The sequence below is a fragment of the Onishia taeanensis genome (assembly GCF_900100755.1).
GTDB lineage: Bacteria > Pseudomonadota > Gammaproteobacteria > Pseudomonadales > Halomonadaceae > Onishia > Onishia taeanensis.
In genome coordinates, this window is sequence record NZ_FNCI01000012.1 from 1 (window position 1) to 108,948 (window position 108,948).

Consider the following 108,948-nt stretch of genomic DNA (forward strand, 5'->3'; position numbering starts at 1 on the left):
GGGACACTGCACACGAGGGACTTGAGCAACGACTTGCGTTCGAAACTGACAGGTATCGAGGTGTCGCCAACGACGTTCCCGGGAGTCGTAGCCCGGGCAGGCATGACCACAGCGGGGGCAGTCAAGCTTGGCGCTGCGATCCAGACAGACCTGAACGACAACTTCTCCCTGATCCTTATCCAGTTCGACCCCTGAGACAAACCAGGGAGAGGGGAGTCCCAGGATCTGTTCGTAGAGAGTGCATTGATCCAACGTTGGTCACCATCCATCGGATTAATCGGATGGGATAACAGTGACCAAAATTGGCAAGTAAATAAAGAGTTACCCACCAGAAGAAGTGAAGAGCCTCATTTATACAGTATTCGGCATAAAAGCCGGTTTAGGCAAACACTAATATGTGTGATCCGCACCAGGATGAAGTGGCCCAAGCCCGTCAGACCGGTACCCTCCACCCGGTTGAAGCCGCCCGTGGGGCGGGCGATCACTTGCGGAATCAGGGCGTGTAATGTGCTCACGTCTGATGGGGCTGATGTTGCGCTTGGCTATTGAGACTGCCTTGACCGGTAAAATCATTCTCCGCAAAAGAGTGGCGCCTTCTACACTGGGTAGTAGCCGTTAGGCTCTCTGGCAGACGTTGGCAAACAAGAATCGGCGGCAACAGCAGTGGGCATTGTCTGCAAGATAGTGCGGATGAAGAGAAGCTTGGATGCTCGGGCCCGCCAGAGTACGAAAGACTTAATTGAATGCTAATATTAACAAGAGGCATTATCATGGATATGCTAATAAAGTCTTCTCTGCCCGTACTGGTGTGTGCTTCTTTTCTCCTGGCCTCCTCGGCCATGGCTCAAGGGGTAGGCCCCAGTGTGGGCGACCGTGAGTTCTCTCTCTCCGGTACCGGTAGCAGCAATAAGGACTTCGACAATAGCAGTTTCGGTATTTCCGGCGATTACGGCTGGTATCTGACCGGCAACACGCTGGCGGGTATTCGTCAGAGCGTCAATTTTGCCGATATCGAAGGTGAGGGGGTTTCTGACGACTTCTGGAATGGTAGCACTCGTGGCTTTGCCGATTACCACTTCGGCCGGGGGGCGGCCCGTCCTTTCGTGGGTGCCTCTCTCGGCGCTATTTATGGCGACGGCGTGAAGGACACCGGCATCGCCGGTCTGGAAACTGGCCTGAAGTACTACCTGCTGTCTACCACCTTCATCCAGGGCAGAGCCGAGTACCAGTTCTTGTTCGATAGCGGCGACAGCGCCGAACAAAACTACGACGATGGCGCCTGGGCCTATACCCTCGGCATGGGCGTCAACTTCTGAGGATCAGCGATGACGCCATGATCAAGCGGCTCTGTGCGGGGTGCCGCAAGCACTCAGGGCCTGCTTGATGAATGGTTTTGTGCCATGACTGGTTTTTTCGCGCTGGTTTGGTGTAGGAGCGAGGTGTGAGTTCGTGTTTCTTGGGGGCGTCAGTGACATATATTTGCTCCAATGTACACTAGCGCTGAAACGGATATCTTCAAGGCCGATGCCGATTCGCTATAGAGCAACGAAGAGCGGGATGAGTGGCAGTTCAAGACTGGTCTCAAACTGCCGTGTTTATGATCACTAACAGAAGAGGCCGGTCACGTTTTCGTGACCGGCCTCTTCCAGATGCTGCCCCCCTCTGAAGCTAGGGTTCATTGCTTCGAGGTTTGGGATGCCTGCTGGGTGATACTGACAGTAAGGGAGATAGTATGGGCCTTGACTATACCCAAGCCGAACTCACCGCAGAAGAACGCCTAGGCTCACTCGCTCTACACTGACTGTTGTGACGATGCAGGGCTATTATCTCCTTTCAGATGCAGTGCAATCGCACCATCTGGATTGGCGGCCGAGACGCTATTGACATGATCAAAGCCGCGGGCAACAAGATTCTTTTCGCGCCAGTTGTTGCCGTTTACCCCACAGGCGATGTAAATCACCAACATCAGTATCGCGGCTATAAGACCGAGATCGGTTTCGGGAGGGACGATGGAAAGCACAAACGCCAGAACCAATAGTCCGCTGCCGATACCCCAAAGCTTCTTCACTAGCGCCCAGATTGGGCCGAAGAAGAAACCCGGCCAGGACCAGCCTTGCTTGACTGCTTGGCGTGTTCCGTCCGGGTGCTGATAGATCTTGAACTGTTTCATTCTTCGCTCCTTGAAGAACAGCGCCACCTGATGTGGCGCCGTAGTGATTCAATCACTGCATACTCTCTAACTGCAGGTTCCTTTCTCTGCCATGTCGAGCTCTTGGATTTCATTCATGCCTTGGTTTTCCTCCAGCTGGCGGAGGTTCGCTCCACCCACGAAGACCCCAGGCTTCAGGTACTGTTCTACGAAATAGTTCTTGCCTGATTCGGTATATAGATCAAGCGTGTTGGGGGAGAACTCGGATTCTGTCGCGATCTCGTGTTCTTCGTCTCCTTCTACCGGGTGGTAGAAGAACACTCCTTGAGCACTTTCGCCGATGCACTCACCGTCGATCCATATGTCCTTTTTCAAGCTAGCTCCAAGGATGGAGTTCGAGCGGAAGACATAGATCCCGGCTTCCCCTGTTTCAGGGGTTTCAAATGCCTTGGCCTCGGCGGTTCGTGACTCTGGGGCCATCTTCACTGATGCACAGCCTGTCATTAGGGCCAGAACAGAGATGGTCGCGGCTGTTTTGAAAAGCTTCATTAGGGGGTTCCCTGGATTTTTTCCTGCTGTTTAGATGGGCAGCTTCTTGCCACCTTTATTGCTTGTTAGACCTTAGGGATGAATGTCTGATGGGCATACTTCATAGAGGTCAGAGCAAATCCTACCAAATCATATCGATAATTAGCGATCCTTCATGGATCTTTGGTGATGCTTGGGGGCAGAACTCCGGGGCTGGATTCCAAGGGCCGTCGATTTGATTATCGCTAAGTTGATCAGAGTGCCGCTTGAGTCGCGCGTGCCTTCGACACATCGCCTCGCCTGTAGGCTAAGCGTGTCAGTATTTATGCCCCCATGCGCTTGGGCGCCAGTCCCCGCCATTGCTGGGCTGTGGGCAGGTGGTGAGGCAGGTAGGAGTTATGCGGATCTGTGTGGACTTGACGGCTGACGAGCAAGCTGCTGATTGTTTGCCCGATTCTGAGAGTCACCACAGATTCTGAAGGAACCCGCGCACAGGGGCATACGCACGCACGTTGCATGAGAATATTAGGATAATAGTGGGGACTAGCTGGGGACTGAGATTGGTGAAAATCAAAATTTTCGGACCAATAAAATCAGTAACTTAGGAGAGATTTTGGTGCGGATGGGGAGACTCGAACTCCCACGCGCTAAGGCACTAGAACCTAAATCTAGCGTGTCTACCAATTCCACCACATCCGCAACGCAGCAACATTGTAGAGATGACAGTCGCTAAGTCAAGGTAAATTCGGAAGTTTTAGGCGGCTAGCGGCCTGTTCGGGCAATGTGCCGTTTGGGCCTCCGGTGAGATAGGGGATGCGGCCCAGGCAGGGGGCCGGCAAATGGTGTGCGAGACTCGCCAAGTTATCATCGGCCTCGTCGAAATCGGTGGTGATGCCATTGGCAACCCAGCCCGCAAGCCGCAGGCCCTGAGCGCTAATCGCTTCGGCGGTGAGGCGTGCATGGTTGATGCACCCCAGTCGTAGTCCGACGACGAGAATCACCGGCACCTGCAAGGCGCCGGCCAGATCGCTCAGGTCCTCGTTATCGTTGAGCGGAACCCGCCAACCGCCTGCACCTTCGATCAGCGTCAGGTCGCGCTTCAGGGCCAGGGCGCCCCCCATGGCATCGGTCAGCGTCGCCAGGTGCAGCCTGTCGCCGGCCTGGCGGGCCGCCAGGTGTGGCGCGATGGCGGGGGCGTAAGCGAAGGGGTTGATGGTGGCGTAGTCGACGTCAGGATAGCTGCGGGCCTGCAGGGCCAGGGCATCTTCATTACGTAACCCTTCGGCATGAAGGTCACATCCCGAGGCCACGGGTTTGAGGCCCAGGGTCGTCAGGCCTTGACGTCGCGCCAAGGCCAGCAGCCCTGCGGTGACCAGCGTCTTGCCGGCATCGGTGTCTGTTCCGGTGATGAAATAGGTTGCCATGCAGTAGGTGTCCGTAATGCTTGGGGGCGTCAGGTCTTGACGAGCTCAAGTGTCAGGCGTTGATAGCTAACCGGTAGGCCCTGGCTATTGCGTATTTGCTCGAAGCGCTCCTTGGCCCGTGCCACGTCACGCCGCGTCAGGGGGCTGGCAGAGCGTGATAGCTGAGCCCCTACACCCTTGATCGAGGCCATCACCGCTGAAAAATCCGGGTAATGAAAGCGCTCCTCGACCTGTTCAAGAACCCTGTCATGGAAGCCGGCTCTGTTAGCCGACTGCTCCAGTGCCGATGCAGGCAGGAAATTGAGCAGGGCGCTGGGGCGAGACCAGGCCCAGCCGACTTCTCCGAGAGTGCCGGGGCCGAGGGTGTTGATCAGCGCTCGTCCGCCAGGCCGCAGCACCCGCTGGAGCTCTGCCAGCACGGCGTCCAGATCTGGACACCACTGGATGGCTAGGTTGGAGAACACCAGATCCAGACTCTGGTCGGCCAGTGGAAGGTTGGCGGCGTCACCGCATAGCCAGCCAATCCCGTCGCCATGCTCGGCCTGGGCTCTTGCCAGCATGCCCGGAGCCAAGTCGAGCCCGAACACCTGAGCCGATAGGCCAGGGGCTGAATAGCGCTGGGCCAGACGGGCCGCCCAGTGGCCGGGGCCGCAGCCCAGGTCGAGAATCTGGGTTGCGGTGTCGGGAAGCCGCTGCCAGAGGGCTTGTCCCATGGTCTGCTGTGCCTGGGCCAGTTCGCCATAGCGGGGGGCGGCACGGCTGAAGGCATGGGCAACGCGCCGGTGCCAGTCGCTGTAGGGCGAAGCCGGCGTCGCGTCAGGTAATGGGCTTGAGAGGGACGTTGCCAGATTCACGCAGGCTCCCTGCGGGGCAGTGGGTCGGTGTCCGCATGTGTCCTTGCTGCATGCTCGTGAGCCAGCTCGGCCAGCCGGCCGGCCAGAATCTGCGGCTGCGAGAGCTGCGGACAGTGTCCGGCCTGTTCGATGGGTCGCGCTTGAGTCGAGCCGTGGTGGGCGGCTGCCGTCAGTGGATCCCGTTCGCCTATCACGGTGAGTATCGGGCAGGGGGAGGACGCGCAGAGCTCGGTATTATCGAGTCCTTTTAGCCAGTTAAGGCCAGCGGCAAGGCTTGCATGCGTGGCGGGGGGCTCCTTGCCAATCAGTGCTTGCAGTTGGCGATGAGTATGGCGGGGGCTTGGCTCACCGCTTAGCTGCCAGCGCAGGAAGTGGCGCCAGGTCGCTAGCGGGTCCTGCTGGAAGGCATCGTAAAAGGCGTCGAGGGCGGCTGGCGTGACGCCGCCGCGCGCTTCGTCAAGGGACGTGAAGCGCTCGCGCATGCCCAGTAATACCAGCGCTCTGGGTACCGGCAAATGCGTCAGCAGTGCCGTTGCCAGCAGGCCGCCAAGCGACCAGCCGACCCAAAGGGCGTCTTGGGGAAGGTCATCGGCCATGGCCCTGGCCAATGTCGCCAGATCCCTGGGCATGTCGGCATCCTGGCGATTGCCATAGCCCGGCCAGTCGGGCGTGGTTATCTCGATATCGGCGGGCAGTGAGACGATCAGTGGCTCCCAAATACGGGCGTCTATGCCCCAGCCGGATAGCAGGACGATTCGTGTCACGATGCCTTGGCCTCTCGGAACTTGAGTTCGGCGAGCACGTCGAGCAACGCCTGGATGTCGTGCGATTCATGCAGGGCGTTGAGTACGACTCTAAGACGTGCCGTGCCGCGGGGCACGGTTGGGTGGCGAATCGCACCGACCATGAAACCGGCCTCGCGCAGGGCCATGCTCCAGCGCATGACACGCTTATTATCGCCCAGCAGGATGGGCTGAATGGGCGTTTCAGAGTCCATCAGAGGCAGCCCAAGGGAGTCGGCTGCCTGGCGGAAATGCTGGATATGGGCATGCAGCCTTTCTCGGCGCTCGGGTTCCTGCTCGCTGATATCCATCGCGCGCAGGGTTGCATGGGCCATTCCTGGAGGTTGAGCCGTCGTGTAGATATAGGGCTTGGCGAATTGTGTTAGGGAGTCGATCAGCACCGCGTCGCCTGCAACAAAGGCGCCACAGCTGCCAAATGCCTTGCCGAGTGTGCCGACCAGCACGGGCACCTGCCGATTGGAAAAACGCTGCCCAACCAGGCCTTCTCCTTGTTGGCCTAGTACGCCGATACCATGGGCATCGTCGATCATCAACCAGGCCCCCTGGCGCTGGCAGGTGGCGGCGAGACCTTCCACGTCGGCCGTGTCGCCATCCATGCTGAACACGCCGTCGCTGACCACCAGTTTGGCAGACTCTCGCGGCGCCCGGCTAAGGAGGCGCTCGAGATCGTCAAGGTCACGGTGATGAAAGCGCCGCGAAGGTGACTGGGCCAGGCGAGCGCCATCCAGCAGCGAGGCATGGTTCAGCCGGTCCTGAAAGACCCGTGTCTCGCCATCGCACAGGGTCTGAAGGACGCCAAGGTTGGCCATGTAGCCGGTGGAGAACAGCAGCGCCCTGGGGCGTCCGGTGAGCTCGGCGAGACGTTCCTCCAGTGCCTGGTGGACAGCAAAGTGGCCATTGACCAGATGGGAAGCGCCGGCGCCGGCGCCATCGCGACGGGCGCCGGCCGCCAGGGCTTCGGCGACCCGAGGGTCGCGCGCCAGGCCCAGATAGTCGTTGCTCGCGAAGTCGCGCAGCGGGGCCCCCGGGTTGGGGGACATGCTCAGGCGCTCGCGCCACAGGTCCTGCTTGCGCTGGCGGGCCAGTCGCGCTTCGAGACGGCTCCGGAGCACGTCAGGCGATGTCGTCGGTTTCGGCGGTGGCATCATAGAAGAGCTCCTGGGGGACCTTGCGTTCGATGGCCTGGCGGCGCAGAGAGGCATCCAGGGCTTCTTCCTGCGCGGCCTCGTCCTGGCACATCCGGTTTTCTTCGGGGTGTAAGCCAAGCTTGTCGAACAGAGTCCGGTCACGCAGAACGTCTGGGTTTTCGGTGGTCAGTAGCTTGTCACCATAGAATATCGAATTGGCGCCGGCGATAAAGGCCAAGGCCTGAGTTGAGTCGCTCATCAACTCGCGTCCGGCGGACAGGCGCACGTGACTCTTGGGCATCATGATGCGCGCTACGGCAATGGCGCGCACGAAATCAATGGGGTCCAGGTCATCGACATCCTCAAGCGGGGTGCCTTTGACCTTGACCAGCATATTGATGGGCACCGATTCCGGGTGCGGAGACAGGCTGGCCAGTTGCTTGAGCATCGAGGCACGGTCGCGGGGCGCCTCGCCCATGCCGAGAATGCCGCCGGAGCAGATTTTCATGCCGGCCCCGCGCACGTTGGCCAGGGTCTCGAGGCGCTCGTCATAGCTGCGCGTGGTGATGATCTCGCCGTAGTACTCCGGTGAGGTATCCAGGTTGTGGTTGTAATAATCCAGCCCGGCGGTGGAAAGCTGCTGCGCCTGTTCGTCGTCAAGCATGCCAAGCGTCATGCATGTTTCCAGCCCCAAAGATTTGACCTGGCGGACCATCTCTAGCACCACGTCGAGATCCTTCTGACGCGGGCTGCGCCAGGCGGCCCCCATGCAGAAGCGGGAGGCGCCGGCGGCCTTGGCGTCACGAGCCTGCGCGACCACTTTCTCGATTTCGAGCAGCTTTTCCTTGCCAAGGCCGGTGTTGTAGTGGCCCGACTGCGGGCAGTACTTGCAGTCTTCAGGGCAGGCGCCGGTCTTGATCGATAGCAGGGTCGATACCTGTACGGCGTTGGCATCGAAGTGCTGGCGGTGTACCTGCTGAGCCTGGAAGAGCAGATCATTGAAGGGTAGGGCGAACAGGGCCTCTATCTCGTCGAGATGCCAGTCATGGCGAATGGCGGCGGGGCTGGCTAAGGTCATATCAGAGGCACTCGTGATGTCTGGTTAACTTTTATTTCGCTTGGAGTTAACGGTGATGATAGGGGCTGCAACGTTGCTGTCAACTGGGTGGCTTTCGGTGGTTGACCGCTGGCTGCGGTTCGCCCTGCCAGGTCATTGTGTTTTTTGTCTTGGTGAGCCACCTGGCGGTGCGCACTGGTGTGCCGCCTGTGCGGCGACATTGCCATGGAATACGCTCGCCTGCGTTGGCTGCGCCGAGCCCATGGCCGAAACCTTGGCGTCGGGCAGGCGTTGGCTCGACGGCGATATTCGCTGCGGTGCTTGCCTGACCAGGCCTCCCGCCTTCGATAGTGCTTGGGTGCCGCTGCGCTATGAGCAAGAGGTCATGCGCCTGGTGCAGGCGTTCAAGTTTTCGGCTTCGCCGCGGGCAGGCACGCTCTTGCTGGCGCTGATCGAGGCGGGCCTGGCAGCAAGGCACGACGAGAGTTCGGCAAGCGCGACGACACAGGGCGGGATGGCACCGGCCGTTGGCTCGCTGCCCGGCGCGGTGATTCCGGTGCCGCTGCATCCGCTGCGGGCAAGGGAGCGTGGTTTCGATCAGGCCGACTGGCTGGGGCGGCGGCTCGCCCGGCGATTGGGGGTGCCTTGCATGACGGCGCAGCGGATACGCATGACGCCGACCCAGCGCGGCCTGTCGCGCAAGGCGCGCCGTGCCAACCTGCGCAATGCCTTCACGATCGAGCGGCCGTTGCCTGCGCATGTGGTGCTGCTCGACGATGTGATGACGACCGGTGCCACTTTCGAGGCGTTGGCGAAGGCCTGCCGAGCGGCGGGGGCTCAGCGTATCGAGGCCTGGGCGGTGGCGCGCACTCCCATGACGTGAGCTCGAGGACTACGTCTGATGTTTGCATTCAGGGTGTTTAGTCAGGGTGCTTATTCAGGTGATGAGGGCGATATCTGCTAGCATGCCGGTTTATTTGCCAATCAGGATCACGCCGTGGCCGACGCCCCCCATCCCTTCGAACAGCTAAGTCCCTCACGCATCGTCGATGCCGTCGAGTCGCTGGGCTTCTGGTTGCCAGGAGAACCCTTTGCGCTCAACAGCTACGAGAACCGGGTCTTCCTGTTTCACGATGACGAGCGGCGTCGCTGGGTGGCCAAGTTTTACCGTCCCCAGCGCTGGAGCGATGCGCAGATTCAGGAAGAGCATGATTTTCTGGTCGAGCTGGGAGCCGCGGGGGTGCCGGTGGCCGTTCCCTGGCGCGATGCCGAGGGCGTCAGCCTGCATCCATCACTTTGAGGGCTTTCGCTTTGCGCTGTTCCCGCAGCTCAGCGGTCAGGCGCCGGAGCTCGATAACCCGTCCCATCTCTTTGCCCTCGGCGACTTGGTCGGACAGCTGCATGCGATTGGCGACCAACGCCCCTTCAAGCATCGCCAGTGGCTGGATATGACGCGCATGGTCGAGGAAAGCCGCGAGCAGGTGCTGACATCGCCATGGTTGAGTCGCCAACAGCGCCAAGCCTATGAGCGTATCAGCGCCACCCTGGGCGAGCAGCTCAAGGCGCGGGCGTTTCCAGCCGAGTCGCTGATTCGTACCCACGGAGATTGCCATCTGGGCAATATTCTGGGCCGGGACGAGCACTTTGCGCTGGTCGATTTCGATGACTGCTTGATGGCGCCGGCGGTTCAGGATCTGTGGATGATGCTGACCGCCCAGCACGATCAGGAAGCACAGATGCAGCTATCCGAGTTGCTCGAGGGCTATGAGCAGCATCGCGACTTTCCCCGCGGCGAACTGGCCTGGGTCGAGCCGCTGAGAAGCCTGCGTCTGATTCGCTATGCTGCCTGGCTGGTCACGCGCTGGTCAGATCCGGCGTTTCCCAGGGCCTTTCCCTGGGTCGCCGACGAGGGCTATTGGGATCAGCACCTGCGTACGCTCGAGCATCAGCGCCAGATTCTCGATGACAAGCCTCGCTGGCTGGCTTGAGGAAGTCGATAGGGCAGAATGTCGGCCAGCCAAGCATAGGGACTGACGGAGGGGCTGACGAAAGGTCGCGCGAGGCTCTCAGTGCCGGTCGTGGGTCGCGTCTCGATTACTGGGCTGGCGCTTCATCGGCATGAAGGCGCTGTTCGTTGAGGCGACGCGAGGGGTTGTCCTGGGCCTCGATGGCCAGTGCCTGCCCCAGTTCCAGCTGGAACGCATGAGCCGGGCGCAACTCGACACTCTGACAGCCTTGTTCGTTGCTTGCGGTGCAGGTGGCCTCGACCCCGAAGTCGCCGTTGGCTTCGCGAGCCGCCGCCGACAGCTTGCCGCTGTAAATCTCGCGGGCATCGCCCATCAAGCCGATGCAGGTCAGGCTGTTGGCGGATAGCCGTATGCGTCCCTCGACCAGGCGGGCATCGGAGGTAATCAGGCAGTGCGAGGGCAGTGCGTGTGCCGCTTCTTGCCCGTCGGCATTGCTAGGACTGTCTCCAGAGCGGCGTCCTGTCGCCGGTTTGAGCAGGACATTGGCTTGGCTGGGGGTGGCCTGACTTAGGCTCAGGGTATCGACAACCTGCACATCGAGGCGGGCCTCAGAAGGAAGACGCAGGGTGTCGCCCATGGCCAGGCTCGGCAGCATCAGGCCGGGTGCCAGCAGGAGGGCAAGGCGTTTCAGCGTAGGGGGCATTTCGGTGTCCAGCGAGCCTTCCAGGGTATGGTGTTCATTCTACCATAGGGCCGTTGGGCGGCATCAGCCCCCGGAGCAGGGCTGAACGCGGCAAGATGTCACGCCGTTCGCGGGTATTGTCCACGAGCAGCGCTGCATGGCGGCGCTGGGTAGGATAAAATCTAGGGCTTTATGACATTTATGTGTTGTACGAAAAAACAATTCTGTATACCTTTTGTATATTATTTAGCGTAAAGGCCCGACCATGACCGAACAACTCGCCGACCATTTTCGTCAGATCATCACCGGCCTGGGCGAAGACCCGGAGCGAGAGGGCCTGCGCGACACCCCCAAGCGGGCCGCCAAGGCCATGCAATTCTTGACTCACGGTTACGAGCAGTCGCTGGAGTCTCTGATCAATGGGGCCGTCTTCGAATCCGAAACCGATGAGATGGTGCTGGTCAAAGATATCGAGCTGTACTCCATGTGTGAGCATCACATGCTGCCTTTTATCGGCAAGTGCCATATCGCTTACCTACCGAGCGGCAAGGTGCTGGGGCTTTCCAAGTTCGCCCGCATCGTCGACATGTATGCGCGGCGCCTGCAGATTCAGGAGAATCTGACGCGCCAGATCGCCGAAGCCGTGCAGCAGGTCACCGATGCCCGCGGCGTGGCGGTGGTCATCGAGGCCAAGCATCTATGCATGATGATGCGCGGTGTGGAGAAGCAGAACTCCAGCATGAGCAGCTCCGTCATGCTGGGCGCCTTCCGGGCCAATCAGTCGACTCGCCAGGAGTTCCTGACCCTGATCAACGGACGCTGAGCCGCTCAAACGAAGGGAGTTCGCCATGCCGCTGCACGCCTTGAACGACCAGCATCTCGATCATGACCTTGCCACCATTCGCATCAAGAATCTTCGGCTGCGGACCTATATTGGTATCAAGGAAGAAGAGATACGCAACCGTCAGGATGTGGTGATCAATGCGGTGATTCGCTATCGCGCGGATCGTGCGGTGCAGTTCAACCATATCGATCAGGCGTTGAACTATCGCACCATCACCAAGCACGTCATCACGCATGTGGAAGAAAACCGCTTCCTGCTCCTGGAGCGCATGACGCGGGAGGTGCTGGATATCATCATGTCCTATGAGCAGGTGCTGACCGCACAAGTTGAGATCGACAAGCTCCACGCGCTGCGTTTCTCTGATTCGGTATCGATCACGCTGTCTGATTCTAGGGAAGTGGCTGCTGGCGCCTGAATGACTTGGTGACAGTGGCCGATTCGGCTTAGCATGGAAGTCAGAGTCGATTGACAGGAGATTCCCTTGGACGGCGACATCCTCGCCTTCGATGACGACGCCCAGCAAGGCGTCGTCGAGGCCACTGACGGTCAGCGATTTACCTTCCAGCTTTCTGACTGGCGTGGTCGAGGCCTGCCTGGGCCTCATATGCCGGTTCGCTTCACGCCCCGGGGTGAGCGAGCCGAGCAGCTGATCAATCGGCCGGAAGCCCAGCTCAAGGCCCGGGCCAGCCGGCCCCATTCCCCTCAAGATGACGCCAGAGACGCTGTTTCCCGCCGGCATTCTGGCTTTGCCATCGCGGCCATCAGCGTGGCGTTTCTCAGCTTGTTTCTGGATGGGCTAGCCCCCTTGTTGGGGCTGGTCGTTGCCGTACTGGCCGGGTTGGGACTGAGACAGATCCACCGTGCGCCTCAGCGTTATTCGGGGCGACTGTTCTGCTGGGGGGCCATTGGCCTATCACTGCTGCTGGCCGTGCTGTCAGTCTTGGTGGAGCCATCGCTTCAGCCTCCCAATTGATTTGGCGTCATCCGCATGCGGTTTGGGTCACCCCGCCGCTTCACAGGAAGGAGAATTCCCATGGAAAGTCTGCAAGACAATACGCTGTTTCGCCCCTTTGCCTATATCGATGGCAGCTGGGTCGCTGCTGACAGCGGCGAGCAGATCGAGGTGCTCAATCCGGCCACAGGTGAGGTGATTGGCCAAGTGCCGCGCCTGGGCCGCGACGAAACAGAGCGAGCCATCGCCGCCGCCGAGACGGCCTTTCCCGCTTGGCGTGCGCTGACCGCGCTCGAGCGTGCCGACATCCTCATGAAGTGGCACGACCTGATGCACGAGCACCAGCAGGAGCTGGCTCAGATCATGACCCTCGAGCAGGGCAAGCCGCTCAAGGAAGCCGCCGGTGAAATCGCCTATGCGGCGAGTTTCCTGCGCTGGTTCGCCGAGCAGGCGCGGCGCGTCTATGGCGAGACCATTCCCGCGGCCAACGCCAACCAGCGGATCGTAGTCACCAAGTCGCCCATCGGGGTGGTCGGGGCCATCACGCCCTGGAACTTCCCGGCGGCGATGATCACCCGCAAGGCTGGGGCCGCGCTTGCGGCCGGCTGCCCGATCGTGGTCAAGCCTGCCAGCCAGACACCATTTTCGGCGACCGCTATGGCGCTGCTGGCTGAGCGCGCCGGCGTACCGCGCGGTATCTTCAACGTGGTGCCGGGTCAGGCCAGCGCGATTGCGGCGGCCATGACGGAGTCCCCGGTGGTGCGCAAGATTACCTTTACCGGCTCTACCGAGGTGGGTCGTCAACTGATGGCGCAGGCCTCAGAGAACATCCAGAAGCTGTCGCTGGAGCTGGGTGGCAATGCGCCCTTCATCGTCTTCGAGGGCGCGGACCTGGACGCCGCCGTTGATGGCGCCATGGCGGCCAAGTTCCGCAATGCCGGTCAGACCTGCGTATGCACCAACCGCTTCCTGGTGCAGTCCAGCGTCATCAATGCCTTCTGCGAGAAGCTGGCCGCGGCCATGAACTCCGAACTGCATGTCGGCGACGGCACGCATGAAGGCATCAACATCGGCCCGCTGATCGACGAGAAGGCGGTAGCCAAGGTCAGCGAGCACGTTCAGGACGCCGTCGACAACGGCGCCCATGTGCTGTTCGGCGGCCATCCTCACCCGCTGGGTGGCAGCTTCTTCACGCCGACGCTGGTCAACGGCGTGACCCCCGACATGAAAGTGGCCAAGGAAGAGACCTTCGGCCCGCTGGCGGCGGTGTTCTCCTTCGATGATGAAGAGGACGCCGTGGACATGGCCAATGACACCGAGTTCGGGCTGGCGGCGTACTTCTATAGCCGTGACCTGGGGCAGGTGTGGCGCGTCTCCGAGGCGTTGGAGTATGGCATGGTGGGTATCAATACCGGGGCGATCTCCAACGCCGCGGCCCCCTTCGGCGGGGTCAAGGCCTCGGGTCTTGGTCGCGAGGGCGGCCATCAGGGCATCGAGGAATTCCTCGAGACCAAGTACCTGTGCATCGATCTGGGGTAATACGCCCGAGTCATGCGCCCGAAGAGATAAGAAGGAAGCAATAAGCGCGTAAGAGAAAGCCCCCACAGGCACGAGTCCTGTGGGGGCTTTTACGTAGCGGAAGTCACCCTGACCTTCCGTCTTTAGTGACGGAAGTGACGCATGCCGGTAAACACCATGGCGATGCCGGCTTCGTTGGCCGCTTCGATCACTTCGGCGTCACGCATCGAGCCGCCGGGCTGGATCACGGCGGTGATCCCGGCGGCGGCGGCGGCATCGATCCCGTCACGAAACGGGAAGAAGGCATCGCTTGCCATCACCGAGCCGGGCACCGACAGGCCTTCGTCGGCGGCCTTGATGCCGGCGATCTTGGCCGAGTAGACGCGGCTCATTTGGCCGGCGCCCACGCCGATGGTCTGGCCCTGCTGGGCATAGACGATGGCGTTGGATTTGACGTGCTTGGCGACCTTCCAGGCGAAGGCCAGGTCACGCAGCTCCTGCTCGCTGGGGGCGCGTTCGGTCACCACCTTGAGCTCATCGCGACCGACCATGCCCAGGTCACGATCCTGTACCAGCAGGCCACCGGTGACGCGCTTGAGGTCGTGAGCCGGGTGGCGCTCGCCGGGCCAGTGGGCGGCCACGTCGAGCAGGCGCACGTTCTTCTTCTCGGCAACGATGGCCACTGCCTCGTCGCTAACTCCCGGGGCGATGATCACTTCGACGAACTGGCGGTCGATGATCGCGCGGGCGGTCTCGGCATCCAGCGGCACGTTGAAGGCGATGATGCCGCCGAAGGCGCTGGTCGGGTCGGTAGTGAAGGCTTTCTCGTAGGCTTCGAGAGCCGTCTCGCCAACGGCTACGCCGCAGGGATTGGCGTGCTTGACGATTACGCAGGCGGTATCGGTGTAGGCCTTGACACACTCGAAGGCCGCATCGGTATCGGCGACGTTATTGAACGACAGCGCCTTGCCCTGCAGCGAGGTGGCGGTGGCGACGCTGGCTTCGCTGGCATCGTCCTCGACGTAGAAGGCAGCCTGCTGGTGCGGGTTCTCGCCGTAACGCATGTCCTGCTTCTTGACGAACTGGGTGTTGTAGGTCCGCGGCAGGCCGTCGGTGCCGCCCTCGACCTTGGTGCCCAGGTAGTTGGCGATGGCGCCGTCGTAGCGGGCAGTATGCTCGAAGGCCTTGACCGCCAGGTCGAAGCGAGTGGCGTCGCTTACCGCGCCGTTCTGCTCGGCGATTTCGGCAAGCACGCGCGGGTAGTCGCCGGCGTCGACCACGATACTGGTATGGGCATGGTTCTTGGCGCAGGCGCGCACCATGGTTGGGCCGCCGATATCGATGTTCTCGATGGCGTCTTCGAGGGTGCAGTCCGGACGGGCCACGGTCTGAGCGAACGGGTAGAGGTTGACCACCACCATGTCGATCGGCGCGATATCGTGCTCGGCCATGACAGCGTCATCCTGGCCGCGACGACCGAGAATGCCACCGTGGATCTTGGGATGCAGGGTCTTGACCCGGCCGTCCATGATCTCCGGGAAGCCGGTATGCTCGGACACCTCGGTGACGGCGACGCCCTCTTCCTTGAGCAGGCGGAAGGTGCCGCCGGTGGAGAGTAGTTCGACGCCGTGGGCGACGAGGCCCTTGGCAAACTCGACGATGCCTGTCTTGTCGGAGACGCTGATCAGGGCGCGGCGTACCGGCAGCGGTGAAGAGGCTTGATTGGCCATTAGCGGACTACCATTCGTTGCGTTTAGGGGAGGGGAAACGGCCAAGGGCGCCGCGCGGGCGCCCTTGAGGGAAATCAGATCAGTGCATACTGCTTGAGCTTCTTGCGCAGAGTGCCGCGGTTGAGGCCGAGCATCTCGGCGGCGCGGGTCTGGTTGCCATTGGCGTGTTCCATCACCGTGGTCAACAGCGGCGCCTCGACCTCGGCCATGACCATGGCATAGAGATCGGTCACCACGCCGCCGTCAAGATGGTCGAAGTAGCGGCGCATGGCGGCATCGACCGCCTCGCGAAGCGGCTGTTCCTGATGATGGGGGGCGCTTGCCAAGGCGGCACCGCGCTCGATGGCGGTGAGGCTCAAGGCATTCTCGCCGGTGGCCATGAGGTCGTCGGGCGTTGTCGCTTGCCTACTGGTCATGCTGCACTGGTTCCATCTGTTGTCAGGGTCCGTGGCGAGCCTTCGGCGCCGTGACAAAACAGTTCGTCCACGAAATGAAGTTGATCCCGGGCGCTGTCCAGGATGTTGAAGCGGGCTCGATGGGCCTTGAGTTCGTCGGCTGGACAGTGCCAAGCCAGATACCATCCCAGGTGCTTGCGCGCGATGCGAACGCCCATGTGTTCCCCATAAAAGTCGTGCAGGGCGCTGAGGTGCCCTTGCATCACACGGCGACGCTCGTCCCGAGAGGGAGCGGGCAGTGTCGTGCCGTGGCGCAGGTAATGGTCAATCTCCTGGAAGATCCAGGGATTGCCCTGGGCGCCACGCCCGATCATCACCGCATCCGCACCAGTATAGTCGAGGACGGCGGCGGCCTTGGCCGGAGAATCGATATCGCCGTTGGCGAATACCGGTATCGACACGGCGGCCTTGATGGCGGCGATGGTGTCGTACTCGGCATCGCCGCTGTAGCGCTGCTGGCGATGCCGACCATGCACGGCGAGGGCCTGAATGCCCGTCTCTTGCGCTAGCTTGGCGACTCGCACGCCGTTGTTGCTGTCGGCACACCAGCCGGTACGAATCTTCAGCGTCACCGGGATGTCGACGGCAGCAACCACGGCACCGAGAATCTCGGCGACCAGCGCTTCGTCGCGCAGGAGTGCCGAGCCGGCGGCCTTGTTGCAAACCTTCTTCGCCGGGCAGCCCATGTTGATGTCGATGATCTCGGCGCCTTGGTCGGCGTTGAGGCGCGCCGCCTCGGCCAGCATCTTGGCATCGCCGCCGGCGATCTGCACGCTGCGGGGCCCCGGCTCGCCGTTATGATCGAGTCTCAGGCGCGACTTGCGCGTATGCCAGAGAGCCGGATCAGAGGTCACCATCTCGGACACCACCAGACCCGCGCCCAGCTGCCGGCAGAGCTGGCGAAAGGGGCGATCGGTGACGCCGGCCATGGGGGCCAGGATCACGCGATTGGTCAAGCGGTGCCGACCGATGGCGGGCAGGCTAGCGGGCATGGGCGTCACGGGGTTGCTCGAACAGAGGGGGCATATCATACCCATCGACCGGCGTTGGGTGAAGGCGAAAATGCGCCTTTGCCTAGCCGGTCGTTCCGTCAGGCGCCGGTTCGATGCCCTTCGAGGCGCACCCAGCCCTCGCGTTCCTCGGGTTCGGCCATGCTAAGGCCTTGGGCCAGATAGGCTTCCAGTACCTCGTCGGCCTGATGGGCGAGGATGCCCGACAGGGCCAGACGACCGCCGGGGGCGACGTGCCCGGCGATGGTGGGCGCCAGTTCGATCAGCGGGCCGGCCAGGATGTTGGCCACGACGATCGGGTAGCGGTCGGCGCTGAGTTGCTCGGGATAGTAGAGAGCCAGGCGATCCTCCTCTACCTCGTTGCGCTCGGCGTTGTCACGGCTGGCGGTCAGGGCCTGGGGGTCGATATCGCTGCCGGTGGCGCGCTTGGCACCCAGTTTGAGGGCGGCGATCGCCAGTATCCCAGAGCCACACCCCACGTCGAGCACCTCGCGGCCGTCCAGCTCGCCAGCAACCGCCAGGCCATCGAGCCATTCGAGGCACAGGGCGGTGGTGGGATGGGTGCCAGTGCCAAAGGCCAAGCCCGGGTCGAGCCGCAGATTGACGGCCTCCGCATCCGGCGCTTCCTGCCAGCTCGGCACGATCCACAGGCGGCTGCCCATCTTCAGCGGGGCGAAGCCGTCCATCCATTCGCGCTCCCAGTCGCGATCGGCCAGCAGCTCATACTCGATCTCGGGGCAGGGCTCGTCGGGGACCTCGGCGGCCCAGGCCGCGCGGACCTGATCGAGCATGGCATCGATGCCTTCCAGGTCGTCATAGAGCCCGGTCAGTACCGTCTCGTCCCACAGGGGGGTAGTGCCTCGATCGGGTTCGAAAACCGGATCGTCGTGGGCGTCCTGCAGCGTAATGGCGCTGGCGCCCTCGGCGAGCAGCAGCTCTTCGAGAATTTCGGCCTGGGCCGGGGCGATGCGAGCCTTGAGTTGTAACCAGGGCATAGCGTCGGTCTCTCGTTAAAAAATCGCGGTGGAAAACGCCAGCGGGGCGGCATAGGCCGCCCCGCTGAGGAGAAATCCCTCGATACCTTTGTCGTGGATGCCTGTCGTTAACACCTGTCGTTAACACCCGGGATGAGCGTCAAGCCGTCCCGTGATTCACGTTCAGGTTCTCTCTCAGGCTCAGGACTCGAGCTTTTTCTCAAGGTAGTGGATGTTGACCCCGCCCTGTTGGAAATAGCCGTCGCGGACCAGATCCTTCTGCAGATCGATATTGGTCTTGATGCCTTCCACCAGTAGCTCGTCCAGCGCATTGCGCATGCGTGTCAGGGCGTTCTCGCGATTCTTGCCCCAGGTGATCAGCTTGCCGATCAGGGAGTCGTAGTGAGGCGGCACCGTGTAGCCGGTGTAGAGATGCGAGTCCATGCGCACGCCGAGACCGCCGGGCGCATGATAGAGGCTGACCTTGCCCGGCGACGGCATGAAGGTGCGTGCATCCTCAGCGTTGATGCGGCACTCGAAGGCATGCCCGTTGAGGGCGATATCCTCCTGGCGCACCGACAGCGGCTGGCCTGAGGCGATAAGCAGCTGCTCCTTGACGATGTCGATGCCGGTGACCATCTCGGTGACCGGGTGCTCGACCTGTACGCGCGTGTTCATCTCGATGAAGAAGAACTGGCCATTCTCGTACAGGAATTCGAAGGTGCCGGCACCGCGGTAGCCGATTTCGATGCAAGCATCGGTACAGGCCTTGAGGACCTGTGCGCGGGCATCAGGGTCGAGCCCGGGGGCCGGCGCTTCCTCGAGTACCTTCTGATGGCGGCGCTGCAGCGAGCAATCGCGATCATAGAGGTGCACGGCATTGCCCTGGCCGTCGGCGAGTACCTGTACCTCGACGTGGCGAGGCTGTTCCAGATACTTCTCCATGTAGACGGTGCCGTCGCCGAATGCGGCATTGGCCTCATTCTGCGTCACGCTGATCGAGGAGAGCAGGTGAGCCTCGCTATGTACCACGCGCATGCCGCGACCGCCGCCGCCGGAAGCCGCCTTGATGATCACCGGATAGCCGATGCGCCGAGCCACCGCCAGCGCTTCTTCCGGGTCTTCGGGGACTGCGCCGTCGGAGCCAGGAACCGTCGGCACGCCGGCCTTCATCATCGCCTCGATGGCGCTGACCTTGTCGCCCATCAGGCGAATGGTGTCGGCGCGCGGGCCAATGAAGGTGAAACCGGAGCGCTCGACCTGTTCGGCAAAGTTGGCATTCTCGGAGAGGAAGCCATAGCCCGGATGAATGGCATCTGCATCGGTGACTTCCGCGGCACTGATCAGTGCCGGAATGTTCAGGTAGGACTTCGCCGAGGAGGCCGGGCCGATGCATACCGCTTCGTCCGCTAGGCGCACATGCATCAGTTCACGGTCGGCCTGGGAATGCACCGCCACGGTCTTGATGCCCAGCTCTTTGCAGGCACGCAGGATGCGCAGGGCTATCTCGCCACGATTGGCGATGAGTACCTTGTCCAACATCTTGTATCCGCCCAGGTTGGAGTGGAAAGGGGAGGTGAGAATGGCCTTAGCCGATGACCAGCATGGGCTGATCGTATTCCACCGGTTCGCCGTCTTCGACCAGGATGGCTTCGATGACGCCGTCCTTGTCCGCTTCGATCTGGTTCATCATCTTCATGGCTTCGACGATGCAGATCGTTTCCCCTTTCTTGACGCTTTGGCCGACTTCGACAAACGACTTGGCGCCGGGAGCCGGTGCACGATAGAAGGTGCCGACCATCGGTGAGTTAACGGTATGGCCGGTGGGCTCGGCCGGGGCGGCGGGCTCTGCCGGTGCGGAAGGCGCGGCCGGTGCGGCGGCAGCGGGTGCCGCCGGCGCAGCAGCGGCAGGGGCCGGCTGATAGGCCACACCGTTGGGATGACGGCTGATACGAACCGACTCTTCGCCTTCCTGAATCTCGATTTCGCTGATGTTGGATTCTTCCAGCAGCTCGATCAGCTTCTTGACCTTGCGGATATCCATGAGTCTGTCTCGATCGGGTGATAAGGGGTGGGTCAGGTGTGCAGGTTGATCCGGCTTTGGGCGCTGTCAACCTGCTCAAACTTTGTCTAGATCACGGCATGATGTTGCACGATGCCGCTGATAGTCGCCTCTAAACGGCGTGTCGGCGGAGTGTGCCGAAAAAAACGGGTCATGTCCAGTTACGCTCGGAACCACTCAGACAGTGTTCCTACAGGGGTTAGGCCGAGTGTCCGTCGGACTCATCACCCTTGGCAAACCATTCCAGCAAGGCATTCAGATGATCGGCGAAGAGGGCGGCTTGCACTTCCCCTTGGATGCGGGCATCTCTGATTTCCTTGCCGGCGTTGAAGAACATCAGGCTGGGAGGGCCGAATAGCTCGAAGCGCTCGAGCAGGGCGCGGCTTTCCGCGTTGCTCTCGGTGACATCGACGCGAATGCGGTAAAAGTCGTCGAGCCGTGCTGCTACCTGCGGGTCGGGGAAAACGTCACGTTCCATGATCTTGCAGGATATGCACCAGTCGGCGCTGACGTCGACGAAGGCCGGTTGGCCACTGCGCGTGGCGCGCTCGAGCTCGGCGTTCAGTCCCGCGAGCCCCGTGACCGTGGTAAAGCTTGGCGAGGCATCGGGCTGGCTGGTGTTAGCGGTGGCAGTACTGGTTTGCCAGGCTAGTGGGCGCAGTGGGTCCTGGGCGCCGCCGGCTGCCCCGACGACCAGGGTGAGGCCCCAGGTCAGTAGCATCAGCCCACCGGCCTGGCTCAGCCGGGCAGCTCCCTTGGGGTGATCGAAACGCAGGGCGCCCAGCGCTAGAGCACTGCCAATCGCCAGCGCAGCCCACAGCAGAAGCGTTAGCGGCCCCGGCAGTAGCCGCTCGATCAGCCAGACCGCAACGCCTAGCAAGAGCACGCCGAAGGCGGACTTGACGTGCTGCATCCAGGCGCCGCTGCGGGGAAGCAGAGTGGCGCCGAAGGTGCCGACGATCAGCAGTGGCACGCCCATGCCCAACGCCAGGGCGAGCAGCCCCAGCCCGCCCATGAGGGCATCACCGGTGGAGGAGATAAACACCAGTGCGCCGGCCAAGGGAGCCGAAACGCAGGGCGATACCACCAGCACCGACAGGGCGCCGGCGAGCGCCAATCCCAGCGGACCGCTGCGCTGGGCGCGATCCTGCCAGGCGTCTAGGCGCTGGCTGAGCCTCACCGGCAGTCGTAGCTGGAAGATGCTGAACATGGCCAGGGCGAAGACGACGAACAGGGCGGCGAACGGAATCAAGACTGCTGGAGACTGCAGGCGTGCCTGGAGATTGAGGCCGGCGCCGAACAGGCCCATCAGCACCCCGACGCCTGCATAGGTCAGGGCCATGCCGGTCACGTAGCTGCCCGACAGGGCGAAGGCGCGCAGCCGCGAGGGGCGCTGGCCGACGATGATCGAGGCAAGGATCGGCATCATCGGCAGCACGCAGGGGGTGAAGGTCAGCCCCAGCCCGGCGAGGAAAAAGAGGCCCAGTACCAATGCCGGAGAGGCATCCTGCAAGAGGTTGCTGAAGTGGCCGTCTTCACTGGTCAGCGAGGACGCCTTCGGCGTTGTCTCGGTGGACTCGGCGCTGCCCCCTTTTGTAGAAGCGGGGGGCGTGGCGAAGGCCGCCGGGGCGGAGCCAGGCAGGGCCGTCAGCTCGACCTGCTGCGGGGGGTAGCAGAGCCCGGCCTCAGCGCAGCCCTGATAGTGCAGGGTAACGTCGATCGCGTCAGCCCCGCCCTGGGCCTTGATAGGCACCGGAAAGGTGACGCTATCGTGAAAGACATAGACCTCGCCGAGGAACTCATCATTCTTGAAGGTGCCGGCTGGCAAGAGGGGCTCGCCAAGCGTGGCCTCGGCGGTGTCGTTGCTGATGCCTAGCCGGTGGCGGTAAAGATAGTAGCCATCGGCAGCGTCGATGCCGATCATCAGCCGGTCGCCGTCGATCCAGGCGTGGGGGCTGAAGGCCTCCTCTACCGGCAGGAAGTCGCCATTGTCGCCACCAGAGGGAAACAACTGGGCCTGTACCGGAAGCGAAAAGGCCAATAGCAGGCTAACGGCGAGAAAGAAGCGTGAGATCAACGTCAACATCCTTGCAGGTATTCGGGGCGTTAAGAGTAGAGACCAAGACGGCAATGATTCGAAACAGGCATGGCTCGGGTGCGGCTCAGCGATAACGCCTTTATCACCACAGCCGTCAGCCAGCGCTTGTCTGCGACCGGAGCGCTCGACAGGAGTTCCTCAGCCGTGGAAACCTCCCAGGCATTCACCTGCTAGGATAACGCATACGACTTGTCGGCTTCATGCCAAGCATGCGGCGACAGCGCAGGTGACTTCCTTACCAATCGCCAAGGACCTAGACGATGTCATTGTTTGGATCACGCAAGCCCCGTCCCAACCGGCCCACGGATATCCTGGAGCGCCCCGAGTACGGCTGGGTGTGGAAGCCGCTGCTGGGGCTGGTCGTTGTCTACCTGGTCGTGACCCTGGCGCTGGGAGCTTGGTGGAGCCTGACGCCGGACGACTTCAACGTGCAGCAGGCCAGCGCCGAGCAGCGTGGCCGTCTTGGGGCTGACGCTTCCAAGGCCGCGCCGCCCGATACTAGCCCGGCAGAGCGCGGGGCGGTGATCGTCGCGACCCAGATGACGTTGCTCGATACGTTGCTCGACAAGCCGGGTGGCTATCTGCGTAATGACATGCTGCCGCCGGGGCTATGGCTCGACAACATGCCTGCCTGGGAGCTTGGCGTGCTCAAGCAGGCCCGCGGCGAAGCGGATACCCTGGCGGAGAAGGGCATCAGGGAAGACGGAGCGTTGAAAGAGGCCCAGGAGCGGCTCGATGGCGACAGCCAGGACTGGCTTTATCCTTCCACCGAACACCGCATCGCCAAGGCCCGCGATGCTTACGCCGTGGTATTGAATGATCTTAACCAGCAGCGCGATGCGCTGCCGGCAGAGGGCGATGTGCCGGCGTACTGGCTGACTCGCGTGGCCCGGCGTCTGGATGACTTGACCTATCGCCTGTTGGCTAGCGTCGCCGATCCAGAAGCCATGCGCGAACTCGAGGTGGATGTCGAGCAGTTGCCGGGCCGGACGCCCTGGTACCGGGTCGACGATATTTTCTTCGAGGCCCGTGGCCAGGCCTGGGCGCTGGAGCATCTACTGGCGGCCATGGATGCCGACTATGGTGACGTGGTCACCGCCGCCGATGCCGAGCCCTTGGTGGAGCGCCTACAAGCCGAGCTCAAGCAGGCGCAGCGCACACTCTGGAGCCCGGTGGTGCTGAACGGTACGGGGTTTGGCATCTTCGCCAATCACTCGCTGATGATGGCCGCTTATACCCAGCGTGCGGCCAAGCTGGCCGAGGCGCTTTCCGGGCGTCTGGCGGGGGTTAGTGCGCCGGAGCCCACGCTGAACCAGCCGGAGGGTGCGCCGGCGCAAGAGCCGGTAACCGACCAGCCGGGCGCTCAGGCCGGAGCCCAGGCGGGGGCAGAGGCGCAAGACGGATCGTCCGCACCACAAGACGCGTCGCCAGCCCAAGCTGATACCAGCACCTCGACGGCGGGCGATGCCTCGACGTCCGATGACCCAGCGTCGTCGGATGCAGAGGCCAAGGCACCCGACGCCACTTCCGGCGCGGCCGATTCTTCTTCTGGCGCGGACGCCACCGATGAGCCAGCGGCTACGCCATCGCCCAGCAGTGACGATGCCAGTGCTGCTGAGCCGTCGGCCGACTCGGCGGCTGATAAGGGGGATACAAGCGGGGAAGGCTAGCGTGCAGCAAGCCGCCAGGTCATGAGGAATGGCATATCAGAAAGTCGGCGAGGCAGGTGGCAAAGACAGGCGACTTAGCCAGGCAAATGCAAGATATCCAGACGGTTGAGAAGCGGGTGCTGAAAGCAGTTATTGCAGTCAGTTATTGAAAAGGGGCGCTCAATGAGCGCCCCTTTTGCGTTGTGCCAAATCCTGCGGCACCCGTTGCTTACGTTGCGGCGTAACGGCTCATTGGCACGTTACCCGGGGCGGTCTTCCACCCACTGAGCGACTCGCGGATCGCTTCAGGCTTTCTCAAAGGCAGCAGCAGCCTTTTCGATGGCCTTGCGAGCGGCGTCGGCGCCGTCCCAGGATTCCACTTTGACCCACTTGCCTTTCTCGAGATCCTTGTAGTTCTCGAAGAAGTGAGCGATCTGCTGGCGCAGAAGCTCGGGCAGGTCGGTGACTTCCTGAATGTCGTCGTAAAGAGCAGTGAGCTTCTGGTGCGGCACACAGACCAGCTTGGCATCTTCGCCGGCTTCGTCGGTCATGTTCAGGATGCCGACCGGGCGCGCACGGATCACGCTGCCGGGCTGCACCGGATAGGGCGTCACCACTAGGGCATCCAGCGCATCGCCGTCGTCGGCCAGGGTGTCCGGGATATAGCCGTAGTTGGCCGGGTAGAACATCGGCGTGGCCATGAAGCGGTCGACCAACAGCGCATCGAGATCCTTGTCGATTTCATACTTGATCGGTGCATGGTTGGCAGGAATCTCGATGGCGACGTAGATGTCGTTGGGGAGATCTTTGCCGGCGGGAATCTTGTCGAAGCTCATCGTCGCGTCCTTGGGTTGGCAGTAATCGTTGCCTGTTAAGTCTCGCGGATTATACGAACTGCGCGGCGCGATTACCAATGCGACCAAGGCCGTCATGGGCTCCGACAGGGCCTTTGAGTGTGTATGATAGGCCCATCCTCTATCAGGAGGGGGTATGACTGCCGGATCAAGGAGATAGGTAGGTGGAGTCCGAGTTAGCGTTGAGCGTAGGGCAGGCCTTCGTGGCGCCGGAGCGTCGTCGTCATCGCAGTTCGATGTCGGTGCGCATTCCCGAACCACGATTGTTGGCGCTGAAGGGCGCCTGTGCACTGATCAGCGACTCGAGCTCGCGTAATGCGATTGCCCATCAGGCCGGCGAGCTCAGTGTGCGCGGTTTTCTTGCCGACTATATATCCACCCCCGAGCATTGGGATATCAAGACGTCGGCGACTCGGGTGCTGAGGGCGCTCAACGGCTGGTGTCACAGCCAGAGCGGCCATGTTAGCGGCGGCAGCTATGTCTGCTCGCTATCGGCGATGATCTATCGCGGCCGCGAGGCCCATCTATTCCATATGGGCGATACGCTGGTCTTTCGTCTGCGTGGGGCCGAGTTCGAGCAGCTCTCCCGTGATCATGTCACGGATCTGGGGGGATACCGCTATCCCTCCCGGGCCTTGGGCATGGATGGCAATCTGGATATCGACTACATCACCATGCCGCTGAAACAGGGCGATATCTTCCTGTTCACCACCCCGGCCGTGCGCGGCACCCTGATGCCCTCCGACTACGTACAATTGATCCGCCAGGATGCAAGCGATCTGGATGCCGCCTGCGAGCGCCTTGCCGCAACGGCACAGGAGCGTGCGCAGGAGCGTGGCTACGGAGGCGAACAGTTCTGTTTTCAGCTGGTGCGCATCGACCGTCTCCCGGAAGACGTGACCGAGGCCCCGGACAAGCTTTATGGCGACCTGCCGGTACCGGCGGAGCTGAGCGTTGGCCAGCGCCTGGATGGTCTCGAGGTGCGAGGCGTGCTGTCGCGCACCGCCCAGTCACGGGTCTATCGGGTCTTTGATCCGGTCAGTCGCCGAGAAATGGTCATGAAGGCGCCCAGCCCCGAGCTTTCCAGCCGCAATGCCTATCTCGAACACTTCCTGCTGCAGCAGTGGGTGGTCGAGCGCGTCAGGTCACCTTTCGTGGCGCGGATCATGGAGCCGTCGCGACCGCGCACTCATCTGTATTATTTGATGAACCTGATCGAGGGCGAGCGCCTCTCCGACTGGGCGCGGCGTCACCCTCAAGCGAGCCTCTCTCAGCGGTTGGACATCGCGCGCCAGCTGGCCAAGGCGGTGCAGGCACTGCACCGCCGTGACCTGCTTCATCAGCAGATTCACCCTGACAACGTGCTGGTAGATACCCACGGGCAGGTGGTGCTGGCCGACTTCAGCGCATGTCGGCTACGGGAAGGGGACGGGCATAAACATTCGCGGGAGCTGGCGCGCCAGCTCGGCCTCACCGAACACAGTGCGCCGGAATATGCGCTGGATGACGACGTGGGGCGGCGTAGCGATCAGTATGCGCTGGCCTCGACGATCTACTGGCTAGTCACCGGCGGGCTGCCCTACGATATGCCGCCGCATCAGTTGCGAAGCCATACCGATCTTGAGCAGCTGAGCTACAAGAGTGCCCGCTCGCTGAATCCCGAGGTGCCACAGGCACTGGATGACGCCCTGCGCCGAGCCCTGGATCCGCAGCGAGCGCTGCGCTTCCGCCGTCTTTCGGAGTTGGTGGTCGCTCTGCGAGAGCCCCGCAACAAGGGCGAGGCCGTCAAGGCGACGTCATCGGTCTCCAATCGCTTTTGGCAGGGACTGGCGGTGCTGTTGCTGGCGTTGCTGGTGATCTCCTGGCTAATGCGCTAGGCCCTCTCGCTCTGGTTGCCGTACAAAACGGCCAAGCAGGCACGCGAAAACGCCCCGGCAAGCCGGGGCGTTTTGGTGTTGATCATAGGCCGTCGCTGGGTAGCTGCCCGGCGACGGCGAGACGCAGCAGTTGATGCCTAGAGGGTAAAGACAGGCAGTTTGCGCTCGACGCGTTCGAGCTTGAGGCGTGCCACCCGCGGCAGGCCGTTGTCGAACGGCGGGAAATCTTCACCCTGGATCAGCGGCGACAGATAGCGGCGGCAGGATTCGGTGATGCCGAAGCCGTCCTCGCGGATGAAATCCTTGGGCATGAATTTCTCGCGATTGGCGATCTCGCTCAGCGGCGCGGCACCGATCTCCCAGGCATAGGGGGTATCGCTGACCCGGTCGATGGTCGGCATCATGGCGTTTTCACCGGCCACGGCAAGCTCCACTGCCTTCTCACCGACGGCGTAGGCCTGATCGACGTCGGTCTTGGACGCCAGATGGCGTGCGGCGCGCTGGAGGTAGTCGGCGACTGCCCAGTGATACTTGTAGCCTAGGTCCTGCTTGACCATGCCGGCCAGCGTCGGCGCTACACCGCCCAGCTGGCGATGGCCGAAAGCATCGGTATTGCCAGAGTCGGCCAGGAAGGTGCCGTCCTCGTAGCGGGCGCCTTCGGAGACCACGATCACGCAGTAGCCATAGTGCTTGACCGCTTCCTCGACTCGCGCCATCACCGCCTTACGGTCGAAGGCCACCTCGGGGAAGATCACCAGGTGGGGCGGCTCACCTTCACCTTCGCCAGCCAGTGCGCCGGCCGCGGCGATCCAGCCCGCATGGCGGCCCATGACCTCGAGCACGAAGACCTTGGTGGAGGTGGCGCACATGGAGGCGATGTCCAGCGAAGTCTCGAGGGTCGAGGTGGCGATGTATTTGGCCACGCTGCCGAAGCCCGGTGAGTTGTCGGTGATCGGCAGGTCGTTATCGACGGTCTTGGGCACGTGGATAGCGGTCAGCGGGTAGCCGAGCTTTTCCGACAGCTGAGAGACCTTGAGGCAGGTATCGGCGCTGTCGCCACCGCCGTTATAGAAGAAATAGCGGATGTCGTGAGCCTTGAAGACCTCGATCAGCCGCTCGTACTGGGCGCGGTGAGTCTCGATGTCCTTGAGCTTGTAACGGCAGGAGCCGAAGGCGCCGCCTGGGGTGTGGCGCAGTGCAGCGATGGTCTCGTCGGATTCTTGAGAAACATCGATCAGGTCTTCGGTCAGGGCGCCGATGATGCCGTTGTGACCGGCATAGACTTTGCCGATCTTGTCGTCGTGGCGACGGCACGCTTCAATCACGCCGCAGGCGCTGGCATTGATGACGGCGGTGACGCCACCGGACTGGGCATAGAAGGCGTTGTGCTGGGCCATGGGGCTGCTGAGCTCCTGGAAAGCGGGTCATCGTAGGGGCGAATTGTCAGGTCGCCATAGTAGCCCAAAGTGAGGCGACCTGCACCCGCCGGGCACGCGCGCTGGCACCAGGATGGAGGCGGCGCGGGCGCCATGCTAGTCTGCCTGCCACCCTGGCAGGAGGCACGCGATGCACGTACATATCCTTGGAATCTGCGGTACCTTCATGGGCAGCCTGGCGCTGCTGGCCCGTGAGCTTGGCCATCGGGTCAGCGGCTCGGATGCCAATGTCTATCCGCCGATGAGCACACAGCTGGCGGCGGCGGGTATTACCCTGCAAGACGGCTATGGTGCGGACAACCTCGTGCCGCGCCCGGACCTGGTCATCATCGGCAACGCCCTGTCCCGGGGTAATCCTGAGGTGGAAGCGGTGCTCGAGGCTCGGCTTCCCTACATCTCAGGCCCTCAGTGGCTTGCCGAGCATGTCTTGCCCGGACGGCGGGTGATCGCCGTTGCCGGCACCCACGGCAAGACCACCACGGCAAGCCTGACCGCCTGGCTACTCGAGGCGGCGGGTCTCGAACCCGGCTTTCTGATCGGTGGGGTGCCGCGCAATTTCGGCGTTTCGGCGCGTCTCGGCGGGGCGGATGCCCCCTTCGTGGTGGAAGCCGACGAGTACGACACCGCCTTCTTCGACAAGCGCTCCAAGTTCGTGCACTACCGCCCCGAGATCGCGATACTCAACAACCTTGAGTTCGACCACGCCGATATCTTTGCCGACCTCGCGGCCATCGAGCGGCAATTTCATCATCTGGTGCGCACCGTGCCGGGCGATGGTGCGCTGCTGGTGGCGGACGGTGAGCCGGCGCTGGACCGTGTGCTGGAGCAGGGCGCCTGGACGCCGGTCAGCCGCTTCGGTACCGCGGCCGAGAGTGACTGGCGGTTTAGCCTGGAGGCGGCCGATGCCAGTCGTTTCCGCGTACAGCATGCCGATGAAGGGGGGCGCGAGGAAGCGACGGTGCACTACGGCCTGAGCGGTGAATATAACGCGCGCAATGCGTTGGCCGCGCTGGCTGCCGCTCATTGCCTCGGCGTAGGCCTAGAGGCGGGCGCAGCGGCGCTATCGCGCTTCGAGAGTCCGCGGCGCCGCCAGGAACTGCGCGGCGACATCGCGGGTATTCGCGTCATCGACGATTTCGCCCATCATCCGACTGCCATTGCCGCGACGCTTGGTGGCCTCAAGGCCGGCGGTGACGGTCGCCTGCTGGCGGTGATCGAGCCGCGCTCCAATACCATGCGGCTTGGCACCCTGCGCGCTCGCCTGGCCGATAGCGTGGCGGCGGCCGACGCGGTCTGGTGGTATCAGCCGGCAGGCCTCGACTGGTCGCTGGACGAGGTGGTCGCGGCAAGCCCCGTCGCCTCGCGGGTGATCGATGATCTCGATGCCCTGGTCGCTGCGGTAGTGGCCGAGGCCAAGCCGGGGGATCGCATCGTGGCGATGTCCAACGGTGGCTTCGGTGGTATTCACGAGCGGTTGCTCGCTGCCCTGGAGGTGGCTCATGGCTGAATCTCACCTATCGCCCCAGCGATCGGCGCAAGGATCGGTGGCCGAGGGCTTCGCCTTTCCGGTCACCGTGGCGTTGACTGGCGCCTCTGGGGCCCAGTACGGCCTGCGTTTGATCGAGGCGCTGGTGGCGGCGAACCATGAAGTCTGGGTGATGATCTCCAAGGCGGCTCATCTGGTGATCGCCACCGAGACCGACGTCAAGCTGCCGGCACAGCCGGAGCGGCTTACCGACGCCCTGTCGTCGCGCAGCGGGGCGCGGCCGGGGCAGATCCGCTGTTTTGCACGAGAGGACTGGATGGCGCCGGTGGCGTCAGGCTCAGGGGCGCCCTCGGCGATGGTGGTTTGCCCCTGCTCCACCGGGTCGCTGTCCGCGATTGCCTGCGGGGCCAGTAATAACCTGATCGAGCGGGCCGCAGACGTGGCCCTGAAGGAGCGTCGCACCCTGGTGCTGGTGCCTCGGGAAACGCCGTTCTCGGCGATTCACCTCGAGCACATGCTGAGTCTGACCCGGATGGGCGCCGTGATTCTGCCGGCCGCGCCTGGCTTCTATCACCAGCCGGCCAGCATTGATGATCTGATCGACTTTATCGTCGCCAGAATTCTCAACCAATTAGGCATAGAGCATCGGCTGATGCCCCGCTGGGGCGAGTCGCCGGCGAGCGATGGCAGGGAAGGAATATGATTGCAGTGGCCACTTTGTCGGTATTCGTGCCGACCTTTTTTCTGGTGTCACTGACGCCGGGCATGTGCATGACGCTGGCCATGGTGCTGGGGATGACTCAGGGTGTGCGCCGTGCGCTGTGGATGATGGTGGGCGAGCTTGCCGGCGTTGCTTTGGTGGCGGTGTCCGCTGGGGCGGGGGTGGCGGCGCTGATGCTGGCCCAGCCAGCGCTGTTCACCGCCTTCAAGTGGCTCGGTGGTGCCTATCTGGCGTATCTGGGCATCATGATGTGGCGTGAACGGGGGCGTATGGCGATCCCCGAGCTGTCCGGCGAGCAGCAGGCGGTTGGGCGCCGCACGCTGATGATGCAGGGATTCGTGACCGCGATTGCCAATCCCAAGGGCTGGGCCTTCTTCGTGGCACTGCTGCCGCCGTTTCTCGATGCCAGCCGCTCGTTGGCGCCGCAGCTCGCGGTGTTGGTGACGATGATCCTGGCCATCGAGTTTCTCTGCCTGATGCTATATGCCGCAGGCGGGCGCAGCGCCGGGCGGCTGCTTGGCAATGCCGGGCACGTGCGGCTGCTCAATCGCCTGGCCGGTACCCTGATGATCGGCGTTGGTGCCTGGCTGGCGCTGGGCTAGGCCGCGGGCCGATGATTTCCGGGCCAGACGTTTCGTTCGGGAGACTGCGCAGCGGCCTAGACCGGCGGTAGCCAGATAAGTCGAATCACCAGCAACGTCAGCGACGCCAGGGCGAGGCGCAGCCATGGCGCGTCGTTCATTGGTCGATGCGGCGTACGATGATAGCTGATATTGACCATGGCACAGCCCATCAGGCCCAGCAGTACGCCCCCGAGCAGGTCACTGGCCCAGTGTACGTCCAGCACCAGCCGCGACAGCGCCATTGGTATGCAGACGAGGATTGCCAGCCAGTAGGCCATATGGCGACGCTGGGAGATGACCTCCCGGGCGAAGAAGGCCGCCGCCAGGCCGAATACCAGCACCGATATCGAAGTATGGGCGCTGGGGTAGGAGGCGGAATCGGCCAGATAAGCTGGGGCCTCGGGCCGTAAGCGGCCGATCAGGTGCTTGAGCAGGGTGTTGGCCATGGCCATGCCGGCAAGCCCTGTAGCCAGATGCAACAGGGCCGTTATATGCCGCCTTGCCAGCAACCATGCCGCCCAGGGCAGGCAGAGCGCAATGATACCGGCGGCATCGCCGATTTTGGCCATTCCCACTGCCGCCCGCGTCAGCCAGGGCGATTGGATGGCCGTCATCAGGGCGCGAATCTGTTCGTCCATGACCAGAGGGCCGTGGGCATCCAGTACGGCCAGGGTCCACAGGCAGAAACCGGTGGACGACAGCACCAGCAGGCTTAGCGAGGCCAGTGGGATCTCGCCGTGAGGCTGTGAGCCGAGTCGCTGCCACAGCCGGCTGCTCCAGGGGCGTGCCAGGGCCAGTCTGGCTAGGCGCCGATAGAGCCAGCCCTCTTTGGCCAGCTGATGGCGCAGCCAGGAAAATGCCAGTGCCGCAAGGGCGGTGGCGACGGCGAGCAAGATCAGCCACTTGTCACTGCCTGCTGGCAGAGTCAGCAGTTCTTTCCAAGTGCGTCCCAAGAGGTAGCCCGGTAGCACATAGGCCGGCGCCCAGACCAGCGCCGAGGCGATATTGGCCCACGCAAAGGTATGGGGGCGCATATGCATCATGCCGGCGATCATGGGGACGACCGGTCGCACCGGGCCGGCGAAGCGGCCGAATGCCACCGACAGGGTGCCATGACGTTGGAAAAAGCGCGTGCCGTGGGTGAGCCATTCTGGGTGGCGAGAGAACGGCCAGAGTCGCGGCACGCGCTCGCGCTGGGTGTAGCCCAAGGCAAAGCTCAGTGTGTCTCCCACTACCGCGCCCAGGAAGGCCGCCAGCAAGACCAGCGGGATCGCCAGCTGCTGATGCCCCGCTAGCGAGGCGGCGGCCGTGATCAGTACCACGCCGGGTACGACCAGCCCGATGACCGCCAGGCTCTCCACCAGGGAAATAACGGCGATAGCCAATATCAGCAAAGATGGCGAGGGGGTGAGCTGATACATCCAGTCGACAAGGCTCATGGTGTGCTGTCCACTAGGGCGCGTTCCTTGATGCGTAGGCGCTGTTCGAAGGCTGACAGGCTTTCGCCCGGGTGCAGGGTGCAGGCGACCACCATGGCGCTGAGGTGGCCGGTTTCGCTGATCGCGGTGTCATTGAGCATGGTAAGCAGGCGGTTGCGTGTCATCAGGGCATCGTTTTCGTCGGTGCCGGGCAGCAGCATCCACAGCAGGGATTCGCCGGTGCGACCAAGCGTGTCATCCAGCCTGCAGCTGCGACGAGCCGCTTGGCAGAAGCGCTGCAGCAGCTCCAGGCGCAGTCGGGCGCCGAACTGTTCGTGGGCCATTTCAAGCTGTGGCAGATGGATCACTAGCACACTGAGTCGGCGACCGAGCGCATTGGCACGCTTGTGCTCCTGAGGCAGGCGCTCGGCGATCATGTCGCTTGAGAGGGCGTCGCACTCCGGGTCATGTGGCGAGGTCAGCTTGTCCAGGGTTAACTGGCGCATCATTTCCCATTGCGCCAGGGCGCCGGCCAGGCTGACCGCCAGGTAGGATAGTGTTGCGATCAGCGATGGCCCGTTGCCGTTAAGTAGCAGCCATACCGGGGCCATCAGCAGGTTGACGTAAAGGGCATACCGCATCGAGAGCAGCAGCGTCGTTAGCACCGGCGGAAACCCCAGCCAGAGTATGTCTGGCGTCTGGCCGTTGCGTATCAGCTCAGCACAGAGCAGGTAGCTTGCCAGCAGGGTGATGATAGCGGCAGCACGACGTGCGGAGGGTGTGCCAAGGCTCATCAGCGTGGCGGTCAGCAACGCCATGCTCAGCGCTGCCGGCAACAGGATGCGATCGAATTGGCCCATCTGGTAATGCCAAAGGGCTGCACCCGCGGTCAGTAGGGTGATCCAGGCATGGAAAACGCAATAGAGCCATGAGTGAGGCAAGCTGTCCTGATTTGGCATGAGCCTACTCCTCCTCAATGATGACCAGTGGCTGGCGCTGGTCCCTGAGCGCCTGATATTCGCTGGCCAGGGTCAGCGGTCGAGCTAGGGTGATAAACCGGCAGCGCAGCGGGGTGGGCATGCCATCCAGCAGGAGATTGCGTCGCTCACGGGCCTGTTCGAGATCGCTGCTGATCAGCAGGGTGGCCAGGGTGCGGTTATCGAGTTTGTAACAGGCCTCATAGTCGTTGATGTGCAGACTAAGTCGGTCCATCAGTGGCCAGAATTGGCGGCTTTGGGTGCGCAGAAGTACTAGTTCGGCATATGAGCCTTCACGCTCGCTGCGAACGACTTCGCGGGTCAGGTCGTCCCCCAGTTGGTGGGCCGACCACAAGGGGGCGCCGGGTATCAGTCGCCGTCGCCGGCCGACCCTGAGCCAAGCGGACTGCACCTCGCGGGCGCGGGCGAGGCCCAGCAGCATCAGGCCAACCAGCAACATGGTAACCAGCAGTGTCTGGCCGACATCGAGGTCGGTTTGTAGTTGCCAAGTAGCGTAGCCCGCCAGAAGGCCATGCAAAATCATCAGCCAGATAGGCTGCGGCAGCATCAGCAGCAGGGCAAAACACCACAGCCAGGCGGTCTGATGCTGTGGGTCGACAGTGAACAGGCCTGCCAGGAAAAAACTGGGCAGCAGTTGCCAGGGGACGCGGGACGGCCAGCGGACGCTGCGTTTTAGCGTCAGCGATGAGCCAGTCAGCCAGAGTCCTGCAAGCACCAGTAACATGCCGCCGGGTAGCGTGGGGGCCGACAGGGCCAGCAGAATTAAAAGGAGAGCGCACCCCAGCATGGCCGCTTGCAGCGGGGCGACTTTGTACTTGCTTCCCATGGGCCTTATATTGTTTCCCTTGCGCAAACTTGTATGACGATACCGGCCCTGGAGCCGCCTACGAGGAGTCTTTGTTCAGCATGTCAGCACACTACTCAGAGGCCGTCGCCGGTAATGGCGGCATGACGCCCATTACCGATGTTGATGCCTACGTGACTCAGCTGGGTCAGCAGGCCAGCTCCGCTGCTGCCATGATGCGGCGTTGCACCTCGGCTAGCAAGAATTCGGCACTGCTGGCGATGGCCCGACACCTCGAGGAGTCGCGCGCCAGTGTTCTCGAGGCGAACCGTCAGGACCTGCTGCGTGGTCGTGAAGCGGGCCTCGATGATGCCCTCTTGGATCGGCTGGCGCTGGATGATGCTCGCGTCGATGCGATGATCAGTGGCCTTGAGCAGGTCGCCGGGCTGCCTGACCCTGTCGGCGAGATCGATGGCTTGCGGGCGCGACCCAGCGGCATTCAGGTCGGTCAGATGCGTGTGCCTCTGGGGGTGATCGGCATCATCTACGAGTCTCGGCCCAACGTCACCCTGGAGGCTGCCAGTCTGTGCCTCAAGTCCGGTAATGCCTGCATTCTGCGCGGCGGTTCCGAGGCCCGAGACAGCAATGCTGCCCTGGCGCTCTGCATTGCTGCCGGCCTTGCCGAAGCTGGGCTGCCCGCGGCGGCCGTGCAAGTGGTGGCGACCACTGATCGCGCTGCGGTAGGGCGTTTGATCGCCATGCCCGAGCACGTCGATGTGATCATCCCTCGTGGCGGCAAGTCGCTGATCGAGCGCATTACGCGCGAGGCTCGGGTGCCGGTCATCAAGCACCTCGACGGCGTCTGTCACGTCTACGTCGACGCCACGGCCGATCTCGACAAGGCGCTGGCGATCGCGGTGAATGCCAAGACCCAACGCTATGGCACCTGCAATACCATGGAGACCCTGCTGCTGGACGCGCCGGTTGCCGAGGTGCTGCTGCCGAGGCTCGCCGCGGCCTATGCCGAGCACGGGGTCGAGCTGCGCGGCTGTCCGCGTACCCAAGCCCTGTTGCCCAGCGTGGTGCCTGCCGAGGAGGCCGACTGGCATGCCGAGTATCTGGCGCCGGTGCTGGCGATTCGAGTGGTCGATGGCATCGATGCGGCAATGGATCACATCGGCCATTACGGCTCTCATCATACCGATGCCATCGTTACCGAGCACTATGGCTTGGCACGCCGTTTCCTGGCCGAGGTGGACTCCAGCTCGGTGGTCGTCAACGCCTCGACTCGCTTCGCCGATGGTGTCGAGTACGGTCTGGGCGCCGAGATCGGCATTTCCACCGACAAGCTGCATGCTCGTGGCCCGGTGGGCCTCGAGGGCCTGACGACCCGCAAGTACGTCGTGATGGGCGATGGGCATGTGCGCACTTGATGCGAGTTCCGCGGGCGCTGCGATGAGTCGCCCGCCTCGTGTGGCGATGCTAGGCGGGACCTTCGATCCTGTGCACCTGGGCCACCTGCGCAGCGCCGTCGAGCTGCGCATGCAGCTGGGGCTGGATCGCGTACACATGATTCCGGCCCATGTGCCGCCTCATCGCGCGGCGCCGGGGGTGTCCAGCACCGAGCGTCTGGCGATGCTGCGCGCCGGTATCGGCGATACGCCGGGGCTCTATGCCGATGATCGTGAGCTCAGGCGTGAGGGGCCGTCATATTCGGCCGATACCCTGACAAGTCTGCGTGAGGAATACGGCAGCGAGGCGCGGTTATTGATGGTCGTGGGCCACGATGCCTTTTTGAAGCTTGCCAGTTGGCATGACCCCGAGGAGCTCTTTGCTCTGGCGCATGTGGTGGTCATCGATCGGCCCGGTCATGCGGCTCCCTTGCCGCCAGTTCTTCAGGAACTCATTGCCGGTCGCGAGGTCAAGGACTCCGACGCGTTATTCGATGCGCCGCATGGCAGCCTCATGCGGCTGGCGCTGCCCAGTCGCTTGGCGGTATCCGCCACCGCCATCCGCGGTTGGCTGGCCAGCGGCGAGAGCGTGCGTTACCTGCTGCCCGAGGCGGTGCTATCGCATATCGCCAGGGGTGGGCTATATCGCGGTGAATGAGGCGCTGTCGCCTGGGTCTCAAACGGGTAGAATAGGCGTCGAACCATGCATTTATGAATGAGGCGATATGCACATCGATGTTTTGAAACCCCTGGTCGTCGATGCCCTGGAGTCACTGAAGGGCCAGGACATCACCACCCTAGACGTATCCGATCTGACCGACGTCACCGATCAAATGCTGATCGTTAGCGGGACATCCAGCCGCCACGTGGCGGCGCTGGCCAATAGTGTGGTCGAGACCGTCAAGGAACATGACGTCATGCCGCTTGGCGTTGAAGGCCAAAGCGGCGCCGACTGGGTACTGGTCGATCTCGGTGATCTGGTGGTTCATGTGATGCTTCCCGAAGCCCGTGAGCTCTATGATCTCGAGCGGCTGTGGACCGAGCTGCCCCGTGATGGCGCCCACGAGCGTCAAGGCGGAGGCCTGGCGTGAAGCTGCGCGTGCTGGCAGTTGGCACGCGCATGCCTGACTGGGTAGAGAAGGGCGTTGAGGAGTATCGCAAGCGCCTGCCCAGGGACTTCGCCTTGGAAATACACGAGATAGCCCCCGGTGCCCGAGGCAAGAACGCCGATACGGCGCGAGCCATTGCCCTTGAAGGCGAGCGGATGCGTGACAAGCTGCGCGGCAACGAGCAGCTTGTTGCGCTGGAGGTGGGCGGCAAGCCCTGGAGCACCGAGCAATTGGCGAAGGAGGCTGACCAGTGGCGCTTGGAAGGGCGCGATGTGGCCCTGCTGATCGGTGGTCCTGAGGGCCTGGAACCCCAACTGTCGGCGAGCGCCCATCAGCGCTGGTCGCTGTCACCGCTGACCTTGCCGCACCCGCTGGTGCGCATCCTGCTGGCCGAGCAGCTCTATCGAGCCTGGACCCTGCTGGTCGGCCACCCTTATCACCGTTGAGTCGTCTAAGCCTTAGGGCTGTCGCTCCCGTGGAGAGTGATCGTTTTGATGTTGTCGGAATCCGCGAGTGTCCTTCATGCGTAAGCATCGTCAGGCGCTGAAGAATGCCCGTCAGGAAATGCATACCTTCCGCGTCCGCTCGCTGGTCGCGGCTTGCCTGGTGGTTCTGCTCACCGGTGCCTTGATGGCGCGGCTCGTCTACCTGCAGGTGGTTCAGCATGATGTCTATATCACGCGTTCGGAGAACAACCGCGTGCGGGTCGAGCCCCTGCCGCCCACTCGCGGGCTGATCTATGACCGTAACGGCGAGCTTTTGGCCGAGAATCGGCCGACCTACAACCTGACGCTGGTCCGCGAGCGAGTCGATGACATCGATGCCACCCTGGCGCTGCTGATCGACCTTCTCGATCTGCCCGATGCCGAAATCGACGCCTTTCGTGAGCGTTCCCGCCAGCGCCAGCGACCCTTCCAGCCGGCCTTGTTGATGAGTGATCTCAGCGAAGAGCAGATCGCCAAGCTCGCCGTGAATCGTTATCGGCTGCCGGGGGTCGAGGTCGAGGCGCAGCTGCTGCGCTACTACCCGGATGCCAAGATCATGTCCCATGCGCTGGGATTTGTCGGGCGGATCAACGCAGAAGAGCTCAATCAACTGGACCCCGGCAACTACGCCGGTACCCACTTCGTCGGCAAGACCGGGGTGGAGCGGTACTACGAGGATGAGCTTCACGGCCAGGCAGGGCTGCGCAAGGTGGAAACCAATGCGCGGGGGCGGGTGCTGCGCGAGCTAGGGCGTACGGACCCGGTGCCAGGCAAGAACCTGACCCTGACCATCGACAAGGACCTGCAGTCTCTGGCCGTCGATCTGATGGACGGCCGGCGCGGTTCGATCGTGGCCATTGCCCCGAAGACCGGCGAAATTCTTGCCATGGTCTCGACGCCCGGGTTCGACAGCAACCAGTTCGTGACCGGCATTGATGTGGCGTCTTACCGGGCGCTACAGAACGATATTGACTTGCCGCTGTTCAACCGCGCGGCTCGCGGCCATTACCCGGCGGGCTCGACGGTCAAGCCTTTCATGGCGCTGTCGGGGTTGGTCGAAGGTGAGATCACGCCCAGCGATACCATCTATGATCCCGGCTATTACCAGTTGCCCAACGACTCACGGCGCTATCGCAACTGGCTGCGCTGGGGGCATGGCAAGGTCGATATGGAGCGCGCCATCACGGTGTCCAACAACACCTATTTCTACAGCCTGGCCCATGAGCTGGGTATCGATGCGATCAGCAAGCATATGCATCAATTCGGCTTCGGTGAGCGGGTGACCCAGGATGTCTATGGCGAGAGTACTGGCCTGATGCCCTCGCGGGAATGGAAGCGCGAACGTTTCAACCAGCCCTGGTATCCCGGCGAGACCCTGTCGGTGGGTATCGGGCAAGGCTACCTGCAGGTCACCCCCCTTCAACTGGCGACGGCCACGGCCGTGTTGGCGAACCGCGGCCACTGGGTAAAACCGCGGCTGGCCAAGAACATCGGTGACGAGGAGGTGCCGGTCGATCTTCCGGATACCAAGCAAGACATCACCATCGAGAATAACGAATGGTGGGATGACATCTATGCCGGGATGGAGAACGTGCTCTCTGGGCGCGAGGGTACGGCGCGTCGCGCCGGCAAGGGTCTCGAGTACCGCATGGGCGGCAAGTCGGGTACGGCGCAGGTGTTTTCGCTGGGGCAGGACGAGAAGTACAACGCCGATGAGCTTGCCGAGCGGCTGCGTGACCATGCGCTGTTTATTGCCTTTGCCCCGGTGGATGATCCCCAGATCGCGATCTCGGTGATCGTCGAGAATGCCGGTGGCGGCAGCAGCCATGCGTCTTACCTGGCACGCGACATGGCGGATGCCTGGATATTGGGTCGCGACGATAAAGAGACTGACGATGACTCCGAGGGAGATGGCGCATGACGGTGTTGAGTGATCTGACCCGCTCCTTGCGCGCCCGCCCCGTCAGGCCGCCTCAGAGTGGCATGTCGCGTCGCAAGAGTCTGTGGATGCGTGTGCACCTGGACCCCTGGCTGCTGCTGCTGCTTGTGGTGTTGATGGGGGCAGGACTGATCGTGCTTTACAGTGCCAGCGGACAGAGCATGGCCGTGGTAGAAGCCCAGGCCATTCGACTGGGCGTGGCCCTGGTGGTGATGGCTGGGTTGGCTCAGCTATCACCGGTGACCCTGATGCGCTGGGCACCGCTGGCCTATGGCGGAACCTTACTGATGCTGGTGGCGGTTGAGGTCATGGGGGATGTCGGCATGGGGGCCAAGCGCTGGCTGATCATCCCCGGGGTGATGCGCTTTCAGCCCTCTGAGCTGATGAAGCTGGCGATGCCGATGATGCTTGCCGCTTACCTGGGGCGGCGCCAGCTGCCGCCTCGAGTGCCGGACTTGATGGTCTGCGCGCTGATCTTAGCGCTGCCCGTGGTGCTGATCGCTCGTCAGCCGGACCTGGGCACCTCGCTACTGGTCGCGACGGCGGCGGTGTTCGTGGTGTTGCTGGCTGGGCTGTCCTGGCGTTTCATCGCCTTTTTCAGCGTGTTGATCGCATCAGCCCTGCCGCTGCTGTGGATGAACATGCATGACTATCAGCGCCAGCGCGTGCTGACCTTTCTCAACCCCGAGAGCGACCCGCTGGGTGCCGGTTGGAACATCATCCAGTCGACCACCGCCATTGGTAGTGGCGGAGTGTTCGGCAAGGGCTGGCTCGAGGGCACCCAGTCTCAGCTCGAATTCCTGCCCGAACGCCATACGGACTTCATCGTCGCGGTACTTGGCGAGGAATTTGGTCTGATAGGCATGTTGGCGGTGCTGTGTCTGTATCTGCTGATCGTCGCGCGGGGCCTGTGGCTCTCCAATGGCGCTCAGGACAGTTTCGGCCGCCTACTGGCGGGCAGTATCATTTTGACCTTCTTCATCTATGTATTCGTCAATGTGGGCATGGTCAGCGGTATCCTGCCGGTGGTGGGTGTGCCCCTGCCGTTGGTCAGTTACGGCGGGACCTCTAGCGTGACCTTGATGGCCGGTTTCGGTATTCTCATGTCCATTCATTCCCATCGGCGGTTGCTGCCCCGTTAGGGGGCGTTGACCACGGAGAGCCCTGATCGATGATTGCAGGACGTACGACAAGGAAGCTGTTGCCCCTCATCGCCGGGCTTGGGCTGGGCCTTTGCGCCCAGGCGGTGAGTGCCGCCGACAGGCAATACGATGCGCATTTCGACCCGTCCACGCACCCCAAGGTGGCGGCACTGGTCGACGAGCTGGTGGAGCAGGGCATCGAACGAGACTGGCTGACCGATACGCTGAGCGACGCCGGCTATCGGCAGTCAGTGCTGGATGCCATGGCGGGCGCCGCTGAACGCCACCTGCGCTGGGATCAGTATCGTGCGATTTTCCTCAAGCCCGCCCGCATCGAGCGCGGTGCCGCCTTTATCGCCGAGCATCGCGAGGCCTTCGACCGCGCCGAGGCTGTGTATGGCGTGCCGGCCCCCGTGATTGCCGCCATCATCGGCGTTGAGACCGATTATGGGCGCGTGACCGGCAGTCACCGGGTGCTAGATTCGCTGGCCACGCTGGCCTTTCATCACCCCAAGCGTGGTGACTTCTTCCGCGGCGAGCTGGCGGCCTTCCTGGAAATCACCCACCAGGCCGGCGTTGCCCCGGGCAGCCTCAAGGGCTCCTATGCCGGCGCCATGGGCTATCCCCAGTTCATTCCCACCAGCTATCGCGCCTATGCCGTCGACTTCGACGACGATGGGGTGCGCGACCTGTGGCGTAACCCGGTCGACGCCATTGGCAGCGTGGCCAACTACTTCGCCGAACATGGCTGGCGCCCAGAGGGCGAGCTTTATGTAGACGCCAGCGGCCCCCAGACGCCACCGGCGTCGATTGACTTCAATCAGACCCGGCCGCCCTATGCCAAGCTCTCAACCCTGGCCGAGGCAGGGGTCGAGGCCGAGTCGCCAGATCGCCTGGCCGCCAACGCCGAGGTGATTCCGTTGGCGCTGGATCTTGCCGATGGCGCCTATCGCTACCGGCTTGGACTGCATAACTTCTATGTGATCACTCGCTACAACCATAGCCACCTCTACGCCATGGCGGTGACGGAGCTGGCTGAGGCGATTGCGCGGGAGGAGTCGGCATGAAGCCATTGTGGATACTGCTGCCGGCCATCGCCCTGCTGGCAGGCTGCGCCGCTGGGGGCGGTAGCGTGCAGCCGGTCAGCTCGGCAGAGCCAGCGGCGGCGGCCCCCGGTACCGCCGGCGGCCGCTATGCCATGTCCAGTGATGCCTATCCCGAGACGCCGCCCGACGTGGCCAATGTGCCCGATGCGGTGCCACGCCCTGAACCGCGCGCCAGTGGCGGCAATCGTTCGACCTACGAAGTCTGGGGCAAGACGTACCATGTGCTGGACGACCCGCGGGGGTATCGGCAGGAGGGCACGGCCTCCTGGTATGGCAAGAAATTTCATGGCTATGCCACCGCCAGCGGCGATATCTACGACATGTATGAGATGTCGGCGGCCCACCGCTCCCTGCCGCTACCGAGCTATGTCCGGGTCACCAACCTGGATAACGGTCGTCAGGTGATCGTGCGGGTCAACGACCGGGGCCCCTTCCACGGGAGCCGCGAGATCGACTTGTCCTATGCGGCGGCGGCGCGGCTCAATATTCTAGACCGAGGCACCGGCCGTGTCAGGGTCGAGGCGATTGACCCGGTGGCCTGGCAAGCTCGCCACTCCGGCGGGACGCCGGCGCCAGTCGACGCCGCCGCCGGCACCACGGCCACAGCTAGCCGCACTGCGCCGGTGCAACAAGCGGCGCCTGATCGCGACGCCGTTGAAAACGCCGACACCGACGGTTCGCTTTTTCTCCAGGTCGCGGCCTTGGGGTCCCAGGGTAACGCCCAGGCTCTCAAGACCCGCCTGGAGGACGAGCTCGACCAGCCGGTTCGCGTGACCAGCGACGCTCGCCTGCATCGTGTGCAGGTGGGCCCGCTGGCCGCTACTGGGGACCTTGAACCGGTGCGCGAAGCCTTGCGTCGTGCAGGCTTCGATCAGGCCCTGGTGATTCATGACGGCACCTGAGACGCGTGCCGCTGTCCCATTTAACTTCCTTCGCTCAACGCCACGAGAAATGTTGTCATGAAAGTCTCACTGTTCCGCGCCGGCCTTGGCCAACGCCTGATGTCCGCGCTCCTGCTGTGCCTGTTGTGTTTTGCCCTGCCGCTCCAGGCGCAGGAGGTCGACAGTCCCCGACCACAGACCATGATTCCGTCGCCGCCGAGTCTCGCGGCCTCGTCCTGGATCCTGATGGATGCCGATACCGGCGAAGTGCTGGTCAGTCATAATGCCGACGAGCGGCTGCCGCCGGCCAGCCTGACCAAGCTGATGACCGCTTACCTGGTCGAGCACGAGCTGTCGCGCGGCAACATCGACCGCGATGACCAAGTGCTGGTCAGCGAGAAGGCCTGGCGCACCGGTGGCTCGAGGATGTTCATTCAGGAAGGCTCCCAGGTAAGCGTCGATCAACTGCTCCAGGGTGTCATCATCCAGTCCGGTAATGATGCCAGCGTGGCACTTGCCGAACACATTGCCGGCGGTGAGTCCGCTTTCGCCGACCTGATGAATCAGCAGGCGGATCGCATGGGAATGGTCAACACCCATTTCGCCAACGCCACCGGCCTGCCGCATGAGAATCACTATTCCTCGGCGCACGACCTGGCGCTGCTGGCTCGCCACATCATTAATGACTACCCGGAGCAGTACAAGGTCTACGCCGAGAAGGAGTACACCTATAACGATATTCGTCAGCCCAACCGCAACCGCCTGCTGTGGCGTGATTCCAGCGTCGATGGCCTGAAGACCGGTCATACCGAAGCCGCGGGCTACTGCCTGGTGGCCTCGGCCAAGCGCGACGACATGCGGCTGATCTCGGTGGTGATGGGCACCGACTCTGACGAAGCGCGTGCCCAGGAATCCCAGAAGCTGTTGAGCTACGGCTTCCGTTTCTTTGAAACCATGGAGCTCTACCCGCAGGGTGCCGTGCTGGCTACCCCGCGCATCTGGGGCGGCGAGAAGAACGACCTGCGTCTGGGCGTCGACCGCGAAGTCCGTATGACGGTGCCTCGCGGCCGTGGCGAAGAGCTGGCGGCGCGCCTGAACCTGCCAGAGTCGATCGATGCCCCGGTGGAAGCAGGGGAGCGCCTTGGCACCCTGGAAATCAAACTGGGCGACGAGGTGATCGGTGAGCGCCCGCTGGTGGCGCTGGAAAGCATCGATCAGGGCGGTATCTTCAAGCGTCTGCTGGACACCGTAAGGCGCTTCATCAGCGGTCTGTTCGACTGAGCGCGATGGGTCGCGATGAAGACAGCGGGCGGCCCTATGGCCGCCCGCTCTTGGTTGAGGGGAATAGGTTGAGTAGAATACTGGGACAAATCATTCCTCGAGTACGCTCATGACCGACAAGTCCCTGCGGGACATGCGCCTTGCCGGCGCTCCCGCGTCAGCTCACGCAACCGAACTCGAATACCCCTGTGACTATTCACTGAAGATCGTCGGCGATGCCGTCGACGGGTTGAGCGAGTTGGTGATCAAGATTGTCGAAGACCATGACCCGGCCTTCGACCGAAAGACCGTGCGCCTGGTGGACAGCCGTAACGGCAAGTTCCAGTCGGTGCGTCTGACCATCACTGCCACCGGTCCCGAGCAAATCGCCGCCCTGCATGCCGACCTCAAGGCCTCTGGTCGCGTACACATGGTGATCTGATGGCCGAACTCGAGGTCTATCGGCTTGGTCGGCAGCCTTATCTGCCGGTCTGGCAGGCCATGCGTGAGCTCACCGACCATCGCGGGCCCGACCAGCCTGACCAGATTTGGCTTGTCCAGCATGATCCCGTTTTCACTCAGGGGCAGGCCGGCCGCCCGGAGCATCTGCTGATGCCCGGCGATATTCCGGTGGTCGAGACCGACCGTGGTGGGCAGGTGACCTACCATGGCCCCGGGCAGTTGGTGATCTATCCGCTGCTCGACGTCAAGCGTGCCAAGCTTGGCGTGCGCGACCTGGTCACTGCGCTGGAAGACGCCGTGATCGATGCCCTCGCGGAGCACGGTGTTGCCGCAAGAGCGCGCCCGGATGCCCCGGGGGTCTATGTGGGCGATGCCAAGATCGCTTCTCTGGGGCTGCGTATTCGTCGTGGATGCAGCTTCCATGGCGTGGCCGTGAACCTGGCCATGGATCTGTCGCCTTTTGGGCGTATCAATCCCTGTGGCTATGCTGGAATGGCCATGACCCAACTCGCCGACCTGGTCGATGACGCCCCTGACCTAGAGGCCGAGACGAATCGACTGGTCCGTTGTCTGGCCGCACGGCTTGGCAACATGCAACTCACCGACAAGCCCGGCATGCCGCCTTCTCTGGTTTCCGACCAGAGCGCGAGTGCCTAACGTTTACGAGCGCAGGATATCCTGATCATGACCGAAAGCACCGCTACCCCCGTGACCCCGTCCACCGCCGATGCTGCTGCCGCCAAGAAGAAGGCCCGGGTCGAGCGCGGCGTCAAGCTGCGCGGCGCCGAGAAGGTGGCCCGCATTCCGGTCAAGGTGATTCCTACTGACAACGTGCCGCGCAAGCCGGACTGGCTGAAGGTGCGTATGCCGATCTCCCAGGAGGTCACGCGCATCAAGCAGACCCTGCGCAAGCATGGCCTGCATACCGTCTGTGAAGAGGCGTCCTGCCCCAACCTGGGCGAGTGCTTCAACGGCGGCACCGCGACCTTCATGATCCTCGGTGACATCTGCACCCGCCGCTGTCCGTTCTGTGACGTCGCCCACGGCCGTCCCAACGCGGTCAACGAGAAAGAGCCGCGGGAGCTCGCCGAGGCGATCGCGGAAATGCGCCTCAACTACGTGGTGGTTACCTCGGTAGACCGCGATGACCTGCGCGACGGAGGGTCGCAGCACTTTGCCGACTGCATCCGCGAGATTCGCAACGATAGCCCGGATATCGAGATCGAGGTGCTGGTGCCGGACTTCCGTGGCCGCATGGAAGTGGCGCTGGATACTCTTGAGCAGACGCCGCCGGATGTCTTCAACCACAACCTGGAGACGGTGCCGTCGCTGTATCGCAAGGTGCGTCCGGGCGCTGACTACCAGTGGTCGCTGGACCTGCTCAAAGGCTATAAGGAGCGTCGCCCGGATGTGATGACCAAGTCTGGCCTGATGCTCGGCGTCGGCGAGACCGACGAGCAGGTCATCGAGGTGATGCGTGACCTGCGGGCTCATGGCGTCGATATGCTGACCCTGGGTCAGTACATGCAGCCGTCCAAGAACCACCTGCCGATCGATCGCTGGGTGCACCCGGATACCTTCGACTGGTTCGCCGAGCAGGGCAAGGCCATGGGCTTCAAGCACGTGGCATCTGGCCCGCTGGTTCGCTCGTCCTACCATGCCGACCAGCAGGCTCACGGCATCGAGGTCAAGTAAGCCGCGATCGTGATATGGACTTGCCGATAGCCACGCTTTGGCAGATGCAAAAAGGCCGCGCCCCTCGGGGCGCGGCCTTTTTCGTCCTGGGGCGACACTCGTGTCAGGCGTCGTCGTCTTCCAGGTCCTCGTCGAGCTCTTCGGCAGCATCGGCGTGGGAGAGGCGCAGGCCTTGGGGCGGCAGGGGCGTGCCGTCCAGGGTCGGTCCCTGGGCACCCAGGGTGAGGCGACCCTCGAGGAACCAGCGCACGGCGATCGGATAGATCAGGTGTTCGCGGCTCTGGACCTTCTGCTGAAGGCTGTCCTCGGTGTCCTCCGGGGTGACGTCGACGGCCGCCTGTACCACGACCGGGCCGCCATCCAGCTCCTCGCTAACGAAGTGTACGCTAACGCCATGCTCGCTGACGCCGTCGGCCAACGCTCGAGCATGAGTGTGCAGACCCTGATAGGCCGGCAGCAGCGAGGGATGGATATTGAGCATGCGGCCATAGAAGCGCTGCACGAAGCGCGGCGTGAGGATGCGCATGAAGCCAGCCAGCACCACCAGGTCCGGCTCATGGCGCTCGATCACCTTGATCAGAGCGCCATCGAAGGCCTCGCGGCTGTCGTATTCACGGTGGGGCAGGGCGACCGCCTCGATGCCGGCATCCCGGGCGCGCTTGAGGCCGTAGGCATCGGCCTTGTTGGAGATCACGGCAACGATCTCGCCGCCCAGCTCGTCATAGGACTGGGCATCGATCAGCGCCTGCAGGTTGCTGCCGCTGCCTGAGATCAGCACCACCACCCGGGGCGTGCTGGCCTGCTCGGCTTCGAAACCGTTGAGGGTGTCGGTTGCCTCGCTCATGCCTTGAGGTTCTCCAGCTTGACCTGTTCTTCCTCGCCGCTGCGCGCGACGATCTCACCCAGGCGATAGACGGTCTCGCCCTGAGCGCCCAGGTGCGCCATGGCGCTTTCGGTGTCGTCGGCGGAAACGGCGATCACCATGCCGATGCCGCAGTTCAGGACACGATGCATCTCGTGCTCATCGACGTTGCCCTGGGCCTGCAGCCAGTCGAACACTGCTGGACGCGTCCAGGCATTGACGTCGATGCGGGCGCCGAGGGTCTCGGGCAGTACCCGCGGGATGTTCTCGGATAGGCCGCCGCCGGTGATGTGAGACAGCGCATGCACCGAGACGCCGCTTTGCTTGATCAGCGACAGCAGCGACTTGACGTAGATGCGGGTCGGGGCGATCAGCGCCTCGCGCAGCGGCACGCCGTCGATGTCGGTGTCGAGGTCCGCACCGCTGATTTCGAGGATCTTGCGGATCAGTGAATAGCCGTTGGAGTGCGGGCCGGATGAGGCCAGGCCGAGCAGGACGTCGCCTTCACCGACGCGGCTGCCGTCAAGAATCTCGTCCTTCTCGACCACGCCGACGCAGAAGCCGGCCAGGTCGTAGTCGCTGCCTTCGTACATGCCGGGCATTTCGGCGGTTTCGCCCCCCACCAGGGCACAGCCGGACTGGGCACAGCCCTCGCCGATGCCGGTCACCACGTCGGCGGCGATGTCCACATCGAGCTTGCCCGTGGCATAGTAGTCGAGGAAGAACAGCGGCTCGGCGCCGGCGACGACCAGATCGTTGACGCACATGGCCACCAGGTCGATGCCGATGGTGTCATGTTTGCCGAGATCCATGGCGAGGCGCAGCTTGGTGCCGACGCCGTCGGTGCCAGAGACCAGCACCGGCTGGCGATAGCCGCTAGGCAGCTCGCAGAGTGCGCCAAAGCCGCCAAGGCCACCCATTACCTCGGGGCGAGTGGTACGCTTGGCGACGCCCTTGATGCGATCGACCAGGGCGTTACCGGCGTCGATGTCCACACCGGCGTCCTTGTAGCTCAGCGAGGCGGAATCGGCGGAAGAAGTAGAAGAGGAGTCCGACGGGCTGCGGGTCATGGGCTTTCCTGTCGCAATACGATCATCAAGTGGGGCAAAAGTGGAACGGAATTGTAGCATCGTGAGGGCCGCGCCGCACCGTGGAGAGACACGCGAACAGGGAGAGATGCAATGCGCAGACAGTGGTGGCTAGTCCTGGGCCTGGTCGGCTTGATATGGCTGTTCGTCAGTCTGCAGCCGATACTGACGCCTTTCTTCATCAGCATGATACTGGCCTACCTGGGCGACCCGCTGGCCGACCGACTGGAAGCGCGCGGCCTGTCGCGGCGGTTATCGGTATCGCTGGTGTTCCTGTTGCTGAGCGTCATCCTGCTGCTGGCCTTGTTGCTGCTGGTGCCCGTGCTCGGCCGTCAGCTAGGCCAACTGATCGAGTCGCTACCCGCTATGCTCAACTGGGTGCAGGCCACCGTGGTGCCCTGGATTCAATCACTGACCGGCCAGGACTTCAGCACGGATATCGACGCTCTGCGACAGGCCCTGATGTCCAATTGGAAGGAAACCGGGACTTTTGCCGCTACCCTACTGGCGCAGGTCTCCCGGTCGGGACTCGCGGTTGTGGCCTGGATCGGTAATCTGGCGCTGATTCCGGTGGTGACTTTCTATCTGCTGCTCGACTGGGATCGGCTCACCGCCAAGCTGCATGGTTCGCTGCCGCGCCAGTGGGAGCCGGCAGCGGTTCACCTGGCGCGGGAGTGCGACGAGGTGCTGTCGGCTTTCCTGCGTGGCCAACTGATCGTGATGCTGTGTTTGGGCATCATCTATGCGCTGGGGCTTACCGTGCTTGGCCTGCGCTTTGCCCTGCTGATCGGTCTGCTGTCAGGGCTGGTCAGCATCGTGCCCTATCTCGGCGTCATCGTCGGTATTTCGGTGGCGGGTATAGTCGCCATCTTCCAGTTCGATAGCTGGCTGCCGCTGCTTGGGGTCGGAGCGGTGTTTGCCGTCGGCCAACTGGTCGAGAGCCTGGTGCTGCAGCCCAAGCTGTTGGGCGACAAGATCGGCCTGCACCCAGTGGCGGTAATCTTCGCCGTGCTGGCCGGTGGGCAGTTGTTCGGCTTTACGGGGGTGCTGTTGGCCCTGCCGGTGGCAGCGGTAATCATGGTAGTGTTGCGCTATCTCCATGAACACTATAAAAACAGTACCTTATATGATGCTCATGGCACTGAACGCCAGGATGAGGAGGCTTCATGAAGCCCGGTGCAGCGCAGCTCCCACTCGGTGTGGGCATGCGCGACGATGCGACCTTTGCCAACTTCCAGCCTAGCGGCAACGAGGCGCTGGTCGGCGCCCTGCGTGCCCAGCTCGATGAGTCGGGCGAGCCTTTCCTGTTTCTGTGGGGTGGCGAGGGCGTTGGCTGCAGTCATCTTTTGCAGGCGGCCTGTCACGAAGCCAGCGATCGCGACAAGCGAGCGCTCTACCTGCCGCTGGACGAGCTCGGCCATTTTCCGCCGCATATGCTCGAGGACAGCGAACGCCTGGACCTGGTGGCCATCGATGACCTGCACCGGGTGCTGGGGCGCAAGCGCTGGGAGGAAGCGCTGTTTCATTGCTTCAATCGTCTGCGCGATGCCGGCAAGCGGTTGGTGATCGCTGCACCGGCAGCGCCTCGCCAGCTCGATATCAAACTGCCTGATCTCGCCTCGAGGCTGACCTGGGGCATGACCTTTCACGTCAAGCCGCTAGACGATGTTGGCCGTTTCGAGGCCCTCAAGCTGCGCGCACGGGTGCGTGGCATGCAGCTACCCGACGAGGTCGCCCGTTACATCCTGCATCGCGGGCCGAGGCGCCTGGGCGATCTTTTCGCCACCTTGGAAACCCTCGATCAGGCCTCGCTTTCAGCCCAGCGCAAGCTGACCATTCCCTTCGTCAAGCAGGCGCTTGACTGGTAAGTCGACGTCACCTGCTTGCCTGGCCTGCTACCAGTTTTTTGACCACGACGATGAGCCCGTGAGCCCCATGACTACCATGCCTGCTGCCCCCTCGACGCCCCTGGCGACTGATGCTCGTTGCCCTTGCGGCAGTGCTAATTCCTATGGCGAATGCTGCGCGCCTTTGCACCGGGGAGCGGTCACCCAGAGCGTCGAGGCGCTGATGCGCTCACGCTACTGTGCTTTCGTGCTAGGCCTTGAGGATTACCTGCGCAGGACCTGGCATCCCGATACCTGCCCAACCGAAATGGGGCTGTCGGCAGATACGCGCTGGAAGCGCCTCGAGGTGCTGGACCACGGGCAGGTTGACGGCCAAGACAGAGAGGATGAGACAGGCTGGGTGCACTTTCGTGCCACCTTTCATGAGCATGGTCGCTGGCAGCGCCTTGAAGAAGTCTCACGCTTTACCCGTCTGGGTGACAGATGGGTCTATGTGGACGGGACTCCGCAGTTATCAGTGCTCAAGCCTGGACGTAATGAGGCATGTCCCTGCGGTAGCGGTCGCAAGCTGAAGAAATGCTGTGGCGTTTGAACGACTGCGCCGGCTATGAGGTCGGCGACAACGGCATTGAGGTGGAGAGCCGCAGCGTCTCAAAGTGCTCGAGCAGCAGCCGGTGTTCGGCGCGCTTCTGATGTAAGCCGCCATGCAGGAATGGCTGCAGCAACAGCGTGGCGTTGAACTCGCACATGGCTTCGTAGAACTGCTGAGCGCGCTTGGCTGCCGCAATGGTCTTGCTGAACTGACGACGCGCCGCGCTGATCGGCTCATCGCCATCGGCGAGCGATATCGCCTCGCCACTGTGCTCTTGTTCGCACTGGGGCGTGAGCATGTCCATGCTGCCGGCCAAGGATTCGAGCCATGCCAAGCGGGCGTCGCATTCCGTGCCCAGGACGGTCAACAGCCGGCAAGTGGCGGCATCAAGTGGCAGGAAATCAGAGGCCACGCGATGATAGCGTTGACCTTCCGCTTGCTCATGAGTCCAGAGTGTCTGGAGTTGCCGCTTGGGGTCTAGGTTGATGGCGAGCAGTGACCTGGCGGTAACGGTCATATTGGCCTCCTTGTTGCCTTGGCAGCACTTGGGCTCGGTTGTCCATCCGCACAGCATAAGGGGTTACGCCCGCCCTCATTTTGATGGCCATCAATAAAGCGAGCCCCTGAGGTATCGACGTGGCATTGATGTCGCTGTGTAACCTCTAGAGATGTCGGCCAGGCGCCTTCTGGAGCCAGTAGACGTCAAAAGGCCGCCGATCAGGGACCGGCGGCCTTTTGAGTCGTGAGATGGCCGGCTAGCGGAACCGGACCGGCCACTCTCTCGTGCTGCAAGCTAATGCGACTCACCTAGGCCGCCAATGACGGCTGGCGTCGTGGGTTTTTCAACCCTATAGCTTGTACAGCAAGCTTACTTGGCGGACTGAGAAGCGGTTTTGACGCTGCTCTCGACCAGCTTCTGGCTCTGCTGAGCGAAGTCCTGATGCAAGGCGACGACCTTCTCAGTGTCGCCCTTGACGCGCTCACCAAGATCTTTCGCGACCTTCTGCTGGTCTTCGATATAGCTGCGCAGGCCTTCGGCATCCTTGATGTCCAGGGCGGCGCGCGCCTGGCTCAGGGTGGTGTCGCTGTAGGCCTTGAAGGCATCGAACTGAGCGTTGGCCAGCTTCTCGCTGTAGTCGATGGTCAGCGCTGCATAGGCGCGGGCCGGACCGAAGAAGAAGGTTTCGAGCTGTTCGGTGGTCTTGCCAAAGTTGATGTTGTTCATGAAGTCGTTCATTGCACACCTCCGTAGGATATCTGGATACGAAGGATTTCGACCTTCGCTGCAATGCACAATAGCAGTCTCTTTGTTGCGGTGCAATATAGATCGTGGTCAAGAGCCCTGGAAGCTTGTCATGAGTGATCGCTATCCCCGGGCGAGCTTGGCATGATGGCTACAGGAATGGTCAGGGATGGACGATGAGGATCAAGATGTCGGAAAAGGACTCGCTACCCCCAGTAGATTGGGATCCACACAAGGGGCATATCAGCGCTTTCACGACCCGGGTCTATCAGGTCGAATGGCTGTTGGTGAGCCTGGCCATCTTCTACCTAGTGGTCGTCGGTTCGCCGCAGATGGGTGGCATGTCCATCGTGCTAGGTACCGCTGGCTATTTCCTGTTCAGCCTGCTGGCGAGTCGGCTCAAATATTTCGATGAGCGCCGGCGCCTGCTTTTGACCCTACATACCCTGGCCATGGTGGGCTTCATCACCTGGTTTCTGCATGGCATCGACGGTGTGCAGGGACCCATGGGCAGCCTCTACCTGCTTGCAGTGGTCACCAGCGCCTTGACCCTGGGATCAACGGCAACCTTGCTATTGGTGGGCTTGATTGCGGCTTGCTACCTGTTTCTTTTCCAGTCCGCTGGTGGGGATTTGTTAAGCGCAGAGGGGCTCGTCCTGGCGGGCTCCAACCTGATGGTCTTTCTGATTACCGGCTATCTCACGGCGGTATTAGTGGATGCCATTCATGTCTCGAACCGCATGCTGTTGAAGTTGGCGACCCGCGATGCCCTGACCAATATGTTCAATCGTCGTGCTTTCTTCGATTTGGTCACGCCTATTCATGCTGATGCCTTGCGCTATCGCCGCCCCTTCAGCGTGGTGATCATCGATATGGATGACCTAAAGGTCATCAATGACCGGGAGGGGCATTCGAGTGGGGATAGCGCGTTACGAGCGGTGGCGAGCTGCCTGGAAGACTGCAAGCGGGCGAACGATCTGGTGGCCAGGTTAGGGGGGGATGAATTCGGCATGTTCCTCCCCAATACTGATGAACAGGGAGCCGTCGCGATGCTCGAGTGCCTGCTCGAGCGAGCCGAGGACGAGTTGCCCCGCATCAGTGTCGGGGTGGCCACCTATCCGCAGCACGGCGAGTCGCTCGAGACGCTGATGGAGCATGCCGATCATGCCATGTACTCGAGCAAGGCTGCCGGCGGGCACCGTGTTTTCCTGAGTGGCGCGCCTCGGCAAGTAGCCAACTGATGCTTTCACAACCTTGGATAGTCTTTTTTCAGGTACAGGTAGTCTTTTCTCCGGTAATAAGGACAGCCCGATGAACGATACCCGCATTGAGCATGACAGCATGGGTGAGCTAGAGGTGCCGGCTGACGCCCTCTATGGTGCTCAGACCCAGCGCGCGATCAATAACTTCCCGGTCAGCGGCCAGCCCATGCCAGTGGCTTTCATTCACGCCATTGCGCGTATCAAGGCCGCAGCAGCCAAGGTGAATGCCGAGCTTGGGTTGCTGGATGGGGCGCGTGCCGATGCGATACAGCAGGCGGCCGAGGCCATCATTGCCGGCAAGCACGATGATCAATTCCCCATCGACGTGTACCAGACGGGGTCGGGGACCTCGAGCAACATGAACATCAATGAGGTCATTGCTCACCTGGCGTCCCGGGAAGGGCTCGAGGTGGGGCCTAACGATCACGTCAACATGGGGCAGTCGAGCAACGACGTCATTCCCACGGCAATACACGTGTCGGCGTCCATGGCGGTGAAAGATGCGCTGTTGCCGGCGCTTGCGCACCTGCAGGCCACTATCGATGCCAGGGCCGCCGAGCTCGATGGCGTGGTCAAGACCGGCCGCACCCACCTGATGGATGCCATGCCGGTGCGCATGAGCCAAGAGCTTGGTGGCTGGTCGAGCCAGGTGTCTCAGGCCATCGAGCGTTTCGAGGACGGGCAGGTGCGGCTTGGGCGCCTGGCCCAGGGCGGCACGGCCGTGGGGACCGGGGTCAATGCCCACCCCGAATTCGCCGAGCGCATGGCCATCGCCTTGAGCGATCAGACCGGCCTGGCGCTGATGCCCAACGACAGTCCCTTCGCCAGCCTGGCCGGCCAGGATGCCGCCGTCGAGCTCTCGGGGCATCTCAAGACCTATGCCTGTACGGTGATGAAGATCGCCAACGACCTGCGCTGGATGAATTCCGGGCCGCTGGCGGGCCTCGGCGAGATCGAACTGCAGGCCCTGCAGCCCGGCAGCTCTATCATGCCGGGTAAGGTCAACCCGGTGATTCCCGAATCGGCGGCCCAGGCCGCGGCTCAGGTCATCGGCCTGGATGCGGCAGTCACGGTGGCCGGGCAGAGCGGCAACTTCCAGCTTAACGTGATGCTGCCCCTGATCGCCCACAACCTGCATACCGCCATTGCGCTGATGACCAACGTCAGTCGACTGCTTGCCGATCGGGCCATCGCGACCTTCAGCGTGCGTGAGGACAACATCACGGCGCCGCTGTCGCGCAACCCGATCCTGGTCACTGCCTTGAACTCGGTGATCGGCTACGATGCGGCGGCGGCGATTGCCAAGAAGGCCTATCAGGCGGGGCGGCCAATTCTCGATGTGGCCGAAGAAGACACCGACCTGGGGCGTGATGAACTGGAAAGGCTGCTGGACCCGGCGGCGCTGACGCGTGGCGGCATTCCCGGCGATTAATCGCCTTCACGCCTTGCTACTCGCAGGTAGATCGGCAGCGGGTGGCCTCGAGTCGGCCTATCACCAATCGCATCATCTGGCCCCACAGCACGAGAACCCATCGAAAACGCCGCGCTCGGAAGAGTGCGGCGTTTTTTACGCGCAGACGGCCTGCTAGGGGCCGCTTTTCAGGGCTGGGCGTGTGCTGGCCAAGCGGTCAGGCGGCCTGGGCCTCTCTGCGATGGGTGATATAGCGGCTCAGGCGTTCCACCTCATCCGCCGAGAGGCGCAGCCCCAGTTTGGTGCGCCGCCAGAGGATGTCATCGGCGTCGCGGGCCCATTCCCGCTCCAGCAGGTAGTCGACCTCGGCGGCGGTGAGGCCGGCGCCGAAGGCTTCGCCAAGGTCTTCCTCGCGACGGGCATTATCCAGAAAGCTCAAGCAAAGGCTGCCATAGCTCGAGGCCAAGCGCCGGGCCCGGGATTCGCCGAGGAAGGGATAGTCCCTGATCAGACGCGCCATGAAGGCGTCCTGGCTGCCGATGTCGCCGCCCGGTAGCGGTCGGTCGTCGGTCCAGCTCGGCCCCATATTCGTAAGCACGGGTGCCAGCTTGTCCATGGCGGCTTCGGCCAGTCGACGATAGGTGGTGATCTTGCCGCCGAAAATCGACAGCAGCGGCGCGCCCTTGTCGTCCATGTCCAGGGTGTAGTCACGGGTCATGGCCGAGGGGTCGGCGGACTCGTCATCGCACAAGGGCCGCACCCCGGAGAAGGTGGTCACGATGTCATCCCGGCTCAGGGTCTGACGGAAGTGCGCATTGACGACGTCGAGAATGTAGTCGGTTTCTTCGTCGCTGGCGTTGACCGTGGCCGGGTCGCCTTTGTAGCGACGGTCGGTGGTGCCAATCAGGCTGAAGTCCTGCTGATAGGGCAGCACGAAGACGATGCGGCCATCGTGGTTCTGCAGGATATAGGCGCGCTCGTCGACGTTGATGCGCGGGACCACTAGGTGGCTGCCCTGAATCATGCGAATGCCATAGCGTGACCGGCGTGTCGTCTTGCCGCTGATGAACGACTCTACCCAGGGGCCCGCGGCATTGACCAAGGCCTTGGCGCGGCGAGTGACCTGCCGCCCGGTATCGCGATCCTCGAGCGTGATGCACCAGGCGCCGTTTTCTTCGCGCGCCTCGACGCAGCGGGTGCGGGTCATGATCTCGGCGCCCTGTTCCTGGGCCTGAAGGGCATTGAGTATCACCAGCCGAGCATCGTCCACCCAGCAGTCGGAATACTCGAAGCCGCGGGTAATGGCCGGCTTAAGCGGGCTTGTGGCATCGAAGCGTAGCCCCTTGGAGCTTGGCAGGCTGGCGCGCTGGCTCAGGTGGTCATACAGGAAGAGGCCGGCACGAATCATCCAGGCCGGACGCAGATGAGGCTGGTGCGGCAGGATGAAGCGCAGCGGCCAGACGATATGTGGCGCTTTCTTCAGCAGCACCTCGCGCTCGTGCAGGGCCTCGCGCACAAGGCGGAACTCGCGGTGCTCAAGGTAGCGCAACCCGCCGTGAATCAGCTTGCTGCTGGCAGATGAGGTGGCACTTGCCAGGTCCGCCTGCTCGCACAGCCCGACCCTGAGGCCTCGTCCTGCCGCGTCATTGGCAATGCCAACGCCGTTGATGCCGCCGCCGACGACGAAAAGATCGAGAAGCTGCTGCTGGGGTTCACGCATGGTTCGCTCCGCGAGAAGAGGGCTCAGCGCGTCTCTCGGTGAGACTATTTGCTGGTGAGGCCCGACATGTGTTCGTTTTAGAAAATTTAGTATAGGAAAGCGAACACTGAAGATGCAAATCGAAAATGCGCGTCATATAGACAGGCATGCCGGCGCAGCCGGATATCGTCATCACGCGGGTAACGGCAGACTGCATCACTGAGGCTCGAGCTAGCAGAAGAGAGTGCGGGGGAGCATGAAGAAGAGAGTGTGGAGAAAGCAGGGCAACGCTGCCCGGCGATACGGACGGCGGGGTAGACGTGCGTATCAGGCCTCGGAAGCCATCGGTGCGATATGCAGGGCCACATCGTGGCTGTCGAGCAGTCGGCGGATCGCTTCGGGCGGCTCACGATCCGTAAACAGGGCGTCGATTTGCGTAATGCGGCCCTGGCGGACGACCGCATTGCGGTGAAACTTCGAGTGATCGGCGATCAGGAACACCTGGCGAGAATTCTGGATGATGGCCTGAGCGACCCGCACTTCCTGGTAGTCGAACTCGAGCAGCGAGCCGTCCTCGTCGATGCCGCTGATGCCGATGATGCCGACGTCGACCTTGAACTGGTTGATGAAGTCGATGGCCGCCTCGCCGATGATGCCGCCGTCTCGCGAGCGTACCTGGCCGCCGGCGACGATGACGTTGAAGTCTTCCTTGTGCTGAAGGATGGCCGCCACGTTGAGGTTGTTGGTGATTACCTCGAGACCCTGGTGGTGCTGCAGCGCCTCGGCGACCAGCTCGTTACTGGTACCGATGTTGATGAACAGCGAGGCATGGTTGGGAATCTGGGCCGCCAGATACTCGGCGATACGTCGCTTGGCCTCGACGTTCAGGGTCTTGCGCGTGTGGTAGGCGGTGTTGACGGTGCTCGATTCCAGGCCTGCGCCGCCGTGCACGCGACGAATCAGCCCCTCATTGGCAAGGGCATTGAGGTCGCGTCGAATGGTCTGCGGCGTGACGCCGAAGTCGCGGGTCAACTGTTCGATGGAGGCGTAACCCTGGTGCTTGACCAGAGCGATGATGGCATCGTGACGTTTCTGCTGAATCATGGCAGGCCCGGCCTGGCTGAAGGTAAGTATGAAACTAAGTAGGGGCGCGGTTGGGCGCGCTGGGGCTTATTTTAGCAAGAAACGGCAGGGCGTTGGTGGCGTGGCATAGCGCATTGGTTGGGCGTTAGACGATGGTGGTATGCACGCAAGCCGTTCTGCCAATTGTTGTAAAACGAAAACCACTTTACCCTTTTCTTATTCGAAAACGAAAGGTGTCGCCGCCCCAACAGGGCCACCTGCACCGGCTCGCTAAAGGAATCTGTTTCATGGCCTCCTGCATCCTGTCCATCGACCAGGGAACCACCAGCTCCCGCGCCATCCTGTTCAACCGGGACGGAGAGATCCTGGCCTCGGCCCAGGAGGAATTCGCCCAGCATTTTCCCGCCGATGGCTGGGTCGAGCATGATCCTGAGGATCTGTGGCGCACGGTCGAAAACAGCTGTCGAGCGGTGCTCGAAAAGGCCAGCCTGGGCGCCGATCAGGTGGCGGCGATCGGTATCACCAACCAGCGGGAAACGACCCTGGTATGGGATCGGGCGACGGGGAAGCCGGTGTATCCCGCCATTGTCTGGCAGGATCGGCGTACCCATGAGGTGTGTCGGCGCCTCAATGATCAGGGCCATGGCGAGCTGATTCAGCAGCGTACTGGCCTGCTCATCGACCCCTACTTCTCGGCGACCAAGCTCAAGTGGTTGCTGGACGAAGTGCCCGGTGTTCGTGAGCGCGCCGAGGCCGGCGAGCTGGCCTTCGGCACTGTCGATACCTTCTTGTTGTGGCGCCTGACCGGTGGGCGCGTACATGCGACCGATGCCACCAACGCCTCGCGCACGGCGCTGTTCAATATTCACACCCAGCGCTGGGATGATGACCTGCTCGAGCTGTTCGGCATTCCGCAAAGCCTGCTGCCCGAGGTGAAGGATTCCAGCGCTGACTTCGGCACCGTCGATGACTCCCTGCTTGGCGCTCCGGTCCCGGTGGCCGGCATCGCCGGTGATCAGCAGGCGGCGCTGGTCGGTCAGGCCTGTTTTGCGCCAGGAATGGGCAAGAGCACCTACGGCACCGGCTGCTTCATGATCCTCAATACCGGCGACAAGGCCGAGACGTCGCGTAATCGCCTGCTTACCACCGTCGGCTATCGGCTCAACGGCAAGGTCACCTATGCCATGGAAGGCAGCATCTTCGTTGCCGGTGCCGCCATCCAGTGGCTGCGCGATGGCCTCAAGCTGTTCGCCGATGCCGCCGAGACCGAGCAGTTGGCCAGCACCACTCGCAGCGGGCACGGCGTCTATTTGGTGCCGGCCTTCACCGGGCTCGGTGCCCCGCACTGGGACCCTCAGGCTCGTGGCGCCATCTTCGGGCTGACACGGGATACCGGCATCGCCGAACTGGTCGCGGCCGGCCTGCAGTCGGTGTGTTTCCAGACGCGAGACCTGCAAGCCTGCATGGATGACGATATCGCCGCCACCACCGGCACCCTGCGCGTCGATGGTGGCATGGTCGCCAATAACTGGGTGATGCAGTTCCTGGCCGACATGCTGGGGGTGCCGGTTGATAGGCCTCAGGTGCTCGAGACCACGGCGTTGGGGGCCGCATATCTCGCCGGGCTGCATATTGGCTGGTATCGCGATCTCGATGAGATCGCGGCCCTGTGGAACGGCGAGCGCACCTTCACGCCCGAAATGCCCGAAGCGGAACGAGAGAGGCTCTATCAGGGCTGGCGGGAGGCGGTGCGCCGGGTAAGAAGTGACGTTCAGGCCGGCGATGACCAGGTGGTCGCTCTCTGAGCATGGCTTGTCGCCAAGCGGTTGAGTTGCCGTCAGTTTTTTTTGGCAATGGGCTTGCATTCTACAGGGTGATGGGTAGAATACGTCTCCGTTGCCGAGGCAAGAAGTGCTCGCCACGCAGCAATAGATGCAGGACCGTAGCTCAGTTGGTTAGAGCGCCACGTTGACATCGTGGAGGTCAGCGGTTCAAATCCGCTCGGTCCTACCAAGCATCTTTGCCACGGCCAACAGCAGGACCGTAGCTCAGTTGGTTAGAGCGCCACGTTGACATCGTGGAGGTCAGCGGTTCAAATCCGCTCGGTCCTACCAGATTCTAAAACCCCGCAGCCAATGGCTGCGGGGTTTTTTCGTTGCTGGCGCTTTTCTCTCAGCTTTGCAGCCATCTCCCCGTCTTGCCGCTCAGAGCGTCGACAGGTCGGTGCGTGCGGCGAATACCGCCATCAGCGCTTCGATGCCGGCCTGATCGTGCTCGTCGAAGCGACCGGGCAGGGGGCTATCCAGATCCAGCAGTCCCCACAGGCCATCATCCCCCAGAATGGGTACCACCAGCTCCGAGCGAGAGTCCGCATCGCAGGCGATGTGGTCGGCCACGGCGTGGACATCCTCGACCCGCTGGGTTTCCTGGCTGCGAGCGGCGGCGCCACAGACACCTTTGCTGAAGGGAATCGGGTTGCAGGCGGGCTTGCCCTGGAAGGGGCCCAGAATCAGCGTTTCAGGCAGGCGGTGCAGATAGAAACCGGCCCAGTTGAGGTCGGGCAGGCTCTGCATGATGAAGGCGCAGGTCTGGGCGCTATTGGTCAGGGCATCGCGGGTATCGAGCAGGGCGTCGAGTTGGCGAGCCAGCAGGTCATAGTCGGTGGTGCGGCGTTCGGTCATGAGCGCTCCTCGTCTCATTCAGTAGAAGGTGTCATTGGTGATCGCCGATAAGGGCGAGTCCCAGATGGCAAAACGCCAGCGCAGGTGGCGCTGGCGTTTTGCGTTTAGCGGTCGGTATGCGGTCTGGCGCTTACTGCCAGCCGGGAACCGCAGCACCCTTGAACAGCTCGTCGGCCTTGGCGATCACGGCGTCGCTCTGGTAGGCGTCGACCAGCTGCTTGATGGCTTCGCGGTCTTCATCGCCGCTACGCACCACGATCAGGTTGACGTAGGGGGACTCGGGGCCTTCCTTGATCAGGGCGTCGTCCAGGCTCAGGCCGGCCGGCTGGGCGAAGGTATTGTTGATGAAGGCCATATCGACGTCGGGCAGCACGCGCGGCAGTTGAGCCGCTTCGATCTCGCGGAACTCGAAGTCGTTCGGGTTATCGATGATGTCGATCGGCGTGGCTTCCAGGTTCTGCGGGTCCTCGAGCTCGATCAGGCCCTGGTTGTGCATCAGGATCAGTGAGCGGCCTTCGTTGGACGGGTCGTTGGGCAGGGCGATGACGGCACCTTCCGGCAGGTCGTCGATGCTCTCGAACTTCTCGGAGTAGGCACCGATCGGGTAAACGAAGGTGCGTCCGGCAATCGCGAAGTCATAGCCGCGGTCGTTGACCATGCTCTGCATGTACGGCTCGTGCTGGAAGGCATTGGCATCCAGGCTGCCATCGGCCAGAGCGGCGTTGGGCGAGACATAGTCGGTGAACTCGATGATCTCGGCATCCAGGTCGTACTTCTCCTTGGCAATGCCCAGGGCCACCTGCATGACCTCGGTCTCGGGGCCAGCAACGGTGCCGATCTTGAGCGTCTGGTCTTCCTCACTGCTGCAGCCGGCCAGCAAGCCGGTACCGACGAGTGCTGCGGCCGCCAGCAGGCGGGTGGGGCGAAGCAGGTTTGCCAGGGTATTGGTCATCGTGATGCTCTCCCTTGGGGCTAATAAGCCGCGAATGATCTCCCGCCGGGTGGGCGAGGTGTTAATGGCAAACCGGACGGTTGGCGTCCGGCGCCGTTTGGCGTCCTGCCATCCGGGCAGGGCGCGATCGTTACTTGTGGTCGGCCTTGCGCACCAGGTGGTCGCCAAGGCTCTGAAAGCCCTGCACCATGACCACTAGAATGGCAACCGTGATCAGCATGACGACCGGGTCGAAACGGTTGTAGCCGTAGCGTATGCCCAGGTCACCCAGCCCGCCACCGCCGACGGCGCCGGCCATGGCCGAGTAGCTGATCAGCGTCACCACGGTGATGGTCATGCCATTGATGATGCCGCCCCTGGCTTCGGGGAGCAGCACCTTGGTAATGATTTGATAGGGCGTGGCGCCCATCGATTGGGCGGCCTCGACCAGCCCTGGCGGCACTTCATTCAGCGCCCCTTCGACCAGGCGAGCGACGAACGGAATCGCGGCGATGGTCAGCGGCACGATGGCGGCGTTGGTACCGATCGAGCTGCCAGCGATCAGCCGCGTAAAAGGAATGATCGCCACCATCAGGATGATGAAGGGAATCGAGCGGCCGACGTTGGTCACGATAGCCAGCACACTCTGTGTCACCGGGTTGGCGAGAATTTGCCCCGGCCGTGTGACGTAGAGCAGCACGCCCAGCGGGATCCCGGCAATGGCTGCGATCAGCCCGGCGATGCCGACCATGTACAGCGTTTCGAGAGTGGACTCGAGAATCAGTTCAAGCATCGCGTTGGACATGGCCAAGCACCTCCACTTTAAGGTCGTGGGCTTCCAAGTAGTTGAGCGCCGCGCGGGTGTCGTGTGAGTTGCCGATCAGCTCGGCGATCATCAGTCCCAGTGTGCGGTCCTGAATCGACTCGACCTTGGCCTGCAGGATGCTGACATCGACCCCGCACTCGCGGGCCAGACGTGATACCAGTGGTGTGGCCACGGCGTCGCCGCCGAAGGCCAGGCGTACCACCGGGTGAGTGTTGACGCTGGGCTCTGCCTCGAGTCGCTCGACCAATGCGCCCGGCGGCTCAAGCTCCAGGAAGTCATTGAGGAACTCGCGACCCAGCTGGGTCTGTGGTGCGGTGAAGAAGTCGCCAACGTCGGCCTCTTCTACCAGCTCGCCGTCGGAAATCAGGCCGACCCGGTCGCAGATGGTCTTGACCACTTCCATCTCGTGGGTAATCAGCAGAATGGTCAGGCCCAGCTGTTGGTTGATTTCCTTGAGAAGCTCGAGGATGGAACCGGTAGTTTGCGGGTCCAGTGCCGAGGTGGCCTCGTCGCACAGCAATACCTTGGGCCGGCTGGAAAGTGCCCGGGCGATGGCCACGCGCTGCTTCTGGCCGCCGGAGAGCTCGGCTGGGAACTTGTCGGCTTTATCGGCAAGCCCGGTTAGGTCGAGCAGTGGCAGCACGCGTTCCTGGATGGCGCTCTTGCTCATGCCAGCCAGCTCCAGCGGCAAGGCGACGTTGTCATAGACGCTGCGTGAAGAAAGCAGGTTGAAGTGCTGGAAGATCATGCCGATCTGGTGGCGGGCCTGATTGAGGCTTGGGCCACTCAGCCGCGTGAGCTCCTCGCCGTCGACCTGGACGCTGCCGGTGGTGGGGCGTTCAAGCAGGTTGACGCAGCGAATCAGCGTCGACTTGCCGGCACCGGACAGGCCGATGACGCCGTGGATGCTGCCTTTGGGGACATGCAGGTCGACGTGCTTCAAGGCCTGAATGGCATGAGCGCCGCTGCCGTATGTCTTGGAGACGTTTTCGAGTCTGATCATGGGTCCGTCGAGTCGCTGGCCGATCGAAGTGGCTGCGGCACCGTAAGGCAGAGAAGGGCAGTCTAGCGGGCAAAAAAAAGGCCACCCTGACGGGTGGCCATCAACGCTGGACACACCCTTTTAGCTGCACTTCCCGCTCGGCTCGACGAATCGAGCCAGACGAGGGCGCCCGCAAGCCGGGTACAAATCGGCGCCTAAAAAAAGTGGTGTGAATCTTAGGGTGCCCACCGTGGGGTGTCAACGATCCTGGTACAAGTTTCGGCCAATGGCGCCAATAACCAGTGCATATCGCTGTCCGCGAGGCGATATGTGCAAGATGTATATCGAAGCACGCGCGCTGCGCCTTGGGTCAGGCGTTCGCAGCACTTCACTAATGACGCTTCCAGGGGCGTTGCCATGAACTGTGCCAGAACCTTGCCCGCACAGTGATATTGGACGTTGCCGAGACGTTACCTGGCTATCTCGTCTCTCTCTCGCCTCTCTACGCGCTACAAGGCCCTGCTGGATGGGCGTTTAGGCTGGTAGACTCGACGTTTTGGGGGCGCCGAGTCGCCCGGATGATGTCGTACGCAGAGGATCGTCATGTTTACCGGTATTGTTCAAGGCACTGCCACTCTGGTGTCAGTGGCCGATAAAGAAAACTTCCGGACCTTCGAAATGGCCCTGCCGCCTGAGCTATGCGAAGGGCTCGAGACCGGCGCCTCGGTGGCGCATAACGGGGCCTGTCTGACGGTGACGGCCATCGAGGGGAGCCATGTTTGGGTGGACCTGATGCGCGAGACGCTGCGGCTGACCAATCTTGGTGCAGTAGCCGTGGGGGATCGCATCAATATAGAGCGTGCGGCACGCTTCGGTGACGAGATCGGCGGCCATGCCATGTCCGGTCATGTGGTCTGCATGGCGGAGCTGGTCGAACTCGAGGAGGCGCCCAACAATCGTCGCCTGTGGTTCGAGGTGCCCGCTGCCTATGGCCGTTTCCTGTTCGACAAGGGCTACATTGGCGTGGATGGCATCAGCCTGACCATCGGCGAAGTGCGCCAAGATGATGGGCGCGCGCCTCGCTTCTGCGTGAACTTGATTCCCGAGACCCTGGCGCGGACCACCCTTGGCGACCGCAAGCCCGGCGATAACGTCAACATCGAGATCGATCCGCAGACCCAGGCGATCGTCGAGACCGTCGAGCGGGTAATGGCCAGTCGCGGCTGAGTAGACGCCTCAAGGAGTTGACCACCCCGTCAGCTTTTCGTTGGCGGGCATGCGTGCCCCTGGCCCGGCGATTGCTTATAAATGGTCTAGCGAATGCCATGAGAGGCCAGGCTGTGCCCGTCATGGCCCATCGCAGCGGCCGGTGATCCCCCGAGGCTCGCCGGCCGTGTCGTATCAGGATGCCGCCTATCGCATCGGGCTTGGCCGATGGGGTAAGATGTGCGGCTTTTCTCGCACCCGGACCATCAGGGTCCACGCGCCAGGGTAGGGTAACGCCGATGTTGAAACGACTGCTCGACAACCACTTCAAACTCAGCGAACACGGCACCAACGTTCGTACCGAGATCATCGCCGGGGTCACGACCTTCCTGACCATGGCCTACATCATCTTCGTTAACCCGAGCATCTTGTCGGAAGCCGGGGTCGATTATGGCGCGGTCTTCGTCGCCACCTGTGTGGCCGCCGCCATCGGCTGTCTGATCATGGGGTTATGGGCCAACTATCCCATCGCCATGGCGCCAGGCATGGGGCTCAACGCCTTCTTTACCTACGGTGTGGTGCTGGGCATGGGCTATTCCTGGGAGACCGCGCTGGGCGCCGTCTTCCTGTCGGGCCTGACTTTTTTCCTGCTCAGCGTGTTTCGCATCCGCGAGTGGATCATCAACTCGATTCCCATGACCCTGCGCCTGGGGATCGCGGCGGGTATCGGCCTGTTCCTGGCGATGATCGCCTTGAAGAACGCGGGTATCGTGGTCGACAACCCGGCGACCCTGGTATCGCTCGGCGATCTGACCCAGCCGTCGGCGCTGTATGCCCTGGGTGGCTTCTTCGTGATTACGGCGCTGTCCTATCTGCGGGTCACCGGCGCGGTGATGATCGGCATCCTGGGCGTTACCGTGCTGTCGATGCTGCTGGGCCACAACGATTACAACGGCGTGATGTCGATGCCGCCCTCCGTGGCGCCGACCTTCATGGCCATGGATGTCGCCGGTGCCTTCAACGTGGCGATGTTCAGCGTCATCTTCGCCTTTCTGTTCGTTGATCTCTTCGATACCTCCGGCACCCTGATCGGCGTCGCCCATCGCGGCGGGCTGCTCGACAAGGACGGCAAACTGCCGCGGCTGGGCCGTGCCATGATGGCCGACTCTACCGCCTCGATGGCGGGTGCCGCCCTGGGCACCTCGACCACTACCAGCTACATCGAGAGCGCGTCGGGTATTGCTGCGGGCGGCCGCACTGGCCTTACCGCAGTGGTGGTGGGCGGGCTGTTCCTGATCAGCCTGTTCTTCTCACCGCTGGCCGGCTCGATTCCCGCCTACGCAACGGCCGGGGCGCTGCTCTACGTGGCCTCCTTGATGGCGGGTAGCCTGGCGCATGCCGACTGGGACGACGCCACCGAAGCCGCCCCGGTGCTGATTGCTGCGCTTGCCATGCCGCTGACCTTCTCGATTGCCGAAGGTATCGCCCTGGGTTTCATCAGCTACGCTGCCATTAAGACCCTGTCAGGCCGCTTCAGCGACCTGAATCCGGCGGTAATCGTGCTGGCGATTGTCTTCGCCCTCAAATTCTTCTTCCTCGACTGACCACTGGACTCGATCTTCGATGAGCATCTACGGCGACTACATCAAATCCGTGATTCGCACCGTCCCCGACTGGCCGCAGCCGGGGGTCAACTTCCGTGATATCACGCCGCTTTTGCAGAACAGTGCCGCTTTTCGCAAGCTGATCGACAGCTTCGTGCATCGCTACCAGGAAATGGATCTGGATGCGATCGCGGCCATCGACGCTCGCGGCTTCATCATCGGCGCCCCCTTGGCCTATGAGCTCGGCTGCAGCTTCGTGCCGGTGCGCAAGAAGGGCAAGTTACCGTTCCGCACCATCAGCGAGACCTACACCCTCGAGTACGGGCAGTCTGAAGTCGAGCTGCACGCCGATGCCTTCCAGCATGGCGACCGCATCCTGCTCGTCGATGACCTGATCGCGACCGGCGGCACCATGTGTGCAGCGGCCAAGCTGATTACTCGCTCCGGCGGTCACGTGGTCGAAACCGCGACCATCATCGACCTGCCAGAGCTCGCTGGTTCCGACAAGATTCGCGAGGCCGGTTTTGGCGTCTTCGCTGTCTGCTCCTTCACCGAGGACGAGTAAGCCTCGTCCCCCGCTACGTTTTTGGTAATTCGTCATGAGCGCCAACCGCTATCAGCAACATTTCATCGTTTCCTGGGACCAGCTGCATCGCGATGTCCGCGAGCTCTGCCATCAACTGGTCGAGCGTGACTTCAAGGGCATCGTCGCCATCACGCGGGGTGGCCTCATCCCGGCAGCCTTGATCGCCCGTGAGCTCAACCTGCGCCTGATCGATACCGTGTGCATCAAGAGCTACGACCACATGGATCAGGGCGGCCTCGATGTCATGAAAGGCGTCGATCACGACGGCGATGGCTGGCTGCTGGTGGATGACCTGGTCGATACCGGCAAGACGGCACGCAAGGTGCGTGAAATGTTGCCCAAGGCGCACTTTGCGACGGTCTATGCCAAGCCGGAAGGGCGTCCGCTGGTCGACCAGTTCCTGACCGAAGTGGGGCAGGACTGCTGGATTCAGTTCCCCTGGGACATGGGCGTTGCCTACGTCGAACCGCTGGCCGATCGCGTGCGTGGCGAGGCCTCAGGCGAAGACGCTAGCTGAGGTCGAGATGTCGGAGAGCCTGTCAGCGCAACACCCCTTGCCGGAAAGCTGGGATCGTCACCTGGGGGCAGAGTTTGACGCCCCCTACATGCAGGCGCTGCGTGACGCCCTGGCCAAGGATAAGCGCGAGCGGCGCATCATTTATCCGCACTCGTCGAACTGGTTTCGGGCCTTCCAACTGACGCCGCTCGACCAGGTCAAGGTCGTGATTCTCGGTCAGGACCCCTATCACGGTCCGGATCAGGCGCACGGGCTGTGCTTTTCGGTGCAGCCAGGGGTCAAGCTGCCGCCGTCGCTCAGGAACATCTACAAGGAGCTGGCAAGCGACCTTGGTTGCACGCCGGTCGATCACGGCCATCTCGAGTACTGGGCGCGCCAGGGCGTGCTGTTGCTCAATACCGTACTGACCGTCGAGGCGGGGCAGGCGGCGTCACATCGCGGTCGCGGCTGGGAAACCTTCACCGATAGGGCGATCGCCGCCGTCAATGAGCACTGCGCACCCTGTGTCTTTTTGCTGTGGGGCAGTCATGCCCGCCGGAAGAAGGCGCTGATCGATACCGACCGCCATCTGGTGCTGGAGTCGCCGCACCCGTCACCGCTTTCAGCGCACCGCGGCTTCTTCGGCAACCACCATTTTTCACAGGGCAATGCCTTTCTCGCCGCCCATGGCCGTGAGCCCATCGACTGGCAACTGCCCACTCAGCCTTAACCTCATCGACCGATAGGGGTAGAATGTCGCGCAATTTGTGCATGATCTTCATGCGACAAAGCCGTTATTCGTCCCATCCCGTCGCCCGAAGAGGTCCGCCGCCATGAGCGTTCACGCCATCAATCATCCCCTGGTCAAGCACAAGCTCGGCCTGATGCGCGCCAATGACATCAGTACCAAGAGCTTCCGTGAACTGGCCGGAGAAGTGGCCAAGTTGCTGACCTACGAAGCTACCCAGGATCTCGAGGTCGAGCCGACTACCATCGAGAGCTGGAGCGGCGAACCGATCCAGATCGACCAGATCAAGGGCAAGAAGGTCACCATCGTGCCGATCCTGCGCGCGGGCCTTGGCATGCTCGATGGCGTCACCGACTTGATTCCCAGCGCCCGTATCAGCGTAGTGGGGCTCTATCGCAATGAAGAGACCTTAGAGCCGGTGCCGTACTTCGCCAAGTTCGCCAACGATATCGAAGAGCGTCAGGCCATCGTCATCGACCCGATGCTGGCCACCGGCGGCTCGATGGTGGCGACGCTGGACATGCTGCGCGAGCGGGGCTGCCAGCAGATGAAGGTCATCGTGCTGGTCGCGGCACCGGAAGGCATCAAGCGTGTCCAGGAATCTTACCCGGACATCGAGATCTACACCGCGGCGGTCGACGAGCGCCTCGACGAGAACGGCTATATCGTGCCGGGTCTCGGCGATGCTGGCGACAAGATCTTCGGGACTCGCTGAGCCGTGATCTAATAGAGCAAACGCCCCTGACGTGACCACGCAGGGGCGTTTTGCTGTGCGCTCCCTTATTTTTGCGCCTTGATGGCGGGCTCGGGTTATTTATCCCAGTTTCTTGTTGCTCGCTTTTAATTGCTCACCTTGGAGAACCTGATATGACCGATACGGTGGCCGGCCGCCAGCCGACTCAATCTCTGCCGCGCACCCTGCTGACCGGGGTGCAGATGCTGTTCGTCGCCTTCGGTGCCCTGGTACTGGTACCGCTGCTGACCGGGCTAGATCCTAACGTGGCGCTGTTCACGGCGGGGGTGGGCACGCTGGTGTTCCACAGCGTTACCCGTCAGAGCGTGCCGGTGTTCTTGGCCTCGTCCTTTGCCTTTATCGCGCCCATCCAGGGCTCGGTTCAGAGCTTCGGCATTCCCGCGACCATGGGTGGCTTGATGGCGGCAGGCCTGGTCTATGTGGTGATTTCGCAGTTCATTCGCCTCAAGGGCACGGCCTGGCTGCACCATCTGCTGCCGGCGGTCGTGGTGGGGCCGGTGATCATGGTCATCGGCCTGGCGCTGGCCCCGGTGGCCGTGGACATGGCCACGGGCGAGACCAGCGATGCCATCGGCTATGGCCAGGCGCTGGTGCTGTCGATGGTAAGCCTGCTGGTGACGCTGGTGCTGGCGGTCTTCGGTCGTGGCCTGATTCGCCTGGTGCCGATCATGGGCGGCATCGTCACCGGCTATGTGCTGGCGCTGCTGATGGGAGTCGTCGACTTTACGCCGGTCGAGGAGTCGGCCTGGCTGGCGCTGCCGTCCTTCACGGCCCCGGCCTTCAATTGGGCCGCCATCCTGTTCATGATTCCGGTGGCCATCGCGCCGGCGGTGGAGCATATCGGCGATATGGTCGCCATCGGCTCGGTGACCAAGAAGAACTACCTCGAGAAACCGGGCCTGCATCGCACCCTGCTGGGCGATGGCCTGGCCACCAGCGTGGCGGCGCTATTCGGCGGTCCGCCCAATACGACCTATTCCGAAGTGACCGGTGCCGTGACGCTGACGCGTGCCTTCGACCCGCGGATCATGATGATCGCCGCCGTGACCGCCATCCTGCTGGCGTTCCTCGGCAAGCTCGGTGCGCTGCTGCAGACCATCCCCGCCCCGGTGATGGGCGGCATCATGACGCTACTGTTCGGCTCGATCGCGGTGGTGGGCATGAACACCTTGGTGCGCGCCGGCCATTCGCTGACCGCACCGCGTAACCTGGTGGTGGTGTCGTTGATTCTGGTCTTCGGTATTGGTGGCATGCAGGTGGGTGGCGGCCAGTTCACCCTGCAGGGCGTGAGCCTGGCGGCGTTAGTGGGCATCGTGCTCAATGCTGTGTTGCCGCCAGCCAAGGAAGGAGAGTAGGCCAAACTCGGAACAGCACGGGGGCTGTCGATCTAAGAGGTCAAGGCCTCAGACGTGGTGTTGCTCATCCCCGCCGTCAGAGAAGGACGGCGGGGTATTGGCGCTGACGATCACGCATTCGCTGTCGCCTGCATTGCGAAAGCGGTGGGGTAGGCGTGAATCGAAGTAGTAGGCGTCGCCTGCCTTCAACTGCTGCACTTCGTCGGCGACCTGCAGCTCGATAGTGCCGGCGACCACCACGCCACCTTCCTCCCCGTCGTGCTCCAGCATTTCTTCACCGGTGTCCGCCCCGGGGGGATAGTGCTCGTGGATGATCGACATGCTGCGGTTGGGCCTGCGAGCGCCAACCAGTTTCCACGAAAGGGTGCCGTCGCCGATCTCGGTCAGTTCGCTAGAGGGGTAGAAGACCTGATCGTGAGACTCGATCTCACCGGCGAAGAACTCACTGATCGACACCGGCATTGCATCGAGAATCTTCTTCAGCGAGCTGACCGAAGGGCTGACGCTGTTTTGCTCGATTAATGAAATGGTGCTGTTGGTGACTCCGGCCCGTTTGGCCAGTTCCCGCTGTGACAGTTCTCGCGACAAGCGCAACTGCTTGAGGCGGTTGCCGACGTCGAATCCACTCATAAGCAGCCTTTGTTGAACATCTTTTACAGCATGATACCCACTCATGAGCGGGAACTTAAGTGCATGTTGGTCTCTGATCGAGGGTTTGTGCGAAAAGTCGGCGAGCGCATTGGTGCTCGGGCGCGCACTAAGACGATGGTGGGCAACGTGCATTATGAGGGTTCGTGGCGGGCCGCTTTGCGTTAGGCTGTCTGCAGCGATAATCCTTGTGAATCAGGGATAAAACGAGGACTTGAGATGACGCATGATGAAGTAACTGGGCTGATTTTGGCCGGCGGCCAGGGGCGACGCATGGGCGGTCGCGACAAAGGGTTGGAGCCCTTCGGGACCGCGCGTCTGATCGAGCATGCCAAGCGTTGTCTCGAGGGCCGCGTGGCTGAGGTGCTGATCAATGCCAATCGGCATCTCGATGAGTATCAGGCGCTGGGGAGCCGGGTGATCCGTGACCGGGAAGGCGGCTATCAGGGGCCTCTGATGGGTATCTGGAGTGGCCTGGAGGCCGCCGAAACACCTTGGGTGGTCGTGGTGCCCTGCGATAGTCCGGCGCTGCCTAACGACCTGGTGGAGCGCCTGATCGCCGCGATCGGCGAGGCCGATATCGCCGTCGCCCACGATGGCGAGCGGGACCATCCGGTGGTGGCCTTGATTCGCCGCGACCTCGCCGCGGACCTTGGTGAGGCCTTGCGTGAGGGCGAGCGCAAGATCGACCGCTGGTACGCTCGTCATGCCTGGGTCCGGGCAGATTTCAGCGACTGCCCCGCCGCCTTTGCCAACCTCAATACCGAGGACGACAAGGCCCGGCTGGCCCAGCAACTGCGAGCCGATGAAGCCTGACAAGCTGTTCATTACAGCCTGCTCATGGCTGGGCACCTTCAAATGAAGTCGTCGTGAGAACATTGGTCAGCGGATAGAGTCGTTAGGCTAAGCGTCGCAAATAGAAGAACCGTCACATGAAAGGTCGTCACAAGAAGGGGTGATGCAGGAAATGAACGAGCAGGCCGAACACCGACTGCCGCTGGCCGATGAGCCTTTGCCGCTGCTGTGCATTGCGGCCTGGAGCGGCACGGGCAAGACGACCTTGCTGGAGGCGCTGCTGCCAAGGCTTGCGGCGCGAGGCATTCGCGCGGCGGTCATCAAGCATGCCCATCACCAGTTCGATATCGATAAACCGGGCAAGGATAGTCATCGCCTACGCGAGGCCGGCGCAGCACCGATGCTGATTGCTTCCCGCTCCCGCACCGCGCTGATGCTCAATACGCCGGGGCAGGATGAGCCCGACCTGGCGGCGCTGATTGAGCAAGTCCGGCCGCTGGCCCCGGACCTGGTGCTGATCGAAGGCTTCAAGGCCTGGCCGCTGCCCAAGCTGGAACTCCATCGCCCGTCGCTTGGCAAGCCGCTGCTTGCCGTCGAGGACCCCTGGGTGAGGGCGGTGGCCAGCAGTACGCCGTTGAGCCTGCCGCCAGGCGTGGAATCGCTGTCCATGGATGACCTGGAGGCGCTGACCGACTGGGTGGCGGCCTGGCCCGGTCGCTGGCCCGAGCAGCGCGGCATGCCGGCGCGCCAACTGAGCGCCTCTCAGGAGGCGTCCACATGAGCCTGTCCTGTTTTGATCTTGGCGAACGCATGCTGTCGGTGGAGGAAGCCCTGGAGGCGATTCTCGGCTTCTCGGTTGGCTCCTCGCCGGCGCAGGAGACCTTGCCCCTGGCATCACTGCTGGGTCGCGTGCTGAGTGAGGACGTGACCTCGCCGATCAACGTGCCTCAGAACACCAATGCGGCGATGGACGGCATTGCCGTGGCATGGCCAGCGGGCCAACAGGAGCCGGCGCTTCCCGAGGCCTGGACGCTAGTCGGAGAGTCACTGGCCGGCCACGGCTATCGCAACGCCGTGCCCGAGCACGCCGCCGTGAGCATCACCACCGGTGCGCCGATGCCGCCGGGCACCGATACGGTGATCATGAGCGAGCAGCTTGAGGGGGCTCCGCCCGAGGCCGGTCGCGAGCGAGTGGTAGTGACGCGGCCCGAGACGGTCAAGACTGGCCAGCATGTGCGTCAGGCCGGCGAAGACGTGCCGCGTGGGGCGATAGCCCTGAGCGCCGGCACTCGGCTTGCTGCCGAGCATCTTGGGTTGTTGGCTTCGCTGGGTATCGATCGCGCATCGGTGTCGCGGCAACTGAAGGTGGCGATCTTCTCGACCGGCGACGAGGTCACGGCGCCCGGCGAGCCGCTGCCTGCAGATGGCATCTTCGATGCCAACCGCTTCTCGCTTCATGGCTTGCTTAGCGCCCTCGGCGTCGAGGTCATCGACCTTGGCATCCTCGCCGATTCGGCGCAGGGGATGGTCAAGGCGCTCGAAGAAGCGGCCGCAGTGGCCGACATGGTGATGACCAGCGGTGGCGTGTCGGTCGGTCAGGCGGACTGGATCAAGCCGGCGCTTGCCGAAACCGGCGAGCTGGGTTTCTGGCGTATCGCCATGCGACCGGGTCGGCCCTTGGCCTTCGGTCGGCTGGGCGCCGAGCGGGTGCCTTTCTTCGGTTTGCCGGGCAACCCGGTGGCGGTGATGGTGACCTTTCTGCAGTTCGTCCAGCCGTTGGTCAGACACCTGCAGGGCGAGCATGCCTGGCAGCCGCTACGGCTGACGGCCCGCGCCGAGGAATCGCTCAAAAGTCGCAGCGGACGCGTGGACTTCCTGCGTGGTGTCTATCACGCTGATGAGAGCGGACAGCTTTGGGTGCGCAGCACCGGTCGCCAGGGGTCCGGCATCCTGTCGTCGATGGTGGCCGCCAACTGCCTGATCGAGATCGCGGCGCCCTGCGCTGGCATCGACGCCGGCGAGACGGTGACGCTTCAGCCGTTTATGCATCGCGGCTAAGGGTGCGATACTGTGTTGTGTCCGATTCATTTTACCAGCGGGTGATCCTGTATGAGCCTGACCCACCTTAATGCCCGCGGCGAAGCCCACATGGTCGACGTGGCCGACAAGGCCGAGAGCCGGCGAGAGGCCGTTGCCAGTGGTCGCATTCGCATGCATCCTGAGACGCTCGCGCTCTTGGCCGACGGCGAATTGCCCAAGGGCGATGTACTGGCCACGGCGCGCATCGCCGGCATTCAGGCGGCCAAGCGTACCCCCGATCTGATTCCGCTCTGCCATGCGCTGCCGCTGTCCAAGGTGGCGATCGAGTTCCGTCTCGATGAGCCCACGTCAAGCGTCGAGGTCAGTGCCACCTGTCGGCTCAATGGCCGCACCGGCGTCGAAATGGAAGCGCTGACGGCCGTCTCGGTGGCCTGTTTGACGCTCTACGACATGTGCAAGGCCGTCGATAAGGACATGGAAATCGGCGAGATTCGCCTGGAAAGCAAGACTGGGGGCAAGTCAGGCGACTATCGCCGCCAAGGCATGTCATCGCCCATCGTCACCGGTGCCTCGCGCCGTGCCGATCCAGGGCTGGCATTGGACACCGCCGCCCCCTGCATTCACATCAAGTGCCTGGCTGAGCTGCGCGAACGTCTGGGGGTCAGCGATCTCGACCTTCCCTTCGAGGCCTTGGAACGTGCCGATATCGCCGGATTAAAGGCGGCGCTCACGGCCAAGGACCCGCGCTTCGCCGGGCTCAATGAAGGCCGCGTTCTCTGTGCGGTCAACCAGGTGATGGGCGGGGATCAGACCCCGCTGACCGATGGCGATGAGGTCGCCTTTTTCCCACCGGTAACGGGAGGTTGACGATGATCCGGGTGCAGCAGGAGGCCTTCGATGCAGGCGTCGAGCAGCAGGCACTGTTGCAGGGGCGCAGCGACATCGGCGCCGTGGTCAGCTTCACCGGCTTGGTGCGCGACTTCAACGAACGCCCCGAAGTGACGGCGCTGACGCTCGAACATTATGCCGGCATGACCGAAAAAGCCCTGGAAGCCATTGTGGAAGACGCCTGTGGTCGCTGGCCCCTGCAAGGGGTGCGCCTTATTCACCGGGTGGGATGCCTGACACCTGGCGATCCCATCGTGCTGGTGGTGGTCGCCAGTGCGCATCGTCGGGCGGCCTTCGAAGCCTGCGACTTCATCATGGATTATCTCAAAACGCGCGCTCCCTTCTGGAAGAAGGAGCACACTGCGAGCGGTAACTATTGGGTCGCAGAACGCTCGAGCGATCATCAAGATGCCGCGCGTTGGGAGGAAGCATGCAACAATTGATCGATGACTTCGGTCGCCGCGTCAGCTACGTGCGGATTTCCGTCACCGACCGCTGTGATTTTCGCTGTGTCTACTGTATGAGCGAAGAAATGACCTTCCTGCCGCGTGCCCAGGTACTGACTCTGGAAGAGCTGGAAATGGTCGCGCGCGCTTTCGTCGAGCTAGGCGTCGAGAAGATCCGGTTGACCGGTGGCGAGCCTCTGGTGAGGCGCGGTATTGGCCAGTTAGTGGGTGATATCGGCGCGCTGCCCGGGCTCAAGGATTTCGCCATGACCACCAATGGCGCCAGCCTCGACAAGCACGCCCGGGTGCTGCGCGAAGGCGGGCTCGAGCGGCTCAATATCAGCCTCGACTCTCTCGACCCGCAGCGCTTTCGTCAGCTCACCAGAACCGGCGAGCTGGAAAAAGTGATAGCCGGCATTCGTGCCGCCAAGGCCGCCGGTTTCAAGCGTATCAAGCTCAACGCCGTCATCCTCAAGGGGCGCAACGATGATGAGGTGCTGGATCTCGTCGAGTTTGCCCGCGAAGAGGGGCTCGATATCAGCTTCATCGAAGAGATGCCGCTGGGCGATGTTTCCGATCATTCCCGGGCCGAGACGTTCTGTTCGAGCGATGAAGTGCAGGCGCTCATCGAGACACGCTATCCGCTGATGGCGTCGGCTGAATCGACCGCAGGCCCTTCGCGTTATTTCCGCATGGCCGACAGCGAGACGCGCATCGGCTTTATCTCGCCGCACAGCCATAATTTCTGCTCCTCCTGCAATCGCGTCAGGGTCACGGTGGAAGGGCGGTTGTTGCTGTGTCTGGGGAACGAACATTCCGTCGATCTTCGCGAAGTGCTGCGCCGATATCCCGGGGATATGGAGGCGCTCAAGGCCCGGATCATCGAGGCAATGCCGCTCAAGCCAGAGCGCCATTATTTCACCACCGATGGTGACGTTCAGGTGGTTCGCTTCATGAACATGACCGGGGGCTGAACTCTTTTTAGCGGCATACCCAGAACGTTATTAATTAAAACCGGCCCACTGGGCCGGTTTTTTTATGAATAAAGAGGCGGCAATTTCTTGCCAAGTAACGGCTTGTGCATATACTTTTCTTTTCAGTAGTTAAAGGTTCTTTAGCACCCGACACGTGGAGAAGCCAATGTCATCGGAAACCCTTGAGCGTATTGCCCGCAACAAGAATGTCGCGCGCGCAGCCGCACGGCAGTTGAGCATGGAACAGCTTCACAAACTGGCTGAAGTCATTGGCGAAGTCATCGAACACAAGCAGGAAGAAGAGCGCGAGCGTCAGCAGGAAGAGCGAATGAAGGAGCAAAAGCTCGCGGAAATTCGCGAAGCCATTAATGACGCCGGGCTTTCCGTGGATGACCTGGTGCCAGAGCAGCCCAAGCGTCGTCGTGGCCGTCCGCCCAAGGATGCCAAATAGTCCTGATCATCGGCTGTCGCGTGATGGTTCACGGCCAGGGCTGATGCAAGGGCCGACGTGAGGCACACATCACGTCAGAACGTGTTGGCGGGCGCCTCTTCGGTGGGAGGTTCTGCGGCCATCAGTTGCAGATGTACCGCCGGAAGGTGGCGCAGGCGTTCGCCCAGATAGTGCATCAGGCTGGGCTGTAGCTGGCGCCGAAGTTCGGCGAGGTTATCGGCCGATAATTCGCCGAGTCGATCATCCAGCCAGTCGGCGAAGGCGTCCTCGTCGAGCGGCGTCGATGTGGAAACGTCGAGCAACAGGCGACCGATCCGCGTCCAGCCGTCATCCACCGGCGTGACCGGCAGGGCCAGGAAGAGGCTGCCGTGACGCTCGCGACGACCCGTCTTGGGATCATCGAGATCCGGTACCGGCGTCACCGCTTCTTGACTGATGATGCAAGGCGGCTGGGGGTGGCGCGATTCCCGAGTCAGGCCGTCACCGTCCAGGCGGATCAGGTCGCCGTTGACCGGCACCAGTGGCGCCACGATACCCCGGGCTTCGGCCAGTTCGCGGTGCGCCTGCTGATGGCGATGCTCGCCGTGCACGGGCAGCAGGTGGCGGGGCTTCACCCATTCGTAGAGCGTGTTTAGTTCGTCTTGAGCCGGGTGCCCTGAGGCATGCAGCTCAGGATGTTCGCGTTCCTCGAAGAGCGTGACGCCGAGCTGACGCAGGCCGTGCTGCAAGCGCTCGATCAGTCGCTCGTTACCCGGAATCGCCTTGGCGGAAAAGATCACGCTATCGCCTGGCGTTAGCTCGAAATCCCCGTGGCGGCCGCGTGCAAGACGCGAGAGTGCCGCCCGCGGCTCCCCCTGGCTGCCGGTGGCGATCACCAGGACTTCCTCGGGAGGCAGGTAGCCAAGGTCTCGCACCGGCACCAGGGGTGGAAGTTCGTCGAGATAGCCAAGCCCGCGAGCGACCCCCACCATGCGCTCCATGGAGCGACCCATCAGGCTGACACGACGCCCACAGCGCTGGGCGGCCAGGCCGATGGCTAGTACCCGGTCCAGGTTGCTGGCGAAACAGGACACGATCACGCGACCGCTGCAGTCAGCGATGGTGCGCTCTAATGCTTCGGCGACGTCGCGCTCGCTGCGGGAGTGGCCGGGCAGGGGCGCATTGGTGGAGTCGCCGACCACTAGGTCGACCGGCGCCAAGGCCCGGTAAAGGCCCTCATCGACCGGCTTGCCGATCATCGGTGCCGGGTCTAACTTCCAGTCACCGGTATGCAAGACGCGCTGTTGGGGCGTGGTGATCAGCAGCGAGCAGCTCTCGGGGATCGAGTGCGTCAGCGGCAGGAAACGCAGGCCGAAGGGGCCGGTCTCCATGGCCTCGCCCGGATCGATGACATGGATGGCATCGGTGGCAAGGCCCCGCTCGGCGAACTTGGCGCGCAGCAGGCCGGCCGCCAGCGGGGTGGCATGAATCGGGCAGCCCCACTGGGGCCACAGCCAGGCGGCGGCGCCGATATGATCCTCGTGACCATGGGTGATGATCAGCGCCTTGGGCGCAATATCGAGGGTGCCAAGCGTTGTCAGGTTGGGCACCTGCAAGGGGCTATCGGGCAGGTCCTGGCGAATCATCATGCCGCAGTCCACGGCAATCCAGTGTCCGTCATAGCCGTAGAGGTTGAGGTTCATGCCGATCTCGCCGCACCCGCCTAAGGGCAGGAAGTGCAGCGGTGGACGGCGGCGAGGACGAATTTGGACACGAGGTCGGGACATGACGGACACGATGTAGCAATGAGTCGCCTCATCATACGCATCTGGCAAGGCTGGCGACAACGCGAGGCGCAGCGGACACAGTGTTTCGCGGCGGGTGAATTCGATACACTGGCGAGCCTGGCGCCTTGCCAGCGGTCATCTTTGTGTTTTTCTCTTCTGGTTATTAACTAACGGTCAACCCATGTCTCATTACTATCGCCTGGTGGTCTCTTGCCCTGATCGTGTCGGAATCGTGGCGCGTGTTTCCAACTTCATCGCCGGCCAGGGCGGTTCGATCACCGAAGCCAACCAGCACTCCGACCTGACCAGCGGCCGCTTCTTCATGCGCTATGAAGTGGTGGCGGAATCGCTGCCGTTGGACGCAGAAGGCTTTCGCGAGGCTTTTGCACCGATCGCCGACGAATTCGAGATGCAGTGGAAGCTGACCGACACCCGCCGCCCCCAGCGGGTTGCCATGATGGTGTCCAAGGAATCCCATTGCCTGGTTGATCTGCTGTATCGCTTTACCGCAGGCGAGCTGGACTGCGAGATTCCCTGCGTGATTTCCAACCACGACGACTTACGCTCGCTGGTCGAATGGCATGGCATTCCTTTCCATCACGTGCCCGTCGATCCCAGCGACAAGGCCGCGGCCTTCGCCGAGGTGGAACGTCTGGTCGAAGAGGCCCAGGCGGATACCGTGGTGCTGGCGCGCTACATGCAGATCCTGCCGCCGGCGCTGTGCGAGCGCTATGCCGGACGGGTGATCAACATCCATCACAGCTTCCTGCCTTCCTTCGCCGGCGCACGGCCCTATCACCAGGCCTATGAGCGCGGGGTCAAGCTGATCGGCGCGACCTGCCACTACGTGACCGAGGAGCTGGACGCCGGCCCGATCATCGAGCAGGACATCCAGCGCGTCAGCCACTGCCATACCGCCAATGATCTGGTGCGCTTCGGCCGTGACGTCGAGAAGGGCGTGCTGGCCCGCGGCCTGCGCTGGCACTTGCAGGACCGCGTGCTGATTCACGGCAACAAGACCGTCGTCTTCGCCTGATCGCCGCCCGCGAGAACTTGGCAAGTCTCTTATAAGTCGCTATCATCGCCAGCGTTTTGGGGGAGTAGTTACTTTCCAACCGCCTTCCTTCGGCGTGTCCGGCGGCTCTGCTTAAAAAGCCGCAAGCTGCCTGCGACACGCGTTAGAAGCGACCGAGAATGGTCGATGTCAACAAATTTGGTCGCCACGACCATGGCATCGACGACCCGGGCCCCGGTACTGGATACCGGCTAGCCCAGAGGTCAAACGAGACTCAGAACATGGTGTGCTTCCGGGGCCGGCGGCACATCGTGTTCTGTATCGTCTTTTTGGCCGGCCCGGGGGAATCATTCATTGGACGCACTCATCACTTCCGGCCTGGCTATCGGCCTTGCTGAAATCGGCGACAAGACCCAGCTGCTCACCTTGTTACTGGTGGCGCGCTTCGCTCGCCCCTGGCCGATCTTCTGGGCCATTGTGGCCGCTACCCTGATCAATCACGGCGTGTCTGCCTGGTTTGGCGCCACATTGGTCGACCTGATCGACCCGCGCTTGATGACGGCCCTGGTAGGCCTGGCCTTTATCGGCATGGGACTGTGGTTGCTCAAGCCTGACGATGACGACGACCTTGGGGTCGGTGCGCCTGGCCATGGCGTGTTCCTCACCAGCTTCGTGCTGTTCTTTCTCGCCGAGATCGGCGACAAGACCCAGATTGCCACCGTGCTGCTGGCGGCCCGCTTCGAAGACGTGTTGCTGGTAACGCTGGGCACCACTCTCGGCATGCTCGCCGCCAATGCGCCGGTACTGTGGCTGGGGGCGCGGTTCTGCGAACGCCTGCCGATGCGCGCCATTCACGTGCTGGCCTGCTCGGTGTTCATCCTGCTCGGGCTATGGGTGGTACTGGTCGAGGCCAAGGCCTGGCAGTGGCTGCTGGGCTAGGCGTCGGACTCGAACAGCGATAGCTGGCGGCGGGCATCGGCGGATACCAGGCGCACCCCCACGCCCAGCAGGCGCACCGGCTGGGCCGCTCGTGACCAGGCCTGTTCGAGCAGGCGCTGGAAAAGCGCCGGGCTAGGGGTGGCGCTTGGGCATTCGAGGCTCGTTAGGGTGAAGTCGCTGAAGCGCACCTTGATGAACAGCTTGTCCAGCGGTGGTTGGCCGTGGCGTTCGATCCGGCCGGCGAGGCGCTCGATCAGCGGCAGCAGGGCGTCTTGGCAGGCCGCTAGATCAGGGAGGTCGTGGTGAAAGGTCGTCTCGACGCTGATCGACTTGCGCTCGCGGTGGGTGCGTACCTCGCGTTCGTCGATGCCGCGGGCGAGCTCGAAGAGCCGTTTGCCGAACTTGCCGAAGCGTTCGAGCAGTGTCTCGATGGGCCAGGTGCGCAGATCCTCGCAGGTGGCGATACCCATCGCCTCCAGCTTGGCGGCGGTGGCTGGGCCGACCCCGTGGAGGCAATTCACCGGCAGGGCGGTGATGAAGGCATCGACCTCATCCGGGGTGATGACGGTCAGGCCGTCGGGCTTTTCCCAGTCGCTGGCGATCTTGGCCAGAAACTTCGAAGGCGCCACGCCCACCGAGATTGTAATGCCGGTGCGCTTCAAGGCCTCGGCCTTCAGCCAGTGCGCCATCCAGGTGGCGCTGCCTTGGAAATGCTCGACGTCGCTGACATCCAGGAAGGCTTCATCGAGGGAGAGCGGTTCTACCAGCGGGGTCAGCTCGTGGAAGATCGCCTGGATCTGGCGTGAGACCTCCCGGTAGCGCTCGAAGTCTCCGCGCACCAGAACAAGATCCGGACACAGACGCAGGGCACGAGCGGTGGGCATGGCCGAGCGAACACCAAAGGCGCGCGCGGGATAATTGCAGGTGGCAATGACCCCGCGCTGGTCGACCCCACCCCCGACGGCAATCGGTACGTCTCGCAGGGCAGGGTTGTCGCGCATCTCGACCGCGGCATAGAAACAGTCGCAGTCGGCATGCAGGATCTTTCTTGGCGTGCCGGCCATGTCTGTCGTTCCGTCAGTGGCGTGGAAGCGGGCGTATCAGTGCAGGGCCTGACCGTTGCCGCCCCGAATCACGCCGACACCGACCCCTTCGATTTCCAGCGCCTGATGACGCAGGTCGATCTCGATGGGCGCGAATTCCTCGTTCTCGGCCATCAGCCAGACGGTATGGCCCTGGCGTTTGAAACGCTTCACCGTGACCTCGTCTTCGATGCGTGCCACCACGATCTGACCGTCGCGGATGCGCTCGGTGCGGTGCACGGCCAGCAGGTCGCCCTCGAGAATGCCGATATCCTTCATCGACAGCCCGCGCACCCGCAGCAGGTAGTCGGCACGCGGCGTGAAGTAATCGGCCGGCAGCGGGCAATAGCGGTCGATATGCGCGGTGGCGAGGATCGGACTGCCCGCGGCCACTTCACCGATGATCGGCAGCCCCTGAGCGCTTGTCTCCGGTGCATTGGCCGCCTTGGGCTCGCTTTCCGCTGCCTCGGCTTCCATCGCCGGCAGGCGAATGCCCCGGGAGGTGCCGGGCACCATGCGAATGGCGCCTTTCTTGTCCAGGGCGCGCAGGTGTTCTTCGGCGGCATTGGGGGAGCGGAAGCCCAGGGCGCGGGCAATTTCGGCGCGGGTCGGAGGGTAGCCCAACTCGCTCATGGTCTTGACGATAAAGTCATAGACGTTCTGCTGGCGCGGTGTCAGGGGGCGTGTCATACGGCCTCCGCCGGTGGTCACTGAGAATGTTTGGTCAAGTATACAGTATGTGATTGCATCCAGTAATACGGCAAGCCTCTTTCGCCAGTTCTCCCTCGGCCTTGCTCTTCAGCTTTTCTCTGGGGTCGTATTCAACGGGCTTATTCAACGGTATTTCTCGGCTACCTTTCTTCTGCAGCGCTCTATTTGCCAGGACTGGCCGCGCCAACAGGGTGCACCTCGAGGGCCAAGATGGATTTTCGGCGTCGTTGTGACATTCTGATTCACGACATAGAATCAGGCACTGTTTTAAACATTCGTTTATTGGTGACAGGTGACGAGGCATGAGCATGGCCCAGACCGATACTGTGACGCGGATTCTCGATACCGCAGAGGTGCTGTTCGCCGAGCGAGGCTTTGCCGAGACCTCCCTGCGGACCATTACCAGCAAGGCCAAGGTCAATCTGGCGGCGGTGAACTACCATTTCGGTTCCAAGAAGTCGCTGATCCAGGCCGTCTTCGCCCGCTACCTGGACCCCTTCACCGAGCGCTTTCACGCCGCGCTGGATGCGCTGGAGCAGGATTACCAGGGGCAAACCATTCCCCTCGAGGTGCTGCTCGAGACCATGGCGCGTTCGGTGCTGGAAGTACCTGCCGAACGTAACAGCTTGAAGGTGTTCATGAAGTTGCTGGGCCTTGCCTACAGCCAGGCTCAGGGCCACCTGCGTCGCTATATTCAGGAGCACTACGGCAGCGTCTTCACTCGCTTCACCGATCTGGTGCGTCAGGCAACGCCCGAGCTGCCGGACGCCGAGCGTTTCTGGCGCCTGCACTTCGTGCTCGGCACGGTGATCTTCACGCTTTCCGGCCTCGATGCGCTGCGCGATATCGCCGAGAAGGATTTCGACGAGCATGTCAGCGTGCGCGATCTGGTGCGCCGCCTGCGCCCGGTGGTCGTGGCTGCGCTACAGGCGCCGTTGCCCGAGGGCGCCCCCGAATCCATCAAGGCTGCGGGGTAGGGCATGCAGACGCCACGACTCGAGGCCCTGCCGCCGGCGGAGGGTATCTGGCTCGACATCGATGTCACGACGCAGCGTCTGGTAGTCTGGCAGGGGGCTGCCCGTCGCGCCGAGTATGCAATCTCAAGCGGTCTGGCCGGTCACGGCCAGCACGAAGGCAGCGGGCAGACGCCGCTTGGCTGGCACTATGTCCGCGCCGCCATCGGTGAGGGCCAGCCGCTCGGCTGCGTTTTCCGGGGCCGCCGGCCCACCGGCGAAGTCTATTCGCCGGAGCTTGCTGCCGCGCATCCCACCCGCGATTGGATACTCACCCGCATCCTCTGGCTATGCGGCCTGGAGCCTGGCCACAACCGCGGTGGTGACTTGGACTCCCAGCGTCGCTACATTTATCTGCATGGCACGCCGCCCATTGAGCCCATGGGGGTGGCCGCTTCCCATGGCTGCATCCGAATGCGCGATGAGGCCTTGCTCGAGGTCTTCGCCATGGCCATTCCCGGAACGCCGGTGTGGCTGCATGACTGAGCGGTGCCTGTTGTCCGGCAAGACATTGCTCTAGAATCCCCCTCCTTCATTGCCAAGGAAGACCAAGATGACGCAACCGCTGGGTTCAGTGATGTTGGATCTCGAGGGTCCCCAGCTGACGCCGGAAGAAGCCGATCTGCTTTTGCGCCCCGAAGTGGGCGGAGTGATTCTGTTCGGCCGCAACGTCGAAGATGCCACTCAGGTTCAGACCCTGTGCAGCGCCATCCGCGCGGTACGACCGGACGTGTTGCTGGCCATCGATCAGGAAGGTGGGCGCGTGCAGCGGCTACGCCGCGGCGTCACCCGGCTGCCGGCCATGTCGCGCCTGGCCGAGGGCTTCGAGACCAACTCACAGGCAGCATTGCAGCATTGTCAGGATGCCGGCTGGCTGCTGGGCATGGAGATGGCCGCCTGCGGGCTGGACGTCACCTTTGCCCCGGTGCTCGACGTCGACGGTGGCGAGTCCACCGTGATCGGCGATCGCAGCTTCTCGAACGACCCTGAGGTGGTCAGCCGCCTGGGCGGCGCCTTCATCGCTGGGCTCAACGAGGCCGGTATGGCCGCCGTGGGCAAGCATTTCCCCGGGCACGGCGGCGTCGCCGCTGACTCGCACCTCGAACTGCCCGTCGACCCGCGCCCGCTCAAGGAGCTGCGTGAGCATGACCTGGTGCCCTTTGCCGACCAGGCCACGCGACTCGGCGGCGTAATGCCCGCGCACGTGGTCTATTCCGCTTTCGACGCCCGCCCGGCCTGTTTCTCGCCCAGTTGGCTGGGTTTCCTGCGTGAGGAGATCGGCTTCAAGGGGGCGATCTTCTCCGACGACCTATCGATGGCCGGTGCCCACGTCGCCGGAGGCCCTGGCGAGCGCGCTGTGGCAGCGCTGGATGCCGGCTGTGACATGGTGCTGATGTGCAACGACCGCGCCGCCGCGCTGGAAGCGCTAGACGCCTGTGCGGGTCGTGGCAGCAAGCGTCAGGCCAAGCTTCGCTATGGGCGTGCCCGGCCAAGCCTCGAGAACCTGCCGGCGCTGTCGCGCTGGCGCCGCATCCATGCCCGGCTGGAAGCCCTGGCCAATGGCGAACCTTCTTCTTCACTCCCAACCGACTCGTGACCTCATGACTCAACAAGCTTCTTCCGCCGACGCGTCCCTGGCCGCCATGCGCGACATCATGGACAACGCCGACTGCCTGATCTCCCAGGAGGCGGTCGAGCGGGCGCTGGACCAGATGGCCGAAAGGATCACTGCCGATCTCGGTGACAAGCTGCCGGTGTTCTACTGCGTGATGAACGGAGGCCTGATCACCACCGGCCACCTGCTGACCCGGCTCGGCTTCCCGCTGGAGGTCGATTACCTGCACGCCACTCGCTATCGCGGCGGCACCCGCGGCGGCGAGCTGTTCTGGCGCGTCTCGCCCGAGGTGCCGATGGCGGGTCGCCATGTGGTGATCGTTGATGACATCCTCGACGAGGGCTCTACGCTGGCGGCTATCCTGGCCTACTGCCGGGAAGCGGGTGCGGCCAGCATCTCTACCGCCGTGCTGGTCGACAAACATCACGACCGCAAGGCCGTGCCGGGCCTCAAGGCCGACTACTGCAGCCTGGATGTCGAGGACCGCTACGTGTTCGGCTTCGGCATGGACTACAAGGGCTACTGGCGCAACGCGCCGGGGATCTTCGCGCCCCAGGGGATGTAAGCTCGGCGCGGCGGTGACAGAGGCGGGATAGACAAGGAGGAGGGGCAGCATGCTCGCGATCATCGGAGGCACCGGCCTCACTCAGATGCAGGGACTGGAAGTGACCAAGCGCCACAGCGCCGAGACGCCGCTGGGGTCGGCTTCCGGTAGCGTGCTGCAGGGCCAGCTTGGCGAGCACGAAGTGCTGTTCCTGGCCCGTCATGGTCACCCGCACAAGCTGCCGCCGCACCGGGTCAACTATCGTGCCAATCTATGGGCGCTGAAACAGGCCGGCGCTAGCCGCATCGTCGGCGTGAATGCTGTGGGCGGTATCGACCCCGTCCATGCCCCCGAGGCCCTGGTGGTGCCCGATCAGTTGATCGATTACACCAGCGGGCGCGAATCGACCTACTTCGATGGCCGCTTCAAGAGCCTGAAGCACATCGACTTCTCCTGGCCCTACGACCAGGCCCTGCGCCAAGCCGTGTTGGAAGCGGGCAGGGCGGCCGGCGAGGCCCTGCACGATGGCGGCACCTATGGCTGCACCCAAGGGCCGCGGCTCGAGACTGCCGCCGAGATTGCCCGCATGGCGCGAGACGGCTGCAGCCTGGTCGGGATGACCGGCATGCCCGAAGCCACCCTGGCGCGTGAGCTGGAAATTCCCTATGCCTGTTTGGCGCTGGTGGTGAATCCCGCCCCCGGTGTAGTCGAGCGCGAGATCACCATGGCCGAGATCGAGGCCGCGCTGGTCGGCGGCATCGAGCGGGTCAAGCGAGTGTTGCGGACCTTGCTCGAGGCCGGGTAAGCATCAACTGTCCGCCCAATAATAGGGCGTCCATTCTTTTTGGAGACTGGCTCAAGGTGGCGGCCTCAAGGGCTCGGGGTCAGGAAAGATACTCGACAGGCTCCTGAAGCGACACCGCCGTACCTGACACCACAATCCCTCCCAAGGCCGGTATGGTGACCTCGAGTCGACTCGGCCGACCCATTCCTTCGCCCTGAAGCAGCGTCAACTCTGCGGGTGCCTCTATCAATCCCGCATCGCGCAAATAGCCCCCCAATGCCGCCGCCGCGGCTCCGGTAGCCGGATCTTCTACCACGCCACCGACCGGAAACGGATCGCGCACATGAAAGCGTGTCGACGACTCCTGCCACACCAACTGAAGCGTGGTGAGATTCTCTTCTAGCATCAGAGCCTTGAGTGACGCGAAGTCATAGGACAGGGCATCGAGTCGCGCCTTGGAGGCAGTCGCCAGCACCAGATGCCAGGCGCCGGCATAGGCCACTGCCGGCGGCAGGGTCGGGTCCAGCTCATCCGCCTGCCAGCCAAGGCTCGCCAGTGCCGCCTCGACCAGGGTGGGGGCGGCAGTCCGGTGCTCTGGCACCACCGAGACCAGCGAGGCGCGCCAGTCGCTGTCGATCTGCTCCACGGCAACCGGCACCTCGCCGACTGCCGTGGAGAGCCGATAGGTGCCTGCGCCATCGAGCTGACCCAGCACCACACCGGCGGCGATGGTGGCATGGCCACAGAAGCTGACCTCGGCCTCGGGGCTGTAGTAGCGCACCGTGCGCACGCCGTTATGCACGGGGCCGAGGAAGGCCGTTTCGGAATAGCCCACCTCGGCGGCAATACTGCGCATGGTTTCCGCATCGGGCAGGGCGTCGCCGACCCAGACGCCGGCCGGGTTGCCGCCCTTGGGGTTATGGGTGAAAGCAGATAAACGGTAGAGCGTGCCAGTCATGTCAGTGCTCCTGATCGAGGGGTGATGACCGGTATTATTGACCTAAGATGAATAACAACAACGTATCGTTCCTAATCCATAGGCTTAACTGGGGTAAGTCATGTCGTCTTCCTCTCGGTTACCCTTGCCCACCCTTCACGCCTTCGAAGCGGCGGCGCGTCATGGCAGCTTCAGTGCGGCCGCCGGTGAGCTGCATGTGACCGCCGCCGCCGTCAGCCATCGCATCAAGGCGTTGGAGGATAGCCTGGGCCTGCGGCTTTTCGAGCGAAAGGCGCGTGGGGTGGTGCTCACCGAGGCTGGCGTGCGCTATCAGGAACGCATCGCCGAAGCCTTCACCCTCATCGATCGCGCTACTCGCGAGCTGAGTCAGCCGAGTGTCGACGGCCCGCTTCGGGTGTCTTCGCCCCAGGCTTTCCTGCAACATGCCCTGATGCTGCGGGTAAGCGAACTGCTGCGCCGCCACCCGGGGCTGAATCTCACGTTGATTGGCGACAACCGGATGGCCAATCTCCGCGCTGGCAAGGTCGATGTCGCGATTCGGTTTGGCACTGGAGACTATCCTGGCCTGAGTGTCGTGCCCCTGCTTGACGAAGCCATTACGGTACTGGCTCCCGCTCATGGTGATGGGGAGTACGAAGACTGGCGACACGCCTGCTTCATTGAGGACGATAGCGCCTTGCCCACGGAACCCTGGAGCCACTGGCATCCATGGTGGCGCGAGGCGGGGCTGCATGCGCCGCAGCAGTTGCGACGACTCAAGGTCTCGGACAGCGGATTGGCGCTCGCCGCCTGCTGTAATGGGCTGGGGTTGTGTCTGTCACGCCTTTCGGTGGCCCAAGAGGCGATCGATCATGGTGAGGTCATTGCCTTGCGCCCCTGGCGGCGCACGGAGTTCAGCTACTATCTGGTCAGCCTGCCCGGGGCGGCGGATGCCCCTCGAGTCGTCGCCTTTCGTGACTGGTTAGAAGAGGCACTGCGCGACCTGCGTCAGGCGATGAAGGCGGCGATTCGTCAGCCAGAAGCCTAGTGAGCCAAGCTTGTGCTGAGGGCGTTGCCTGAGGCGGGGAATGGCGCACTCAAAATGTTTCCACTAATGGGACGGGCCGTTCAACTTTGCCTTGCAGCGATCAAGCTAACCGCAGAATTCTCTCTGCCAAGGCCGCAAGCGCCTCGTCATCTTCCCGCTTATAGTCGTGAGACGAAATATAGCCCTCATAGCGGTCAAAGTACTTGTCTACGCGAGAAGCTATCGGCTGGAATTCTGCTGTCTTTCCGGTGCCATGCATAGGGAATAGCTTCGCATGTAAATGGTCGACTCCATAGCCTTCGAACATCATTCCTGTCCGTGCGACACCATCCAAGGCTTCGTCTAGCAATAAAGCCACTTTTTTAGAAGCCAATACCAAAGAGGCCACGATGTCATCATCTTGAGCGAACAAGTAGCTAGAGGCATGACGTTTCGGGATGACGACCGAGAACCCCGGCGTATTGGGGAAGATGGAAAGAAAGGCCAAGTGCTCTTCATCTTCCCATATCTTATGGCTTGGAGCCTTGCCGCTTACGATATCGCAAAAAATGCAACTCATGATTGCTTCCATTTTAAAACGGTTGCGCTTATTTGGTGATGTTTAGGTCAGGCAGGCATCGAAGGCTGATTGCGCATGAATTACCGTGCTGTTGAGGAACGAAATTCCACTCTGTTTAAACATCGGGTTATCCGCCTGAGCACCAAACGCCATAGGTAACTCAGTGCAACCGAGGCAAACTGCAACATTAGCTAGGTTTTCAGCAGGGATGCACTCCTGAACAATATCGACTATAGCTGCAGATGCACCTTGGGTCTGATTGAGGTACAGGCTTTCTATCACGCTACCAACCCGATCCCGAAGCGCTTGGGGTTCGGGATAAGAAGCTTTTATCCCATAACGCGAGACGCCGTCGACAAACGATGAGGTGGACATCGTTGGCAAGGTGCCTAATATGAGGAGTTCATTGAAACCGTTATCCAAACAGTACGTCCCTATTGCATGGTAGGCGCTCAGGACAGGCACGCTCACAGTTTTAGAAATTTCTGAAATACGAGCGTGAGGTGTAATGCTTGATACGATCAATAGCTCTGCACCAGCAGATTCAAGCGATTCCATGGCGTTTTGATAATAATGGTCCCATGAATCCCAGGACCCCGGTTGCTCGTTACCTCGGTTGTTAACTGCAAAGCTCATGTTCAAGGATTCAATCGCTATCTCGGGAGTAGGCAAGGGCCTGGCGTGCCCTTGTGAATCCCAGTACGATTGACTAATCCTGCAAATGGTTCTGTAGTATTCAGCTGTTGAAGGCCAGCCAACGCCACCTAGCATTCCAATCTTCTTCATATGCCCCACTGCACTTTCGAGGATAAAGTTTTGTTTGGTGAATTACGTGCTTACAACGGTAGTGCTACGCAGTTTAGCGAGTAGGAAAAATATATTTTTTTAAAATGATCACACCTTGACGGAGTATTTCAGGTCTCGCGCCTCATCGCCTGTCATACCCCGGAAGCCCCAGCAGTGACCCGGCTGCTCCTTTATCGTGATCTCAATGTCCACGGGCGAAATGCCCACCTTGGACTCTATCTCGCTGAATAGCGCCTTGATCAGCGCCTTCTGCGTCTCAGGATGACGCCCCTGCATCATGTTGATTTCAATCGCCGTGTAAGCAGGCGTTCTACCACCCGGATAGTAGAAATCCTCTGCATCCATCGGGATGAAACGATGAGCCCGCTTGTCTTCGGGCATGCCGAGAACTGACTGCATGCAGCCATGAATGACCTCAGAAAGCTGGGCCTTAACCGGGTTTAGGTGCTCTTTGATTCCATAGATGACGATCACGATGTCTCCTGCAGTGTGTAATGCATTAAACGATGGCGTAGTGTTGCCAAGACCATGAATACTGGCGAGTTAGGTGTTTTTTCTCGGAAGGTGTAGCCAGTTGAAAGACTTTCTGAGGAAGTCTTCGGCATTTTCTTCAATGATTAACCCGTGGGCTAAGATGATTTTTTCGGGCTTCCAGCTAAGGATCGTTTCAATGTGGCGTCGTATTTCACTCTTGTTAAGATAGAAGCTGTAACGCCAATCAATAGGTGTTTTTCCATTGGGGCTAATATGCCGGAGAATCAAGCTACTTGTCTTTTGAAGAAGGGGAAGGCATTGGTGGAGAAGTTTTCTATGAGGTCCGTTACTATCAGAACACTTGACGGTTTATGAAAGAAAACGCACTCCTGCATAGCCCGAGAGCCGGTGACTAGAAATTGATCTATTTCCTTCTCCCAAGGTAAGGCCATTGCATTATCGAGAGTGCCGTCGAAAGATAGGTCATTTCGTTTATTGATCACTTCTTCAGTGCCATACGCTAAGGCTTCTGGATAAGCTTGCTGCCATTCTTCAATAAACAGGTGATGGAGGCGGTTTGGGGCAATGATGTACTTCACCCGCCCAAGTGCTTCGACCTTGGCTTGTAAAGCAGGCTCTAGTTTGATGGGGCTATGTACCCATAGGTCGCCGTTGGAGAGTGCAATAACCGTCATCCGAGTCGTGTATGGCAACGAATAGAACTTGACTGCCTCACCATCAAATATCCAGATGTTCTCGGCAATTTTCTTCATTCTTCCTTCTCCGGCCCACATGGTCCTGACAATATTCACGGCTTTTTAAATTAAAGCGAGAAGTGGTAGGAAAGGTGTCGCCGTTCCTTCGGGTGGCTAGCTTTTTTATGCGGGGCGCTCTGCATACTGAGGTAGGTCATCATTGATATCATCCCATACGGCTTTACTCGACACAAAAATATGGCTTGCCTTTTCTATCGCGGTGTCATCGTCCAAGCTTCCTACTCGAAGCCTTATAATTTCTGGCATTGATATACGCTGACTGTATATTGGCGAACCGCAGCTCTCACAGAAAAAGCGCTTGGCATCCTCTGATGAAGTATAACTTCGTAGAAGATGATCTCCAGTCAACAAGTTGAAGTCGGAAGATTTAACTGGTGCATTTAATGCAAAGGCGGAGCCATTAGACTTCCGACATTTGCTGCAGTGGCAGAACATGGCAGGGCTAAGCTCGCCATCGATCTCATAGCGGATACCACCGCACAGACAACTTCCTTTTAAACTCATGAAAACTTCTCTTCTTGATAGCTAGCGCTGGCGTACCGGGCCAGTTTTTGGAGAGGCAGCGGAAAAAATCGGTCCCATCGACGCACTGGTTATACAATCAGAATGGGATTTCATCGCATTCCGCGTCGATCGAAAGGTCGTAGTCAAAGTTCCCATCTTGGGTGACCAACCTCAAAACGGACCGTCCCGCTACACGATAACTATCCTTTAACTCCTCACCCTCACGCGAAAATGCCAGATATTTCGTCGCGGAGAATTTGAGTTGTGCCCAAGAATTTTTGTGAAGCTTTCTTATTGGGCAGGAAATAAAATGTCTTTTTGAAAAATCTGGCACATCAGAATTGGTGCTAGGACATTCCTTCCCGTCTTGCTTTAGCTCCCATCCATCTGACGAATAGAAATATACAGCCTCAATTTCAGAGGAAGTTACCCCAGACTCATTGTGCAAATCTATCTTGAAATCAATTATTCCCTTCGCCGAATATTTTGTCTTTTCAAGGTTGCCAAAGGCACTGCTCAAGCTTACCTTTACACGACTGTTCCTTGCAGCCTCGATCTGTGATTTTGCCCATGCAAGCTCATCAGTTAGCGCTTCTCTCAATTTAGAGATAGAATCTTCATACACAACGTGCCTGTAGTGCTTTAGATCGAAAGGAATGTCCTTCGCATCTTTTGTCAGCAAGATGCAAAGCTTTTCTCTTCCGTGTGCATAGCCTACTTCATAAAAAACATTGGCATTTTGCTCCGACATATCAGCTATCACGATGTCTGAGACTTCGATTTGTCGATAGATCCTATCAAGCATGCCCTCTGTAAATATCTGCTCGTCAACTCGTTCAGCTTTTATGCCAAGGGCACTAGCAGTTTCCTTAATCCCAAGACGATAAATATCATCAAATTCGCCATGAAAGGGCATAAGAACGAAAGCAAAAATATCGTCTTCTTTCATGGTTTCTCCTTATTGTATAACGCCTGCCGTCACCGGTGCTGAAACCGAACCGAAGCGCAGGTTTTGGCATCCGGTGCACGGCTTGGTTATATACCTGTTAGTCTCCACCGGACTCTGTCTCATCAATTTTTCGAATCAAGTTCTGCAGCTCTTTGGCAACGTCACCACCGCCTCTCACCGTTACCCGATGCCCTTTGTAGTCTATCGTGACCTCTTTCTGGGGGCGTGTTTTCAGGTACTCGATGATTAATGGTGCAAGGTGCTTTAAGACATATCCAGCAGAGCTAATTAGTGCTGGAATAGATAGGCCAGAGACCAAATCGTTCGCGATTTGTGCAGTCGAGCTATTAGTACGAAACCCAAAAGTCATGATGCTGGGCTTTGACTCGCCCAACATTTCGCATTCATCCATTAGCCGTTTCACGACTTCTTCTTGACGCTCCTCATCTGTTGGCCTCCAAGGGTCAACATCATGCAGCGAGACCGCGAACCTATTATTCATGGCTGGCTCTTCCTCCCATGAAGTGTATGTTCACAAATAATCTTGAATAGAAGGCATATCTGGTTCCTCAGACGCAACTAACTCAGCGTACTTTCTTGTTAGAGCTTGATCGCCTTTTTCTTTGGCAGCTCGAAAAGCTTCAAGCCAAGCGATAACTTTAGTATCGGGATCAATATTATGGATGCTGCGCTCGATCAGCTCGATTGCGTCGTCAAATTTACCTTTTCCCCGCAGTGCGGCACTTTTTTGGATTACATTTTCAGTTGGCACTTAACATTCTCCATTTTCACCGAGGTTGTCCATATAACGCCTTGCTCACCGGTAAATTAGTAGCGCAGCTAGTAATTTATTGGACTTCCCCCAAAAAATGGACACGCCCCATCAACCGACTCCCTCGAACTCTAGCGGAGTCCGGTAACCAAGGCCACTGTGCAGCCGGCAGCTATTATAGAAGCCTTCAATATAGTGCTTGATGTGTTTCCGCAATTGTCTCAACGTCACGAAGCTGGTGGCGTGCAGCAACTCCCCCTTCAGCGTTTTGAAGAAGGACTCCACTTCGGCATTGTCGGTACACTGCCCCGGCCGGTTCATGCTGTGGCGTACCCGGTGCTGTTTCAGTAGTGCCTGGGTTTTGTGCGCCCGATATTCGATACCACGGTCCGTATGGAACAGCAGATCTGAAGCCGGTTGCCGGCTTGTAAAAGCCTCCCTCAGTGTCGCTCTGGCGAAGTCTGCGCTCAGGCTCTCTCCCAGCCGCCAACTGATGATCCGTCGTGAGAACAGGTCCAGAACGACCGCCAGGAACACGTATCTCTTGCCTAGTTTGATGTAGGTGACATCGCTGCTCCAATGCTGGTTAACGGCATCCGGCTTCTCGGCGTCGAGCCGGTAATTTGGCAGAGCCTTCAAGTCATCACGACGTTTCGTCATGCGGCGATAGACTCGCGCCACACGGGCTTTCATACCCCATTCCCGCATCAGTCTGGCCACCCGGTTCTCTCCCACAACCAGACCGTAACGGCGCAGGGTCTGATAAACCCTGGGGCTGCCATAACGACCCTTGCTGTCGTTGTAGACCTTACGGACTTTCGACAGTAACTCGGCATTCTCTGAGGCTCTCTGACTAGGCTTCCGGTTTGCCCAGGCATAGTAACCAGACCGCGAGATGTTCAGGTGGCGACACAGCGCTTTTACTCCGTGTTCCCCTCGGTGTTTCCAGACGAACCGGAACGCTTCCGTCGTTCCTCGGCCTGAAAACGTTGAAACTTTTTTAGGATGTCGTTTTCCTCCTGAAGCTCCGATATCCGGCGTTTCAGGCGAGTAACCTCATCCTGCTCCTGGATCTTCTGTTTGGCCTCAGCTGGGGCTTTCTTGACACGTTTCATGGCGAACTTTCCCTCTCGATATTCCTTCCGCCAGCGTGACAGCATGAAAGGGTGAATATCCAGTGCTTCGGCCACAGCTTTGACGCTCCGGTGGGCCTGGTGGCTCCATTCCACCGCCTTCACTTTGAACTCAGTGCTATAGCGCTGGGTCTTCTTCCCTGTGATCATCTTTGGCATCGTTTTTCTCCTTGTGCGGAGTTATCGATGCGTGTCCACTGAAGTGGGGGAACTCCACGTCCGTCTTCCGTGACTTGTTAGCTGGGCGATGGCCCAAAGAATGCTCTGGCCTTTTTGGCAAGGCCAGGAAGTTGGCCAAACTCAGACTTGAGCTGAGTTTGCACCCGCCATTCTTCAGCGCAACCCAAATGGTTCATCTCAAGGTCAAAGGTAATGTTCCCGCGCACGTTGCAACTGGCGTACAGCTTGAATTCACCCTCAATCGATTCCCAGCCTTCCAGTGTGTTCCAGGGTTTACTTTGCGACGCCATCCATTCGAATAGATCAGCGAGTCCATGGGCGTCGGTATAGGCCCATACCTCCCTTTGGCAATTAACAGTGCCCGACGAGAACGCCACCGAGAAGTTATCGCCATTTACGCCGAAAAAAAGCAATTCAGCTTCAGTTTCTGATGATTGAACTCGAAACTCTTGCATCCTTTCCCCAGCTAACGCCAAAGCGCATCGGCGCACTTTAGTGCGTCCGAGTGACGCGATTTGTTAGCAAATCTATTCCAAGTCAGACCAAGTTAGTTCATCACCGATGGTTAATCCGACATCTGAAAAATCAGCAGTTTCGTCAGTAATGAACTTCTTCGGAATTATTTTTCCTGATGCCTTGTTTATGAGCACCCACTTCTTTCCATACTCGTCTCGATTGACCTTCGTCGCCCCAAAAGCCATCGCATGCTTTAATAGTTCTTGCCATGACTCGTTGGGAGAAGAGGTTTCAATTGCACTATTAGAGGGAAATGATATCCGAACCCCCACTCGATTTCGCTTCTTTCGGTGAGAGGCTTCTTTCAAAAAGTCCAACTCGGAGTCCGCAATGGCCGAAGAAACATCTTTAAGCTCTGCCTTTAACTTAGAGATATCATTTTCGCTTTCCAGACCTTTTAACCTAGCCTCTACCTCCTCAAGCTTTTCAAAAAAACCCGATTCGTCTTGGCTGTTTTCAGCATTTGCATTATTGCTGCTGAGGATAAATCGCCTCATTGAATCTCCGTAGGCCCTGAGCTCAGGCATCGCGACTTGAGCAACAGATTTAGCATCGGATTTCACTTCGGTTAAGACGTCAATAGTTCGCTCAGATACTCGATCAGTCTCTCGCTTAATATGCAAAGTGATCCAAATAGCGATCACAGCCAGCACCAATGAGGCAATACTTCCGATTAGAGAAACTATCGAAATCCAGGTCTCCCAATTTTCCAAAATTGCACTCCTGTATTATTTGCTAACAGTGATTAGACTGCGCGCTCGTTTATTGACTTGAACGCGCGCGCTCGTTCAAGTCAATAAACGAGCGCGCCGCTCCCAGCCTAACCCATTGATCGTAAAGAATTCTAAGAATTTTTCGGCTACCTATGTAGAATTCGCGCGCCTGCGCGTTTTGCCAGATCCAATAATGCTGGGCATCCATGGTTCGAGGTGGCCGCATGCGCGCGCCTGCGCGTTTTGCCAGATCCAATAATGCTGGGCATCCATGGTTCGAGGTGGCCGCATGCGCGCGCAATGCATACCGATGCCTGCGATAGATCAGGTGGGGCGGTCATGCATCTGACGTGCCGCAGCTATTGCTCGTATGGTTTGTGGGTTGGCTAGAGCTGCAGGGGGCAGGCACGCTACCGCCCCTACTTGGGCATATCGTGATGGCGTCCTGCCATCCATGCAGTAGTCCTTTCCCTGGTGCGATGCTGTCGGTCATTGATGGGCTGTTACTGACCGTGAACAGTCAGCTTATTGATTGGTGGCGTTGGATGCAAAAGGCTGCGAGTAAAAAGCATCACTAGGTGCGATATGCGGACGCTCGTGTAGTTGTTAACTCGTATCAAATGAAAACACCCCGAAAGCTGGGGCTCAGCTTTCGGGGTGTGATTGAGGCCTTGCGGCTAGCAGGAGTTGTGCCTGTCGCCCAATAGGAAGCGGCGTTACAGGCCCAGTTCGTGGGTGGCTTCTTCGCGCATCTTGAACTTCTGGATCTTGCCGGTAACGGTCATCGGGAAGGCGTCGACGAATTTCACGTAGCGGGGAATCTTGAAGTGGGCGATCTTCCCCTGGCAGAAGTCTCTCAGGCCTTGTTCATCCAGCTCTTCGCCCTCGGTGAGCTTGACCCAGGCCATCACTTCTTCGCCGTACTTTTCATCGGGTACGCCGATCACCTGTACATCCGAGATAGCGGGGTGGGTGTAGAGGAAGTCTTCGATCTCGCGGGGATAGATGTTCTCGCCGCCGCGGATGATCATGTCCTTGATGCGCCCGACAATGGCCACGTAGCCATCTTCGTCCATGGTGGCGAGGTCGCCGGTGTGCATCCAGCGGCTGGCATCGATGGATTTGGCGGTAGCTTCGGGGTTGTCCCAGTAGCCGAGCATCACGCTATAGCCGCGGGTACAAAGTTCGCCGCGCTCGCCTCTGGGCACCACGGCACCGTTGGCCGGGTCGACCAGCTTGACCTCCAGGTGGGGGTGAATGGTGCCCACGGTGGTCACGCGCTTCTCTAGCGGGGCATCGGTAAGGGTCTGGAAGCTGACCGGGCTGGTCTCGGTCATGCCATAGCAGATGGTTACGCCTTCCATGTGCATCTTGTCGATCACCTGGCGCATCACTTCGATGGGGCAGATGGAGCCGGCCATGATGCCGGTGCGCAGCGTGGAAAGGTCGAACTCGGCAAAGCGCGGGTGCTCCAGTTCGGCGATAAACATGGTCGGTACGCCGAAGAGGGCGGTGGCGCGCTCGTTTTCCACGGCGGTGAGTGTTGCTTCGGCGTCGAAGCCGTCGCCGGGGTAGATCATGGTCGCGCCGTGCGTCATGCAGCCCAGGTTGCCCATCACCATGCCGAAGCAGTGATAGAGCGGCACCGGAATCACCAGCCGGTCGCGCTCCGAGAAGCCCATGGCGCGGGCGACGAAGAAGCCGTTATTGAGAATGTTGTGATGAGAAAGCGTCGCCCCCTTGGGCGCGCCGGTGGTGCCGGAGGTGTACTGAATATTGATCGGTTCATCGAACTGCAGTGCCCCCTGAACCTCGGCGAGCCGAGCCGGGCTGACCGTTTCGGCGCCTTCCAGTAGGCCTTGCCAGGTGAGCATGCCGGGCAGGGCATCGGCGCTATCGAGACAGACCACTCGCTTGAGCGCCGGCAGGTGAGGGCAGTTCAGGCCGCCTTCTTGCGCCTCGGCGAGCTCCGGGGCCAGCTCGGCGATCATCTGCACGTAGTTCGAGGCCTTGAAGCGCCCCTGCAGAATCAGGGTCGCGGTGGCGGACTGTGTGAGGGCATATTCCAGTTCGTGAGTGCGATAGCTCGGGTTCAGGTTGACTAGAATCGCGCCGATCTTGGCGGTGGCGAACTGGGTGATGGTCCATTCGGCCCGGTTGGGCGCCCAGATACCGACGCGCTCACCCTGGACAACACCGGCGGCGAGCAGGGCACGGGCGGCCTTGTCGACTTCGGCCTGCAGTTCCCGCCAGCTATAGCGCAGCCCCTGGTGCAGGCTTAGCAGGGCATCGCGGTCGGGCACCCGCGCGACGGTAGCATCGAAACAGTCGCCAATGGTCTGGCCCTTGAGGGGCGTGTCGCTGGTGCCACTGACATAGCTTGCTACAGGCGGGGTGGTGGGCGAATCCGGGGTGAGGCGTTGGCGTGTCATGCTGGCTCCTATGGTTATTGTGCTTTTAGAACCGGAGCGCTGCGCCCGCCACGGGGCGCGTTTTGCTGGTATGCCAGGCCTAGGCTTGGCTCAAGGTTCCAGCCGCTCCAGCACCGCTCGGCAGCGGGTCTCGACGTCATCGAGCTCGTGCTGCATCAGGCGGATATCCTCGAGGCGCTGCTCCATATCGGCCCGTTTCTCGGCGAGAATTTCGAGCATGCGATGAAGCTGGCGGGTGTTGCCGCCGGGCATGGCATCGTAGAGCTCGACGACCTCGCGAATCTCGGCGAGCGTGAAGCCAAGCCGCTTGCCGCGCAGCGTCAGCTTCAGGCGCACCCGGTCCTTGTCGTGATAGATGCGTCGTTGCCCCTGGCGCTCAGGCGACAGCAATCCCTCCTGCTCATAGAAGCGGATGGTGCGGGGCGTTACCTCGAACATCTCGGCCAGCTCACCGATCGCGAAGGTTCGCTTGCGCTTCACGGTTCCCGCGGCGCCATTGGCCGGGGTTGCCTGTGACTCGGTCTGGCTGGGTTTGGACATAGTGGCGTTCCTTGGCGTTAGCGATGCTGTTGCGATGCATGGGTCGGTGCCGGAATGATCGCATGAACGCCGTGGCGCTTCGACTCTCCCAGATTAGTTATGCTTGACGTTAACGTAAAGGGAATATATTGCTGTTGGCCTTAGACCAAGGGGTGGCTTGCGCCCGACCAAGCAAATGCTAGGTTGGTGGCATTGCCCGGCGAGGCCGCGGCCCCCCGCCATTCTTGCTGTCATTCTTGCCAAGGAAAGCGTTATGGCCGGGCCGATGTAAGTACCGACTGCCTTTAAGGCGCCTGACGTTAACGCCCAGTGCTTAACGCCTTGCTGCCTCAGGCGTGTCGATAGGTCTGCCGGCCGGTGACGTCAGAGGAGATCAACATGGATTTTGCACTCACCGAGGACCAGTACGCCTTGCAGCAGGCGGCGGCGGATTTCTGCCGCGCCGAGCTTGCCGACCATGCCGCCGACTGGGATGCCCGGTCGCACTTCCCGGTGGATGTCATCAAGCGTGCCGGTGAAGCCGGCTTTCTTGGCATCTACATCGATGAGGAGCGGGGCGGGCTGGGGCTCTCGCGGCTCGAGGCCTCGCTGATCTTCGAGCAGCTCGCCCAGGGCTGCATCTCGACCACCGCCTACCTGACCATTCACAACATGGCCAGTTGGATGATTGCCAACTGGGGCAGCGAGGCGCTGCGCGAGACCTGGCTTGAACGGCTGATCAGCGGCGAGCTGCTGGCCTCCTACTGCCTGACCGAGCCGGGTGCCGGTTCTGATGCAGCCAACCTGCGCAGTAAGGCGGTACGCGAAGGCGACGAGTACCGGATCAGCGGCTCGAAGATGTTCATTTCTGGGGCCGGGGCCACCGATGTGCTGGTGGTCATGGCCCGCACCGGCGCACCTGATTCCGGTGCTGGGGGTATTTCTGCGTTCCTGGTGCCCGCCGACACTGCGGGTATCGAATACGGCAAGAACGAAGAGAAGATGGGTTGGAAGAGCCAACCAACGCGGCTGGTCAGCTTCGATGACGTGCGCGTGCCGGTCGGCAATCGTCTCGGCGAAGAAGGCGAGGGCTTCCGCCTGGCCATGAAGGGCCTCGACGGTGGGCGGCTCAATATCGCCAGTTGCTCGCTGGGGGCTGCCCAGCACGCGCTGACGCTGTCCCGCGACTACTTGGGCCAGCGCAAGCAGTTCGGCCGCGAGCTATCGAGCTTTCAGGCTCTGCAGTTCAAGCTTTCCGACATGGCAAGTGATTTGATGGCATCGCGGCTGATGGTGCGCCATGCGGCCTGGCGTCTCGACCAGGGCGACCCGGAAGCGACGGCTCACTGCGCCATGGCCAAGCGGGTCGCCACCGACATGGGCTTCAACGTCTGCAACGAGGCCCTGCAACTGCACGGCGGCTATGGCTATATCAAGGAATACCCGCTGGAGCGACTGGTGCGTGACACCCGCGTACACCAGATTCTCGAGGGCACCAACGAGATCATGCGCGTGATCAGCGCCCGGCGCCTGCTCGCCGATGGTGTGATCGAGTCGCTGCAGTGAGGCCTCGCCTGGTGGCTGAGCTATCCATCCCCCACCGTCTCTGAGACACGATGACCGACAAGGAGTCCGACCGATGACCGATGCACCCGTGCTGTTCGAGGAGCGCCCCACTGGCGAAGGGCAGCTTATCGGGGTGGCGACCCTCAATGCCCCAAGGGCGCTGAATGCCCTGTCGCTGGCCATGATCGAACAGCTCTCAGCCCGCCTGAGCCAGTGGGCAGAAGACGAGCGGGTCGTCGCCGTCTGGCTGGAGGGCGCCGGCGAGAAGGCATTCTGTGCCGGCGGTGACATCGTCGCGCTGTACAAGGCGATTCAATCTGGGGAGGGCGGCGCCTTTGCTGAGACCTACTTCACCGCTGAATATGCCCTCGATTACCAGATCCACTGCTATGAGAAGCCGCTGCTGGTGTGGGGCGACGGCATCGTGATGGGCGGCGGCATGGGGCTGATGGCCGGTGCCGGTTATCGGCTGGTCGCCGAGACCTCTCTGCTGGCGATGCCGGAGATCAGCATCGGCCTGTATCCGGACATCGGTGCCAGTTGGTTCCTCAACCGTATGCCGCCGGGCATCGGCGCCTACCTGGGCCTGACCGGCGCTCAACTCAATGCGCGGGATGCCCTGGACCTGGGCCTGGCCGACCGCTTCGTGCCTCGGGCGAGCCGGGAGGCCCTGTTCGAGGCGCTGCTAGCCGCCGACTTCGGCAACGCCGATGGCGCACAGGCACTGCAAGCCGTGGTGGGCCGTGTGCTCGACCGCTTCGAGGATCGGGGCCAGGCACCCGTCGCCCAGCTCTGGCCGCATCGCGATCACTTGCAATACCTCACCGCCTGCGCATCGGCCTCGGATGCCGCCGCGCGCATTCTCGACCATGGCGATCAGGATGACTGGCTCGCTGCCAATCGGGCGCGGCTCGCCGCTGGCTGTCCGCTAAGTGCCCAGTTGGTCTGGCAGATGACCCGGCGTCATTCCCACACCAGCCTTGCCGAGGCCTTCCGGGAAGAGCTCAACCTCTCGGTGCAGTGCTGTGTGAAAGGCGATCTCTCCGAGGGCGTGAGAGCGCTGCTGATCGACAAGGACAAGAATCCTCGCTGGTCGCATGAAAGCGTCGGTGCGGTGCCCCAGGCCGATATCGAGGCCCTGCTAAGCCCGCTTTGGGGGCCAGAAACGCATCCGCTGCGCGAGTTGTAACGCGATCGAGCAGAGGCGCAGAGTCGCGCCATAACAACACACTACTAACAGCGCCTAACCAACAGCGGTCCTACAACAAATCAACAAGGAGCCACGCCATGCGTATCGCCTTTATCGGTCTTGGCAATATGGGAGGCCCCATGGCCACCAACCTCGTCAAGGCTGGCCATGATGTCTGCGTCTTCGATCTCTCGGAGCAGGCCATGCAAACCCTCGAGGACGCCGGCGCCAGCCGGGCCGCAAGCGCCGAGGCGGTCACCCAGGAGGCCGAGGTGGTGGTCTCGATGCTGCCAGCCGGCGCCCATGTGAAGGGGCTTTATCTTGGCAAAGACGGTGCCCCGGGGCTGCTCGACACCCTCTCCGGCAACCCGCTGATCATCGATGCCTCGACCATCGCCCCGGATGATTCCCGCACCGTGGGGGCCGCCGCCGCCGAGCGCGGTTTTGCCTTCGTGGATGCCCCGGTATCGGGCGGGGTAGGCGGTGCCGTCGCCGGCACCCTGTCGTTCATCGTCGGTGGCAGCGACGAAGGCTTCGAGCGGGCCAAGCCGGTTCTCGAGGCCATGGGCAAGAACATCTTCCATGCGGGCGAAACCGGGGCCGGTCAGGTAGCCAAGATCTGCAACAACATGCTGCTGGGTATTCTGATGAGCGGCACCGCAGAGGCCCTGGCGCTAGGCGTCGAGAACGGCCTCGACCCGGCGGTGCTCTCCGAGGTAATGAAGCAGAGCAGCGGCGGTAACTGGGCGCTCAACGGCTACAACCCCTGGCCTGGGGTGATGGAGAAGGCGCCGGCCTCCAACGGTTACCAGGGCGGCTTTCATACCGACCTGATGGCCAAGGATCTGGGCCTTGCCTGGGAGCTGGCGCTGGGCTCGAAGTCGACGGTGCCTATGGGGTCTCAGGCGCGCAACCTCTTTGCCCTACATGCGGCCAACGGCAACGGCGGGCTCGATTTTTCGAGCATTCAGCGTCTTTATCGCCGCGACGAGGACTAATACGCAGCGAGCAATAGAATAGACAGCAAGATAGCTAGGCAGAGAAATAGCCAGAGAGGGCCGGCGACGTCAGACGTTGCCGGCCCTTGCTTACGTTGGGGCCTTGGCCTGAGTGGGGCACAATGACGTCCCTTTTCGACCGAGGTTGCCATGTCGTCGACACCTTCTCCCGATTCACCCGCCCGGCGGGGCTCGATGCTCGAGGCGCCCATTGGCCGCACCCTGGTGCGCAAGACGCTGCCGGTGATCGGCGGCATGCTGGCGATGATGACCTTCAACCTGGTGGATGCCTGGTATATCGCCAAGCTCGGTACCGTGCCGCTGGCGGCGGTGTCCTTTACCTTTCCGGTGGTCTTCGCGGTAATCAGCCTGGCGATCGGACTCGGCATCGGCACCTCGGCGGTGGTGGGGCGCTTGCTCGGCCAGGGGCGTCACGACCTCGTGGCGCGACGTGCCACGGATGCGGTGTTTTTGTCGTTGCTCGTCGGGGCGCTGGTGACTCTTGCCGGGCTGCCCAGCATCGAGGCGCTATTCTCGCTGTTGGGGGCCGATGCGACCCTGATGCCCTATCTCGACGCTTACATGGGCGTGTGGTACTGGGGCGCGGCCCTGGTGATCGCACCACGCATCATCAACAGCGTGCTGCGTGCTCACGGCAACACCCTGGCGGCGGGGCTGTCGATGGGGGCTGCGGCGGTTCTCAATCTGGTGCTCGACCCCTTGCTGATCTTCGGTGTCGGCCCCGTGCCAGCGATGGGGGTGGCCGGGGCGGCACTGGCCACGGTGCTGAGCTGGGGGCTGATGACCCTGGGGCTGATTTGCCAGCCGCGACTGCGCGGCCTGATCGCCCTGCGAGGGCTTAGTTTAAGTGCGCTTGCAGAGTCCTGGCAGGCACTCGGGCGCATTGCGCTGCCGGCGGCGGTCACCAGCCTGTTCACCCCGGTGGCCATGGCGCTGGTGACCCGTATCGTTGCTGACCATGGTCACGCGGCGGTGGCGGCTTTCGGGGTCGGCTCGCGGCTGGATGCGATTGCCCAGATCGTGGTGCTGGCGCTTTCCATGACGCTGTCGCCGCTAGTCAGCCAGAACCTGGGGGCCGGCCAGCTCGCACGGGTACGCCGTGCCATCGGCGGCTGCCTGGGCTTCGTGCTGGTTTGGCAACTGGCGATCTGGGCCGGGCTGCAGGGCCTAGCGCCCTGGTTGACCGCGCGCTATGCCGAGGGGCCGGAGGTAGGCCAGGTGCTACGGGCCTTTATCTGGCTGGTGCCGCTGGGGCTTGGCGCCCAGGGCGTGGTGATTCTCTCGGTGTCGTCGCTCAATGCCCTGCATCGGCCCCGGGATGCTATGGCGCTTTCCGTGGTGCGCCTCTTCGTGTTGTTCGTGCCCTTGGCCTGGCTGGGTAGCCGGCTGGCGGGGCCGCAGGGCATCTTCACCGGCATGTTGACGGCCAATCTGATCATGGCGGGCATTGCCTGGTGGCGGCTGAGAGCGGTGCTGGCCCACCAGCGTCAGTCGCAGGGCTGAAAGGAGTCTCAGGCCTAGCGCCAGTAAACGGCCGCGACCAAGGTCGGCTTGGCAGAGTGGGGCTTTTGATCTACATTATATTTAAATGTCGATATTATTTAGGAGCCCGCCATGAGCCAGATCACGCCGATTACCTGGGATGACCCCTTGCGCCTCATCGACCAGCTCGATGAGGACGAGCGCATGGTTCAGCGCACCGCCCACGACTACTGCCAGGACAAGCTGCTACCGCGAGTGCTCGAGGCCAACCGTCATGAGCATTTCGATCGCGAGATCATGAACGAGATGGGGGAGCTTGGCTTGCTCGGGGCGACGCTCGACGGCTACGGCGGGTCTGGTCTCAACTATGTGAGCTATGGCCTGATCGCCCGGGAAGTCGAGCGGGTCGATTCCGGCTATCGCTCGGCGATGAGCGTGCAGTCGAGCCTGGTCATGTACCCGATCCATGCCTTCGGCAGCGAGGCGCAGCGTGAGAAATACCTGCCCAAGCTGGCCAGCGGCGAGTGGGTCGGCTGCTTCGGTCTTACCGAGCCGGACCATGGCTCCGATCCGGGCGGCATGAGCACCCGGGCGGTGCGCACCGAAAACGGCTGGCGCCTCAACGGCAGCAAGACCTGGATCACCAATTCGCCAATCGCCGATGTCTTCGTCGTCTGGGCCAAGGACGAAGAGGGCATTCTGCGTGGCTTTATCCTCGAGAAGGGCATGCCTGGCCTGACCGCCCCCAAGATTGAGGGTAAGTTCAGCCTGCGGGCCTCGATCACTGGCCAGATCATGATGAGCGACGTCGAGGTCGGCGAAGAGGCATGCCTGCCCAACGTTACCGGCCTGAAGGGGCCGTTCTCGTGCCTCAACCGCGCTCGCTATGGCATCGCCTGGGGCGCCATGGGCGCCGCCGAGGCCTGCTGGCATGCCGGTCGCCAATACACTCTGGATCGCAAGCAGTTCGGTCGTCCGCTAGCCGCCAATCAGCTGATCCAGAAGAAGCTCGCCGATATGCAGACTGACATTGCCCTTGGCCTGCAGGCGGCGCTGCGGGTCGGGCGGATGATCGATGGCGGCCAGTTGGTGCCCGAGGCCATTTCGCTGATCAAGCGCAATAACGCCGGCAAGGCGTTGGATATTGCCCGCGTTGCCCGGGACATGCATGGCGGCAATGGCATCAGCGACGAGTATCACGTCATCCGCCACGTGATGAACCTCGAGGCGGTCAATACCTACGAGGGCACCCACGATATTCACGCCTTGATTCTTGGCCGTGCCCAGACCGGTATCCAGGCGTTTTCCGGCTAACGACTGACACCAGAAAAGATCAGCCCGAACGAGCAAGGAGCTCAAGATGAGCGGACCCCTGGAAGGCCGCGTGGTGCTGGATATGTCGCGGGTGCTGGCCGGCCCATGGGCCGGGCAGTTGTTGGCCGACCTAGGCGCCCGGGTGATCAAGATCGAGCACCCCAGCCGCGGCGACGATACCCGCGCCTGGGGGCCACCCTGGCTCGAGGACGTCGCCGGCGACCCGGTCGAAGCGGCCTATTATCTATGCGCCAACCGCGGCAAGCAGTCGTTGGCCGTGGACATCTCAAGGCCCGAAGGCCAAGCGCTGATTCGCGCCTTGGCGGCCCGCGCCGATATTCTGATTGAGAACTTCAAGGTCGGCGGACTTGCCCGTTATGGCCTCGACCATCAGACCCTCAAGGCCGAAAATCCCGGGCTGATCGGCTGTTCGATCACCGGTTTCGGCCAAGACGGCCCCTATGCCGGGCGACCCGGCTACGACTTCATGATTCAGGCCATGGGCGGGCTGATGAGCCTCAGCGGCGAGCCGGACGGCATGCCGATGAAGACCGGCGTGGCGATCACCGACGTGATGACCGGGCTCTATGCCACGGTCGGGGTGCTGGCCGCATTGGACGAGCGCTCTCGCACCGGTCGCGGGCGCTACATCGATGTGGCGCTACTCGACGTGCAACTGGCTACCCTGGCCAATCAGGCGCTGAACACGCTGGTCAGCGGTCATGCCCCCGAGCGGCACGGCAACGCCCATCCCAATATCGTGCCCTATCAGGCCTTTGCCTGCGCCGACGGCTACCTGGTGCTGACGGTGGGCAACGACGGCCAGTTCGCGCGGCTCGCCGCACTGCTGGATTACCCCGAATGGGCAGAAGATCCGGCTTACGCCACCAATGCCGCCCGGGTTGCCCATCGCCAGCCACTGGTCGAGAAGATCGCCGAGTGCCTGGCCAAGCGGTCACGAGATGCTTGGCTGGCGGCATTCGAGGCCCACGGCATTCCAGCGGGGCCGATCCATAGCGTGGCCGAGGCCCTAGAGGATGCTCAGGTGCGTCATCGCGGCCTGGTCAGAACCCTTGAGCGGGCCGGTCAGGACGTGCCGCAGGTGGCCAACCCGCTGCGCTTCGATGGGGTCTCCTGCACCAGCGATGTAGCACCGCCGGCGCTGGGAGCCGACAGCGACGCGGTGCTCACCGAGATGGGACTGTCGGCCGACGACATCGCCAAGCTGCGCGACCTGGGCGTAGTGCGTTAAGTGTCGCGCTGAGCCTGGGGACTTTTTTTATGACTGTGCCTTTGTCTATGTCTGCGCTGGGCCGGCTTAGCGCGGACTGAAGCGGCGGTGTAGCCCGGCCTCGGCGATCATGCGGGTGGAGATCTCCTCGATCGAGAAGCGCGTGGTATCGATGTAGGGGATATGCATCTGGCGATATAGCGCTTCGGCCTGGGCGACTTCCTGCATGCACTGATCCATCGAGCAGTAGCGGCTGTTGGGTCGGCGCTCGCTGCGAATCGCCGCCAGGCGTGGGGCGGCGATGGTCAGGCCGAACAGCTTGTTACGGTAAGGCGCCAGGGCGCGGGGCAGCTTGAGGGTGCCGTCCTCGTCGTAGTCGTCTTCCGTCAGCGGATAGTTGGCGGCGCGGATACCGAACTGCAGCGCCAGGTACAGCGAGGTCGGCGTCTTGCCGCAGCGCGAGACACCGACCAGAATGACGTCCGCCTTGTCGTACTGGTTGAGCCGCGCGCCGTCGTCGTTGTCCAGCGCGAAATGCACCGAGTCGATGCGGTTCATGTAGACATCGTCCTGGCCGATGGAGTGAGTGCGCCCCACGGTATAGGTGGAGTGGGTGGCAAGCTCTTCTTCCAGTGGCTTCAAGAAGGTCGAGAAGATGTCTACCTTGAAGCCGGGCGCCGTGGACACGATACGCCGCACGTTCTCGTCGACGATGGTGTCGATGATGATCGGCTGCTCGCCGTCTCGGGCGGCGGTGGCATGGATGCTGTTCACCAGCGCCTGCGCTTTCTCGGCGTCATCGATGTAGGGCTTGGTGATCATGCGAATCTCGACGCTCTCGAACTGCGCCAGCAGGCTGCGGCCCAGGGTTTCGGCGGTGATGCCGGTGCCATCGGAGATGAAAAAGGCGGTACGTGGCATGGGGGAACCTTTGGTTCTTGTCGTGGCGACTGGCCGGTCATGATTAATTAGCGGCGACGATTAGATTAAGTAGTGGCGCTAGAGTCGCTCGATTGTCTCGGTTGATGCCCGCCGCGGCAAGCGCCAAGCGGCCTGGTGGCAGTCTCGGCCGGCGGATTGCCGGTGACGCTGAGCCGGCGGACTACAAGAATCTGGTCAAAAGCGGCTGTGTTGTAAAAATCCTCCAGTGACTTCGCTATTAGACCAATGGCGAACATCCCCGCCGCTTGATAGGGTGCTTAGCATTCAGCAATGGCGGCCGTTGATCGCGAGGCGGCGATCGTTGCCAGTGAGTGTCACCAGTCGACTAGGGGGTCGCGTGAAAGAGTCCGTGAATCAGTACATTGAGTGGTTCGACCAGCTCGGTATGAATGACGTCGAGCGCGTAGGTGGCAAGAACGCTTCGCTCGGCGAGATGATCTCCAACCTGGCCAACGCTGGCGTCAGCGTGCCTGGCGGCTTTGCTACCACCGCTCATGCCTATCGCGAATTCCTCGCCCACGACAACCTCAACGAACGCATCAACCAGGCGCTGACGCGACTCGATGTCGATGACGTCGAAGCCCTGGCCAAGACCGGCGCCGAGATCCGCCAGTGGGTGATCGACACTCCGCTGCCCCCGGCCTTCGAAGCGGCGCTGGGTGAAGCCTACGATGCCATGGTCGCCCGCCACCCCAATCTCAAGGTCGCGGTGAGAAGCTCTGCCACCGCCGAAGACCTGCCGGATGCCTCCTTCGCCGGCCAGCAGGAAACCTTCCTCAATATCGAAGGCTTCGACAACATCAAGCGCGCGGTGCACGAGGTGTTTGCCTCGCTGTTCAACGACCGGGCGATCTCCTACCGGGTACACCGGGGCTATGCCCACGAAAACGTCGCGCTGTCGGCCGGCATCCAGAAGATGGTGCGTTCCGAGACTGGCGCCTCCGGCGTGATGTTCACCCTCGACACCGAATCGGGCTTCCGCGACGCCGTTTTCGTCACGGCCTCCTGGGGTCTCGGCGAGACGGTGGTGCAGGGCGCGGTCAACCCCGATGAGTTCTATGTCCACAAGCCGACCCTGGACGCCGGTCGTCCGGCGGTGCTGCGTCGCAACCTGGGCTCCAAGCTGATCAAGATGATCTACACCGGCGATGCCAGCGCCGGCAAGTCGGTGGAAACCGTGGATGTTCCGCTCTCCGATCGCGGTCGCTTCTGCGTCAACGATGAGCAGGTCATGGAGCTGGCGCGCCAGGCCATGATCATCGAGCGCCACTACCAGCGTCCGATGGACATCGAGTGGGCCCTGGACGGCGACGACGGCAAGGTCTACATCGTTCAGGCCCGCCCGGAGACGGTGGTGTCCCAGGTCGAAGGCGGCAAGCTCGAGCGTTTCCACCTGCGTGAGAAGGGGCGCAACCTGATCACCGGCCGTGCCATCGGCCAGCGCATCGGCAGCGGCGAGGTCAAGGTGATCATGACCCCCGACGAGATGGGCAAGATCAACGAGGGCGACGTGTTGGTCACCGACATGACCGACCCGGACTGGGAGCCGATCATGAAGCGCGCCTCGGCGGTGGTCACCAACCGTGGCGGGCGTACCTGCCACGCGGCGATCATCGCGCGCGAGCTGGGCATTCCGGCGGTGGTCGGCTCTGGCGACGCTACCAGCGTGTTGCGCGACGGTCAGGAGGTCACGGTCTCCTGCTCCGAGGGCGATACCGGTCATGTCTACGAGGGGCTGCTGGACTTCGAGTGCAAGACCACCAGCGTCGACAGCATGCCCGAGCTGCCCTTCAAGATCATGATGAACGTCGGCAACCCGGACCGTGCCTTCAACTTTTCGAGCCTGCCCAATGCCGGCGTCGGCCTGGCGCGGCTCGAGTTCATCATCAACCGCATGATCGGCGTGCACCCCAAGGCGCTGCTCGACTTCGACACCCTGCCGGTCGAGCTTCAGCAGACCATCGAGCAGCGCACCGCGGGCTATGACGATCCGGTGAGCTTCTACGTCGACAAGCTGGTCGAGGGGATTTCCACCCTGGCCGCGGCGTTCTACCCGCAGAAGGTCATCGTGCGGCTGTCGGACTTCAAGTCCAACGAGTACGAGAACCTGATCGGCGGCAAGAACTATGAGCCGGGAGAAGAGAACCCCATGCTCGGCTTCCGGGGTGCTTCCCGTTACCTGTCGGAATCCTTCCGGCCGTGTTTCGATCTTGAGTGCCAGGCCCTCAAGCGGGTACGCGATGTGATGGGCTTCGACAACATTCAGGTCATGGTGCCTTTCGTGCGCACCACCGAAGAGGCGCGTGGTGTCGTCGATCTGCTGGCCGAGAATGGTCTCAAGCGCGGCGAGAACGGCCTCAAGGTGATCATGATGTGCGAGCTGCCGGCCAACGCGCTGCTCGCCGATGAATTCCTCGAGCACTTCGACGGCTTCTCGATCGGCTCCAACGACCTCACCCAGCTGACCCTGGGGCTGGACCGGGATTCCGGGGTGATTGCCCATCTGTTCGATGAGCGCAACCCGGCGGTGCTCAAGCTGCTCTCGATGGCCATCCAGGCCTGCAAGGCGCAGGGCAAGTACGTCGGCATCTGCGGCCAGGGGCCCTCGGATCATCCGGATCTCGCCAAGTGGCTGATGGAGCAGGGCATCGACACGGTGTCGCTGAACCCGGATGCGGTGCTCGAGACCTGGTTCATGCTGGCCGGCGAAACCATCGGCTAAGTCGCCACTCATTGCCGTACGATCCAAACCCCGCCCTTCTAGAGGCTGTGTGATAACCCGTCACCAGCCTCGGGGCGGCGCTCCAGAAGACTGCCTCGGCTTTGCCGGGGCAGTCTTCATTTCAGTGCCAGTTTTGGAAATGGCGACAGAGGACGAGGCCGGACTCAACAGAGCCTGGCCAACGCCCCCTTCACCCCAAGGATATTGATCACCCGCATCAGGTTATAACAGAGCACACCCAGGCTATATTCACTGGCGGCGGAAGCGAGCCCCCAGCAGGTCAGCCGCCCCTTGTTGAGCAGGCGCTTCAAGGTAGCGAAGGTGGGCTCGACGGTTGCCATGCGCCGAACCATGCGTTCAGGCGTGGCCTGCCACTGCGCCTGCTCCAGGGCTTCCTCATGGAAGTGTCGGGTTACCCAGCGTCGGTCCGACGTCGTGCATTGCCCCTGCAAGGGGCACTGACTGCAGCCGGTACGGACATATAAATGTCTCTTCTGGTGGGTGTTACGTATCTTGTGGTGGAGTAACTGACCCGCCGGGCAGCGGTAGGCATCGGCATCTGGCAGGTAGGTGAAGTCGCTTTTCTG

109 protein-coding genes, 3 tRNA genes and 1 pseudogene are annotated in these 108,948 nt (G+C 61.9%); 61 read left to right on the forward strand and 52 right to left on the reverse strand.

What is annotated here, in order from left to right; all coding sequences use genetic code 11:
- Positions 1–252, reverse strand: a 252-nt coding sequence (locus BLR71_RS13245; RefSeq protein WP_139172636.1) for a transposase family protein, incomplete at its 3' end; no start/stop codon positions are given.
- Positions 253–770: 518 nt separating this feature from the next.
- On the opposite strand from BLR71_RS13245, the gene BLR71_RS13250 reads away from it, so the two are divergent.
- The gene (locus BLR71_RS13250) at positions 771–1,316 is read left to right on the forward strand and encodes an OmpA family protein (protein WP_092527294.1); all 546 of its coding nucleotides are present in this window, start codon (positions 771–773) and stop codon (positions 1,314–1,316) included.
- Between the two features lie 476 nt (positions 1,317–1,792).
- Here BLR71_RS13250 and BLR71_RS13255 read toward each other — a convergent pair whose 3' ends face one another.
- The 8 genes from BLR71_RS13255 to bioB form a co-directional block, all read right to left on the reverse strand.
- Positions 1,793–2,170, reverse strand: a complete 378-nt coding sequence (locus BLR71_RS13255; RefSeq protein ID WP_092527295.1) for a DUF2628 domain-containing protein — start codon at positions 2,168–2,170, stop codon at positions 1,793–1,795.
- Between the two features lie 66 nt (positions 2,171–2,236).
- A complete protein-coding gene (locus BLR71_RS13260) occupies positions 2,237–2,698 on the reverse strand; it encodes a DUF2846 domain-containing protein (protein WP_217629331.1) in 462 nt (153 codons plus the stop codon).
- Between the two features lie 593 nt (positions 2,699–3,291).
- Positions 3,292–3,376 (reverse strand) — tRNA-Leu (locus BLR71_RS13265).
- Between the two features lie 35 nt (positions 3,377–3,411).
- Positions 3,412–4,101, reverse strand: coding sequence for a dethiobiotin synthase (gene bioD / locus BLR71_RS13270; protein ID WP_092527298.1), 690 nt, complete (start codon positions 4,099–4,101; stop codon positions 3,412–3,414).
- A 29-nt stretch (positions 4,102–4,130) separates the two neighbouring features.
- Positions 4,131–4,955, reverse strand: coding sequence for a methyltransferase domain-containing protein (locus BLR71_RS13275; RefSeq protein ID WP_340147975.1), 825 nt, complete (start codon positions 4,953–4,955; stop codon positions 4,131–4,133).
- A complete protein-coding gene (locus BLR71_RS13280; RefSeq protein ID WP_092527301.1) occupies positions 4,952–5,719 on the reverse strand; it encodes an alpha/beta fold hydrolase in 768 nt (255 codons plus the stop codon). The genes BLR71_RS13275 and BLR71_RS13280 overlap by 4 nt, the downstream gene beginning before the upstream one ends.
- On the reverse strand, positions 5,716–6,903 hold the full coding sequence (gene bioF / locus BLR71_RS13285; protein ID WP_217629333.1) for an 8-amino-7-oxononanoate synthase: 1,188 nt from the start codon (positions 6,901–6,903) through the stop codon (positions 5,716–5,718). Before bioF ends, BLR71_RS13280 begins: the two co-directional genes overlap by 4 nt.
- On the reverse strand, positions 6,872–7,963 hold the full coding sequence (gene bioB, locus BLR71_RS13290; protein WP_092527307.1) for a biotin synthase BioB: 1,092 nt from the start codon (positions 7,961–7,963) through the stop codon (positions 6,872–6,874). Before bioB ends, bioF begins: the two co-directional genes overlap by 32 nt.
- Before the next feature lie 97 nt (positions 7,964–8,060).
- On the opposite strand from bioB, the gene BLR71_RS13295 reads away from it, so the two are divergent.
- Both BLR71_RS13295 and BLR71_RS13300 read left to right on the forward strand, forming a co-directional pair.
- Positions 8,061–8,825, forward strand: coding sequence for a ComF family protein (locus BLR71_RS13295; protein ID WP_422730779.1), 765 nt, complete (start codon positions 8,061–8,063; stop codon positions 8,823–8,825).
- Positions 8,826–8,939: 114 nt separating this feature from the next.
- Positions 8,940–9,930, forward strand: a pseudogene (locus BLR71_RS13300) (serine/threonine protein kinase).
- A 106-nt stretch (positions 9,931–10,036) separates the two neighbouring features.
- Here the strand turns inward: BLR71_RS13300 and BLR71_RS13305 are convergent.
- Positions 10,037–10,612: a hypothetical protein gene (locus BLR71_RS13305; protein ID WP_092527313.1), complete on the reverse strand. Its 576-nt coding sequence runs from the start codon at positions 10,610–10,612 to the stop codon at positions 10,037–10,039.
- Positions 10,613–10,856: 244 nt separating this feature from the next.
- Here BLR71_RS13305 and folE point away from each other — a divergent pair, with 244 nt between their 5' ends.
- The 4 genes from folE (at position 10,857) to BLR71_RS13325 (ending at position 13,926) form a co-directional block, all read left to right on the forward strand.
- Positions 10,857–11,414, forward strand: coding sequence for a GTP cyclohydrolase I FolE (gene folE / locus BLR71_RS13310; RefSeq protein ID WP_092527316.1), 558 nt, complete (start codon positions 10,857–10,859; stop codon positions 11,412–11,414).
- A gap of 25 nt (positions 11,415–11,439) precedes the next feature.
- Complete coding sequence (gene folX / locus BLR71_RS13315; RefSeq protein WP_092527319.1) at positions 11,440–11,850, forward strand: dihydroneopterin triphosphate 2'-epimerase; 411 nt, start codon at positions 11,440–11,442, stop codon at positions 11,848–11,850.
- 66 nt (positions 11,851–11,916) lie between these two features.
- A complete protein-coding gene (locus tag BLR71_RS13320) occupies positions 11,917–12,408 on the forward strand; it encodes a hypothetical protein (protein WP_092527321.1) in 492 nt (163 codons plus the stop codon).
- Positions 12,409–12,468: 60 nt separating this feature from the next.
- Positions 12,469–13,926, forward strand: a complete 1,458-nt coding sequence (locus BLR71_RS13325) for an NAD-dependent succinate-semialdehyde dehydrogenase (protein WP_092527324.1) — start codon at positions 12,469–12,471, stop codon at positions 13,924–13,926.
- A gap of 122 nt (positions 13,927–14,048) precedes the next feature.
- On the opposite strand, the gene purH is transcribed toward BLR71_RS13325, so the two are convergent.
- The 7 genes from purH to dsbD form a co-directional block, all read right to left on the reverse strand.
- Positions 14,049–15,635: a bifunctional phosphoribosylaminoimidazolecarboxamide formyltransferase/IMP cyclohydrolase gene (gene purH / locus BLR71_RS13330; protein WP_092527327.1), complete on the reverse strand. Its 1,587-nt coding sequence runs from the start codon at positions 15,633–15,635 to the stop codon at positions 14,049–14,051.
- 74 nt (positions 15,636–15,709) lie between these two features.
- Complete coding sequence (gene fis / locus BLR71_RS13335) at positions 15,710–16,051, reverse strand: DNA-binding transcriptional regulator Fis (protein WP_245696462.1); 342 nt, start codon at positions 16,049–16,051, stop codon at positions 15,710–15,712.
- A complete protein-coding gene (dusB, locus tag BLR71_RS13340; RefSeq protein WP_092527330.1) occupies positions 16,048–17,082 on the reverse strand; it encodes a tRNA dihydrouridine synthase DusB in 1,035 nt (344 codons plus the stop codon). Before dusB ends, fis begins: the two co-directional genes overlap by 4 nt.
- Positions 17,083–17,180: 98 nt before the next feature.
- Positions 17,181–18,095 carry a 50S ribosomal protein L11 methyltransferase gene (prmA, locus tag BLR71_RS13345; protein WP_092527333.1) on the reverse strand — a complete coding sequence of 305 codons (915 nt, stop codon included), beginning with the start codon at positions 18,093–18,095 and terminating at the stop codon, positions 17,181–17,183.
- A gap of 180 nt (positions 18,096–18,275) precedes the next feature.
- A complete protein-coding gene (gene accC, locus BLR71_RS13350; RefSeq protein ID WP_092527336.1) occupies positions 18,276–19,616 on the reverse strand; it encodes an acetyl-CoA carboxylase biotin carboxylase subunit in 1,341 nt (446 codons plus the stop codon).
- Positions 19,617–19,662: 46 nt separating this feature from the next.
- On the reverse strand, positions 19,663–20,118 hold the full coding sequence (accB, locus tag BLR71_RS13355) for an acetyl-CoA carboxylase biotin carboxyl carrier protein (RefSeq protein ID WP_092527342.1): 456 nt from the start codon (positions 20,116–20,118) through the stop codon (positions 19,663–19,665).
- 217 nt (positions 20,119–20,335) lie between these two features.
- Positions 20,336–22,222 (reverse strand): protein-disulfide reductase DsbD, encoded by a 1,887-nt coding sequence (dsbD, locus tag BLR71_RS13360; protein ID WP_092527352.1) that lies wholly within the window; start codon positions 22,220–22,222, stop codon positions 20,336–20,338.
- A 272-nt stretch (positions 22,223–22,494) separates the two neighbouring features.
- On the opposite strand from dsbD, the gene BLR71_RS13365 reads away from it, so the two are divergent.
- Complete coding sequence (locus tag BLR71_RS13365; protein WP_092527354.1) at positions 22,495–23,904, forward strand: DUF2333 family protein; 1,410 nt, start codon at positions 22,495–22,497, stop codon at positions 23,902–23,904.
- Positions 23,905–24,188: 284 nt separating this feature from the next.
- Here BLR71_RS13365 and ppa read toward each other — a convergent pair whose 3' ends face one another.
- Entirely contained in the window at positions 24,189–24,719 is a 531-nt protein-coding gene (ppa, locus tag BLR71_RS13370) for an inorganic diphosphatase (protein ID WP_092527356.1), read from the reverse strand.
- Between the two features lie 254 nt (positions 24,720–24,973).
- Between ppa and BLR71_RS13375 the strand changes: the two genes are divergently transcribed.
- Complete coding sequence (locus tag BLR71_RS13375; RefSeq protein WP_092527559.1) at positions 24,974–26,614, forward strand: bifunctional protein-serine/threonine kinase/phosphatase; 1,641 nt, start codon at positions 24,974–24,976, stop codon at positions 26,612–26,614.
- A 137-nt stretch (positions 26,615–26,751) separates the two neighbouring features.
- Here the strand turns inward: BLR71_RS13375 and BLR71_RS13380 are convergent, their stop codons facing one another.
- Positions 26,752–28,011, reverse strand: a complete 1,260-nt coding sequence (locus tag BLR71_RS13380) for a 6-phosphofructokinase (RefSeq protein WP_092527358.1) — start codon at positions 28,009–28,011, stop codon at positions 26,752–26,754.
- A gap of 169 nt (positions 28,012–28,180) precedes the next feature.
- On the opposite strand from BLR71_RS13380, the gene mpl reads away from it, so the two are divergent.
- Genes mpl through BLR71_RS13395 form a run of 3 tightly spaced genes read left to right on the forward strand, consistent with a single transcriptional unit; the run spans position 28,181 to position 30,859 of the window.
- Complete coding sequence (gene mpl, locus BLR71_RS13385) at positions 28,181–29,557, forward strand: UDP-N-acetylmuramate:L-alanyl-gamma-D-glutamyl-meso-diaminopimelate ligase (RefSeq protein ID WP_092527360.1); 1,377 nt, start codon at positions 28,181–28,183, stop codon at positions 29,555–29,557.
- Positions 29,550–30,239 (forward strand): flavin prenyltransferase UbiX, encoded by a 690-nt coding sequence (locus BLR71_RS13390; RefSeq protein ID WP_092527362.1) that lies wholly within the window; start codon positions 29,550–29,552, stop codon positions 30,237–30,239. The genes mpl and BLR71_RS13390 overlap by 8 nt, the downstream gene beginning before the upstream one ends.
- Complete coding sequence (locus tag BLR71_RS13395) at positions 30,236–30,859, forward strand: LysE family translocator (RefSeq protein ID WP_175491684.1); 624 nt, start codon at positions 30,236–30,238, stop codon at positions 30,857–30,859. Before BLR71_RS13390 ends, BLR71_RS13395 begins: the two co-directional genes overlap by 4 nt.
- 56 nt (positions 30,860–30,915) lie before the next feature.
- Here BLR71_RS13395 and BLR71_RS13400 read toward each other — a convergent pair whose 3' ends face one another.
- From BLR71_RS13400 to BLR71_RS13410, 3 genes are read right to left on the reverse strand one after another with little or no spacing between them, the layout of a single operon-like run.
- Positions 30,916–32,319: a bifunctional DedA family/phosphatase PAP2 family protein gene (locus tag BLR71_RS13400; RefSeq protein ID WP_092527365.1), complete on the reverse strand. Its 1,404-nt coding sequence runs from the start codon at positions 32,317–32,319 to the stop codon at positions 30,916–30,918.
- Positions 32,316–33,257, reverse strand: a complete 942-nt coding sequence (locus tag BLR71_RS13405) for a diguanylate cyclase domain-containing protein (protein WP_092527368.1) — start codon at positions 33,255–33,257, stop codon at positions 32,316–32,318. Before BLR71_RS13405 ends, BLR71_RS13400 begins: the two co-directional genes overlap by 4 nt.
- A 4-nt stretch (positions 33,258–33,261) precedes the next feature.
- On the reverse strand, positions 33,262–34,122 hold the full coding sequence (locus BLR71_RS13410; RefSeq protein ID WP_092527377.1) for a hypothetical protein: 861 nt from the start codon (positions 34,120–34,122) through the stop codon (positions 33,262–33,264).
- 80 nt (positions 34,123–34,202) lie between these two features.
- Here BLR71_RS13410 and BLR71_RS13415 point away from each other — a divergent pair, with 80 nt between their 5' ends.
- From BLR71_RS13415 to lipA, 12 genes are all read left to right on the forward strand, one after another.
- Positions 34,203–35,513, forward strand: coding sequence for a glutamate-5-semialdehyde dehydrogenase (locus BLR71_RS13415; protein ID WP_092527379.1), 1,311 nt, complete (start codon positions 34,203–34,205; stop codon positions 35,511–35,513).
- A gap of 22 nt (positions 35,514–35,535) precedes the next feature.
- On the forward strand, positions 35,536–36,189 hold the full coding sequence (nadD, locus tag BLR71_RS13420) for a nicotinate-nucleotide adenylyltransferase (RefSeq protein ID WP_092527381.1): 654 nt from the start codon (positions 35,536–35,538) through the stop codon (positions 36,187–36,189).
- A 67-nt stretch (positions 36,190–36,256) separates the two neighbouring features.
- A complete protein-coding gene (gene rsfS / locus BLR71_RS13425; protein ID WP_092527383.1) occupies positions 36,257–36,622 on the forward strand; it encodes a ribosome silencing factor in 366 nt (121 codons plus the stop codon).
- The gene (gene rlmH / locus BLR71_RS13430; protein ID WP_092527385.1) at positions 36,619–37,086 is read left to right on the forward strand and encodes a 23S rRNA (pseudouridine(1915)-N(3))-methyltransferase RlmH; all 468 of its coding nucleotides are present in this window, start codon (positions 36,619–36,621) and stop codon (positions 37,084–37,086) included. Before rsfS ends, rlmH begins: the two co-directional genes overlap by 4 nt.
- Before the next feature lie 76 nt (positions 37,087–37,162).
- Complete coding sequence (gene mrdA / locus BLR71_RS13435; protein WP_092527387.1) at positions 37,163–39,046, forward strand: penicillin-binding protein 2; 1,884 nt, start codon at positions 37,163–37,165, stop codon at positions 39,044–39,046.
- Positions 39,043–40,206, forward strand: a complete 1,164-nt coding sequence (gene rodA / locus BLR71_RS13440; RefSeq protein ID WP_092527389.1) for a rod shape-determining protein RodA — start codon at positions 39,043–39,045, stop codon at positions 40,204–40,206. The genes mrdA and rodA overlap by 4 nt, the downstream gene beginning before the upstream one ends.
- Positions 40,207–40,235: 29 nt before the next feature.
- Entirely contained in the window at positions 40,236–41,273 is a 1,038-nt protein-coding gene (gene mltB / locus BLR71_RS13445) for a lytic murein transglycosylase B (RefSeq protein WP_092527391.1), read from the forward strand.
- Positions 41,270–42,214 (forward strand): septal ring lytic transglycosylase RlpA family protein, encoded by a 945-nt coding sequence (locus BLR71_RS13450; protein WP_092527394.1) that lies wholly within the window; start codon positions 41,270–41,272, stop codon positions 42,212–42,214. Before mltB ends, BLR71_RS13450 begins: the two co-directional genes overlap by 4 nt.
- A 57-nt stretch (positions 42,215–42,271) precedes the next feature.
- Positions 42,272–43,474: a D-alanyl-D-alanine carboxypeptidase family protein gene (locus BLR71_RS13455; protein WP_422730780.1), complete on the forward strand. Its 1,203-nt coding sequence runs from the start codon at positions 42,272–42,274 to the stop codon at positions 43,472–43,474.
- Positions 43,475–43,583: 109 nt separating this feature from the next.
- Entirely contained in the window at positions 43,584–43,895 is a 312-nt protein-coding gene (locus tag BLR71_RS13460; RefSeq protein WP_092527397.1) for an HP0495 family protein, read from the forward strand.
- A complete protein-coding gene (gene lipB, locus BLR71_RS13465) occupies positions 43,895–44,572 on the forward strand; it encodes a lipoyl(octanoyl) transferase LipB (protein WP_092527400.1) in 678 nt (225 codons plus the stop codon). Before BLR71_RS13460 ends, lipB begins: the two co-directional genes overlap by 1 nt.
- 27 nt (positions 44,573–44,599) lie before the next feature.
- On the forward strand, positions 44,600–45,610 hold the full coding sequence (lipA, locus tag BLR71_RS13470; RefSeq protein WP_092527403.1) for a lipoyl synthase: 1,011 nt from the start codon (positions 44,600–44,602) through the stop codon (positions 45,608–45,610).
- 103 nt (positions 45,611–45,713) lie between these two features.
- On the opposite strand, the gene purN is transcribed toward lipA, so the two are convergent.
- Both purN and purM read right to left on the reverse strand, forming a co-directional pair.
- Positions 45,714–46,454 (reverse strand): phosphoribosylglycinamide formyltransferase, encoded by a 741-nt coding sequence (gene purN / locus BLR71_RS13475; RefSeq protein ID WP_092527406.1) that lies wholly within the window; start codon positions 46,452–46,454, stop codon positions 45,714–45,716.
- On the reverse strand, positions 46,451–47,542 hold the full coding sequence (gene purM, locus BLR71_RS13480) for a phosphoribosylformylglycinamidine cyclo-ligase (protein ID WP_092527408.1): 1,092 nt from the start codon (positions 47,540–47,542) through the stop codon (positions 46,451–46,453). The genes purN and purM overlap by 4 nt, the downstream gene beginning before the upstream one ends.
- A 111-nt stretch (positions 47,543–47,653) precedes the next feature.
- Here purM and BLR71_RS13485 point away from each other — a divergent pair, with 111 nt between their 5' ends.
- From BLR71_RS13485 to BLR71_RS13495, 3 genes are all read left to right on the forward strand, one after another.
- Positions 47,654–48,730, forward strand: coding sequence for an AI-2E family transporter (locus tag BLR71_RS13485; protein ID WP_092527410.1), 1,077 nt, complete (start codon positions 47,654–47,656; stop codon positions 48,728–48,730).
- Positions 48,727–49,428: a DnaA regulatory inactivator Hda gene (gene hda / locus BLR71_RS13490; protein ID WP_092527412.1), complete on the forward strand. Its 702-nt coding sequence runs from the start codon at positions 48,727–48,729 to the stop codon at positions 49,426–49,428. Before BLR71_RS13485 ends, hda begins: the two co-directional genes overlap by 4 nt.
- Before the next feature lie 67 nt (positions 49,429–49,495).
- Positions 49,496–49,999 carry a YchJ family protein gene (locus BLR71_RS13495; protein WP_245696464.1) on the forward strand — a complete coding sequence of 168 codons (504 nt, stop codon included), beginning with the start codon at positions 49,496–49,498 and terminating at the stop codon, positions 49,997–49,999.
- 13 nt (positions 50,000–50,012) lie between these two features.
- Here the strand turns inward: BLR71_RS13495 and BLR71_RS13500 are convergent, their stop codons facing one another.
- Positions 50,013–50,516, reverse strand: coding sequence for a hypothetical protein (locus BLR71_RS13500; protein ID WP_092527414.1), 504 nt, complete (start codon positions 50,514–50,516; stop codon positions 50,013–50,015).
- Between the two features lie 351 nt (positions 50,517–50,867).
- Positions 50,868–51,236, reverse strand: a complete 369-nt coding sequence (locus BLR71_RS13505) for a phasin family protein (RefSeq protein WP_245696466.1) — start codon at positions 51,234–51,236, stop codon at positions 50,868–50,870.
- Between the two features lie 194 nt (positions 51,237–51,430).
- Here BLR71_RS13505 and BLR71_RS13510 point away from each other — a divergent pair, with 194 nt between their 5' ends.
- Positions 51,431–52,483, forward strand: coding sequence for a GGDEF domain-containing protein (locus BLR71_RS13510; RefSeq protein WP_175491685.1), 1,053 nt, complete (start codon positions 51,431–51,433; stop codon positions 52,481–52,483).
- 70 nt (positions 52,484–52,553) lie between these two features.
- Positions 52,554–53,936, forward strand: a complete 1,383-nt coding sequence (locus tag BLR71_RS13515) for a class II fumarate hydratase (protein WP_092527418.1) — start codon at positions 52,554–52,556, stop codon at positions 53,934–53,936.
- A 196-nt stretch (positions 53,937–54,132) separates the two neighbouring features.
- On the opposite strand, the gene glpD is transcribed toward BLR71_RS13515, so the two are convergent.
- Positions 54,133–55,635, reverse strand: a complete 1,503-nt coding sequence (gene glpD / locus BLR71_RS13520; protein WP_092527421.1) for a glycerol-3-phosphate dehydrogenase — start codon at positions 55,633–55,635, stop codon at positions 54,133–54,135.
- A gap of 306 nt (positions 55,636–55,941) precedes the next feature.
- Positions 55,942–56,718: a DeoR/GlpR family transcriptional regulator gene (locus BLR71_RS13525; protein ID WP_092527423.1), complete on the reverse strand. Its 777-nt coding sequence runs from the start codon at positions 56,716–56,718 to the stop codon at positions 55,942–55,944.
- 266 nt (positions 56,719–56,984) lie between these two features.
- On the opposite strand from BLR71_RS13525, the gene glpK reads away from it, so the two are divergent.
- From glpK to BLR71_RS13540, 3 genes are all read left to right on the forward strand, one after another.
- Positions 56,985–58,502, forward strand: a complete 1,518-nt coding sequence (gene glpK, locus BLR71_RS13530) for a glycerol kinase GlpK (protein WP_092527425.1) — start codon at positions 56,985–56,987, stop codon at positions 58,500–58,502.
- Positions 58,503–58,633: 131 nt separating this feature from the next.
- Positions 58,634–58,710: transfer RNA gene (locus BLR71_RS13535), tRNA-Val, on the forward strand.
- A 24-nt stretch (positions 58,711–58,734) separates the two neighbouring features.
- Positions 58,735–58,811: transfer RNA gene (locus BLR71_RS13540), tRNA-Val, on the forward strand.
- Positions 58,812–58,901: 90 nt separating this feature from the next.
- On the opposite strand, the gene BLR71_RS13545 is transcribed toward BLR71_RS13540, so the two are convergent.
- The 4 genes from BLR71_RS13545 to BLR71_RS13560 all read right to left on the reverse strand — a co-directional run bounded on the left by BLR71_RS13545 (position 58,902) and on the right by BLR71_RS13560 (position 62,138).
- On the reverse strand, positions 58,902–59,378 hold the full coding sequence (locus BLR71_RS13545) for a GAF domain-containing protein (RefSeq protein ID WP_092527427.1): 477 nt from the start codon (positions 59,376–59,378) through the stop codon (positions 58,902–58,904).
- 130 nt (positions 59,379–59,508) lie between these two features.
- Positions 59,509–60,330 carry a MetQ/NlpA family ABC transporter substrate-binding protein gene (locus BLR71_RS13550; RefSeq protein ID WP_092527429.1) on the reverse strand — a complete coding sequence of 274 codons (822 nt, stop codon included), beginning with the start codon at positions 60,328–60,330 and terminating at the stop codon, positions 59,509–59,511.
- Positions 60,331–60,460: 130 nt separating this feature from the next.
- Positions 60,461–61,114, reverse strand: a complete 654-nt coding sequence (locus tag BLR71_RS13555; RefSeq protein WP_092527431.1) for a methionine ABC transporter permease — start codon at positions 61,112–61,114, stop codon at positions 60,461–60,463.
- Entirely contained in the window at positions 61,095–62,138 is a 1,044-nt protein-coding gene (locus BLR71_RS13560) for a methionine ABC transporter ATP-binding protein (protein ID WP_092527434.1), read from the reverse strand. The genes BLR71_RS13555 and BLR71_RS13560 overlap by 20 nt, the downstream gene beginning before the upstream one ends.
- Before the next feature lie 582 nt (positions 62,139–62,720).
- Between BLR71_RS13560 and BLR71_RS13565 the strand changes: the two genes are divergently transcribed.
- The 7 genes from BLR71_RS13565 to BLR71_RS13595 all read left to right on the forward strand — a co-directional run bounded on the left by BLR71_RS13565 (position 62,721) and on the right by BLR71_RS13595 (position 68,866).
- Positions 62,721–63,344, forward strand: a complete 624-nt coding sequence (locus BLR71_RS13565; protein WP_092527437.1) for a riboflavin synthase subunit alpha — start codon at positions 62,721–62,723, stop codon at positions 63,342–63,344.
- Positions 63,345–63,622: 278 nt separating this feature from the next.
- A complete protein-coding gene (locus BLR71_RS13570; RefSeq protein ID WP_092527439.1) occupies positions 63,623–64,927 on the forward strand; it encodes an NCS2 family permease in 1,305 nt (434 codons plus the stop codon).
- A 19-nt stretch (positions 64,928–64,946) separates the two neighbouring features.
- Positions 64,947–65,492: an adenine phosphoribosyltransferase gene (locus tag BLR71_RS13575; RefSeq protein ID WP_092527441.1), complete on the forward strand. Its 546-nt coding sequence runs from the start codon at positions 64,947–64,949 to the stop codon at positions 65,490–65,492.
- A gap of 34 nt (positions 65,493–65,526) precedes the next feature.
- On the forward strand, positions 65,527–66,030 hold the full coding sequence (gene gpt, locus BLR71_RS13580) for a xanthine phosphoribosyltransferase (protein WP_092527442.1): 504 nt from the start codon (positions 65,527–65,529) through the stop codon (positions 66,028–66,030).
- Positions 66,031–66,037: 7 nt separating this feature from the next.
- Positions 66,038–66,739 (forward strand): uracil-DNA glycosylase, encoded by a 702-nt coding sequence (gene ung / locus BLR71_RS13585; RefSeq protein WP_092527445.1) that lies wholly within the window; start codon positions 66,038–66,040, stop codon positions 66,737–66,739.
- Positions 66,740–66,842: 103 nt separating this feature from the next.
- Positions 66,843–67,472: a uracil phosphoribosyltransferase gene (upp, locus tag BLR71_RS13590; RefSeq protein WP_092527448.1), complete on the forward strand. Its 630-nt coding sequence runs from the start codon at positions 66,843–66,845 to the stop codon at positions 67,470–67,472.
- A gap of 152 nt (positions 67,473–67,624) precedes the next feature.
- Positions 67,625–68,866 carry a uracil-xanthine permease family protein gene (locus tag BLR71_RS13595; protein ID WP_092527451.1) on the forward strand — a complete coding sequence of 414 codons (1,242 nt, stop codon included), beginning with the start codon at positions 67,625–67,627 and terminating at the stop codon, positions 68,864–68,866.
- A gap of 48 nt (positions 68,867–68,914) precedes the next feature.
- Here BLR71_RS13595 and BLR71_RS13600 read toward each other — a convergent pair whose 3' ends face one another.
- Positions 68,915–69,496, reverse strand: coding sequence for a cupin domain-containing protein (locus BLR71_RS13600; protein ID WP_092527454.1), 582 nt, complete (start codon positions 69,494–69,496; stop codon positions 68,915–68,917).
- Between the two features lie 237 nt (positions 69,497–69,733).
- Here BLR71_RS13600 and mobA point away from each other — a divergent pair, with 237 nt between their 5' ends.
- The 7 genes from mobA (at position 69,734) to BLR71_RS13635 (ending at position 75,108) form a co-directional block, all read left to right on the forward strand.
- The gene (mobA, locus tag BLR71_RS13605) at positions 69,734–70,330 is read left to right on the forward strand and encodes a molybdenum cofactor guanylyltransferase MobA (protein ID WP_092527457.1); all 597 of its coding nucleotides are present in this window, start codon (positions 69,734–69,736) and stop codon (positions 70,328–70,330) included.
- Between the two features lie 142 nt (positions 70,331–70,472).
- On the forward strand, positions 70,473–71,090 hold the full coding sequence (gene mobB / locus BLR71_RS13610) for a molybdopterin-guanine dinucleotide biosynthesis protein B (protein ID WP_245696467.1): 618 nt from the start codon (positions 70,473–70,475) through the stop codon (positions 71,088–71,090).
- Complete coding sequence (gene moeA, locus BLR71_RS13615; protein WP_092527460.1) at positions 71,087–72,367, forward strand: molybdopterin molybdotransferase MoeA; 1,281 nt, start codon at positions 71,087–71,089, stop codon at positions 72,365–72,367. Before mobB ends, moeA begins: the two co-directional genes overlap by 4 nt.
- A 51-nt stretch (positions 72,368–72,418) precedes the next feature.
- Complete coding sequence (moaC, locus tag BLR71_RS13620) at positions 72,419–73,216, forward strand: cyclic pyranopterin monophosphate synthase MoaC (RefSeq protein WP_092527462.1); 798 nt, start codon at positions 72,419–72,421, stop codon at positions 73,214–73,216.
- Positions 73,217–73,218: 2 nt separating this feature from the next.
- On the forward strand, positions 73,219–73,680 hold the full coding sequence (gene moaE, locus BLR71_RS13625; RefSeq protein ID WP_092527464.1) for a molybdopterin synthase catalytic subunit MoaE: 462 nt from the start codon (positions 73,219–73,221) through the stop codon (positions 73,678–73,680).
- Positions 73,668–74,657, forward strand: coding sequence for a GTP 3',8-cyclase MoaA (moaA, locus tag BLR71_RS13630; RefSeq protein WP_092527466.1), 990 nt, complete (start codon positions 73,668–73,670; stop codon positions 74,655–74,657). The genes moaE and moaA overlap by 13 nt, the downstream gene beginning before the upstream one ends.
- 166 nt (positions 74,658–74,823) lie before the next feature.
- Entirely contained in the window at positions 74,824–75,108 is a 285-nt protein-coding gene (locus BLR71_RS13635; protein WP_092527468.1) for an H-NS family histone-like protein, read from the forward strand.
- Positions 75,109–75,182: 74 nt separating this feature from the next.
- On the opposite strand, the gene BLR71_RS13640 is transcribed toward BLR71_RS13635, so the two are convergent.
- Positions 75,183–76,790 (reverse strand): ribonuclease J, encoded by a 1,608-nt coding sequence (locus tag BLR71_RS13640; RefSeq protein ID WP_092527470.1) that lies wholly within the window; start codon positions 76,788–76,790, stop codon positions 75,183–75,185.
- A 265-nt stretch (positions 76,791–77,055) separates the two neighbouring features.
- Here BLR71_RS13640 and purU point away from each other — a divergent pair, with 265 nt between their 5' ends.
- Positions 77,056–77,910 carry a formyltetrahydrofolate deformylase gene (purU, locus tag BLR71_RS13645; protein ID WP_092527472.1) on the forward strand — a complete coding sequence of 285 codons (855 nt, stop codon included), beginning with the start codon at positions 77,056–77,058 and terminating at the stop codon, positions 77,908–77,910.
- A 333-nt stretch (positions 77,911–78,243) separates the two neighbouring features.
- Positions 78,244–78,828: a TMEM165/GDT1 family protein gene (locus BLR71_RS13650; RefSeq protein WP_092527474.1), complete on the forward strand. Its 585-nt coding sequence runs from the start codon at positions 78,244–78,246 to the stop codon at positions 78,826–78,828.
- On the opposite strand, the gene dinB is transcribed toward BLR71_RS13650, so the two are convergent.
- Both dinB and lexA read right to left on the reverse strand, forming a co-directional pair.
- Complete coding sequence (gene dinB, locus BLR71_RS13655) at positions 78,825–79,892, reverse strand: DNA polymerase IV (protein ID WP_092527476.1); 1,068 nt, start codon at positions 79,890–79,892, stop codon at positions 78,825–78,827. The genes BLR71_RS13650 and dinB overlap by 4 nt on opposite strands.
- Before the next feature lie 36 nt (positions 79,893–79,928).
- The gene (lexA, locus tag BLR71_RS13660; protein ID WP_092527478.1) at positions 79,929–80,600 is read right to left on the reverse strand and encodes a transcriptional repressor LexA; all 672 of its coding nucleotides are present in this window, start codon (positions 80,598–80,600) and stop codon (positions 79,929–79,931) included.
- Between the two features lie 329 nt (positions 80,601–80,929).
- Between lexA and BLR71_RS13665 the strand changes: the two genes are divergently transcribed.
- From BLR71_RS13665 to BLR71_RS13685, 5 genes are all read left to right on the forward strand, one after another.
- Positions 80,930–81,598, forward strand: coding sequence for a TetR/AcrR family transcriptional regulator (locus BLR71_RS13665; RefSeq protein ID WP_092527577.1), 669 nt, complete (start codon positions 80,930–80,932; stop codon positions 81,596–81,598).
- A 3-nt stretch (positions 81,599–81,601) separates the two neighbouring features.
- On the forward strand, positions 81,602–82,120 hold the full coding sequence (locus BLR71_RS13670; protein WP_092527480.1) for a L,D-transpeptidase: 519 nt from the start codon (positions 81,602–81,604) through the stop codon (positions 82,118–82,120).
- A gap of 67 nt (positions 82,121–82,187) precedes the next feature.
- On the forward strand, positions 82,188–83,231 hold the full coding sequence (gene nagZ, locus BLR71_RS13675; protein WP_092527482.1) for a beta-N-acetylhexosaminidase: 1,044 nt from the start codon (positions 82,188–82,190) through the stop codon (positions 83,229–83,231).
- Between the two features lie 4 nt (positions 83,232–83,235).
- On the forward strand, positions 83,236–83,814 hold the full coding sequence (locus BLR71_RS13680) for a hypoxanthine-guanine phosphoribosyltransferase (protein ID WP_092527484.1): 579 nt from the start codon (positions 83,236–83,238) through the stop codon (positions 83,812–83,814).
- A gap of 49 nt (positions 83,815–83,863) precedes the next feature.
- Positions 83,864–84,598, forward strand: coding sequence for an S-methyl-5'-thioinosine phosphorylase (locus tag BLR71_RS13685; protein ID WP_092527486.1), 735 nt, complete (start codon positions 83,864–83,866; stop codon positions 84,596–84,598).
- Positions 84,599–84,677: 79 nt separating this feature from the next.
- Here the strand turns inward: BLR71_RS13685 and BLR71_RS13690 are convergent, their stop codons facing one another.
- Positions 84,678–85,535 carry a PhzF family phenazine biosynthesis protein gene (locus BLR71_RS13690; protein WP_092527489.1) on the reverse strand — a complete coding sequence of 286 codons (858 nt, stop codon included), beginning with the start codon at positions 85,533–85,535 and terminating at the stop codon, positions 84,678–84,680.
- Positions 85,536–85,635: 100 nt separating this feature from the next.
- Here BLR71_RS13690 and BLR71_RS13695 point away from each other — a divergent pair, with 100 nt between their 5' ends.
- The gene (locus BLR71_RS13695) at positions 85,636–86,562 is read left to right on the forward strand and encodes a LysR substrate-binding domain-containing protein (RefSeq protein WP_092527493.1); all 927 of its coding nucleotides are present in this window, start codon (positions 85,636–85,638) and stop codon (positions 86,560–86,562) included.
- A gap of 100 nt (positions 86,563–86,662) precedes the next feature.
- Here BLR71_RS13695 and BLR71_RS13700 read toward each other — a convergent pair whose 3' ends face one another.
- From BLR71_RS13700 to BLR71_RS13755, 13 genes are all read right to left on the reverse strand, one after another.
- Complete coding sequence (locus BLR71_RS13700; protein ID WP_092527496.1) at positions 86,663–87,121, reverse strand: HIT family protein; 459 nt, start codon at positions 87,119–87,121, stop codon at positions 86,663–86,665.
- Positions 87,122–87,163: 42 nt separating this feature from the next.
- Positions 87,164–87,907, reverse strand: coding sequence for an aspartate/glutamate racemase family protein (locus BLR71_RS13705; protein ID WP_092527499.1), 744 nt, complete (start codon positions 87,905–87,907; stop codon positions 87,164–87,166).
- A 108-nt stretch (positions 87,908–88,015) separates the two neighbouring features.
- The gene (locus tag BLR71_RS13710) at positions 88,016–88,402 is read right to left on the reverse strand and encodes a tautomerase family protein (RefSeq protein ID WP_092527502.1); all 387 of its coding nucleotides are present in this window, start codon (positions 88,400–88,402) and stop codon (positions 88,016–88,018) included.
- A gap of 284 nt (positions 88,403–88,686) precedes the next feature.
- Positions 88,687–89,175 carry a DUF4336 domain-containing protein gene (locus BLR71_RS13715; protein ID WP_245696468.1) on the reverse strand — a complete coding sequence of 163 codons (489 nt, stop codon included), beginning with the start codon at positions 89,173–89,175 and terminating at the stop codon, positions 88,687–88,689.
- Between the two features lie 105 nt (positions 89,176–89,280).
- On the reverse strand, positions 89,281–89,682 hold the full coding sequence (locus tag BLR71_RS13720; protein WP_092527505.1) for a GFA family protein: 402 nt from the start codon (positions 89,680–89,682) through the stop codon (positions 89,281–89,283).
- Between the two features lie 97 nt (positions 89,683–89,779).
- Positions 89,780–90,631, reverse strand: a complete 852-nt coding sequence (locus BLR71_RS17760; protein ID WP_217629332.1) for a nucleoside 2-deoxyribosyltransferase — start codon at positions 90,629–90,631, stop codon at positions 89,780–89,782.
- A gap of 97 nt (positions 90,632–90,728) precedes the next feature.
- On the reverse strand, positions 90,729–91,133 hold the full coding sequence (locus tag BLR71_RS13730; RefSeq protein ID WP_092527508.1) for a hypothetical protein: 405 nt from the start codon (positions 91,131–91,133) through the stop codon (positions 90,729–90,731).
- A 30-nt stretch (positions 91,134–91,163) separates the two neighbouring features.
- Positions 91,164–91,403: a hypothetical protein gene (locus BLR71_RS17500; RefSeq protein ID WP_139172638.1), complete on the reverse strand. Its 240-nt coding sequence runs from the start codon at positions 91,401–91,403 to the stop codon at positions 91,164–91,166.
- A 111-nt stretch (positions 91,404–91,514) separates the two neighbouring features.
- A protein-coding gene (locus tag BLR71_RS13735) for an IS3 family transposase (RefSeq protein ID WP_092527511.1) occupies positions 91,515–92,695 on the reverse strand; the annotation gives its coding sequence in 2 pieces (ribosomal slippage) (positions 91,515–92,396 and positions 92,399–92,695; 1,179 coding nt in all).
- A 77-nt stretch (positions 92,696–92,772) separates the two neighbouring features.
- The gene (locus tag BLR71_RS13740) at positions 92,773–93,171 is read right to left on the reverse strand and encodes a DUF6228 family protein (RefSeq protein WP_092527514.1); all 399 of its coding nucleotides are present in this window, start codon (positions 93,169–93,171) and stop codon (positions 92,773–92,775) included.
- Between the two features lie 72 nt (positions 93,172–93,243).
- A complete protein-coding gene (locus tag BLR71_RS13745; protein ID WP_092527517.1) occupies positions 93,244–93,945 on the reverse strand; it encodes a hypothetical protein in 702 nt (233 codons plus the stop codon).
- 716 nt (positions 93,946–94,661) lie between these two features.
- Entirely contained in the window at positions 94,662–96,377 is a 1,716-nt protein-coding gene (locus BLR71_RS13750; RefSeq protein ID WP_092527520.1) for an AMP-binding protein, read from the reverse strand.
- 90 nt (positions 96,378–96,467) lie between these two features.
- On the reverse strand, positions 96,468–96,917 hold the full coding sequence (locus BLR71_RS13755) for a MerR family transcriptional regulator (protein WP_092527523.1): 450 nt from the start codon (positions 96,915–96,917) through the stop codon (positions 96,468–96,470).
- 378 nt (positions 96,918–97,295) lie between these two features.
- Between BLR71_RS13755 and BLR71_RS13760 the strand changes: the two genes are divergently transcribed.
- The 6 genes from BLR71_RS13760 to BLR71_RS13785 all read left to right on the forward strand — a co-directional run bounded on the left by BLR71_RS13760 (position 97,296) and on the right by BLR71_RS13785 (position 104,718).
- Positions 97,296–98,462, forward strand: coding sequence for an acyl-CoA dehydrogenase family protein (locus tag BLR71_RS13760; protein WP_092527526.1), 1,167 nt, complete (start codon positions 97,296–97,298; stop codon positions 98,460–98,462).
- Between the two features lie 73 nt (positions 98,463–98,535).
- On the forward strand, positions 98,536–99,651 hold the full coding sequence (locus BLR71_RS13765; protein WP_092527529.1) for an enoyl-CoA hydratase/isomerase family protein: 1,116 nt from the start codon (positions 98,536–98,538) through the stop codon (positions 99,649–99,651).
- Entirely contained in the window at positions 99,615–100,649 is a 1,035-nt protein-coding gene (gene mmsB, locus BLR71_RS13770; RefSeq protein WP_281241776.1) for a 3-hydroxyisobutyrate dehydrogenase, read from the forward strand. The genes BLR71_RS13765 and mmsB overlap by 37 nt, the downstream gene beginning before the upstream one ends.
- A 150-nt stretch (positions 100,650–100,799) precedes the next feature.
- Positions 100,800–102,173 carry an MATE family efflux transporter gene (locus tag BLR71_RS13775; RefSeq protein ID WP_092527535.1) on the forward strand — a complete coding sequence of 458 codons (1,374 nt, stop codon included), beginning with the start codon at positions 100,800–100,802 and terminating at the stop codon, positions 102,171–102,173.
- 111 nt (positions 102,174–102,284) lie between these two features.
- On the forward strand, positions 102,285–103,466 hold the full coding sequence (locus tag BLR71_RS13780; RefSeq protein ID WP_092527538.1) for an acyl-CoA dehydrogenase: 1,182 nt from the start codon (positions 102,285–102,287) through the stop codon (positions 103,464–103,466).
- 46 nt (positions 103,467–103,512) lie between these two features.
- On the forward strand, positions 103,513–104,718 hold the full coding sequence (locus BLR71_RS13785) for a CaiB/BaiF CoA transferase family protein (protein ID WP_092527541.1): 1,206 nt from the start codon (positions 103,513–103,515) through the stop codon (positions 104,716–104,718).
- Between the two features lie 66 nt (positions 104,719–104,784).
- On the opposite strand, the gene ppsR is transcribed toward BLR71_RS13785, so the two are convergent.
- Complete coding sequence (ppsR, locus tag BLR71_RS13790; RefSeq protein WP_092527544.1) at positions 104,785–105,618, reverse strand: posphoenolpyruvate synthetase regulatory kinase/phosphorylase PpsR; 834 nt, start codon at positions 105,616–105,618, stop codon at positions 104,785–104,787.
- A gap of 370 nt (positions 105,619–105,988) precedes the next feature.
- On the opposite strand from ppsR, the gene ppsA reads away from it, so the two are divergent.
- Positions 105,989–108,361 carry a phosphoenolpyruvate synthase gene (gene ppsA / locus BLR71_RS13795; RefSeq protein WP_092527547.1) on the forward strand — a complete coding sequence of 791 codons (2,373 nt, stop codon included), beginning with the start codon at positions 105,989–105,991 and terminating at the stop codon, positions 108,359–108,361.
- A 164-nt stretch (positions 108,362–108,525) separates the two neighbouring features.
- On the opposite strand, the gene BLR71_RS13800 is transcribed toward ppsA, so the two are convergent.
- Positions 108,526–108,948, reverse strand: a 423-nt coding sequence (locus tag BLR71_RS13800) for a transposase (RefSeq protein ID WP_175491686.1), incomplete at its 5' end; no start/stop codon positions are given.

Bases quoted from the DNA above. Each gene is read 5' to 3' on its own strand.
- BLR71_RS13250 (WP_092527294.1), top strand. From the start codon at position 771: ATGGATATGCTAATAAAGTCTTCTCTGCCCGTACTGGTGTGTGCTTCT.
- BLR71_RS13255 (WP_092527295.1), bottom strand. From the start codon at position 2,170: ATGAAACAGTTCAAGATCTATCAGCACCCGGACGGAACACGCCAAGCA.
- BLR71_RS13260 (WP_217629331.1), bottom strand. From the start codon at position 2,698: ATGAAGCTTTTCAAAACAGCCGCGACCATCTCTGTTCTGGCCCTAATG.
- bioD (WP_092527298.1), bottom strand. From the start codon at position 4,101: ATGGCAACCTATTTCATCACCGGAACAGACACCGATGCCGGCAAGACG.
- bioF (WP_217629333.1), bottom strand. From the start codon at position 6,903: ATGCCACCGCCGAAACCGACGACATCGCCTGACGTGCTCCGGAGCCGT.
- bioB (WP_092527307.1), bottom strand. From the start codon at position 7,963: ATGACCTTAGCCAGCCCCGCCGCCATTCGCCATGACTGGCATCTCGAC.
- BLR71_RS13305 (WP_092527313.1), bottom strand. From the start codon at position 10,612: ATGCCCCCTACGCTGAAACGCCTTGCCCTCCTGCTGGCACCCGGCCTG.
- folE (WP_092527316.1), top strand. From the start codon at position 10,857: ATGACCGAACAACTCGCCGACCATTTTCGTCAGATCATCACCGGCCTG.
- folX (WP_092527319.1), top strand. From the start codon at position 11,440: ATGCCGCTGCACGCCTTGAACGACCAGCATCTCGATCATGACCTTGCC.
- BLR71_RS13325 (WP_092527324.1), top strand. From the start codon at position 12,469: ATGGAAAGTCTGCAAGACAATACGCTGTTTCGCCCCTTTGCCTATATC.
- purH (WP_092527327.1), bottom strand. From the start codon at position 15,635: ATGGCCAATCAAGCCTCTTCACCGCTGCCGGTACGCCGCGCCCTGATC.
- fis (WP_245696462.1), bottom strand. From the start codon at position 16,051: ATGACCAGTAGGCAAGCGACAACGCCCGACGACCTCATGGCCACCGGC.
- dusB (WP_092527330.1), bottom strand. From the start codon at position 17,082: ATGCCCGCTAGCCTGCCCGCCATCGGTCGGCACCGCTTGACCAATCGC.
- prmA (WP_092527333.1), bottom strand. From the start codon at position 18,095: ATGCCCTGGTTACAACTCAAGGCTCGCATCGCCCCGGCCCAGGCCGAA.
- accC (WP_092527336.1), bottom strand. From the start codon at position 19,616: ATGTTGGACAAGGTACTCATCGCCAATCGTGGCGAGATAGCCCTGCGC.
- accB (WP_092527342.1), bottom strand. From the start codon at position 20,118: ATGGATATCCGCAAGGTCAAGAAGCTGATCGAGCTGCTGGAAGAATCC.
- dsbD (WP_092527352.1), bottom strand. From the start codon at position 22,222: ATGTTGACGTTGATCTCACGCTTCTTTCTCGCCGTTAGCCTGCTATTG.
- BLR71_RS13365 (WP_092527354.1), top strand. From the start codon at position 22,495: ATGTCATTGTTTGGATCACGCAAGCCCCGTCCCAACCGGCCCACGGAT.
- ppa (WP_092527356.1), bottom strand. From the start codon at position 24,719: ATGAGCTTCGACAAGATTCCCGCCGGCAAAGATCTCCCCAACGACATC.
- BLR71_RS13375 (WP_092527559.1), top strand. From the start codon at position 24,974: ATGTCGGTGCGCATTCCCGAACCACGATTGTTGGCGCTGAAGGGCGCC.
- BLR71_RS13380 (WP_092527358.1), bottom strand. From the start codon at position 28,011: ATGGCCCAGCACAACGCCTTCTATGCCCAGTCCGGTGGCGTCACCGCC.
- mpl (WP_092527360.1), top strand. From the start codon at position 28,181: ATGCACGTACATATCCTTGGAATCTGCGGTACCTTCATGGGCAGCCTG.
- BLR71_RS13390 (WP_092527362.1), top strand. From the start codon at position 29,550: ATGGCTGAATCTCACCTATCGCCCCAGCGATCGGCGCAAGGATCGGTG.
- BLR71_RS13395 (WP_175491684.1), top strand. From the start codon at position 30,236: ATGATTGCAGTGGCCACTTTGTCGGTATTCGTGCCGACCTTTTTTCTG.
- BLR71_RS13400 (WP_092527365.1), bottom strand. From the start codon at position 32,319: ATGAGCCTTGTCGACTGGATGTATCAGCTCACCCCCTCGCCATCTTTG.
- BLR71_RS13405 (WP_092527368.1), bottom strand. From the start codon at position 33,257: ATGCCAAATCAGGACAGCTTGCCTCACTCATGGCTCTATTGCGTTTTC.
- BLR71_RS13410 (WP_092527377.1), bottom strand. From the start codon at position 34,122: ATGGGAAGCAAGTACAAAGTCGCCCCGCTGCAAGCGGCCATGCTGGGG.
- BLR71_RS13415 (WP_092527379.1), top strand. From the start codon at position 34,203: ATGTCAGCACACTACTCAGAGGCCGTCGCCGGTAATGGCGGCATGACG.
- nadD (WP_092527381.1), top strand. From the start codon at position 35,536: ATGAGTCGCCCGCCTCGTGTGGCGATGCTAGGCGGGACCTTCGATCCT.
- rsfS (WP_092527383.1), top strand. From the start codon at position 36,257: ATGCACATCGATGTTTTGAAACCCCTGGTCGTCGATGCCCTGGAGTCA.
- mrdA (WP_092527387.1), top strand. From the start codon at position 37,163: ATGCGTAAGCATCGTCAGGCGCTGAAGAATGCCCGTCAGGAAATGCAT.
- rodA (WP_092527389.1), top strand. From the start codon at position 39,043: ATGACGGTGTTGAGTGATCTGACCCGCTCCTTGCGCGCCCGCCCCGTC.
- mltB (WP_092527391.1), top strand. From the start codon at position 40,236: ATGATTGCAGGACGTACGACAAGGAAGCTGTTGCCCCTCATCGCCGGG.
- BLR71_RS13450 (WP_092527394.1), top strand. From the start codon at position 41,270: ATGAAGCCATTGTGGATACTGCTGCCGGCCATCGCCCTGCTGGCAGGC.
- BLR71_RS13455 (WP_422730780.1), top strand. From the start codon at position 42,272: ATGAAAGTCTCACTGTTCCGCGCCGGCCTTGGCCAACGCCTGATGTCC.
- BLR71_RS13460 (WP_092527397.1), top strand. From the start codon at position 43,584: ATGACCGACAAGTCCCTGCGGGACATGCGCCTTGCCGGCGCTCCCGCG.
- lipB (WP_092527400.1), top strand. From the start codon at position 43,895: ATGGCCGAACTCGAGGTCTATCGGCTTGGTCGGCAGCCTTATCTGCCG.
- lipA (WP_092527403.1), top strand. From the start codon at position 44,600: ATGACCGAAAGCACCGCTACCCCCGTGACCCCGTCCACCGCCGATGCT.
- purN (WP_092527406.1), bottom strand. From the start codon at position 46,454: ATGAGCGAGGCAACCGACACCCTCAACGGTTTCGAAGCCGAGCAGGCC.
- purM (WP_092527408.1), bottom strand. From the start codon at position 47,542: ATGACCCGCAGCCCGTCGGACTCCTCTTCTACTTCTTCCGCCGATTCC.
- BLR71_RS13485 (WP_092527410.1), top strand. From the start codon at position 47,654: ATGCGCAGACAGTGGTGGCTAGTCCTGGGCCTGGTCGGCTTGATATGG.
- hda (WP_092527412.1), top strand. From the start codon at position 48,727: ATGAAGCCCGGTGCAGCGCAGCTCCCACTCGGTGTGGGCATGCGCGAC.
- BLR71_RS13495 (WP_245696464.1), top strand. From the start codon at position 49,496: ATGACTACCATGCCTGCTGCCCCCTCGACGCCCCTGGCGACTGATGCT.
- BLR71_RS13500 (WP_092527414.1), bottom strand. From the start codon at position 50,516: ATGACCGTTACCGCCAGGTCACTGCTCGCCATCAACCTAGACCCCAAG.
- BLR71_RS13505 (WP_245696466.1), bottom strand. From the start codon at position 51,236: ATGAACGACTTCATGAACAACATCAACTTTGGCAAGACCACCGAACAG.
- BLR71_RS13510 (WP_175491685.1), top strand. From the start codon at position 51,431: ATGTCGGAAAAGGACTCGCTACCCCCAGTAGATTGGGATCCACACAAG.
- BLR71_RS13515 (WP_092527418.1), top strand. From the start codon at position 52,554: ATGAACGATACCCGCATTGAGCATGACAGCATGGGTGAGCTAGAGGTG.
- glpD (WP_092527421.1), bottom strand. From the start codon at position 55,635: ATGCGTGAACCCCAGCAGCAGCTTCTCGATCTTTTCGTCGTCGGCGGC.
- BLR71_RS13525 (WP_092527423.1), bottom strand. From the start codon at position 56,718: ATGATTCAGCAGAAACGTCACGATGCCATCATCGCTCTGGTCAAGCAC.
- glpK (WP_092527425.1), top strand. From the start codon at position 56,985: ATGGCCTCCTGCATCCTGTCCATCGACCAGGGAACCACCAGCTCCCGC.
- BLR71_RS13545 (WP_092527427.1), bottom strand. From the start codon at position 59,378: ATGACCGAACGCCGCACCACCGACTATGACCTGCTGGCTCGCCAACTC.
- BLR71_RS13550 (WP_092527429.1), bottom strand. From the start codon at position 60,330: ATGACCAATACCCTGGCAAACCTGCTTCGCCCCACCCGCCTGCTGGCG.
- BLR71_RS13555 (WP_092527431.1), bottom strand. From the start codon at position 61,114: ATGTCCAACGCGATGCTTGAACTGATTCTCGAGTCCACTCTCGAAACG.
- BLR71_RS13560 (WP_092527434.1), bottom strand. From the start codon at position 62,138: ATGATCAGACTCGAAAACGTCTCCAAGACATACGGCAGCGGCGCTCAT.
- BLR71_RS13565 (WP_092527437.1), top strand. From the start codon at position 62,721: ATGTTTACCGGTATTGTTCAAGGCACTGCCACTCTGGTGTCAGTGGCC.
- BLR71_RS13570 (WP_092527439.1), top strand. From the start codon at position 63,623: ATGTTGAAACGACTGCTCGACAACCACTTCAAACTCAGCGAACACGGC.
- BLR71_RS13575 (WP_092527441.1), top strand. From the start codon at position 64,947: ATGAGCATCTACGGCGACTACATCAAATCCGTGATTCGCACCGTCCCC.
- gpt (WP_092527442.1), top strand. From the start codon at position 65,527: ATGAGCGCCAACCGCTATCAGCAACATTTCATCGTTTCCTGGGACCAG.
- ung (WP_092527445.1), top strand. From the start codon at position 66,038: ATGTCGGAGAGCCTGTCAGCGCAACACCCCTTGCCGGAAAGCTGGGAT.
- upp (WP_092527448.1), top strand. From the start codon at position 66,843: ATGAGCGTTCACGCCATCAATCATCCCCTGGTCAAGCACAAGCTCGGC.
- BLR71_RS13595 (WP_092527451.1), top strand. From the start codon at position 67,625: ATGACCGATACGGTGGCCGGCCGCCAGCCGACTCAATCTCTGCCGCGC.
- BLR71_RS13600 (WP_092527454.1), bottom strand. From the start codon at position 69,496: ATGAGTGGATTCGACGTCGGCAACCGCCTCAAGCAGTTGCGCTTGTCG.
- mobA (WP_092527457.1), top strand. From the start codon at position 69,734: ATGACGCATGATGAAGTAACTGGGCTGATTTTGGCCGGCGGCCAGGGG.
- mobB (WP_245696467.1), top strand. From the start codon at position 70,473: ATGCAGGAAATGAACGAGCAGGCCGAACACCGACTGCCGCTGGCCGAT.
- moeA (WP_092527460.1), top strand. From the start codon at position 71,087: ATGAGCCTGTCCTGTTTTGATCTTGGCGAACGCATGCTGTCGGTGGAG.
- moaC (WP_092527462.1), top strand. From the start codon at position 72,419: ATGAGCCTGACCCACCTTAATGCCCGCGGCGAAGCCCACATGGTCGAC.
- moaE (WP_092527464.1), top strand. From the start codon at position 73,219: ATGATCCGGGTGCAGCAGGAGGCCTTCGATGCAGGCGTCGAGCAGCAG.
- moaA (WP_092527466.1), top strand. From the start codon at position 73,668: ATGCAACAATTGATCGATGACTTCGGTCGCCGCGTCAGCTACGTGCGG.
- BLR71_RS13635 (WP_092527468.1), top strand. From the start codon at position 74,824: ATGTCATCGGAAACCCTTGAGCGTATTGCCCGCAACAAGAATGTCGCG.
- BLR71_RS13640 (WP_092527470.1), bottom strand. From the start codon at position 76,790: ATGAACCTCAACCTCTACGGCTATGACGGACACTGGATTGCCGTGGAC.
- purU (WP_092527472.1), top strand. From the start codon at position 77,056: ATGTCTCATTACTATCGCCTGGTGGTCTCTTGCCCTGATCGTGTCGGA.
- dinB (WP_092527476.1), bottom strand. From the start codon at position 79,892: ATGGCCGGCACGCCAAGAAAGATCCTGCATGCCGACTGCGACTGTTTC.
- lexA (WP_092527478.1), bottom strand. From the start codon at position 80,600: ATGACACGCCCCCTGACACCGCGCCAGCAGAACGTCTATGACTTTATC.
- BLR71_RS13665 (WP_092527577.1), top strand. From the start codon at position 80,930: ATGGCCCAGACCGATACTGTGACGCGGATTCTCGATACCGCAGAGGTG.
- BLR71_RS13670 (WP_092527480.1), top strand. From the start codon at position 81,602: ATGCAGACGCCACGACTCGAGGCCCTGCCGCCGGCGGAGGGTATCTGG.
- nagZ (WP_092527482.1), top strand. From the start codon at position 82,188: ATGACGCAACCGCTGGGTTCAGTGATGTTGGATCTCGAGGGTCCCCAG.
- BLR71_RS13680 (WP_092527484.1), top strand. From the start codon at position 83,236: ATGACTCAACAAGCTTCTTCCGCCGACGCGTCCCTGGCCGCCATGCGC.
- BLR71_RS13685 (WP_092527486.1), top strand. From the start codon at position 83,864: ATGCTCGCGATCATCGGAGGCACCGGCCTCACTCAGATGCAGGGACTG.
- BLR71_RS13690 (WP_092527489.1), bottom strand. From the start codon at position 85,535: ATGACTGGCACGCTCTACCGTTTATCTGCTTTCACCCATAACCCCAAG.
- BLR71_RS13695 (WP_092527493.1), top strand. From the start codon at position 85,636: ATGTCGTCTTCCTCTCGGTTACCCTTGCCCACCCTTCACGCCTTCGAA.
- BLR71_RS13700 (WP_092527496.1), bottom strand. From the start codon at position 87,121: ATGAGTTGCATTTTTTGCGATATCGTAAGCGGCAAGGCTCCAAGCCAT.
- BLR71_RS13705 (WP_092527499.1), bottom strand. From the start codon at position 87,907: ATGAAGAAGATTGGAATGCTAGGTGGCGTTGGCTGGCCTTCAACAGCT.
- BLR71_RS13715 (WP_245696468.1), bottom strand. From the start codon at position 89,175: ATGAAGAAAATTGCCGAGAACATCTGGATATTTGATGGTGAGGCAGTC.
- BLR71_RS13720 (WP_092527505.1), bottom strand. From the start codon at position 89,682: ATGAGTTTAAAAGGAAGTTGTCTGTGCGGTGGTATCCGCTATGAGATC.
- BLR71_RS17760 (WP_217629332.1), bottom strand. From the start codon at position 90,631: ATGAAAGAAGACGATATTTTTGCTTTCGTTCTTATGCCCTTTCATGGC.
- BLR71_RS13730 (WP_092527508.1), bottom strand. From the start codon at position 91,133: ATGAATAATAGGTTCGCGGTCTCGCTGCATGATGTTGACCCTTGGAGG.
- BLR71_RS13740 (WP_092527514.1), bottom strand. From the start codon at position 93,171: ATGCAAGAGTTTCGAGTTCAATCATCAGAAACTGAAGCTGAATTGCTT.
- BLR71_RS13750 (WP_092527520.1), bottom strand. From the start codon at position 96,377: ATGACACGCCAACGCCTCACCCCGGATTCGCCCACCACCCCGCCTGTA.
- BLR71_RS13755 (WP_092527523.1), bottom strand. From the start codon at position 96,917: ATGTCCAAACCCAGCCAGACCGAGTCACAGGCAACCCCGGCCAATGGC.
- BLR71_RS13760 (WP_092527526.1), top strand. From the start codon at position 97,296: ATGGATTTTGCACTCACCGAGGACCAGTACGCCTTGCAGCAGGCGGCG.
- BLR71_RS13765 (WP_092527529.1), top strand. From the start codon at position 98,536: ATGACCGATGCACCCGTGCTGTTCGAGGAGCGCCCCACTGGCGAAGGG.
- BLR71_RS13775 (WP_092527535.1), top strand. From the start codon at position 100,800: ATGTCGTCGACACCTTCTCCCGATTCACCCGCCCGGCGGGGCTCGATG.
- BLR71_RS13780 (WP_092527538.1), top strand. From the start codon at position 102,285: ATGAGCCAGATCACGCCGATTACCTGGGATGACCCCTTGCGCCTCATC.
- BLR71_RS13785 (WP_092527541.1), top strand. From the start codon at position 103,513: ATGAGCGGACCCCTGGAAGGCCGCGTGGTGCTGGATATGTCGCGGGTG.
- ppsR (WP_092527544.1), bottom strand. From the start codon at position 105,618: ATGCCACGTACCGCCTTTTTCATCTCCGATGGCACCGGCATCACCGCC.